Source organism: Xanthobacter albus, assembly GCF_043194895.2.
In the GTDB taxonomy this organism is placed as follows: Bacteria; Pseudomonadota; Alphaproteobacteria; order Rhizobiales; family Xanthobacteraceae; genus Xanthobacter.
Genome location: NZ_CM195532.1, coordinates 282,741 through 394,531, shown reverse-complemented (window position 1 = coordinate 394,531; position 111,791 = coordinate 282,741). Strand labels below are relative to the sequence as shown.

The following is a 111,791-nucleotide window of genomic DNA, read 5'->3' as shown; positions in this document are numbered from 1 at the left end:
CGCCTGGCCGGCGAGGCCGCCGCCGTAGAGCCAGCCCTTGTAGAAGCTGGCGATGGCGATGACATCCGGCAGGTAGACGTTCTGGGAGAACTCGAACGCCTCCTGCAGCTTCAACTGCACGAAGTTCAGCCGCTCCATGTTGAGCGGGGCGCCGGCGGCCATGTCGCCGTTCATGTTGATGGCGCAGGGCACGCCGCCCACGAGATAGTTCGGGTGCGGGTTCTTGCCGCCGAAGATGGTGTGGACCTTCACGATCTCGCGCTGGAAGTCCAAAGCCTCGAGATAGTGGGTGACGGCGAGAAGATCGGCTTCCGGCGGCAAGAGATAGGCCGGGTTGTCCCAGTATCCGTTCTTGAAGATGCCGAGCTGCCCGCTTTCCACGAACTTCTTCAGCCGGTTCTGCACGTCGCGGAAATAGCCGGGCGAGGACTTGGAATGGGCGGAGATGGACTGCTGCAGCACGCTGGTGGCCTTGGGGTCGGCCTTCAGCGCGTTCACCGGGTTCACCCAGTCGAGGGCGTGCAGGTGATAGAAGTGCACCACGTGGTCATGCCACTGGAGCACCTTGGCCATGATCTCACGGATGAGATAGGCGTTGTTGGGGATGGTGATGCCGAGCGCATCCTCCACCGCCCGCACGCTGGTGAGCGCGTGGCAGCCGGTGCACACGCCGCAGATGCGCTCCACGAAGGCCCAGGCGTCCCGCGGGTCGCGGCCCTTCAGGATCACCTCCAGCCCGCGCCACATGGTGCCGGTGGAAACCGCGTTGCGGATGACGTTGTCCGCATCCACGTTCACCTCGCAGCGCATGTGGCCTTCGATGCGGGTGACGGGATCGACGACGATGCGCTTGCCGGAATTGTCGATGGAAAAGCCGTTCGGCGTCTGGATGCTCACTTCTCGCCTCCCGTGGAAGCGCCCTTGTCGGCGCCGCTGGTGGTGTCGTTCCCGGCAGGATCATGCTTGGTCTGCGCGCGCTTCAGGGCGCTGATGGCCGCGTGCACGGCGACGCCGCCGCCCACCACCGCCGCCGCCGCAAGGCCCACCTTGTCGGCGTTGGATTCGATGCCGAAGCCGCTCTCCTTCAGGTCCGCGAGGCGGGCATACCAGGAGCCCTTGTCCCAGAAGCCGTCCTCCGAGCAGCCGATGCAGCCGTGGCCGGACTGGATGGGGAAGGAGACGCCGTCGTTCCAGCGCACGGTGGAGCAGGCGTTGTAGGTGGTCGGGCCCTTGCAGCCCACCTTGTAGAGGCAGTAGCCCTTGCGCGCGCCCTCGTCGTCGAAGCTCTCCACATACTGGCCGGCGTCGAAATGGGGCCGGCGGTAGCATTTGTCGTGGATGCGCTGGGAATAGAACATCAGCGGCCGGCCCTGGCGGTCGAGGGCGGGAAGCTGGTCGAAGGTGAGCATGTAGGTGATGACGCCGGTCATCACCTCGGCGATGGGCGGGCAGCCCGGCACCTTGATGATGGGCTTGTCGAAGATCACCTCATGCACGGGCGTGGCGCGAGTGGGGTTGGGGCGCGCCGCCTGTACGCAGCCGTAGGAGGCGCAGGAGCCCCAGGAGATGATGGCCTTGGCGTCCTTGGCCACCTTCTTCAGCTGGTCCACGAACGGCTTGCCGCCGATGATGCAATACATGCCGTCTTCATTGAGGGGCGGGTTGCCCTCCACGGCCAGGATGTAATTGCCCTTATACTTCTCCATCACCTCGTCGAGAATGGCTTCCGCCTGGTGGCCGGCGGAGGCCATGAGCGTGTCGTCATAATCCAGCGAGATCATGGAGAGCACCACATCCTTCACCAGGGGATGGGCGGAGCGGATGAAGCTCTCCGAGCAGCAGGTGCATTCCAGGCCATGCAGCCACAGCACCGGGGTGCGGGGCTTGGTTTCCATGGCATGGGCGATGGTGGGCGCGAATTCCGGCCCCAGCCCCAGCGCCGCCGCCGTGAGCGAGCAATACTTCAGGAACGAACGGCGGGTGATGCCCTGCCGCCGCATGACTTCATAAAACGTCTCGAGGGCCATCAGGCGTTCCCCCTTGCATGAACCGGCCCATCGGCGTCGAGGCCGGTGGAGCGTGGGTGGGATTTAGCAAGGGGTGTGCCAGGGGTGGGAAATGTTTTAGTTCAAGGGGTTGGGTCGGAGAAATGCGAGGAGCGCGTGGATGTGGGCATGACGCTTTGCGGGTGGTCTGGAAGGGGGATGACCGGAATCGCGAGACGGTCGGATTGGGCCAGGAGCCGACATTTGGCGTGCTGGGCCGCTTCCGACCTAAAGCGGCTATTCGAGAAACGCAAAGTTCACCTTCGAAGTGGTAACATGTATAGCGATAGAGTTGTGACGGGCCGAGGTCGAGCTGTTTAGGCTGAGGCCAGCGTCAGCGCCAGGTGTACTGTTTGAGCTGTTCGGAGGTGCCGCATGACCAATGCGAAAGATTTGCGCGAGGAGTACCTGACGCTGCTAGATGGCGGTCACAACGAGCAGGTCTATCAACGCTTCATCGAGACGCACACTCAACTGACGCCGCGCGACTTCGTGCAGAACCACGGCGTCCATTTAAGACTTGTATTGCGCAAGCTATCCTTCGGAGCTGACTTCAAGAGCGATTTCTTCTTCCTCTCGAAGAGCTCAGATGACTGGAATGCTGTTTTTATCGAAATCGAGAAGCCGACCTCACGCTTCTTCAAGGACGGTAGCCAGGAATTCCATCCCGACTTTGTTCATGCACTGCAACAGATCAACAGCTGGCGCGCATGGCTCTCCATCGACGGCAACATGCCCGGCTTCGTGAGCCAGCTCAGCTCGCTGCGGGTGCCGACCACGATGCAGCGCAACCCCACCTACCCGAAGTTCGTCCTCGTGTTTGGCCGTCGTGCCGAGTACCAGGACAGCGAGTTGCGGCGCAGCCGCATTCGCGCCGAGGAGCGCGAAGACTTCAAGATCATCACGTTCGACAGCCTTGCCGAAGGACTGTCGGGCAAGGAGCGTTTGTGGCTAGGTGTGCGCCGCGCAGAGTTCATAGACTTGCAGGATGACGAGATCGTTGACGATAACATCTTCATCTGGGCAGATCCTCACATGCTCACGGTGAGCGAGACGCTGCACACCCAGATCAAGAAGGTGGCTGCGAAGAACACGCAGGCACCGTTTCATATCTCGGGTCGCGGCCACCTCGCGAGCAACCTCCATCCCAACGCGCTGGAAGTGAAAGTGTGGCGTGGTGCGCCCGCGGCCGTACCGGTTACGTGAGGGGAAATGTCGAACGTTCAGCGGATTGACGAGAAGACGCCGTCTGTCCGCCGTCAACGACCGCTTTGGGTCAAAGCCGGCCGTCGTCCGCCGATGCCGGAGACCTTCGTTCGCCAAGTGCTCACACTGAGTTCGTTCACCTCACCCCTCCGCCCCGGGAAACACCAACCCCGCCTTCCTAAGCGCCTCCCCCGATCCCAATCCCATGCGCTTCACCACCAGCATGGCCTGGGCCATGGGGATGTTCAGGGGCACCACGCGGTCTTTCGGCACATAGAAGAGCTCGCCGGACATGGGGGTGGGCGCGCGGGGCACGAAGACGGCGACCCAGCCTTCGGGAATGTCCTCCAGCCGGTAGCCGAGCTGCCAGCCGCCATCGCGGCTGACCAGGACGGGGGAGACGCCGACGAGGCTTTCCACCTGGGTCAGCCCCTCGGCCATGCTTTTCACGAGCTGGTATTGCGGCACGCCGCCCAGCAGGGAGTTCTCCCAGAAGCGCGTCACGCGCCGGCCGTGGCGCGTGCTGGCGGCAAAGCCGGCGCCGAAGGCCAGAAGCAGGATGAGCAGCAGGCCGATGATGCTCTCCCCGCTCACGCCCACGTAATTTTCCACCGGCACCAGGTGGGAGACGGGCTTGGCCAGCGCCCCCACCAGCTTGACGGCATGGCCGAGCACGATGAGCACGAGCACCATGGGCAGAAGAAAGACCATGCCGAGCACGAGCCGCCGCGCCAGCACGCCGAGCACGGACATGAGCTTGCCTTGAGAGCCTCGGGCCATGGCGTTCACCCCTGAAGACGGCGCGACCCCTGCCCATCCCGCCTCGGCATGAGGCCGGAATGGCCGGGCCGGGGGATCCTTATGCCATGATGCCCGCCCCGCGCCATTCTTCCCTGGGGCGCTGAAGTCTCCGCGGGAAGCGCTGTCGCGGCATCCGGGGCCGGCAGCGGCGCGCGGTCTTTCAGGCCGCCGTCGCGGGCAGGGGCGGGAAGCCGCCCTGGGCGTGCCAGCGCCAGGCGTCGGCGATCATGAGGGGGAGGGTGGAGCGTTCCGGCGTCCAGCCCAATTCGCGGCTCGCGCGGGCGCTGCCGCTGACGAGGCGCGCGGCATCCCCCGGCCGGCGCGGGCCCTCGTTCACCGGCACGGTCAGTCCCGTCACCTGCTCCACCGCGCCGATCACCTCGCGCACCGAGAAGCCGTGGCCCGTGCCCAGGTTGAACACCCGGCTTCCGCCCCCCTCCAGCAGCCGGCGCAGGCCCAGCACATGGGCCTGCGCGAGGTCGCACACATGCACATAATCGCGGATGCAGGTGCCGTCGGGGGTGGGATAATCGGTGCCGAACAAGGTGACGGGCGGGCGCCGCCCGGCGGCGGCCTCGATCAGCAGCGGCACCAGATGGGTTTCCGGCTCGTGCTTCTCACCCACTTCGGCCTCGGGGTCCGCGCCCGCCACGTTGAAGTAGCGGAAGATCACCGCGCGCAGCGCATGACTGGCGCCGAAATGGGCCAGCATCTCCTCGATGGCGCGCTTGGAGGCGCCATAGGCGTTGATGGGTGCCTGCACGGCGTTTTCGTCCAGCGTCACGCCGTCCTGGTCGCCATAGGTGGCGCAGGTGGAGGAGAAGACGATGTCGCGGCAGCCGGCGGCCAGCGCCGCCTCGATCAGGTTGAGCGCGCCGTTCACGTTGGCGCGCCAGTAGGTGCCGGGATCGCGCATGGAGACGCCAACCAGGGAGAGCGCGGCGAAATGCATCACCGCCACCGGGCGCCAGGCGGCGAAGGCGGCCGCGATCTCCTGTGGGTTCATGAGATCGCCGCGCACCAGCGGGCCGAAGCGCACCGCCTGCGCCCAACCGGTGGAAAGGTTGTCGAAGGCGACGGGAATGAAGCCGGCGCGCCGCAGCGCCTTGCAGGCGTGGGCGCCGATATAGCCGGCCCCGCCCGTCACCAGAACATGCCGCATTTTCGCCCCCTTGAAGCCCGCCCCATCGGCTGCGACATGAGGCGGATTCCCCCGCCGATGCAAGCGCTCCCACATGCCGGCGCCGCGGCCTCTTGCGCTTCGCCCGTTCCCCTGCCATATGGTCGCTCGGGAGGTTGGCGGTGGACGAGCCACTCGCCAACCGGGTCAGGTCCGGAAGGAAGCAGCCCCAACGAGCCCGGTCTCGGGTCTTCGTCCAGCCTCCCACCCCATCAGCAGCCCCTGCCTCCTGCGCGTTCCGCGCGGCGCGGGGGCGTGCTGCGGGCGCAGCGCCTGTGGATGGCCGCGGCCCGTCGCAATCCTGCTCCGATCGCCCATTACGAACATGGCGCCCCAACACAGGAGCTGCCAGCATGTGGGTCGTCGTCATCGTCCTGCTCAATGCCCTTTCCGGTCCGGACGTGCATGTGGTGAAGGAGGCCGCCTACGCCTCCGAGGACGCCTGCAAGGCCTCCATCGCCCGCAATGTGCCCACCAAGCTCGACGCCAAGGCCAAGGGCGAGTTCGAGCAGGGCTTCCGCCGTTATGTCTGCGTGCGCGTGGGCGACGTGGACGTGCTCACCAAGGCGAAGTGATCCCCGCCCGCGTGGCGGCACCGGCGCGGATGCTCTATGTAGGATGGCATGAGCGACACCACCCGCGACGACCTTGACGCCCCCGCCCTGGAGACGCCGGAGCACGACGGCTCCGGCCTCGATCTCGGCGCGCCCCCGGCGCCTGCCCAGCCGGCGGCGGGGGCCTATAGGGTGCTGGCGCGCAAGTACCGGCCGCAGAACTTCAAGGACCTCATCGGCCAGGAGGCCATGGTCCGCACCCTGAGGAATGCGTTCGCTTCCGGCCGCATCGCCCAGGCCTACATCCTCACCGGCGTGCGCGGGGTGGGCAAGACCACCACCGCCCGCATCCTCGCCCGCGCGCTCAATTACGAGCCCGCCGATGGCGCGCCCGGCGGGCCCAGCCTCGACCTCTCCGTGCCCGGCAAGCACTGCCGCGACATCATCGAATCACGCCATGTGGACGTGATGGAGATGGACGCCGCGTCCAACACCTCCATCAACGACATCCGCGAGATCATCGAGAGCGCGCGCTACCGCCCGGTGATGGCGCGCTACAAGGTCTACATCATCGACGAAGTGCACATGCTCTCCACGGCGGCCTTCAACGGGCTGCTGAAGACGCTGGAGGAGCCGCCGGAGCATGTGAAGTTCATCTTCGCCACCACCGAGATCCGCAAGGTGCCCGTCACCGTGCTCTCGCGCTGCCAGCGCTTCGACCTGCGCCGCGTGGACGCGGGCGTGCTGGCCGAGCACCTCGCCGGCATCTGCGCCAAGGAGGGGGTGCGGATCGAGGCCGAGGCGCTCTCCATCGTGGCGCGGGCGGCCGAGGGCTCGGTGCGCGACAGCCTCTCCCTGCTCGACCAGGCCATCGCCCACGGCGGCGGGCAGGTTTCGGCGGAGGAGGTGCGCCGCCTGCTGGGCCTTGCCGACAAGGGGCGGGTGATCGACCTGTTCGAGGCGCTCATGCGCGGCGACATGCCGAAGGCGCTGGCCGAGTTTCGCGACCAATACGACGCCGGCGCCGATCCGGCGGTGATCCTCACCGACCTTGCCGAATTCACCCATCTCGTCACGCGCCTGAAGATCGTGCCCGGCGCGGCCGAGGATGCCGCCTTGGTGGAGGCCGAGCGCGTGCGCGGCGGGCAGATGGCGGGCGCCCTTTCCATGCGCGTGCTGGCGCGGGCGTGGCAGATGCTCCAGAAGGGCGTCGGCGAGGTGCAGCAGGCCGGCAAGCCGGTGCAGGCGGCGGAGATGGCTTTGGTGCGCCTCGCCTATGCCGCCGACCTGCCCACCCCGGACGAGGCCCTGCGCCGCCTGAAGGACCAGCCCCCTCCGGCGTCCACGCCCACATCCACGCCCGCCCCCTCCGGTGGCGGCGGCGGGGGAGGGGGCGCGCGATTGTCCCTGGCGGCCGCCACGGCGATGCCGCGGCCCATGCCCGCTCCCGCGCCGGCCATGCCCGCCCAGGCGGGGCCCCGCCTTTCCAGCCTCACGGACCTCGCCGCCCTCGCCAGCGAGAAGCGCGACCTGATGCTGAAGCTGGCGGTGGAGACCCAGGTGCGCCCGGTGCGGTTCGAGGATGGGCACATCGAGCTTGCCCTCGCGCCCGGCGCCAGCGCCACGGTGGTGGGAGACATCTCCCGCAAGCTCACGGAATGGACCGGCCGGCGCTGGCTCGTCTCCCTCTCGCAGGAGGAAGGCGGCGCCACCCTCGCCGAGGAGAAGCAGGCGCGCCGCGCCGAGCGGGAGGAGGGCATCAAGGCCCATCCGCTGGTGGCGGCGGTGCTCTCGCGCTTTCCCGGCGCCGAGGTGGTGGACGTGCGCACCCGGGACGATGTCGCGGCCGAGGCCCTTCCGCCGGCGGAGGAAGACGCCTATGCGGGGCCCGGACCCGATGACGAGATCGAGTACTAGGGCATTTTCACGCGAAGCCGATGCCGGTTCGTGTGAAAAGGACTGGATCGTTTCAGCGTTTCATGGAAACACCGAGACGATCTATCTTTTCAGCTTTACGCGTTTCCTTCACGCCAACCGGTACCCACTTCGCCCGGAAACGCGATAGGGTAAGCTGAGCGATGGCGCGCAGCGGCTTTGCTTCCGGAACCGCGATAAAGCATGGGGCCGGAGCATGTGCCACGCGTGCGGGCTCATGGAAGGAAACCGGGTTTCCGCATTTACGTGCTTTCGCGTGGGCCGCCGGCGGCTTCGCCTGAAAGCACTTTACTGAAGGAGAAAAGCGGCGATGCGCGACCTGTTGGGCATGATGAAGCAGGCCAAGGAGCTGCAGGAGCGCATGCAGCAGATGCAGGCCGAGCTCGACACCATCGAGGTGGAGGGCGCCTCCGGCGGCGGGCTGGTCACCGCCCGCGTCACCGCCAAGGGCGAGTGCAAGGCGGTGCACATCGACCCCTCGCTCGTGAAGCCGGACGAGGTGGAGATCATCGAGGATCTCATCGTCGCGGCCCTGGCCGAGGCCCGCGCCAAGGCCGAGCGCGTGATGCAGGAGAAGATGCAGTCGCTCACGGGCGGCCTCTCCCTGCCGGCGGGCATGAAACTGTTCTGATCGGCCCCGGGGCTCGGCCGGGGTGGCGTCACCGCCCCCGGCCGGCACGTGCGGCGCCGCGTCCGCGCGGCGTGCGGCTCACTGCGCCGGGGCGCGCTGCCCGGCTTTATAGGCGGCGATCCATTTGTGGATCTCGCGCACGTGCTCGCTCTCTTCCTCGAAGAATTCCTGCGCGAGCGCCTTGATCTCCGGGTCTTCAGTGGTGTCGAGGATGGACTTGTAGTAATCGCGGCTCGCCTCCTCGGCCTCCCGCGCGATCTCCAGCGCCTCGGCATGGCCGAGGAAGGGATCGGCGGCCCAGATGCGCGCGGTTTCGGGGCTCTCCAGGTCCGGCCACTGGAACTCGTTGGGCTTCAGGTCGGGAATGTCGCGATACATGGCGCGCGCGCGTGCATCGGAAAGATGCATGCGTGAATAGTCCGACAGCTGCCGGAAGAGCTGGCCCACCTCGGTGTTGCCGCAGCTCGTCATGGCGTCCGCCAGCTCGCCGAAGCGCAGCGCGGCCTCCTCTTCGAGCTTGGCGGCATAGGCCAGGAATTCTTCGACGCTCTTCAATGTGCCGTCCTCCGGAATGCGGTGCGATGGAAATGCGGGGCGCCGACGCGGCAGGCGAACGCGCGCCGTGGCGTGGCGAAAAATATCCGCTGATCTTTACGGCAGGGATGGCGCGGCCCGATTGATCCAGGTCATGGAGCGGCCAATTCTCCGCTCGGGCTTTGGCGCGTTTTCTTTTCGCGAACCGGTTTCCAGTCGCTCGAAAACGCTCTCGCTCCGGGCGCCCAAAGCAAAGGGGCGGCCTTTCGGCCGCCCCTCGCGTTTCTGAACGGTGCGGGTTCACGCCCGCGGCGGATCACTCCGCCGCGCCGTTCTCGCCATCGGCGGCGGCGCGGGCGGCTTCCTTCTCGGCCTTCTCCTTGGCCTCGAGGTCCTCGCCGGTCGCCTGGTCCACCACCTTCATGGAAAGGCGGGTCTTGCCGCGCTCGTCGAAGCCCATGAGCTTCACCCTCACCTTGTCGCCTTCCTTGACGACGTCGGAGGGCTTGGCGACGCGCTCGCGGGCCATCTGGGAGACGTGCACCAGGCCGTCCTTGGAACCGAAGAAGTTCACGAAGGCGCCGAAGTCCACCACCTTCACCACGGTGCCCTCGTAGATCTGGCCCACCTCCGGCTCGGAGGCGATGGACTTGATCCAGTTGATGGCCGCCTTGATGCTGTCACCCGACGAGGAGGCGATCTTGATGGTGCCGTCGTCCTCGATGTTGACCTTGGCGCCGGTCTTCTCGACGATCTCGCGGATCACCTTGCCGCCGGAGCCGATCACTTCGCGGATCTTGTCCACCGGGATCTTCATCACCTCGATGCGCGGGGCGTGCTCGCCCAGCTCCGCGCGGGCGGTGGTGAGGGCCTTCGCCATCTCGCCGAGGATGTGGGCGCGACCGTCCTTGGCCTGGGCCAGGGCGACCTTCATGATCTCCTCGGTGATGCCGGCGATCTTGATGTCCATCTGCAGCGAGGTGACGCCGTTCTCGGTGCCGGCCACCTTGAAGTCCATGTCGCCGAGGTGGTCCTCGTCGCCCAGGATGTCGGAGAGCACGGCGAACTTCTCACCCTCGAGGATGAGGCCCATGGCGATGCCCGCCACCGGGCGCCGCAGCGGCACGCCCGCGTCCATCAGCGCCAGCGAGGAGCCGCAGACGGTGGCCATGGAGGACGAGCCGTTGGACTCCAGGATCTCGGAGACAACGCGCAGGGTGTAGGGGAACTCGTGCTTGGCCGGCAGCATCGGGTGGATGGCGCGCCAGGCGAGCTTGCCGTGGCCGATTTCGCGGCGGCCGGGGGAGCCCATGCGGCCGGTCTCGCCCACGGAGAAGGGCGGGAAGTTGTAGTGCAGCAGGAAGTGCTCCTTGTAGGTGCCTTCCAGGCTGTCGATGAACTGCTCGTCCTCGCCGGTGCCGAGGGTGGCGACCACCAGGGCCTGCGTCTCGCCGCGGGTGAACAGGGCCGAGCCGTGGGCGCGCGGCAGGATGCCGACCTCGGACACGATCGGGCGCACGGTGCGCACGTCGCGACCGTCGATGCGGATGCCGTCGTCGAGGATGTTCCAGCGCACGATCTTGGCTTCGAGCGCCTTGAACACCTCGGACACGAGCTGGGCGTTGGGCACCGCCTCGCCGGAAAGGGCGAGCTCCTCGTAGTGCTTCTTCACCTTGGCCTTGGCGGCGCCGACCGCCTCGTAGCGGGACTGCTTCTGCTTGATCTTGTAGGCGGCGCGCAGGTCGGCCTCGGCGATCTCCTTCACCTTGGCCTCGATGGCGGAAACGTCCACCGGCTCGAAGGTGCGCGGCTCCTTGGCGGCCTTCTCGGCCAGCTTGATGATGGCCTCGATCACCGGCTGGAAGTGGCGGTGGCCGAACATCACCGCGCCGAGCATGATCTCCTCGGGCAGCTCCTTGGCTTCGGATTCCACCATCAGCACGGCGTCGGCGGTGCCGGCGACCACCAGCTCCAGGGCCGATTCCTTCACTTCGTCCACGGTGGGGTTGAGCACGTACTCGCCGTCGATGAAGCCGACGCGGGCGGCGCCCACCGGGCCCATGAAGGGAATGCCGGAGAGGGTGAGGGCGGCGGAGGCGGCCACCATGGAGACGATGTCGGGATCGTTCTCCAGGTCATGGGCGAGCACGGTGATGATCACCTGGGTGTCGCACTTGTAGCCGTCGGGGAACAGGGGGCGGATGGGGCGGTCGATGAGGCGGGAGACCAGGGTCTCCTTCTCGGAGGGACGGCCCTCGCGCTTGAAGTAGCCGCCGGGGATGCGGCCGGCCGCGTAGGTCTTTTCCTGGTAGTTGACGGTCAGGGGGAAGAAGTCCTGGCCGGGCTTCGGCTCCTTGGCCGAGACGACGGTGGCCAGCACCTTGGTGTCGCCGTAGGTGGCGAGCACGGAGCCGTCCGCCTGGCGGGCCATCTTGCCCGTCTCGAGGGTCAGGGGCGTGCCGCCCCAGTCCAGCGTCTCGCTGTGAATGTCGAACATGTTGTCTTGTCTTTCTCTATGGCAGACGGGGAGAGCCATGAGCAAGACGGCCGGACGCGCCGCGCGAGGCTGCCCTCCTCACGAAGGGGCCCCGACGGTAGCGTCCGGCGATCCTGCCATGACTCGTCCCTTGCGTTCATATCATGCGCGGCAGGCCTCATGCCTGCGGCGACGGCGCGCCTTTCGCGGCGCGCGGCCTCGGCGGAGAGCCGGGCCTTCTTATGCTTGCGGCGCCCGGCCTTGGCGCCGGGTTCCGTTTCGTGCGCGCCCGCAGGGGCGCAGGCGGATCCGGGGCGGGCCCGGATCCGGCACAAGCGTCAGCGGCGCAGGCCGAGGCGCCCGATGAGGCTCTTGTAGCGGCCCTCGTCCTTCTTCTTCAGATAGTCGAGGAGGCTACGGCGCTGCGAGACCAGCTTGAGCAGGCCGCGGCGGGAATGGTTGTCCTTGTGGTGGGACTTGAAGTGCTCGGTGAGGTTCACGATGCGCTCGGTGAGCACCGCCACCTGCACTTCCGGCGAACCGGTGTCGCCTTCCTTGGCCCCGTATTCCTTGATGAGCGCCTGCTTGCGCTCGGCAGTGATCGACATCGTATTTTCCTTTCAGACGATGTGGAGAAACGCGCCCGCTCCCCCTTCGCGGCATGGCCGGAAATGACGGGGCGGGCGTGGGGTCGGCCGGGCCGGGATGTCGTCCAGCACGGTCGAAACAGCAACGCGAAAAGCGGCACCCGAAGGCACCGTCCGCGCGGCGCGACTATAGTCGCTTTTGCCTGCGGAGCCAGCGGAATGTTGCGCCGCCGGCCGCCGCTTCAGTCCTGCGCCTGCGGCGGGCGCTGGGGCTTGGCGCGGGGCGGGCCCTTCCGGGCCCAGTTGAACACGCGGTGCGGATAGATCTCGCCCGCCTCCACGTCGCCGATGGCAATCAGCGCGTTCTGGCAGAAAACCGCGGCGTGGCCGTCCACGATGGGCGCGTCGCGCCCGCGCAGGATCACGCTCTGCCCGCAGCGCAGGCGGTGGGCGTCCGGCGGGGTCACGGCGATCTGCGGCAACTCCTCCAGGGCGAACTCCACCGGGTCGAGCGCCTCCATCAGCGCCTCCTCGCCGGCGTCCGCGCGGGCGCGCAGCTCGTCCAGGGGCACGAGGTCCTCTTCCAGGAACGGACCCACCGAGGTGCGGCGCAGGGCCGAGACATGGCCCTTCGCGCCCAGCATGCGGCCGAGGTCGCGGGCGATGGCGCGCACATAGGTGCCCTTGCCGCACTCGGCCTCCAGCACCGCGTGGTCGGCATCGAGCCGTTCCACCATGCGGATGCTGAAGATGGTGACTGGCCGGGCCTGGAGCTTCACCTCCTCGCCCTCGCGGGCGAGATCATAGGCGCGCTCGCCGCCGATCTTGAGGGCGGAGTAGGCGGGCGGCACCTGCATGATCTCGCCCTGGAAGGCGGCGAGGGCGGCGATGATCTCCTCGTCCGCCGGGCGCAGGTCGGAGGCCGCGACCTCCTTGCCCTCGGCGTCGTCGGTGTCGGTCTCGATGCCGAAGCGCACGGTGAAGCGGTAGGTCTTGCGGCCGTCCATCACGTAGGGGACGGTCTTGGTGGCCTCGCCGAAGGCGATGGGCAGGCAGCCCGAGGCCAGCGGATCGAGCGTGCCGGCGTGGCCGGCCTTCTTGGCGCCGAACAGGCGCTTCACCACGGTCACCGCCTGGGTGGAGGTGAGGCCCACGGGCTTGTCCAGCAGCACCCAGCCGTCGAGGTCGCGCTTGGGGGCGCGGGGGCGGTTGTCCTGCTCGCGGGGCGCGCGGGGCGCGCGCTCGCGCGGGGCGCCGGCTGCGCCCTCCTCGGCGGGCTCAGGGGCGGGGGCGGCGGCAGATGCGGAGGTCATTCGCGGTTGGTCTCTTCGTCGTCGCTGTCGGTGTCGAGGTCGCGCACGACCTCGGGAGAGCGCAGGAGCTGGTCCATGCGGGCGCCCTCGTCGAACGAGGTGTCCTCGCGGAAGCGCAGCTCGGGCACGGATTTCAGCTCCACCCGGCGGGCCACCTCGGCACGCAGGTGGCGGCGGTTGTCGTCGAGAGCCTTCAGCACCGCCTTCAGGTCCCTGCCGCCCAGCGGCATCACGAAGCAGGTGGCGATCTTTAGGTCCGGCGACATGCGCACTTCCGGCACCGTGATGATGTGGCCGGACAGCACCGGGTCGATATGGTCGCCGCGCGAGAGCACGTCGGCGAGGGCATGGCGCACCAGCTCGCCGACGCGCAGCATGCGCTGGGAGGGGCCGCCTCCCGTGCGGGTTTCTTGTCTCATGGATCTTAAAGCCTCAGCGGCGCCGCGGCAGGCCGGGCGCCTTTTCCTTCGGGGGAGCGGACGGGCTTGGACCGTGCCGCTCCGGTGATGGTTCCTCGCCGCGCGCCGCCGCGCCCCTCGGGACTCCGGCGCCCGGGCCCGCCCCGCGTCCGGCGGGGGCGAGCCTGGGGAAGGCGCGATGCGTCAGCCAGAGACAACGGGGCGAAGGGCCGGCGCCGATGCCGACGCGGCCCCCTCCCGTTTTTCCCCCGCGGACGGGGGCGCGTCCCGGCGCTTGCGGCCGGCCCGCCTCACAGCGAGCGCTGCACCGTCTCCACGCGGAAGCACTCGATGACGTCGCCCGCGCGCATGTCCTGGTAGTTCTCGAAGGACATGCCGCAATCCTGGCCGGCGTGCACGGTGTTCACCGCATCCTTGAAGCGGTTCAGGGTCGCGAGCTTGCCTTCGTGGATCACCACGTTGTCGCGGATGAGGCGGACATGCTGTCCGCGTTCCACGACGCCGTCGGTGACCTGGCAGCCCGCCACCTTGCCGACCTTGGAGACCGCGAAGATCTCCTTGATGAGCGCGTTGCCGAGCATGGTCTCGCGGATGACCGGAGCGAGCAGGCCGCTCATGGCCTTCTTCACGTCATCCACGAGGTCGTAGATGATGTTGTAGTAGCGGATCTCGATGCCCGCCCGCTCGGCCGCGTCGCGCGCTTCCTTGTTGGCGCGGACGTTGAAGGCGATGATGGCCGCGCCGGAAGTCTCGGCGAGGGTCACGTCGCTTTCGTTGATGCCGCCGGCACCCGAATGGATGATGCGGGCCTGCACCTCGTCGTTGCCGACCTTCTCGAGGGCGCCGATGATGGCCTCCACCGAGCCGGACACGTCGCCCTTGATGATGAGGGGGAATTCCTTGCGCCCGGTCGCCTTGACCTGGCTCATCATCTGCTCGAGCGAGCCGCGCATGGTGGCGGAACGCGCCGCCGCCTTCTCGCGCTTCTGGCGCTGGCGGTAGTCGGTGATCTCGCGGGCGCGGGCTTCGTTCTCCACCACGGCGAGGCGGTCGCCCGCCTCCGGGGTGCCGTTGAAGCCCAGCACCTCCACCGGGAACGAGGGACCCGCGGTCTCCACGTTGGCGCCGGTGTCGGAGATCAGGGCGCGCACGCGGCCCCATTCGGCGCCGGCCACGACGATGTCGCCGACCTTCAGGGTGCCGCGCTGCACCAGCACGGTCGCCACCGGGCCCCGGCCGCGATCGAGCTTGGCTTCCACCACGGTGCCTTCGGCGTCGCGGTCCGGATTGGCCTTGAGGTCGAGCAGCTCCGACTGCAGGGCGATCGCTTCCAGCAGCTTGTCGAGGTTGAGGCGCTCCTTGGCGGAGACCTCCACCTCGAGCGTCTCGCCGCCCATGCTCTCCACCTGCACCTCGTGCTGGAGCAGCTCGCTGCGCACGCGCTCGGGCTTGGCGCCGGGCTTGTCGATCTTGTTGATGGCCACGATGATCGGCACGCCCGCCGCGCGGGCGTGGTTGATGGCCTCCACCGTCTGCGGCATCACGCCGTCGTCAGCGGCCACCACCAGCACCACGATATCCGTCACCTTGGCGCCGCGGGCGCGCATGGCGGTGAAGGCGGCGTGGCCGGGGGTGTCGATGAAGGTGATCTTGCTGCCCGACGGCGCGGTCACCTGATAGGCGCCGATGTGCTGGGTGATGCCGCCGGCCTCGCCGGAGACCACGTTCGCCTTGCGGATGGCGTCCAGGAGCGAGGTCTTGCCGTGGTCGACGTGGCCCATGATGGTCACGACGGCCGGACGCGACTCCAGGGTCTCCGGGGCGTCGGGCGTGTCGAACAGGCCCTCTTCCACGTCGGACTCCGAGACGCGGCGCACGGTGTGGCCCATCTCCTCGGCGATCAGCTCGGCGGTGTCGGCATCGATCACGTCGGTGATCTTCAGCATCTGCCCCTGCTTCATCAGCAGGCGGATCACATCCACGCCGCGCTCCGACATGCGGTTGGCGAGTTCCTGGATGGTGATGGTCTCGGGCAGGATGACCTCGCGGGAGATCTTCTCCTTGCTCTCCTGGGCGCGGTTGCCGGTCATGCGCTGGGTGCGGCGGCGGAAGGACGCCACGGAGCGCTGGCGCTCCTCGTCGCTCGACAGGGCGGTGACCACGGTGAGGCGGCCGCGCTGCTTCTCCGGGCCGGCCGGGGCGCGGGGCACCTTCACCGGGGTGGCGATGCGCGCGCCCGGACCCTTGCGGGCGGTGCGGCGCTCCTCCTCGGACTCGGCGGCTGTGCCGGCCGGGCGCGGCGTCGCGGGCCGCGGGCTGGCGGCGCCGGCGGAGGCACCGGCGGGGCGGGCGGTCGCGCCCTGCTCCTCGCCGAAGCGCTTGCGCGCTTCCTGCTCGGCCTTGCGCTTCTTGTCCTCTTCGGCGGCGCGGCGCGCGTCTTCCTCGCGCTTGCGCGCCTCGGCGGCCTCACGCTCGGCGCGCTCGGCGCGCTCGCGCTCGGCGCGGCGACGGGCCTCCTCCTCCGCGATGCGGCGCTCCTCGGCCATGCGCGCCTCTTCGACGGCGCGGACGCGCGCGTCGGCAAGGGCGGTGGCGCGGGCGTTGCGCTCCTCATCGGTCAGGGTGCGCAGCACCACGCCGGAGCCGCCCTGGCGCTGGGAGCCGGGCCGGCCCTGCTGCGGGCCGCCGGAGCGGCGATCAGGGCCTCCCCCGCCGCTGCGCTGGCCCTGCGCGGCGCCATGGCCCTGGCCGGGACGATTGGACTGGGGCGCGCCGGAACGCTGCGGGCCGCCGGTGCCGGAGCGCTGCGGCGCGCCGCCGGTCGTGCGCGTGGCGCCGTGGCTCGATGCACCCTGGGCGGGCGCCGCGGGACGCGGGGCGGCCGGGGCTATGGGAGCCGCAGGGCGCGCGGGCTCGGCCGGCGCCGCGACGGGCGCGGGCTGGGCCGCCTGGGGCGCGGGCGCGGCGGCCACCGGCTCGCTCGGAGCGGGAGCTGCGGGCGCCGGTGCCTTGGGTGCCTCGGCGGCGGGAGCGGGGGCCGGAGCGGGCTCGGGCGCCTTGGCTTCCACCGGAGCCGGTGCCGCGACGGGCGCCGGCGGCTGGGGCGCGCTCGGCGCAACCGGAACAGGGGCCGGCGCGGCCTGGGGCGCGGCGGGCGCAGCCTTCGCGGCAGGCGCCACGGCTGCCGGCGCCGCGGGGCGCGCGGGAGCGGCCGGCGCGGCGGCGGGCGCCGCGGCCGGAGCATGACCAGCCTCACCGGGGATGACGCGGCGCTTCACCTTCTCCACCACGACCGCCTTGGAGCGGCCATGGCTGAAGCTCTGGCGCACCGTGCCCTGCTCCACCGGGCGCTTCAGGGTGAGCGTCTTGCTGCCGGGGGCGGGATGGAGCGTCTTGTCGCCGGGTGTCTTCGTGTCGTTCATTCCGTATCCGTTCCTTGCATCCGGCCGGGCGCTCGGCTGCTGTCCTCATCTTCGGCGCTCTGGTGCTCTGCTGACGGAGCCAGAGCCATAAGGTCCCTGCTCACGGGTGCCGCCTGCTCGTCGCTGGAGGGTATCCCCATCCGCCAGCGTTCGAGCCTGCGGCAGCGCGCGAGAAATCCCGCAGTCGTCGGATGCGCAAGCAGGGCCGCATGTACCACATTTGACCGCCCCAACGCCAAGTCCAAATCAACGCCGGGTAAGCAATCGACGATCTCGGGCGCCTTGCGCGCCGTACCCGCTTCCGCGCGGGCAACCTGGCGGGCGAGGGCGTCGAGCTTGCGCACCCCGTCGGGGCGCGCGTCGGCGGCGTGGAGCAGCACCTGGACCGTGCCCGAGGCGAGCGCCTGCTCCACCTTCATGGCGCCGGTCACCACCTGCCCCGCCTTGTTGGCGAGGGACAGAGCGGCGCGCACATCCTTGTCGAGAAGACCTTCCACCAGCGCTGCCAGGTCGGGCGCGGGCTGCCCCTTGCCCTTGAAGGCGCGGCCGAAGGCCTTGCGCTTCAGGGCCGTTTCCAGGTCGGCGCGTGTGGCTCGAACCCACGCGCCGCGCCCGGGCAGCCTACGGGCGAGGTCCGGGACGATGTGCCCGTCCGGCCCCACCACGAAGCGCAACATCTGGGTGACCGGCGTGACCTGCCGCGTGGCGAGGCACAGGCGCGCGAGCGGCGCCCGCGGCGAGCTCAGCCCGCGCGGTCCCTCGTCCGTCTCCACCTCGACCGTTTCTGCAAGCACTGCGGGTCATCTCCCTTGGCTCTCAGGCGTCGGCCTGGGAGGCGTCTTCCGCCTCGTCTTCCACCGCCTCGTCGTCTTCCGGCGCCTCGATCCAGCCGGCGGCGACACGGGCATGCATGATGAGCTGCTCGGCGTCCTCGCGGGAGAATTCGAAGCCGTCGAGAGCGCCGGCATGGCGCACGGTCTCGCCGTCCTTACGCTCCGACCAGCCGATGAGGTCGTCGGTGGCGCAGCCCGCGAGGTCCTCGACGCTCTTGATGTCGTTCTCGCCGAACGCCACCAGCATCTTCGTGGTGACGCCGGAGAGGGTCTTCAGGTCGTCCTCGACACCCAGCTCCTTGCGGCGGTCGTCGAGGGCTTCCTCCACCTCCGCCAGATGCTTCTGGGCGCGGGCCTGGAGCTCGGCGGCGGTGTCCTCGTCGAAGCCCTCGATGGAGGCGAGCTCCAACACCGGCACGTAGGCGATCTCCTCCACCGAGCTGAAGCCCTCGGAGGCGAGCAGCTGGCCCATCATCTCGTCGAGATCGAGGGCCTCGGAGAACATCTTGGTGCGCTCGGCGAATTCCTTCTGCCGCCGCTCGCTCTCCTCCTGCTCGGTCATGATGTCGATGTCCCAGCCGGTGAGCTGGGTGGCGAGGCGCACGTTCTGGCCGCGGCGGCCGATGGCCAGCGAGAGCTGGGCGTCGGGCACCACCACCTCGATGCGCTCGCGATCCTCGTCGAGCACCACCTTGACCACTTCCGCCGGCGCCAGCGCATTCACGATGAAGGTCGCGATGTCGTTGTTCCAGGGGATGATGTCGATCTTCTCGCCCTGCAGCTCGTTCACCACCGCCTGCACGCGCGAGCCGCGCATGCCGACGCAGGCGCCCACGGGATCCACCGAGGAATCGCGGGAGATGACGGCGATCTTGGCGCGGGAGCCGGGGTCGCGGGCGACCGCCTTGATCTCGACCACGCCGTCGTAGATTTCCGGCACTTCCTGGGCGAACAGCTTCGCCATGAACTGGGGATGGGTGCGGGAGAGGAAGATCTGGGGGCCGCGCGGCTCGCGGCGCACATCGTAGATATAGGCGCGGATGCGGTCGCCGGTCTTCACCGTCTCGCGCGGGAGCAGCTCGTCGCGGCGCAGGATGCCTTCGCCACGCCCGAGGTCCACCACCACGTTGCCGTACTCGACGCGCTTGACGAGGCCGTTCACCACCTCGCCGATGCGGTCCTTGTATTCGTCATACTGCCGGTCGCGCTCGGCCTCGCGCACCTTCTGCACGATGACCTGCTTGGCGCTCTGCGCCGCGATGCGGCCGAAGTCGAACGGGGGCAGGGTGTCGGCGATGGTGTCGCCCACCTGGGCGGCGGGGTTGTGGCGGCGGGCGCCGTCCAGAGTGATCTCGGTGGCGGTGTTCTCCACGTCATCCACCACCAGCAGGTGGCGGGCGAGGCGCAGCTCGCCGGTGCGCGGGTTGATGTCCGCGTGGATGTCCGTCTCCTGGCCGTAGCGCGAGCGCGCGGCCTTGGCGATGGCATCTTCCATGGCGGCGATGACGATGGAGCGATCGATGGACTTCTCCCGCGCGACCGCGTCGGCGATCTGCAGAAGCTCCAGCCGGTTTGCGCTGACGGCCACCATCAGTGCGTCTCCTTCACGGTGCTGGTGATCTCGAAACTGGATGTCTTGGCGTTGGACTTCTTGCCCGTCGCCTTCTTGCCCTTGGCCTTCTTGCCGGCCACCTTGCCGGTGGCGGCCTTGTTGGCCACAGGCTTGCGCGCGGGCTTGGCCGGGGCCTCGTCCTCGACCAGATTGTCGTTGGCGACCTCGTCGTCGAACGCCAGCGCGCCGTCCTCGCCCTCCAGGAAGGCTTCCTCGTCATCGTCCAGCGTGTGGCCGGCCGCCTTGGCGGCGCGCAGCGCGGCGGTGATGAGGGCATCCGTGAGCACGAGCCGCGCATCGTGGATGTCGGTGAGGGGCAGCTGGACGACGGCCTCTTCGTCCGCGCGGGCGTCGTCGCGACGCACCACGGCGGCCGCGCCCTCGACGCCTTCGAGATGGCCGCGGAAGCGCTTGCGGCCGGCGACCGGAACGCTCATCTCCACCTTCACCTCGTGCCCCGCCCAGCGCTCGAAATCGGAGCGGCGCACCAGCGGGCGGTCGATGCCGGGGGAGGACATTTCCAGCCGGTAGGCGCCGGCGATGGGATCGTCCACGTCGAGCACCGGAGAGAGGGCGCGGGAGGCGGCCTCGCAATCGTCGATGGTCATGGTGCCGTCGGGGCGCTCGGCCATGATCTGCACCGTGCCGCCGTCGCGATTGGTCACCTTCACGCGCACCAGGCGGAAGCCGAGCGCGCCGAGCACGCCATCGGCGATGGCGGCCACGCGGGCGGCCACTCCGGTTTCGGTGATGAGGCGCGGCTCGTTCTGATCGTCGCGCACGATGCCGGTGTCGGTCATGTCCCTCCGGGACGGCTGAGGCGGGCGGCGCTGGTCGAAAGCGCGGGCCGCCGGAATGAATTCTGCGCCGGAGCGTCCGTGGTCGAGATGAGATAAACAGAAACGGAGCGGACCCCCGAGGGGACCCACTCTCATCACCTTCGACTGCGATGGCGCTGAGGCATCCCCATCCGGGGACTAGGCAAATATAGCTGGAATCTCGCGATACGCAAGATGGGCCGTGCGGATCGCGGCGCCCCGCCCAGGTCGCGCGCGATCAGGCGCCCGCGCCGGGCGCGGCCTCCTCCAGCCTGCTCCTGAGCGCGCCGATCTCCCGCTGGAGCCGCGCGAGATCGGCGATATCGAGGCCGGTGGCCGCAAGGATGCAGCCGGGGATGCGCTTCGCCTCCTCTTTCAAAGCCCGCCCCTGGGGCGTGAGGCGCACCCGCACCACGCGCTCGTCCCTGGTGTCGCGGGCGCGGGAGACATGGCCCATGGCTTCCAGGCGCTTCAGCAGCGGCGTGAGAGTGCTCGATTCGAGGGAGAGCCGCCCGCCCAAGGCGCCCACCGTCTGGTCGTCCTGCTCCCACAGCGCCACCATCACGAGATATTGCGGATAAGTGAGGCCGATGGCGTCCAGCAGCGGCTTGTAGACGCGGTTGAAGGCGTGGCCCGCCGCATAGATGGCGAAGCACAGGAAATGGTCCAGCGGCGGCGGGTCGGCGGGGGTGTCGGTGGTCATCGTCGCTCCGGGCGCCGATTTGAAGGCGGGGATCATGGCGTGAAAATAAATAGCGCGCGATCAAATCGCAAGCGCTTGACAGCTCGGCGGGACTGGGAGATAGATCGTGCACGATTTAATCGTAAGCGTCTTCCTGAGTCGCTTGAACCTAAGCCCACGAAAGGAAAAGCCATGTCCGTCAACGTCCTCTATCGCACCTCCGCCCGCGCCACCGGTGGCCGCGATGGCCAGTCCGGCACGCTGGATGGCAATCTCAATGTGAAGCTGGTTGTTCCCAAGGAGCTGGGCGGCCCCGGCGGGGAGGGTGTGAACCCCGAGCAGCTGTTCGCCACCGGCTATGCGGCCTGCTTCCTCGGCGCCATGAAGTTCGTCGCGTCCCAGGGCGGCGGCGTGAAGGTGCCGGCGGATGCCAGCGTCACCGCCACGGTGGGCATCGGCCCGCGCGCGGATGGCGGCGGCTTCGGGCTCGACATCGCGCTGGCCATCGACCTGCCGGGGGTGGAGAAGGCGGCCGCGCAGGCGCTCATCGAGAAGGCGCACATCGTGTGCCCCTACTCCAACGCGACCCGCGGCAATGTGAACGTGGCGCTCAGCCTGGTGTGATCCGGCGGGCCTGAAGGGGTGCCCGGCCGTGCGCCGGGCGCCGGCTCAGCCCGCCTCGCTGCGCAGGGCCATCTTCTCGCGACGGCGCTGGACGGAGGAGGGGATGTTCATGCCCTCCCGATACTTCGCCACCGTGCGGCGGGCGATATCGATGCCCTCTTCCTTCAGCTTCTGCACCAGCGTGTCGTCGGAGAGGATGTCGGTCGGCGCCTCGGCCTCGATGAGGGTCTTGATGTGGTGGCGCACTGCCTCCGCCGAATGGGCCTCGCCCCCGCCGGAGGCGGAGATGGCGGAGGAAAAGAAGAACTTCATCTCCACCACGCCGCGCGGGGTGGAGATGTACTTGTTGGACGTGACGCGCGAGACGGTGGATTCGTGCATGCCGATGGCGTCGGCCACCGTGCGCAGGTTCAGCGGCCGCAGGTGGCGCACGCCGTGCAGCAGGAAGGCATCCTGCTGGCGCACGATCTCGCTCGCCACCTTCAGGATGGTGCGCGCCCGCTGGTCCAGCGAGCGGGTGAGCCAGCTCGCGCTCTGCAGGCATTCGGCCAGGAAGCTCTTGTCCTGCGCCGATTTGGCCACCTTCGCCACGGTCGCGTGGTAGGTCTGGTTCACCAGCACCCGCGGCAGGGTCTCGGAGTTGAGCTCCACCAGCCAGGCTCCGTCCGGGCCGGGCCGCACATAGACGTCCGGCACCAGCGGATGCACCACGCCCGAGCCGAAGGCGAGGCCGGGCTTGGGATCGAGCCGGCGGATCTCGCCGATCATGTCGGCGATGTCGGCGGCATCCACCCCGCACACGCGTTTCAGGGCATTGCGATCGTGCTTCGCCAGAAGCTCCAGGTTCTCCACCAGCGCCTGCATGGCGGGGTCGTAGCGGTCGCGCTCCTTAAGCTGGAGCGCGAGGCACTCGGCGAGGCTGCGCGCGCCCACTCCGGTGGGCTCGAAACTCTGGATGAGCTTGAGCATGTCCTCCACCTCGTCGCGGCTGGCGGCGAGCTGCTCGGCCACCTGGTCGAGATCGCCGGTGAAATAGCCGGTCTCGTCGATCAGCCCGATGAGATGCAGCCCGATCAGCCGGCGGGCCGGGTTCGCCTCCGCCACCGCGAGCTGGGCTTCCAGGTGGTCGGCGAGGGTGGTTTCCGCGGTGAGGAAGGCTTCGGGGTTGTAGTCCTCGCTCCGCTCGCCGCCGCCGCCGCTCCAGTCGGTGGAGGAGGAGGGGCCGGAGGGCGTCGTGGCCGCCGCGCGCTCGGCGGGGGCGTCATCGGGAAAGACATTGCCGAGGTCGGTGTCGAGGCGGGTTTCCATCTCCGCCCGGCTCGGCTCCATGTCCCGCTCCATCCAGTCGCCGGCCTCCCCGTCGCGGTCGCTGGCGGGGGGCTCGGGGGCTTCGATTTCGGGGCTCTCGGCCGGGCCGCCATCCTCGCTCGCCCGCTCCAGAAGCGGGTTGCGCTCCAGCTCGGCCTCCACATAGGCCACCAGCTCCATGTTGGAGAGCTGCAGCAGCTTGATGGCCTGCATCAGCTGCGGCGTCATCACCAGGGACTGGCTTTGCCGGAACTCGAGCTTGGGGGTCAGCGCCATCCGCGGCCCTCCCCGGCGCAAGGCGGGTGATGGATCACAGGCGGAACTCCTCGCCGAGGTAGAGCCGCCGCACGTCCGGATTGGAGACGATGGAGTCGGGGTCGCCCTCCATCAGCACCTCGCCGGAATGGATGATGTAGGCGCGGTCGATGAGGCCCAGCGTCTCGCGCACGTTGTGGTCGGTGATGAGCACGCCGATGCCGCGGGTGGTGAGGTGACGCACCAGGGCCTGGATGTCGCCCACCGCGATGGGGTCGATGCCGGCGAAGGGCTCGTCCAGCAGCATGAAGGAGGGGCGGCTCGCCAGCGCGCGGGCGATCTCCACGCGCCGCCGCTCGCCGCCGGAAAGGGCGATGGCGGGCGACTTGCGCACGTGGGTGATCTTGAACTCCTCCAGGAGCTGCTCCATCTCCTCCTGCCGCTTGCGACGGCTGGGCTCGGTCACCTCCAGCACGCCCATGATGTTGCCCTCGACCGTGAGGCCGCGGAAGATGGACGCTTCCTGGGGCAGGTAGCCGATGCCGAGCCGCGCCCGGCGATACATGGGCATGGGGGTCACGTCGTGGCCGTCGAGCTCGATGCGGCCGGCGTCGGCCTTCACCAGGCCGGTGACCATGTAGAAGCAGGTGGTCTTGCCGGCGCCGTTGGGGCCGAGCAGCCCCACCGCCTCGCCCCGGCGCACATACATGGAGACGTCACGCACCACCTTGCGGCCGCCATAGGTCTTGGCGAGGCCGTAGGCCGCGAGCGAGCCCACCCCGGCGTGGGCATAGGGGTCGTCCAGGTCGTCGTAGGGGGGCAGGGCTTCGTCCGCGAGGTCGTCGTCCCAGTCCTCCGCCGCGGGCGGGTCGGGCATCCGTGTGGCAAAGCCTTCACCGGAGCGCGCCGGGCCCGCCGCAGGCGCCGCGCGCCGCGCGGCGGTCTCCTGGGGGAAGAAGGGGGCGTCCAGCCCGTCCTGGTCGTCGTCCAGCGCGGCATCGTGGACGACGCGCGGCTGAATCTTGCTGGTTCGGCGCTTCTCAGCGCCCCCGCCGAATAGGGAAAGGACGTTCAAGTCTACCTCCGGCCCACGGCCCCTTGGGAGTTAGGTTTAGAACGTCCACGTCAGGGATGCAACGTTACATGCAAAAAATGGGCCGAGGCGGGAGCGCGGGCGCCGGCGGAAGGGGGAGGGCGCGAGGCCGGTGCGTCGCGAAAGTGTCGCATCCACGCGCAACAAACTGATCCGCCGGCCACGGCGGCCGGCGCGCGGCTGCGGCGGCCGGGCGCACCCGTATCCGGCTCCAGCGGGCCCTTTCGTTCCGCGTCAGCGTCTCTGCGCGGGGGGCGGTGCCGGCGGTGCCTGGTTCTTCAGGCTGCCGGGGACGATCAGGCTCTCCACGCGCCCGCCCTCGAAGCGCGACACGCCGGAGATGAGGTTCACCACCAGCCTCTGGCCGCGGATCACGTTCGGCCCCTGGGTGAGCACCACCGGCTTGCCGGTGAGGGTGACGGTGTTCGACTTCATCTCGAACACGCCGGTGTCGCCGGTGGCGGTCTGGTCCTTGGTGCGCACCACCACGCCGCCGGTGGCTTCCAGCTTGCGGATCTGCCCCTGCTTCATCTCGGAGCCCTGCTCGGGCGCCGCCACCGAGCCGTCGTAATAGACCTGGAGATCCTTGGAGTTCAGCGTGGTGTCGCCCTGCACCACCACCACGTTGCCGGAGAAGACCGCCACCTTGTCCTTGTCGCGCACCTCCAGCGAGTCGGCGTTCACGCGCACCGGCTCGTCGCGGTTGCGGGCGAAGCCCTGGAGGGCGTTGGGCACGTTCTGCCCCTGCGCCAGGGCGGCCGCGTCCATCAGGAGCGCGCCGGCGACCAGCGCCGTCGTGGCCAGCATCAGCGCGCCGAGCGTGCGGCGGGTGGTCGAGATCATGGGTGGGGCACCGGTCGTGGAGAGGTGATGAGGGGCACGTTGTCGGCTTCCCCGTCGGCGGCGCTCTTGCCGGAGGGGGCGGGGCGGCTGGCGGCCGGCGGTTCGGGGGCACGGGACCTGGCGCGGGCGGCGGCGGCTTTCGCCTCCTCCGTCGCCTTGGCCTCCTTGGCCTCTTCGGCGCGGGCCTTGGAAATCTCGGAGAGCCGGAAGTCGAGCTGCACATTGCCCACGAACAGGGCCTTCTGGCCGCGGTCGGTCACCTTCAGCGAATCCGCCACCAGCTTGCCGTCGAGATAGGTGAAGACCACCGGCTTCTGGCTGGTGATGGTGCCGGCCTTCACGTCCACGTCCGCATTCTGGAGGTGGCCGCCGTAGCCGCCCTTCATGGCGAGCTCCACCCCGTCGTCGAGCACGATGAACTGCTTCTTGGTGTCGAGGCTGCCCTTTTTGGCCTGCACGGTGGCCCAGCCGTTGTCGGCCATCTCCAGGCGGGCGTCGATGTCGGTGAGGTCGATGACGTCGGGCTGGGTGATGTCCTGCGTCGCCGTCTTGGCGGTGACGGAATAGCCGCGGTTGTCATCGGTGAAGCCGGAGAGCTTGGGCAGCTCCATGGTGAGCCGCGAGCCCGAAAGGCTGAGCCGGCCGATGTCGAACGGCAGCTCGATCTTCACCTGGAGGCTGTTGAGGAGCGCGCCGGCGCCGATCACCACCACCGCCGCGGCCACGGAAAGCGGCAGCAGCCGGCGGATCCAGCGCACGCGCGCGCTGTGGCGCCGCGCCCGGACGAAGTCGGGGGGCGGGGGCGGGGTGAAGGCGGCGGCTTCCGGCCTGTCGAGATCGCGTGGCGGCACGTGTCGGTTCATCTTCCCCTTCCGGCGGCAAGGTGAATTCCGGCCCGCGCCGCAGGCCTCCGGGACAGGACAAATTACGGGACTGGACGCCCCCAAGCACCGGCGGCCCGCGCAACGCGTCGCCCCGCGTGCCGGGCGGCCAAATTGTCCGAAATGCGCGCCGCGCGCAAGGGCGCCGGATAAGGCATTGCTGCAGCGCACATTTCCCCGTGGCTCCCGGTCAGGAGTGGGAGAAGATGTCCTCTTCCGCCCACCCGGCGATGTCGAGCGCGGCGCGCGCCGGCAGGAAGGCGAAGCAGGCGGCGGCGAGCGCGGTGCGCCCCTCGCGGGCCAGCATCTCCTCCAGCCGCGCCTTCAGCGCGTGCAGGTGGAGCACGTCGGAGGCGGCATAGGTGAGCTGGGCGTCGGTGAGGTCGCCGGCGCCCCAGTCCGAGCTCTGCTGCTGCTTGGAGATGTCCACCCCGAGCAGCTCGCGCACCAGCTCCTTCAGGCCGTGGCGGTCGGTATAGGTGCGCACGAGGCGCGAGGCGATCTTGGTGCACCACACCGGCTGCGGCATCACCCGGAAGGTGTGCTGCAGGATGGCGATGTCGAACCGGCCGAAGTGGAACAGCTTGGTCACCGACGGATCGGTGAGCAGCCGCACCAGATTGGGTGCGGTCTGGGCGTTGGCGTCCTGGGGGATCTGCACGAGATCGGCGCTGCCGTCGCCGTTGGAGAGCTGCACCAGGCAGAGCCGGTCGCGGAAGGGATTGAGCCCCATGGTCTCGGTGTCGATGGCGACCACGGGCGCGGCCACGAAGTCGGCGGGCAGGTCGCCCTGGTGCAGGCGGATGGTCATGGGCGGTGCGTTCTCGTTCCCGGAGGGGTCAAGGGAGGCGACGCCCCGATCCGGAGCGGCGTCGCCGACAGCTACGCGCGTGGCGGGTGGAAGCGCAAGCGAATGTCGCGGGCTTTCCGCTACCGTGCTAAGAGCGCGGCCGTGGTGCGCCGCGTCGGCGCGCCGCCGGCGCTTCCGCCCGGGCGGGGCCGCGCCGCGCCGGGCATTGCTGCGATTCGTCGCGGCGCCGCAGTGCCCGTCCTTTCCGTCGCCCGCATCCCGCGCCGGCCGGCTTCGCCGCCGGACGGGGGAGGGGCATCGTTGGTTTTCACGCGGCTCGGGCTGGGAGTTGACATGAAACGATTTGTGAATCCGTGCGGAGGCTGGGCGGGTCTCCTCACGCTGCTCGTGATCCTGTTCGCCGGCGCCGCCGAGCCGGCGCAGGCGCAGCCGGCGCCTCCCGGCAGCTATCTCTCCTCCTGCCGCGACGTGCGCGTGCGCCACGGCCGCGACCTGCAGGCCATGTGCCAGACCCGCCGGGGCTTCTTCAACCCCACCACGCTGCCCGACGTCTTCAGCTGCCGCGGCGATATCTCCAACCAGGATGGCAACCTGTGGTGCGAGCGCCGCCGCGGCCCGCCGCCCGGCGGCCCCGGTTTCGGCCCTGGTCCTGGTCCTGGTTATGGCCCTCGTCCCGGCCCCGGTCCCGGCCCGCAGTCGGGTCCGATCCCGCCCGGCTCCTACCTGCAGTCCTGCCGCAACGTGCGGGTGATCGGCCTGTGGCTCGGCGCCGACTGCCGCGACATGAACGGCCGCTGGCGCGATGCGCGCCTCAACCTCCAGACCTGCGGGCCGCGGTCCAACATCGCGAACTTCAACGGCGCGCTGGTCTGCCGCTGAACGGAACCGGACGTGGAAAGGGGGGCGCTCGCAGCGCCCCCCTTTTCTTTTGCTTCCCGTATCTGCAGCGGGTCCATCCCCGGCGCGGCGATTGCCGGCGCCGGGGATGGCGATCAGCGCCGGATGCCGCGCACGTCGCGCACCGCGCCGCGGGCGGCGGAGGTGGTGAGCGCCGCATAGGCCTGCAGCGCCTGAGAGACCACGCGCTTGCGGTTCCGCGGCTTCCATGCGGCCTCGCCGGTCGCTTCCATGGCGGCGCGCCGCTGCTCCAGCACCGTGTCCGGCACCGCCACGCGCATGACGCGGTTGGGGATGTCGATCTCGATGATGTCGCCTTCCTCCACCAGGCCGATGGCGCCGCCCTCCGCCGCCTCGGGGGAGACGTGGCCGATGGACAGGCCCGAGGAACCGCCGGAGAAGCGCCCGTCCGTCACCAGGGCGCAGGCTTTCCCGAGGCCCTTCGACTTCAGGTAGGAGGTGGGGTAGAGCATCTCCTGCATGCCGGGGCCGCCGCGCGGGCCCTCGTAGCGGATCAGCACCACGTCGCCGGCCTGGATGCGCCCGGTGGAGAGGATCGCCTCCACCGCCGCGTCCTGGCTCTCGAAGATGCGGGCCGGGCCCTTGAAGGTGAGGATGGAGGCATCCACCCCGGCCGTCTTCACGATGCAGCCATCCAGCGCGATGTTGCCGAACAGCACGGCGAGGCCGCCATCCCTGGAATAGGCATGCTCCAGGTCGCGGATGACGCCCTTTTCACGGTCGACGTCCAGCGTGTCCCAGCGGCTGGCCTGGCTGAAGGCCACCTGGGTGGGCACGCCGCCGGGCGCGGCGCGATAGAAGGTGGTGACGCTCTCGGCCGTGGTGCGCTTCACGTCCCAGCGGTCGAGCGCGTCCTTCAGCGTCGGGGCGTGGACGGTGGGCAGGCCGGTGTGGATGAGGCCCGCCCGGTCCAGTTCGCCGAGGATGCCCATGATGCCGCCGGCCCGGTGGACATCCTCCATGTGGATGTCGGCCACGGCGGGGGCCACCTTGCACAGCACCGGCACCTTGCGCGAGAGGCGGTCGATGTCCGCCATGGTGAACGGCACCTCGCCCTCGTTGGCGGCGGCGAGCAGGTGCAGCACCGTGTTGGTGGAGCCGCCCATGGAGATGTCCAGCGTCATGGCGTTCTCGAACGCCTCGAAGGTGGCGATGGCGCGCGGCAGCACGCGCGCGTCGTCCTGCTCGTAATAGCGGCGCGCGAGATCGACGATCAGGTGCCCCGCCTCCACGAACAGGCGCTTGCGGTCGGCGTGGGTGGCGAGGATGGAGCCGTTGCCGGGCAGTGACAGGCCCAGCGCCTCGGTGAGGCAGTTCATGGAGTTGGCCGTGAACATGCCCGAGCACGAGCCGCAGGTGGGGCAGGCGGAACGCTCCATCACCTGCACGTCGGCGTCGCTGACCTTGTCGTCCGCCGCGGCGATCATGGCGTCGATGAGGTCCACCTTCTTGGGGCCGGTGGAGAGCAGCACCTTGCCCGCCTCCATGGGCCCGCCCGAGACGAACACGGCGGGAATGTTGAGGCGCAGCGCCGCCATCAGCATGCCGGGGGTGATCTTGTCGCAGTTGGAGATGCACACCATGGCGTCGGCGCAGTGGGCGTTCACCATGTATTCCACGCTGTCGGCGATGATCTCGCGCGAGGGCAGGGAATAGAGCATGCCGTCGTGGCCCATGGCGATGCCGTCATCCACCGCGATGGTGTTGAACTCCTTGGCGACGCCGCCCGCCTTCTCGATCTCGTGCGCCACCAGCTGGCCGAGGTCCTTCAGGTGCACATGGCCAGGCACGAACTGGGTGAAGGAGTTCACCACCGCGATGATGGGCTTGCCGAAGTCCCCGTCCTTCATGCCGGTGGCGCGCCACAGGCCGCGGGCGCCGGCCATGTTGCGGCCGTGGGTGGAGGTGCGGGAGCGGTATTGGGGCATCTTCCTCTTCGCCTTCTCGTGCGGGACTTTTCCGTGCGGTCGCGTGGGGCGCCGTTGGTCCGCCGACACCTTCGTGCGCGGCCGGCGCTCCAGGCGCAAGATTGTGCCGGCTGTCTTAGAGCGAATTCGGGCGAAGTGAAATCATTTCAAAACGCGCGGCGCGCCGGAGCGCCGCCGAGGCCGGCTCACGGCGGCGGCTTGGTGTCGGGCGCGGTCCAGGCGCGCATGGGTGCGTGGTCCCGGCCCCGCGCGGCGGCGGAAAGGCCGTAGTGGGCGGCGAGCCGGTCGAGGGCGAGGCCCAGCACCACCTTGGCGGTGCGCGCGGGCCAGCGCCGCTCGCCCTCCACCTCCTCCAGCCCCTTCAGGAAGCAGCACACGTCGACCAGCACGCCGGACAGCTCGGGCCCCACGGCGCCGAGCGCGCGGTCGAACCGGGACTTGGCCGTGAGCACCATGTCGGTGAAGGCTTCCGGCCCGCCACCGCCGGGCGTCGGCTCCCAGCGGCTGGTGACGCGGGGCGTCAGGCTGGCGCGGGTGAAGTCGGCGCGCAGGCGCTCGCCGGCGGCGAGCTGCGCCGCGTCCACCAGCGGGCGTCCGTCCCGCCCGGCGCGGCGGGCGAGCCAGGTGAGCGGGCTTTCCGAGAGATTGCGCAGGGGTTTCGCGGCTGCGGTCGTTCGCGGCGCGCGGGCGGGGCGGGCGGAGGCGGGGCGGGCCATGGGCTAGCGCTCCGCCGCCCAGCGCAGGCCGGCTTCCAGCGCGGCGACGTGCCGGTCGAACCCGGCCTCGTCGCGCTGGTCCTCGATGCGGCGGCAGGCATGGGCGACCGTGGTCCGATCCCGCCCGAAGGCCCGCGCCACCTCGGCCTGGGAAAGGCCCAGCACCACATGGGCGAGATACATGGCGAGCTGGCGCGCCGCCGCCACTTGGGCCGGGGAGCGGTGGAGCGCCAGCAGGCCCTCCACATCCACGCCCTCGGCGGCGCAGACCAGCGCGATGGCGATCCGCGCCGGAGGGGCGGGTTCCCGGCGGGCGGGCGGAAGCGGTCGGGCGACAATGGGCGCGCTCCGCACGCGGGCGGAAAGGGGGGATGGCGCATCGGTCAGGGACATCGCAACCTCGTGGATATAGGTTTATAATCCTACACTCATCATGGCGCGTTGCAAGGTCGGGGGGATGGCGCCTTCCGCGTGAGGGTGTCGCGAGGGACGATTTAATACCTTAATAAATCGAATGATTTCCAGCATAGGGGATGTCGCGTAGGCGATGTTGTGGTAGGATTTTATCCCCATTACCCTCCTCTGCCCTCACTCTGGTGCCGTTCGGCTGCAGGGGAAGGATGCGATGGAGATCGAGCGGCGCGCGGGGCGCATCAGGGCATTTCGCTGCGAGGAGGCGGAGGCGCAGGTGGAGCGGCGCCTGGCGGCATTGGCGGTGCTGTTCGCCGATCCGCGTGACATTGAGCGCGCGTTGCGGGACGCGCGGCGGGCGGGCCGGACCGGCGCCCTCCACTACGATCCCGCCCGCCATGCGGCGCTCGCGCGTTTGTGGAGGGCGCGGAGCGCGGGGGCCACAGGGGCGGCGAAGGGTGATCGGGAAAACGGGCGTGGCCTAGAGCATTTCCGGCGAAAGCCGGTCCGCCGGAAATGCTCTAACTTATTGGCTTGACGCAATTCCGGACGCAAAGCGCGCTGCGCGTTCTTGCTGGAATTGCTCTAGGCGCGGCCCAGGGCAGGCGGGGCGCCGCGTGCGGGCCAAAGGTCGGCGAAGGCACGGCGATGCGGAAAGGCCGCCGCATCCCTGGGGCCGGAGGAAGAGGGGGGCGGAGGGCTCCGCCCCCGCGGGCCGCCGGGCGCCGGGCCCGGCCGCCGTCGCGGCACGCGGTCTCAGAGCCCTTCGAACAGGGCGGTGGAAAGGTAGCGTTCGGCGAAGGAGGGGACGATGGCGACGATGGTCTTGCCGGCGAGCTCTTCGCGCCCTGCGATCTCCAGCGCGGCCGCGATGGCGGCGCCGGAGGAGATGCCGCCGGGAATGCCCTCATAGCGGGCGAGCGCGCGGGCGGTGTCGAAGGCGGTCTGGTTGCCCACCGTCACCACCTCGTCGATGATGGAGCGGTCGAGCACGTCGGGGACGAAGCCGGCGCCGATGCCCTGGATCTTGTGCGGGCCGGGCGCGCCGCCGGACAGCACCGGCGAATCCTCCGGCTCCACCGCGACGATGCGGACGGAGGGCTTGTAGGCCTTCAGCACCTGGCCGATGCCGGTGATGGTGCCGCCGGTGCCGACGCCGGCCACCACCACATCCACCTTGCCTTCGGTGTCGTTCCAGATCTCCTCGGCGGTGGTGTGCCGGTGCACCTCGGGGTTGGCCTTGTTCTTGAACTGCTGGGGCATCACCGCCTTGGGCAGCTCCTGGATGAGCTGCTCGGCCTTGGCCACGGCGCCCTTCATGCCCAGGTTGGCGGGGGTGAGCACCAGCTCGGCACCGAGCAGCGCCACCATCTTGCGGCGCTCCATGGACATGCTCTCCGGCATCACCAGGATGAGGCGATAGCCGCGCGCGGCCGCCACGAAGGCGAGCGCGATGCCGGTGTTGCCGGAGGTGGGCTCCACCAGCACGGTGTCCGCGTCCAGCGCGCCTTCCTTCTCCATCGCCTCGATCATGGCGACGCCGATGCGGTCCTTCACGCTGTTGATGGGGTTGAAGAACTCCAGCTTGGCGAGGATGTCGGCGCGAGCGCCGCGCAGCTGCGGCAGGCGCTTCAGGCGCACCAGGGGCGTGTTGCCGATGGTCTCGGTGATGGAATCATAGACCACGCCGCGGCCGGGGCGCGGGAGCTTGGCGGGAATGACTTTGGCGGATTCGGCCATGGTCGGCTCCTGGATTGCTCAATATTGCGGCCTCGCGCGGAGTGCGGCGGGGCCTCGCGGAAAGTTCAGATGGTGAAATCGATGTCGGTGCGGTCGGGCCCGTGCCCGGTGCTGTCGGCGGCGCGGCAGAGATCCTCGAGGGTCACTGCGTCGAGGGCGGTGTCGAAGGTGGTCTCGGCGGCGGAGACGGCCGGCTGCACCACGTCGGTGACGAGGGGCGGCAGGATGATCTCGTTCTCTTCCTCGGCGCCCTCGACCACGCGCACGATCTCCGCCACCGACACGCGCCGGCGCTCGCGCGCCAGCTCGTAGCCGCCGCGCGGGCCGCGCACGCCCTTCAGCACGCCGGCATGCACCAGGGCCTGGAGCACCGGCTCCAGCCGCCGGGGCGGAAGGCCGTGACGGGCGGCGAGGGCCTTGGCGGCAACCGGAGTGCCGCGCGCATGAACGGCGACATCCACCACGGCGGCGATGGCCAGAAGGCTCTTGTCGGATAAACGCGGCATTTCCGTGTGACTATCTCTCAATCACGCGCCGGAAAGCCCTGTTGATCCAAAACCACCGACGCCGCGTGCACTTTCCACTAATTCTCCGGATTCTGCCAGCATTATTTGCGTGACCGGCGCCACCACCAGCTGGGCGATGCGCATGCCGCGGGTGAAGGCGAAGGGCTCGGGTCCCAGGTTGACGAGGATCACCTTCACCTCGCCCCGATAGTCCCAGTCGATGGTGCCGGGGCTGTTGAGCACGGTGATGCCGTGCTTCAGCGCGAGGCCGGAGCGGGGCCGCACCTGCCCCTCGTAGCCCTCGGGCAAGGCGAGGGCGAAGCCGGTGGGCACGGCGGCGATGGCGCCGGGCGCGAGGACGAGCGGCGCGTCCTCGGCCACCGCGCAGGGCAGGTCGAGGCCGGCGGCGCCGGCGGTGGCGTAGGCGGGCAGGGGCAGGCCGGCGCCGTGGGGCAGGCGCACGACGGAGACGACGGGCCGGCTCATGCCTCGTCCTCCGTGGCGGGGAGCGCCTTTGCGATGCGCGCGACGAGGCGGGCGGCCACCTCGGCCTTGGAGGCGGGCGGCCAGTGCTCCACCCCCTCCGCGCTCACGATGTGCACGGTGTTGCTGTCGCCGCCCATGATGCCGGTGGCGGGGGAGACGTCGTTGGCGACGATCCAGTCGCAGCCCTTGCGCGCGCGCTTGGCCTCGGCGTGGGCGATGACCGCCTGCGTTTCCGCAGCGAAGCCCACCACCAGGCGCGGCCTCAGGGTGGGGTGGCGTGAGATCGTTGCGAGGATGTCGGGGTTCTCCACCAGGGTCAGGACGGGTGGGCCGCCGCCGTCCTTCTTGATCTTCTGCTCCGCCGCCCCGGCCACCCGCCAGTCGGCGACGGCGGCGGCGAAGACGGCCGCATCCGCCGGCAGCTCGGCCTCCACCGCGTCCAGCATCTCGCGCGCGCTCTCCACATGGATCACCCGCACCCCGGCGGGGTCCGCCGCCTCGGCGGGGCCGCTGATGAGCACCACCTCGGCGCCCGCGCGCGCGGCGGCGGCGGCGATGGCGTGCCCCTGCTTGCCGGACGAGCGGTTGGCGATGTAGCGCACCGGGTCGATGGGCTCATGGGTGGGGCCGGAGGTGACGAGCAGGCGTCGTCCGGCGAGCGGCCGTCCGGCGCCGCCCGCCTCCGCGAGGCGCCGGGCGATGGCGTCGAGGATCTCCATGGGCTCGGCCATGCGGCCCTCGCCGAACTCGCCGCGCTCCGCCATGGCGCCGGCGTTCGGCCCGACCACGGCGATGCCGTCCGCCCGCAGGGTGGCGAGGTTGCGCCGGGTGGCCGGATGCGCCCACATGCGCGGGTTCATGGCGGGGGCGACCAGCACCGGCTTGTCGGTGGCCAGCAGGGCGGTGGAGGCGAGGTCGTCGGCGAGGCCGGCGGCCATCTTGGCCAGCAGGTCGGCGGTGGCCGGGGCCACTACCACCAGGTCCGCCTCGCGCGAGAGCCTGATATGGCCGATGTCGTGCTCGGCGGTGAGGTCGAACAGCTCGCAGAACACCCGCTCGCCGGTGAGCGCGCCCACCGAGAGGGGGGTGACGAACTGCTGCGCCGCCGGCGTGAGGATGGCGCGCACCCGCGCGCCGCGCTCCTTCAGGCGGCGGATGAGGTCGAGGCACTTGTAGGCGGCGATCCCGCCACCGATGATGAGGAGAATGCGCTGCTCGGCGAGCATCGGCGGGCTCCGGAATGGCCACGGGAACGCCGCCTCGCCTCGGTGGCCGGGCGGCCCGAAGGCATATAGCGCGGGCGCCTCTCCTGCGCGAGCGCGGGTGCCCCTCGAACACCGGCCGGGGCGGCCGGCGGCGGCTCCCGGTGGCCGGCCTGCCGCTTAGAGCGTTTCCGAGCGAAGTGGAGGCCGGTTCGCGTGAAGGAAGCGCGTCATTGCAGGAGGCTGGATCGTTTCCGCGTTTCCATGAAATGCTGAAACGATCTAGAGAGTTGACAGGGCTTGGTCTTTTGCGTCCGTTATCCGGGCGTATCGCGTCGTGAGGCGGGGGCGAGCATGGTGCAGGTGAACGCGTCCGATGAGCCACGCCTCACGGCTTTCGGCGGGGAATTCAAGGACCCGGCGGTGGAGGCCGCCTTTCGCGCCGACCGGCTCGACGTGGCCAAGGGCCACGCGCGGCTGCTGTTCGCCCTGTCGGCGGTGCTCAATGCCTTCTTCCTGCTGAGCGACTGGCGATTCGAGGGCACCGCGCACTTCGTGGTGGCGCTCTCGGCGCGCTTCAGCGTCATCTTCATCTCCCTGTTCTGCCTCGTGGCCGGGCACCTGACCCGCCGGGCGCGCGAGCTCGACGCGGTGGAGACCCTCTGGCAATGGGTCACGGGCGCGGCGGTGGCGGTGCTGGTGGGCACGCGCAGCGAGCTGGCCCTGTTCGTGGTCGTGCTTCTGCCCACAATATATTACCTCACCGTGCCGCTGCCCTTCTGGCTGTGCGTGTTCAACGGGGTCGGCCTCAGCGCGCTGCTGCTGCTGGGCTATCTGGACCCCGCCGAGCCCTGGCGCCTGGCGGCGGGCCTTGCCGTGGCGGTGGGGACGCTGAACGCGGCCATGATGATCGTGGTCTCGCGGGCCAACCGGCTGGATCGCCTGCAATGGGCGGCGGTGATCGCCGGGAAGCGGGCCAATGCGCGCCTGCGCGAGAGCGAGAACCTGCTGGAGAAGACCTTCCAGGCCGTGCCGGTGCCGCTGGTGGCGAGCACGCTCGCGGACGGTACCGTGCTGAAGTGCAACGAAGCGGCCTTGCGCTTCTACGGCATCTCGCAGGACGCGGCTCTTCGGGTGAAGACCCCTGACATTTACCTTTCCACACGTGAGCGCACCCTCCTCCTGCAGCGCCTGCAGGAGGAGGGTGCGGTAACAGATTTCTCCACCGCCATCCGCCTCGCGGACGGCACCCGGCGCGATGTGCTGCTGGCTGCCTCTCCGGTCGAGTTCGGCGGGGAGCCGGGCATGGTGGCGGCGGTGATCGACATCACCGAGCGGGCGGCGGTGGAGCAGCAGGTGCGCTACGCGGCGACGCACGATTCGCTCACCGGCCTGCCCAACCGCGCCGCCTTCCATGCGCGGCTGGAGGCGGCGTTCGGCACGCGGCGTCCGGCGGAGGGCGTCTGCCTGCTGCTCATCGACCTCGACGGGCTGAAGGACGTCAACGATTCGCTCGGCCATGACGCCGGCGACATGGTGCTCGCGGAGACCGCGCAGCGGCTCGCCGCGCTGACCGACGGGCTCGGCACGGTCGCGCGGCTCGGCGGCGACGAATTCGTGGTGCTGCTGGTGGCGCCGGAGGCCATGGAGGCCGGCCGGCGGCTGGCCCAGCGCGTCCTCACCGACCTCAGGCGGCCCGTGACCTGCCAGGGGCGCCAGCTCTCCACCCGTGCCAGCGTGGGCATCGCCGCCTGCCCGGAGCACGACTGCACCTATGGCGAGCTGATGAAGGACGCGGACCTCGCGCTCTATGCCGCCAAGCAGCAGGGCCGCAACCGGCTGATGATCTACGCGCCGGGCATGCGCCAGGCGGTGCAGGAACGCGTGACGCTGCTGCGCGACATCACCGCCGCCCTCGCCGACGACCAGATCGAGCCCTTCTACCAGCCGAAGGTGTGCCTCACCACCGGGCGGCTGGCGGGGTTCGAGGCGCTGGTGCGCTGGCGCCGCTCGGAGCATGTGGTGCTGGCCCCGGCCGCGTTCGAGCTCGCGCTCATGGACCGGGAGGTGGCGGTGATGATCGGCGAGCGGATGGTGCGCCGGGTCACCAGCGACGTGCGCGGCTGGATCGAGGCGGGGTACGACTGCGGCCGCGTCGCCATCAACCTCTCTGCGGCGGAGTTCACCCACCGCGACCTGGGCGAGACGCTGCTGCGCCAGTTCCATGCCGCCGGCGTGGAGCCCGACCGGTTCGATGTCGAGATCACCGAAACCGTCTTCCTCGGCCGCAACTCGGACCATGTGGCCCCGATCCTCGACGAGCTCTACCGGGCGGGGGTGCGGGTGGCGCTGGACGATTTCGGCACCGGCTACGCCGCGCTCATCCACCTGAAGCAGCTGCCCATCGACACCATCAAGATCGACCGCGGCTTCGTGAAGGACATCGAGCAGGACGCCTTCGACACCGCCATCGTCTGCGCGGTGATCGAGCTCGGGCGCAATCTTGGCATGCGGGTGGTGGCGGAGGGGGTGGAAACGGCGGGCCAGGCACGGTTCCTGCGTGAGCGGGGCTGCCAGTTCGCGCAAGGCTTCCTGTTCTTCCGGCCGCTGCCGAGCCAGGAGGTGCCGGCCCTGCTGCGGGCTGAGAACGCGCAGGCCGCGCGCGCGCGGCTCGATCTCTTCATGTGAGCGGCGGACCGCGGCAGGCTCCGGCTGCTCGGGGGCGTTGCCCGCATCCATCGATTGAATGCTTTGTGTTCCGGGCTGTCCCGGAGCGCTGGCCCGATGCGCGCGCCACGCGCAAAGATGAGTTGTGTACAGGGATATCCTGCCGGACTCCTCATCTCCTGTATTTCTTGTAAGGAAACAAATTGTACTTTTCAGGCCCTGCGCGATGTCGCGGATGTGACCAGAAGTACATTCCGTCGCAGGCGCTGCATTCCAGCTGATATCACAGCGGCTTATTGAGGCATGCCTATCAAATGGGCAACTTTGCCTGCAGGTTGTGCACGACATCAGAATAAATCTAACTCAAAATGTCGCTAAACAGACAAAGAAACGGGGGGCGGTCCGAGGTGACGGAGACAACACCATGGCCATTGAAGAAGCGGTTCACCCGGAAGCAGCCCATCTGGAGGCGGTGCATCCGCAGCATGATGCTGCGTCCGCGCACATGCCTCTCGTGTCGTTGAGTGACGTCGCGCTCACGGGGATCTACGAGATCTCGAAGATCCTGACGGGTCCCAACCGTCTGGAAACGACTTTGTCGAGCGTGGTGAACCTGCTTTCTTCCTTCCTGCAGATGCGCCACGGCGTGATTTCATTGCTCGAGGACGATGGCATCCCGGACATCACCGTGGGTGTCGGCTGGAACGAGGGGACGGATGCGCGCTATCGCGCCCGCCTGCCGGAGAAGGCCATCGGCCAGATCATCGCCACGGCGGTGCCGCTGATCGCCGAGAACGTGGCGAGCCATCCGGCCTTCAGCACCGCCGACGCCGAGGCGCTCGGCGCCAGCGCGGACAGCCGCGTGTCCTTCATCGGCGTGCCCATCCGCGTCGCCTCGAGGGTGATCGGCACCTTGACCATCGACCGGGTGTGGGACGGACGTTCCGTGTTCCGCCTCGATTCGGATGTGCGCTTCCTCACCATGGTGGCCAACCTCATCGGCCAGACCGTGCAGCTGCACCGCGTGGTCACGCGTGACCGCGAGCGGCTGATGGCGGAGAGCGGGCGCCTGCAGAAGGAGCTGCTGGAGCTGAAGCCCACCCGCGAGCGGCGCAAGGTGTACGTGGACGGCATCGTGGGCGAGAGCCCCGAGATCCGGGCGCTGCTGGAGAAGATCACCATCGTCGCCAAGTCCCATTCGCCGGTGCTGCTGCGCGGCGAATCCGGCACCGGCAAGGAGCTGATCGCCAAGGCGATCCACGAGCTTTCGAACCGCGCCAAGGGGCCCTTCATCAAGCTCAACTGCGCGGCGCTGCCGGAATCGGTTCTGGAATCCGAGCTGTTCGGCCATGAGAAGGGCGCCTTCACCGGCGCGGTGGGGGCCCGCAAGGGGCGCTTCGAGCTGGCCGACAAGGGCACGCTCTTCCTCGACGAGATCGGCGAGATCTCGCCCGCCTTCCAGGCCAAGCTGCTGCGCGTGCTGCAGGAGCAGGAGTTCGAGCGGGTCGGCGGCAGCCACACCCTCAAGGTGAACGTGCGGGTGGTCGCGGCCACCAACCGGAACCTGGAGGAGGCGGTGGCGCGCAACGAGTTCCGCGCCGATCTCTACTACCGCATCTCGGTGATCCCGGTGCTGGTGCCCTCGCTGCGCGACCGGCGCAGTGACATTCCGCTGCTCGCCAACGAGTTCCTGGATCGCTTCAACCGGGAGAACGGGCGCGAGCTGCTGTTCGGGCGCGATGCCCTCGAGGTGCTGACGCACTGTGGCTTCCCCGGCAACGTGCGCGAGCTGGAGAACTGCGTGCAGCGCACCGCCACCCTGGCCCAGGGCGAGGCGATCCACCGCGACGATTTCGCCTGCCGCCACAACGAGTGCCTCTCGGCCCTGCTGTGGCGCAATCCGGCGGAGGCGGGGCCCCACCACCGCGGCGTGGACATTCCGCTTCCGGTGGTCGCCGCCCCGCCCCCCGCGGCGGCCAGCGAGGCCGCCAATTCCAACACCGCGCCGCGCATTCCCCCGGCCATGCCCGTCGCCATGCCGCCGGCCTCCGCGGCGGCGGTGGCGCGGCCCCTGGGCGAGGAGGATGACCCCTCCGAGCGGGAGCGGCTGGTGGATGCCATGGAGCGCGCCGGCTGGGTGCAGGCCAAGGCCGCCCGCCTGCTGGGCCTCACCCCCCGGCAGATCGGCTACGCGCTGAAGAAGCACGGCGTCGAGATCAAGCGCTTCTGAGCGCCGCGCGCGTGGAGGCTGCCACGCGAAGGCATCGTGGAAGGCCGGCGGGGTTGCCCCGCCGGCCTTCTTTTTTCTTCCGTCCCCGCAATTGCATATGATTTGCAATCGTTTGGCTTCGGCCGGAAGGCGTGGCAGGTGTCGCACTCACGACACGGTGTCGGGTGCCCGACAGCCCCCGGCGCCCGCTTCCGGGAAAATACGGATTGCATATCAATGGATTGCGATCTGGCACGGGGCTTGAAAGGGGAGCTTGCCTGCCATCATCTGCACATGCGGAGCTAGCCCATGGCCTACAAGATCATTACCTCCCAATGCACCGTGTGCGGCGCTTGCGAGTTCGAGTGCCCCAATGCCGCCATCAGCCTGAAGCGCGACACCTACGTGATCGATCCCAAGAAGTGCACCGAGTGCGAGGGGAGCTACGACACCCCCCAGTGCGCCGTGGTGTGCCCGGTGGAGAACACCTGCGTTCCGGCCTGACGGCCGCTCCGGCCCTTGGGCCGATCAGCGTCGGGGTTCTCCGCGGCGCTTCTGTTCTGTCCGCCGGCGGCGCGCGCTTGCCCCTTCCGGGTGCGGTGCTGCGCGTCGCCAGGGCTTCCGGCGGTCCGGTGGCAAAGCCTGCCGGCTGCTGGCCGGGGGCGCCTCTCCGGCCGCGAGGCGGGGATCGAAAGCCGGCGGGCTTCGGTCCGGAAGTTCACAGCCGATGCCCGGAGCGGGCCGCGCCGACCCATCCGGTCCGCGTCCGTCCTCCGGGTCCGAACACGGTGCGCCAGGCTTGGGTGCGCGTAACGCCGGGAATTTGAACGGAGGACGACATGGCGGCCGTACAGGAAACAGTCGAACAGGTTCGCTCCATCGACGTCGACCAGTACAAATACGGCTTCGAGACCCAGATCGAATCCGAAAAGGCTCCGAAGGGCCTTTCCGAGGAGGTCATCCGCTTCATCTCCGCCAAGAAGGAGGAGCCGGAGTGGATGCTGGAGTGGCGGCTCGATGCTTATCGCCGCTGGCTCAACATGTCCGAGCCCACCTGGGCGCGCGTGGACTTCCCGCAGATCGACTTCCAGGATCTCTATTATTACGCCGCGCCCAAGCAGTTCAAGGCGCCCAAGTCCCTGGACGAGGTCGATCCGGAGATTCTCAAGACCTATGAGAAGCTCGGCATCCCGCTGCGCGAGCAGGAGATTCTCGCCGGCGTCGAGGTGCCGGAGGGCGAGCGGCCGAGGATCGCGGTGGACGCCGTGTTCGACAGCGTCTCCGTCGCCACCACCTTCAAGGAGGAGCTGAAGGCGGCGGGCGTTATCTTCATGCCCATCTCCGAGGCCCTGCGCGAGCATCCCGATTTCGTCCGGAAGTATCTGGGCTCCGTGGTGCCCACCACCGACAATTTCTACGCGACGCTCAATTCCGCGGTGTTCTCGGACGGGTCCTTCGTTTACATCCCGCCGGGCGTGCGCTGCCCCATGGAACTGTCCACCTACTTCCGCATCAACGAGAAGAACACGGGCCAGTTCGAGCGCACCCTCATCATCGCCGATGCCGGCTCCTACGTGTCCTACCTCGAAGGCTGCACGGCGCCCCAGCGCGACGAGAACCAGCTCCACGCCGCCGTGGTCGAGCTGGTGGTGCTCGACGACGCGGAGATCAAGTATTCGACGGTGCAGAACTGGTACCCCGGCGATGCCGAGGGGAAGGGCGGCATCTACAATTTCGTGACCAAGCGCGGCGATTGCCGTGGCAGGAATTCCAAGATCTCCTGGACCCAGGTCGAGACCGGCTCCGCCATCACCTGGAAGTATCCGAGCTGCGTGCTGCGGGGGGAGGGCTCCTCGGGCGAGTTCTACTCCATCGCCATCTCCAACGGCCGCCAGCAGGTGGACAGCGGCACCAAGATGATCCACCTGGGGAAGAACACCTCCAGCCGCATCATCTCCAAGGGCATCTCGGCCGGCCGCTCCAACAACACCTATCGCGGCCTCGTGTCCGCGCACCGCAAGGCGGAAGGCGCGCGCAACTTCACGAACTGCGATTCTCTGCTGATCGGCCACCAGTGCGGCGCGCACACCGTGCCCTACATCGAGGCCAAGAACCCCAAGGCCCAGTTCGAGCACGAGGCCACCACCTCCAAGATCTCCGAGGAAACGCTGTTCTACTGCATGCAGCGCGGCCTTTCCCAGGAGGACGCGGTGGCCCTGGTGGTGAACGGCTTCGTGCGCGACGTGCTCCAGCAGCTGCCCATGGAGTTCGCCGTTGAGGCGCAGAAGCTGATCTCCATCAGCCTCGAAGGCAGTGTCGGCTGAGGCCGCCCGCGACGACATCTTGAACCAGAGGATCCGTGCCATGACCCCCTTGCTGGAAATCCGCGATCTTCATGCCGAGATCACCGGCGGTCGAAAGATCATCAACGGCATGAACCTCACCATCAATCCCGGCGAGGTTCATGCCATCATGGGGCCGAACGGGGCTGGCAAGTCCACGCTGTCCTACGTGCTCTCCGGCAAGCCGGGCTATGAGGTTACGGACGGGGAGGTGATCTTCCGCGGCGTGAACCTGCTGGATCTGACCCCCGACCAGCGCGCGGCGCAGGGCCTGTTCCTGTGCTTCCAGTATCCGCTGGAGATCCCCGGCGTCTCGAACATGGCGTTCCTGCACACGGCGGCGAACAGCCAGCGCAAGCAGCGCGGCGAGCCGGAGCTGACCTCCCCCGAGCTGGTGCGCAAGGTGCGCGAGCTGGGCAAGAAGCTCGGCATCGACACCGACATGCTGAAGCGCCCGGTGAACGTCGGCTTCTCCGGCGGCGAGAAGAAGCGCAACGAAACGCTTCAGATGATGCTGCTGGAGCCCTATCTGAGCATCCTGGACGAGGCGGATTCCGGCCTCGACATCGACGCGCTGAAGGTGGTCTCCAACGGCGTGAACCTGATGCGCTCGCCCGAGCGCTCCATGCTGGTCATCACCCATTACCAGCGCCTGCTCGATTACATCGTGCCGGACGTGGTGCACGTGTTCGCGGCGGGCCGCATCGTCCATACCGGCGGCAAGGAGCTCGCGCTGGAGCTCGAGGCCACCGGCTACGCCCAGTACCAGAACGAAGCGGCGTGAACGCCATGGCCGCCGAAGTCCGCCTCATGAAGACCGCCGCGGAGCTGGCCCTGGCCGATGCCTTCGCCGCCGTGAAATCCACCCTTCCGGGCGACGCCGCTGTCGCCGCCCGGCGCGCCGCCGCCTTTGATGCCTTCGCGGGCACGGGCCTGCCGCACCGTCGCGTGGAGAGCTGGCGCTACACGGACCTGCGCGCCCTCCTGCGCGAGGCGCCGCCCCTGGCGCCGGCGCCGTCGGGCGAGGCGCTGGCCCGCGCGGTCGTCGCCTGTCCCATGCTGGCGGGCATCGACGCGCGCCGCCTCTACGTGGTGGACGGCGCCTTCGCGCCCGACATCTCCGATCTCGCGGGCCTGGAGCCCGGCCTGTCCGTCACCTCGCTTGCCGCGGCGCTCGCGGCGGGGGGCGAGCCGGTGTCGCAGATCGGCCTGACGGTGCCGAGCGAGGATGCCGCGCTCGCGCTCAACGCCGCCTTCATGGGCGACGGCGTGGTGATCGCGCTCGCCGACGGCGCCAGCCTGACGCGGCCGCTGCACCTCGTGTTCGTCACCACCGGGACGGTGCCCACCGCCACCTTCACCCGCTCCCTGATGGTGATGGGCAAGGGCGCCTCCGCCCTGGTGATCGAGAGCCACGAGGGGCTGGGGGGCGCGGCCTACCAGGTCAACACCGCGCTGGAGGCGGTGGTGGGCGAGGGGGCGAGCCTGGAGCGCCTGAAGATCACCGCCGAGGGCGCGGACGCGCTGCACATCTCGACGCTGCTGGCCCGCGTGGCCGGCGGGGCGAAGCTCGCCAACGCGAACTTCACCCTGGGCGGCGCCATCGTCCGCAACCAGATGCTGGTGCAGCTCGACGGCGAGCAGATCGACGCGAGCCTTTCGGGCGTGAGCCTGCTGGCCGGCCGGCAGCATGCGGACACTATGCTTTCGGTGGAGCACATCGCGCCCAATTGTCAGAGCCGGGAGCAGTTCCGCACGGTGGTGGACGACGCGGCGCGGGACATCTTCCAGGGCCGCATCGCGGTGCGCCCGGACGCGCAGAAGACCGACGCGCGCATGATGAGCCGCGCGCTGCTGCTCTCCGACACGGCGGAATCCGACAACAAGCCGGAGCTGGAGATCTTCGCGGACGACGTGCAGTGCGGCCACGGCTGCACCACCGGCTCCCTCGACCAGCAGCTCAAGTTCTACATGATGGCTCGCGGTATCCCGGAGAAGGAGGTCGAGGCGCTCCTGATCCAGGCTTTCGTGGGCGAGGTGATTGATGCTATCGGTCATGAAGGGGTGCGCGCGGCCCTGACCGACGCCACCCGGAACTGGCTCATCGAGCGGAAGTGAGATCCATGCATCCCGCTGTGACCAACGGCGGCTACGACGTCATGCGGGTGCGCGAGGATTTTCCCATCCTCGGCATCCAGGTGAACGGCAAGCCCCTCGTCTATCTCGACAACGGTGCGTCGGCCCAGAAGCCCCAGGCGGTGCTGGACCGGATGAACCAGGTGTACACGGCCGAATATGCCAACGTGCACCGGGGCCTGCACTATCTCGCCAATGCGGCGACCGAGGCCTATGAGGGCGGGCGCGAACGCGTCGCCCGCTTCCTCAATGCCCGCCGCAACGAGGAGATCGTCTTCACCCGCAACGCCACCGAGGCCATCAACCTCGTGGCGGCCACCTACGGGCGCACCCACATCAACGAGGGTGACGAGATCGTGATCTCCATCATGGAGCATCACGCCAACATCGTGCCCTGGCACTTCCTGCGCGAGAGCAGGGGCGCCGTCATCAAGTGGGCGCCGGTGGACGACGAGGGCAACTTCCTCATCGACGAGTTCGAGAAGCTGCTCACGGACCGCACCAAGATCGTGGCCATCACGCAGATGTCCAACGTGCTCGGCACGACGGTCCCGGTGAAGGAGGTGACCCGCATCGCCCACGCGCGCGGCATCCCCGTGCTGGTGGACGGCTCCCAGGGCGCGGTGCACCTCGACGTGGACGTGCAGGATATCGACTGCGACTTCTACGTCATCACCGGCCACAAGCTCTACGGCCCCACGGGCATCGGCGCGCTCTACGGCAAGTACGAGATGCTCGAGGGCATGCCGCCCTTCATGGGCGGCGGCGAGATGATCCGCGAGGTTCACCTCGACACGGTGACGTATGGCGACCCGCCCCATCGCTTCGAGGCGGGCACTCCCGCCATTGTGGAGGCGGCGGGCCTGGGCGCTGCGCTGGATTACATCCAGTCCATCGGCAAGGCGCGCATCCGCGCCCACGAGCAGGACCTGCTGGGCTACGCCATGGAGCGTCTGCGCGAGCTGAACTCCATCCGCATCATCGGCACCGCGAAGGAGAAGGGGGCCATCATCTCGTTCGAGATGAAGGGCGCCCACGCCCACGACTTCGCGACCCTGATCGACCACGACGGCATCGCCGTGCGGGCCGGCACCCACTGCGCCATGCCGCTCATGGACCGCTTCGGCGTCACCGCCACGTGCCGGGCATCCTTCGGGCTCTACAACACGCACGAGGAGGTGGACCGCTTCGTCCAGGCCTTGAAGAAGGCGGAAAGCCTCTTCGGCTGACACGACCACGCCGGCGCCCCAAGCGCCGGCGTTTTTGTTTCCGCGGCGCCTGCCGCGAGGCGCGCTCGCCCGCCGGGCGCGCCGACACTCTCTGCGCTGCGATGCGCGCGCCCTCTTCATCCCTCCTTTTCCGCACGCCTCCGCGTCCCCCGCGGGTGGAGCCGGCGCATGGCGGCGTGCGGATTGCCCCGGCCCTCCTTCGCGCGCCGGATCGCCGTCTTCCGGTATCGCCGTGGCGCCGCGTGCGTCCGGCCCGGAGGGCACGCAAGGGCATGTTTCATTTCGAACAGTGGCTCGGGGCTATGTTGGGGCCCATCGGCCTGTGTCGGGTTCTGAACACGCCCCCGTCTTCCCGACACGCCCCGCTATCTCTCTACATTTGAATAGTTTTTGACTGCGCGCAGCGCTGGCACGCTCGTTGCAATCCCCTTCTCGGGCAACAGGTTGCAGGCTTTGTGGGCTGCCAAGGAGCCTGGTCCGCATCTGCGCCGAGGCGCTGAGTGCAAGGGGTGCGCCCGGGCAACGGGGGCGCACCGGTCCAACGGCGGCAACCGCCCCCCGGGGGCGTGCGCCGACACCGGTGAAGTTCATTAGGAGAGCAAGATGTCGCTGCGACAGATCGCGTTTTACGGCAAGGGTGGTATCGGCAAGTCGACCACCTCCCAGAACACCCTGGCCGCGCTTGCGGAGATGGGCCAGAAGATCCTCATCGTGGGCTGCGACCCGAAGGCCGACTCCACCCGCCTGATCCTGCACGCCAAGGCCCAGGACACCATCCTCTCGCTGGCCGCCAACGCCGGCTCGGTGGAGGACCTGGAGCTCGAGGACGTGATGAAGGTGGGCTTCCGCGACATCCGTTGCGTGGAGTCGGGCGGCCCGGAGCCGGGCGTGGGCTGCGCCGGCCGCGGCGTCATCACCTCCATCAACTTCCTTGAGGAGAACGGCGCTTACGAAGGCGTGGACTACGTCTCCTACGACGTGCTCGGCGACGTGGTGTGCGGCGGCTTCGCCATGCCCATCCGCGAGAACAAGGCGCAGGAAATCTACATCGTCATGTCCGGCGAGATGATGGCCATGTATGCGGCCAACAACATCTCCAAGGGCATCCTGAAGTACGCCAATTCCGGCGGCGTGCGCCTGGGCGGCCTGGTCTGCAACGAGCGCCAGACCGACAAGGAGCTGGAGCTGGCGGAGTCCCTGGCGAAGAAGCTTGGTACGAAGCTGATCTATTTCGTGCCGCGCGACAACATCGTGCAGCACGCCGAGCTGCGCCGCATGACCGTGATCGAGTATGCGCCCGAAAGCGCCCAGGCCCAGCACTACCGGAATCTGGCGACCAAGGTGCACGCCAATGCCGGCAACGGCATCATCCCGACCCCCATCACCATGGACGAGCTCGAGGACCTGCTCATGGAGCACGGCATCATGCAGGCCATCGACGAGAGCCAGGTCGGCAAGACCGCCGCTGAGCTCGCCGCTGGCTGAGCGTGAAGATTCCGGCCGGCCCGATCCGCGGGCCGGCCGGCTCGAAGGCAACCCCAACGAGAGCGAGATTTCAAGATGAGCTTGGCCGAAAAGCAGAGCGTTGCTGAAATCAAGGCGCGCAATAAGGAACTCATCGCGGAAGTCCTCAAGGTTTATCCCGAGAAGACCGCGAAGCGTCGCGCGAAGCACCTCAACGTGCACGAAGCCGGCAAGTCCGACTGCGGCGTGAAGTCCAACATCAAGTCCATCCCGGGCGTGATGACCATCCGTGGCTGCGCCTACGCCGGTTCGAAGGGCGTGGTGTGGGGTCCTATCAAGGACATGATACACATCTCCCACGGCCCGGTCGGCTGCGGCCAGTATTCCTGGGCGGCGCGCCGTAACTACTACATCGGCACGACCGGCATCGACACCTTCGTGACGATGCAGTTCACCTCCGATTTCCAGGAAAAGGACATCGTCTTCGGCGGCGACAAGAAGCTCGCCAAGATCATGGACGAGATCCAGGACCTGTTCCCGCTCAACAACGGCATCACCGTCCAGTCCGAGTGCCCGATCGGCCTCATCGGCGACGACATCGAGGCCGTGTCGAAGGTGAAGTCGAAGGAATTCGACGGCAAGACCATCGTTCCCGTGCGTTGCGAGGGCTTCCGCGGCGTGTCCCAGTCCCTGGGCCACCATATCGCCAACGACGCCATCCGCGACTGGATCTTCGACAAGCAGGATCCGAACAAGCCCGCCATGTTCGAGGCCACCCCGTATGACGTCGCCATCATCGGCGACTACAACATCGGTGGCGACGCGTGGTCCTCGCGCATCCTGCTCGAGGAGATGGGCCTGCGCGTGATCGCCCAGTGGTCGGGCGACGGCTCGCTCGCCGAGCTGGAGAACACCCCGAAGGCCAAGCTGAACGTCCTCCACTGCTACCGTTCGATGAACTACATCTCGCGGCACATGGAAGAGAAGTTTGGTATTCCGTGGTGCGAGTACAACTTCTTCGGCCCCTCGAAGATCGCCGAGTCGCTGCGCAAGATCGCCAGCTATTTCGACGACAAGATCAAGGAAGGCGCCGAGCGCGTCATCGCCAAGTACCAGCCGCTGATGGACGCGGTGATCGCCAAGTACCGTCCGCGCCTCGAAGGCAAGACCGTGATGCTGTACGTGGGCGGCCTGCGTCCCCGTCACGTCATCGGCGCCTACGAGGACCTGGGCATGGAAGTGGTGGGCACCGGCTACGAGTTCGCCCACAACGACGACTATCAGCGCACCGCCCAGCACTACGTCAAGGATGGCACGATCATCTATGACGACGTGACCGGCTACGAGTTCGAGAAGTTCGTCGAGAAGATCCAGCCCGACCTCGTCGGCTCCGGCATCAAGGAAAAGTACGTCTTCCAGAAGATGGGCGTGCCCTTCCGCCAGATGCACTCCTGGGACTACTCCGGCCCGTACCACGGCTACGACGGCTTCGCGATCTTCGCCCGCGACATGGATATGGCCATCAACTCCCCCGTCTGGAAGATGACCAACACCCCGTGGAAGAAGTCGCCCGCCAAGCCGACCCTGCTGGCGGCCGAGTGATCGCGCGCCGGTAAGCGCCTGTTCCGGCCCCTCCCGCACGCGGGAGGGGTTCCGGGCGGCTCCCGAAGTTCAAGACCCACCACAAGGGGTTCGCTATGCCACAAAATGCAGAAAACGTGCTGGACCACTTCGAGCTGTTCCGTGGTCCCGAATACCAGCAGATGCTGGCCAACAAGAAGAAGATGTTCGAGAACCCCCGCGATCCGGCCGAAGTGGAGCGGATCCGCGAGTGGACCAAGACGCCCGAGTACCAGGAAAAGAACTTCGCCCGCGAAGCCCTGACCGTGAACCCGGCCAAGGCGTGCCAGCCGCTCGGCGCGGTGTTCGTGGCGGTCGGCTTCGAGAGCACGGTTCCCTTCGTGCACGGCTCGCAGGGCTGCGTGGCGTACTATCGCTCGCACTTCTCGCGCCACTTCAAGGAGCCCACCTCCTGCGTGTCTTCTTCCATGACGGAAGACGCGGCGGTGTTCGGCGGCCTCAACAACATGATTGATGGCCTCGCCAACACCTACAACATGTACAAGCCGAAGATGATCGCCGTCTCCACCACCTGCATGGCGGAAGTCATCGGCGACGACCTCAACGCCTTCATCAAGACCGCGAAGGAAAAGGGCTCGGTCCCGGCCGAGTACGACGTGCCCTTCGCCCACACCCCGGCCTTCGTCGGCAGCCACATCACCGGCTACGACAACGCCATGAAGGGTGTCCTCGAGCATTTCTGGGATGGCAAGGCCGGCACCGCGGAAAAGCTTGAGCGCGTGCCCAACGAGAAGATCAACTTCCTCGGCGGTTTCGACGGCTACACTGTCGGCAACCTGCGCGAGATCAAGCGCATCTTCAACCTGATGGGTGTTGAATACACCATCCTCGGCGACAATTCCGACGTGTGGGACACCCCCACCGACGGCGAGTTCCGCATGTATGACGGCGGCACCACGCTGGAGGACGCGGCCGCGGCCGTCCACGCCAAGGCCACCATCTCCATGCAGGAATACTGCACCGAGAAGACCCTGCCCTTCATCGCGGGCCATGGCCACGAAGTGCTGGCGTTCAACCACCCGGTGGGCGTTTCCGGCACCGACAAGTTCCTGATGGAAGTCTCCCGCATCACCGGCAAGGAGATCCCGGAGGAGCTCGCCCGCGAGCGCGGCCGCCTCGTGGACGCCATCGCCGACTCCTCGGCCCACATCCACGGCAAGAAGTTCGCGATCTACGGCGATCCGGACCTGTGCTACGGCCTCGCCGCTTTCCTGCTGGAGCTCGGAGCCGAGCCCACCACCGTTCTCGCCACCAACGGCAACAAGCGTTGGGAAGAGAAGATGCAGGCGCTCTTCGCCTCCTCGCCGTTCGGCCAGAACTGCAAGGTCTACGCCGGCAAGGACCTGTGGCACATGCGCTCGCTCCTCTTCACGGAGCCGGTGGATTTCCTGATCGGCAACACCTACGGCAAGTATCTGGAGCGCGACACGGGCACCCCGCTGATCCGCATCGGCTTCCCGATCTTCGACCGTCACCACCACCACCGCCGTCCGGTGTGGGGCTACCAGGGTGGCATGAACGTGCTCATCACCATCCTGGATAAGATCTTCGACACCATCGACAACAACACCAACGTGCCGGCCAAGACCGACTACTCCTTCGACATCATCCGTTGATGCCTTCGACCCGGGCGGGGTGACCCGCCCGGGATCTTGCGTGACCGCGAGCCGATCCGGGGCCCCGCCCGGGCCGACCCGACAGGGAGAATTCCAGAAAATTTCCCGCGATCCGACACAGCCCCCTTGTTGAAGGAGAGATCCATGAGCTCGCTGTCCAACACGATTCAGGCCGTCTTCAACGAACCGGGGTGCGCGAAGAACCAGAACAAATCCGAAGCCGAGAAGAAGAAGGGCTGCACCAAGCAGCTGCAGCCCGGCGGCGCCGCCGGCGGCTGCGCGTTCGACGGCGCGAAGATCGCGCTCCAGCCCTTCACCGATGTCGCCCACCTCGTGCACGGCCCCATCGCCTGCGAGGGCAATTCCTGGGACAATCGCGGCGCCAAGTCCTCGGGCTCGAACATCTGGCGCACCGGCTTCACCACCGACATCAATGAAACGGACGTGGTGTTCGGCGGCGAGAAGCGCCTGTTCAAGTCCATCAAGGAAATCATCGAGAAATACGATCCCCCGGCGATCTTCGTCTACCAGACCTGCGTGCCCGCCATGATCGGCGACGACATCGACGCGGTCTGCAAGGCGGCGAAGGAGAAGTTCGGCACGCCGGTGATCCCGATCAATTCACCCGGCTTCGTGGGGCCGAAGAACCTCGGCAACAAGCTGGCGGGCGAGGCCATCCTCGAGCATGTCATCGGCACCGAGGAGCCCGAATACACCACGCCCTACGACATCAACATCATCGGCGAATACAATCTTTCCGGCGAGCTGTGGCAGATCAAGCCGCTTCTCGACGAACTGGGCATCCGCGTCCTCGCCTGCATTTCCGGCGACGGGAAGTACAAGGATGTCGCCTCCTCGCACCGCGCCAAGGCGGCGATGATGGTGTGCTCCAAGGCCATGATCAACGTGGCCCGCAAGATGGAGGAGCGCTACGACATCCCCTTCTTCGAGGGCTCCTTCTACGGAATCCAGGATTCCTCCGATTCCCTGCGCGAAATCGCGCGCATGCTCATCGAGAAGGGCGCCGACGCGGAGCTGATGGACCGCACCGAGGCGCTCATCGCCCGCGAGGAGAAGAAGGCCTGGGAGGCCATCGCGCGGTTCAAGCCCCGCTTCAAGGACAAGAAGGTGCTGCTCATCACCGGCGGCGTGAAGTCGTGGTCGGTGGTGGCGGCGCTGCAGGAGGCGGGCCTGGAGCTGGTGGGCACCTCGGTGAAGAAGTCCACCAAGGAAGACAAGGAGCGCATCAAGGAGCTGATGGGCCAGGACGCCCACATGATCGAGGATATGAAGCCTCGTGAAATGTACAAGATGCTGAAGGACGCGAAGGCCGACATCATGCTCTCGGGCGGCCGCTCGCAGTTCGTGGCGCTCAAGGCCAAGATGCCCTGGCTCGACATCAACCAGGAACGCCACCACGCCTACATGGGCTATGTGGGCATGGTGAAGCTGGTCGAGGAGATCGACAAGGCGCTCTACAATCCGGTGTGGGAACAGGTGCGCAAGCCCGCCCCCTGGGACAATCCCGAGGAGAGCTGGGAAACCCGCGCCCTCGCCCAGATGGAGGCGGAGGCCGCCGCTCTCGCGGCCGACCCCGCCGCCGCCGAGGCCGCGCGCCGCGCCAGGAAGATCTGCAACTGCAAGAGCGTCGATCTCGGCACCATCGAGGATGCCATCGCCGCCCACGGCCTCACCACGGTGGAGGGGGTGCGCACACACACCCAGGCTTCTGGCGGCTGCGGCGCCTGCGCGGTGCGCATCGACGAGATCTTCGAGGCCCTGGGCGTCGGCGCGGTGCCGCCCGCGGTCGCGGCCGAGTGAGGAGGCGGGCATGGCGAAGCTGATCCCCTCCCGCAAGGCCTGCACGGTCAATCCGCTGAAGATGAGCCAGCCCATCGGCGGCGCGCTCGCCTTCATGGGCCTGCGCGGCTGCATGCCGCTGCTGCACGGCTCCCAGGGCTGCACCTCGTTCGGGCTGGTGCTGTTCGTGCGCCACTTCAAGGAGGCCATTCCGCTCCAGACCACGGCTATGAGCGAGGTCGCGACCGTGCTCGGCGGGCTGGAGAATGTGGAGCAGGCGATCCTCAACATCTACAACCGCACCAATCCCGAGATCATCGGCATCTGCTCCACCGGTGTCACCGAGACCAAGGGCGACGATGTGGACGGCTACATCAAGCTGATCCGCGCCAAGTATCCCGAGCTCGCCGATTTCCCGCTCGTCTATGTCTCGACCCCCGATTTCAAGGACGCGTTCCAGGACGGCTGGGCGAAGACCGTGACCCGCATGGTGGAGTGCCTGGTGAAGGCGCCCGCGCCGGATGTGGCGAAGGACAAGGGGCGCATCAACGTGCTGCCCGGCTGCCACATGACGCCCGGCGACCTCGACGAGCTGCGCGGCATCATCGAGGACTTCGGCCTTCAGCCTTCCTTCCTGCCGGACCTCGCCGGCTCCCTCGACGGCCACATTCCGGACGATTTCACCCCCACCACCATCGGCGGCATCGGCGTGGACGAGGTGGCGCGCATGGGCGAGGCGCCCTGGACCATCGCCATCGGCGCGCAGATGCGCCCGGCGGCGGAGGCCATGGAGCGCAGGACCGGTTCGAAGGCCCGCGTGTTCGAGCGGCTGTGCGGGCTCGCTCCGAACGACGAATTCTTCATGTTCCTCAGCGAGGTTTCGGGCCGCCCCGTGCCGCGCAAGTATCGGCGCCAGCGCGGCCAGCTGGTGGATGCGATGCTCGACGCCCATTTTCACCTTGGCGGGCGGCGGCTTGCCATCGGCGCCGAGCCCGACCTGCTGTTCGATGTCGGCTCCATGCTGCACGAGATGGGAGCGCACATCCTCGCCGCCGTCACCACCACCCAGTCGCCGGTGTTCGAGCGCCTGCCGGCGGAAGAGGTGCTGATCGGCGATTTGGAGGATCTGGAGACCCTGGCGAAGGCGCGCGGCTGCGACCTTCTGCTGACCCATTCCCACGGGCGGCAGGCGGCGGAACGGCTTGCCATTCCCTTCCATCGCATCGGGCTGCCCATCTTCGACCGGCTGGGCGCCGGCCACCAGCTCTCGGTGGGCTATCGCGGCACGCGCGACCTCATCTTCACCCTCGCGAACCTGGTCATGAAGGACCACGACGAAAACCACGAGCCGACGCCCGAGACCTGGCGCGACCCGTGGAACGCCGACGGCCATGGCCACGGAACTGGCACGACTTCTGCAGCGCTCCACCACTAAGAAGAACGTCGAGGCGAAAGCACCATGAAAGTCGCATTTGCTACGCAGGACATGAAGCGCGTCGACGCGCATTTCGGGTGGGCCAAGCACATCGCCATCTACGAGGTGAACCCCGAAGAGAACCACTTCATCGAGGCCATCGAGTTCGACGGCGACCTCAAGGAAGACGGCAACGAGGACAAGCTGGCCCCGAAGATCGAGGCCATCAAGGATTGTGCGATTCTTTACGTGGCCGCCATCGGCGGCTCGGGCGCGGCCCGCGTGGTCGCCAACAACATCCACCCCATGAAGGTGAGCCAGCCGGAGGAGATCTCCGACCTGATCGCCAAGCTCTCGGATGTGCTGAAGGGAGCCCCGCCGCCCTGGCTGCGCAAGGCGCTGAACAAGGGCAAGGACCGCAACTTTGATTTCGAAGACTGAAGGACGCCCCCATGGTCGAAGCCGCTGAAGCCGCCGTCGCGACGGTGCCCCCCGAAGAGTCGCCCTTCGTCAAGGAGCTCATCAAGATCTGGCGCGCCCAGGACACCCATGGTGCCTGGGAGGGCAAGAAGGACTTTGAACTGGTCGAGCCCTACATCATCGACAAGGAGGCGCGCCGCGCCCTGCCGATCATCGGCGATCCCGACCCGGAGACCATCTGGCGCCTGGAACTGTTCTTCAACGCGGTGTGCCTGCTCATCGAGCGTGAGACCCGCGTGATGATCTCGCCCATGCTCAAGATGAGCCACGAGGGCTTCGGCCGCATGGTGCTCATCGGCGGGCGGCTGATCGTCGTGAACAAGCAGCTGCGCGATGTCCATCGCTTCGGCTTCGACAATCTCGGCAAGCTGGCGGAGGAGGGCATGAAGCATGTCAACTCTGGCGTCGAGATGATCAAGAAGTTCCCCGACGTGGCCAATTACTGAGGCGACCATGAGCGACATCGAAGGCCTGAAGGCTGAACTCAAGAAGCTGTCCGCGAAGGCCACCCAGGCCAAGATGGACCTTCATGACCTCTCCGAGGAGCTGCCGATCAACTGGGAGCAGATCCCGGTGGTGGCGAAGAAGGCTCACGACGCCTTCTCCGAGCTGGAGAAGAAGCGCGCCGAGCTGAAGGCCCTCGAGGCGGCGTGACGCCGGCTGCATGATCCCGGCGGCCCGCGCGGGGCCGCCCGAACCCCCGAAAGGTCGTTCCCCCATGTCTAACGAAACCCGAGATGGTCGAGCTTGGCAGCCAGACTACCTGCTCGACATCGATGCCGGGAAGTGCATCGGCTGCGGGCGCTGCTTCAAGGTCTGCGGCCGGGATGTGATGACGCTGAAGGGCATCAACGAGGACGGAGAGATCGTCGCCCTCGAAGATGACGACGATGACGAGATCGAGAAGAAGGTCATGGCGATGAACGACGCCGGCGCCTGCATCGGCTGCGGTGCCTGCGCCCGTGTCTGCCCGGCCAATTGCCAGATCCACGGCATGGACAAGGCGGCCTGATCTGTCCTGATCTTGAGCATTGCTTCTTGGGAGTTGCGGCGATGACGGCGGAAGAGGTCTACGACCAGCTCATCACGACCCCCGGCCCGGTCGAATGCGATGCGTTCGACCGGCACGTCGTCGCCGCCATTCTCTCCCTCGCCGTCGCGGAGGGCGCCGCCTCCGGGCAGGGGCCGCTCGAAGGCCTCGGGCTCTCGGCCGCGGAGCTGGAGAGCCTGCTCTTCTTCTGGTTCCCCGCCGCTACCCGCACCGCGGAATGGTGCGATGCCTCCGCGCCGATGATCGACAAGGAGGAGCAGTCGATCCGCGAGATCATGGGCATGTATTGCTCGCAGGGCGATGCGCTGGAACAGGTGCTCGGCGCCATGATCGCGCGGCGCTGCAGGTTTCCACACCATCTGTGGCAGGATCTCGGCCTGCGCAATCGCGGCGAGCTTTCGCGGCTCATGAAGCGCCACTTCGCGCCGCTGGCGCAGAAGAACCGCAACGACATGAAATGGAAGAAGTTCCTCTACCGCATGGTGTGCGGCGCCGAGGGCTTCACCCTGTGCACCGCGCCGGTGTGCGCCGAGTGCGACGACTTCCACATGTGCTTCGGTGCCGAGGACGGGGAATCCCGCCTCGCCTGGGCCCGCAACGGCCGGCGCCCGGATGCCGGCGAGCCCCTGCCGCCCCTCGATCTGCCCCAGGCCGCCGAATAGGGTGCCGCGCGGGCCCGGCTGCGCACAGTTGGCGTGCGTGGCGCCGGCGTGGGCGCGATTGCATTTCTCCATCTTTCGAGACGGGCCGCCTCCCGGTGGCCGAGCATCGCCGCCCTTCCGCCGGCCTGCGGGGCGCGGCGGACGTTTGCGCGCGCCGGTGCAGGGAGGCGCTTCGCGTGGGCGGCGGGGGCTAAAATCCAGCGCCTATCTGTTTATTTCATAATTTTCATAATTTTTATCGGCTTTATGTTGACGCCCATCGAATGGGCGTGCAATCGTCAGGTCATGGGTTCTGCGGAGCCGCTCGAATTCCGATTTCTGGAGGTATGATGACCCGTCGTCTCCTGTCCTTCCGCGCGCGGCTGGCCGCGGTGGCGCTGTCGATGGCGGCGGCGAGCCCGGCCTTCGCCGCCGAGACCGCCCTGCTGAACGTCTCCTACGATCCGACCCGCGAGCTTTATGTGGACGTGAACAAGGCGTTCACCACCGAGTGGCAGAAGAGCCACGCCGGAGACACGCTCACCATCCGCCAGTCCCACGGCGGCTCCGGCAAGCAGGCGCGCTCGGTCATCGACGGGCTCGAGGCGGACGTGGTGACGCTGGCGCTCGCCTACGACATCGACGCCATCGCCGAGAAGGGGCTGCTGGCGCAGGACTGGCAGAAGCGCCTGCCGGACAATTCCTCCCCCTACACCTCCACCATCGTGTTCCTGGTGCGCAAGGGCAATCCCAAGGGCATCAAGGACTGGGACGACCTCGTGAAGCCCGGCATCAAGGTGGTGACCCCCAATCCGAAGACCTCGGGCGGTGCCCGCTGGAACTATCTCGGCGCCTGGGGCTACGCGCTCAAGAAGTTCGGCGGCGACGAGGCCAAGGCCCGCGATTTCGTGCAGGCGCTCTATAAGAACGCCCCCGTGCTCGACACCGGCGCCCGAGGCTCCACCGTCACTTTCGTGGAGCGCGGCATCGGCGACGTGCTCATCGCCTGGGAGAACGAGGCCTACCTCTCGGTGAACGAGCTCGGTCCGGACAAGTTCGACATCGTCACCCCCTCCGTCTCCATCCTCGCGGAGCCGCCGGTGGCGGTGGTGGACAAGGTGGTGGACAAGAAGGGCACCCGGCAGGTGGCGGAGGACTATCTGAAGTTCCTCTACACGCCGGAAGGCCAGGATATCGCGGCCCGCAACTACTACCGCCCGCGTAACGCCGAGGTGGCCGCCAAGTACAAGGACAAGTTCGCGCCGGTCGAGCTGTTCACCGTGGATGGAGTATTCGGCGGCTGGCAGAAGGCGCAGAAGACCCACTTCTCCGACGGCGGGGTGTTCGACCAGATCTCCGGGCGCTGACGCCCGCCGCCTCCCGCGCGGCGGGAGGCACGACACCGGTTGGGTCCGGGGGCCGCGGGGTGCTATTGATGCCCTCGCGGCCCGCCCGTTTCGGCCCGCCCCAAGCGCAACAGCCAAGGCCAGCAGCGAAACGCCAAGATGCCGAATTCCGCGCTTCCTCTCGCCCGCCGGCGCCCGAAAAGCGTCATCCCGGGGTTCGGGATCACCCTCGGCATCACGCTGACGTGGCTGAGCCTGATCGTGCTGCTGCCCATGGTGGGCCTGTTCATCAAGACCTCCGAGCTCACCTTCGAGCGCTTCATCACCGTCGTCACGGCGGCGCGCACGCTGCATGCCCTGCAGGTGTCGTTCGGCCTTTCGCTGGCGGCGGCGGCGGTGAACGCGGTGCTGGGCCTGGTGGTGGTGTGGGTGCTGGTGCGCTACGATTTTCCCTTCCGCCGGGTGGTGGACGCCATCGTGGACATCCCCTTCGCCCTGCCCACGGCGGTGGCGGGCATCGCCCTCACGGCCATCTATGCGGAGAACGGCTGGGTGGGCGCGCTGCTGGCGCCGCTGGGCATCCAGGTGGCGTTCACGCCGCTGGGCATCCTGGTGGCGCTCATCTTCATCGGGCTACCGTTCGTGGTGCGCACGGTGCAGCCGGTGCTGACCGACCTCAACCAGGAGCTGGAGGAGGCCTCCGCGAGCCTCGGCGCCTCGCGGGCGCAGACCCTTCGCCGGGTGGTGCTGCCGGCCATCGGCCCCTCGGTGATGACCGGCTTCGCGCTCGCCTTCGCGCGCGGGGTGGGCGAGTACGGCTCGGTCATCTTCATCGCCGGCAACCTGCCCGGCGTGTCGGAGATCGCGCCCCTGCTCATCGTCATCCGCCTGGAGGAGTTCCGCTATGCGGATGCCACCGCCATCGCGGTGGTGATGCTGCTGGCCTCGTTCGCGCTGCTCGCGCTCATCAACGGCCTGCAGCGCTGGAGCGAGCGGCGCGGGAGCGCCGCATGAAGGCATCCGCCATCGCCCCCTCACGGCGGGCTTTCCTGTACACTATCGCGCGGGCCGCCGACGCGGGCCATTTTCCGGGACCTTGGACATGAGCATCGACATCGTCGGCGTCAGCAAGCGCTTCAAGACCTTCACCGCCCTCGACAACGTCTCCCTCGAGATCCAGAGCGGGGAGCTGGTGGCGCTGCTGGGGCCTTCCGGCTCGGGCAAGACCACGCTCCTGCGCATCATCGCGGGGCTCGACTGGCCGGACGCGGGCGAGGTGCGGTTCGACGGCGAGGACGCGCTGTCGCGCTCGGTGCGCGAGCGCAACGTGGGCTTCGTGTTCCAGCACTATGCGCTGTTCCGGCATCTCAGCGTGTTCGAGAACGTGGCGTTCGGCCTGCGCGTGCGGCGCGGCCCGGCCAAGATGGCCGAGGCGGCCATTCGCGCCCGCGTCAACGAGCTGCTCTCCCTGGTGCAGATCGACTGGCTGGCGGACCGCTACCCGGCCCAGCTCTCCGGCGGCCAGCGCCAGCGGGTGGCGCTGGCGCGCGCCCTCGCCATCTCCCCCAAGGTGCTGCTGCTCGACGAGCCGTTCGGCGCGCTCGACGCCAAGGTGCGCAAGGAGCTGCGCCGCTGGCTGCGCCATCTGCACGAGGAGATGCCCGTGACCTCCGTGCTCGTCACCCACGACCAGGAGGAGGCGCTGGAGGTCTCCGACCGGATCGTGGTGATGGGCCGCGGCAAGATCGAGCAGGTAGGCTCCCCGGTGGATGTCTACCGGAACCCGGCCACCGCCTTCGTGCACGACTTCATCGGCGAGACCGTGCGCCTGCCCGGCGAGGCGCGCGGCGGCGCCCTGTTCCTCAAGGGTCGGGCGCTCGGGCTCGATGCCCAGGGCGTCGGCGACGGCCCGGCGCAGATCCTCGCGCGGCCGCACGAGGTGGAGCTGGCGCCGCCGGAGAATGCCCCCTTCGCCGGCAAGGTGCTGGCGCTGCGCATCTTCGGCCCCAACCGGCGGGCCGACGTGGAGATCGCCTCCGACAAGGGGACGACGGTGGTGGAAGCCTCCGTGCCGCTCGACCGCGAGATCGCGGTGGGCGCCCAGGTGGGCCTGCTGCCGCACCGCTACCGGGTGTTCGCCGCCACCGCCTGACGCCCTCTGGTCCGTGAGCTTTCCCTCCGGGCCGCGACCGAGCCTGCGTGGTACCGGTCAAGGACCGGGGCCGGTTGGTGCCGGCGCGGTCGGACGGTGAAGGGCGCCCACCGAGGGCGCCCCTCGCCTGCGCGCTTCAGGGCGCCGGGTTGCCGTGAAGCTGGAACACCGCGTTCACCTGCTCCTCCATCTGCGGCGTGAAGGCGATGGAGAGGGTCGCCAGCGTCTCCTCGAGCTGGGAGATGGAGGTGGCGCCGATGATGTTCGAGGTCACGAACGGCCGGCTCGTCACCCACGCCTGCGCCAGCCCCACGGGCGAGAGGCCGAGTTCCGCCGCCAGCGCCATATAGGCCCTGATCGCCTCTTCCGTGCCGGGCTTCTCGTAGCGCTGGCCGCGGCTGAAGAGGGTGGAGCGGGCCCCGGCCGGGCGGGCGCCGCCGAGATACTTGCCGGTGAGGTAGCCCTGCGCCAGCGGCGAATAGGCCAGAAGGCCGACGCCCTCGCGGGCGTGGAACTCCGAGAGCCCCGCCTCATAGGTGCGGTTGAGGAGGTTGTAGGCGTTCTGCACCGAGACCACCTTCGGCCCGATGCCCTTTTCCGCCGCCGCCAGGAAGCGGCAAAGGCCCCATGCCGTCTCGTTGGAGAGGCCGATGTGGCGCACCTTGCCGGCCTTCACCAGCTCGGCGAGGGCGCCGAGGGTCTCCTCGATGGGCACCTCCGGGCTTTCGTCGCTGCCGCGCGCGGGCGCCGAGGCCGGATTTCCGAACAGCGGCACCGCCCGGTCCGGCCAGTGGAGCTGGTAGAGATCCAGATAGTCGGTCTGGAGCCGCCGCAGGGAGCCCTCGATCGCCTCGTTGATGTTCCGCGCGTCGAGGCGCGGGTTGGAGCCGTCGGCGCGCAGCCAGTTCTGGGTGGAACGGCCGGCGACCTTGCTGGCGAGGATCACCTTGTCGCGGTTGCCGCGGGCCTTCAGCCAGCTGCCGATGATGCGCTCGGTGGAGCCCTGGGTCTCGGGCCGGGGCGGGATGGAATAGACCTCCGCCGTATCGATGAAGTTGATGCCGTGGGAGAGGGCGAGGTCGAGCTGGGCGTGGCCTTCGGCCTCGGTGTTCTGCTGGCCGAAGGTCATGGTGCCGAGGCAGATGGAGGACACGGAGAGGCCGCTGTCTCCGAGGGGGCGATACTCGAGCATGGAGGCTCCGGTGGGCGAGGGGCGGAACGGGGCCGCCGGGGTGGGTGGCGGCGCGCGATAAGATGGCGCATCGCCGTCACCGCCAGCTTAGGGCGTCCGGGGGTGCGCTGGATACTACCGTCGCACGCCGGGAAATGCCCGCGCGGCAAGGGGTGGCGCCGGGGCGCACGGCTGTCCCAGCGTCAGAGGCGCATCTTCAGACGGAGGGAGCCGATCTGGTTCAGGTAGCCGGAGGGGCTCGCCTGGAGGTCGTATTGCAGGCCGAGGTCCAGGGTCTCGGTCGCGGCCGATGTCAGGCCCGCGCCGGCCGTGAACAGCCAGGGCGACACGTCGAGCCTCGGCGTGAGGAAGGGCAGCCCGCCGCCGGCAAAGGTGGCGGCGAGGGGGCCGGGGGTGCCGAGGGTGTCGTAGCCGGCCGAGCCGCGCGCCGTGAGGGTCAGCGTGCCGCCCAGCCGGTAGAAGGCGGCGAGCTCCGCCCCCACGTCGAGCTCGCGCCAGGTCTGGCCTTCCACCGAAAGGTCGAGCGGGCCGGCGCCGGTCTCGCGGTAGCCCGGCGCGCTCACCTCCAGATAGTCGAGCCGCAGGGCGGGCCGCAGGGTGAGGGCCTCGGTCACGGCGAAGCTCCTGCGCAGCGCGGCGCCGGCCTGGAGGGCGCGGCTCCGGTAGTCGGCCTCGGCCGTGGTGCCCATGAAGGCGATGGCGCGGGAGGTGCCGGTGTCCACCAGGGCGGCGTTGACCTGCACGGCGAGATCGAGGCCGGGCAAGAGGGCCTGCGTGCCGTAGGCGCCCATAACGTAGGATTGCAGGTCCGCCGTGCCGGCGGCGACGCTCGCCCGCGCGGCGTCGGCCGATGCCGTGAGCGAGGTGGAGGAGAAGGCGAGCATGGCCCCCGCCATGGTGCCGGGCGCGATGTCGCCGTCGGCGCCGACGGCGATGCCGCCGCCGCTCATGTCATAGCCGGGAACCCCGTCGATGGCGGACTGACGGCCGCCGCCGCCCAGCGGGCGCATCCAGGCCCGGCGCTCGGGCGCTTCCGGCTGCGCGGGGGCGTCCAGGCGGTCGGCCGCCACCTGCCCCAGCATGCGCAGGGTGCCGGCCGTGGCCTCGGCGGCGGCGCCCGAAAGCACCGGCACGGTCTGGCTGAGGGCGGCGGAGAGGGCCGGGCCCGACAGGTCGTTGAGAATACGCGTGACCGGCGCCATGGCGCCGAGGAGCCCCGCCTCGGTGCCGGCGACGGCGTAGAGCGTGCGCGCCGCGCCGAGGGCGGAGACGGTGCCGGTGGCGGCGGCGGTCTCCCCATAGGGCCGCACCACGTAGGCGGCGGTGAGGTCGCCGGTGAAGATGGCCGAGGCATCATAGGTGCCGAGCGCCATCCCGGCGTCGGAGGCGTTCCCGGCGATGCCGCCGTAGAGGCTGGCGAGGGTGCCGTCCGTGAGGGTATTGAACAGCACGCGCCCCTGCGGAGTGATGGAGCCGAGCAGGCTGAAGGCGGTGCCGTCCGGCCGCAGGCCCTGGCCCCAGAAATAGCCGCTCTTGTAGCCGGTGATGATGAAGGTGCCCGGCTGTGTGGTGCCGAAGGCCTCGGGGCTCACGATCCGCCAGGGCGTGCCCTTGGTCCAGGCCCATTGCGGCGAGAGATTGCTGGGCACGGCCTGGGCGGCGGGCGGGGTGAAGACCGCGGGGTCGTAGGGCGTCATGTAGGCCCAGTGGCTCACCAGCAGGCTGGTGCCGGTGATCATCTGCATCTCCATGGTGGTGATGCCGCCCACCTGCTGCATCTGGCCGAGGCCGATGGTGGTGGAGCCGCCGGTGGTGGGGGTGAACACCATGGTGATCTGCCCGGCGGGGGTCACGCTGCCCTGGATGTCGGAATCGGAGGTGGTGGCGATGGGCCCGATCTGCAGCGTGGCGGCGCTGGTGCCCGTGAAAACCCCGTTCACCGAGGTGCCGAGGGCCCACAGGGTCTGGTCGCCGATGGGCATGGGATTGGCGAAGCTGGTGGCGGGCGCGGCATAGGCCAGCATCTGGGGCACGGTGACGTACCAGTGGCTGTTGCTGATGGTGGCGTCCCACGGCGATTCCGCCCGCGCCCCGCCGGCCAGAAGCACCCCTGCGGCGAGCAGGCAGCCCGCGCTTGCGCGCCGCCGGCCATGCGCGCGCCGCGTGCCGGCAGATCGTCCGTGCCTCGCCATGTCCAGCCACCGCCCCAAGAGCCGGAAGAAACCGCCGCGAGACCCGCAAGCGTGTGTCTTCAAGCGGTTGCTCATGCCGCAGCCGACCCCACGGGCTGCGAATCCCGGCCCCGATGGGGTCTTTTTGCCCGCGCTCCGGCGCTGATGCAAATTTGCGCAGCGGGCGGAAGGGGGCTTCGCGCCGCCTCTGCCATGCGGCATGCGCAGGGCGGCCGTGCGAGGCGCCGCAACGGCTGGTCAAAGCCGGCGCAATAATCTATCAGGCCGCAAGGCTATCCATCGTGCAGGGCGGCTTCATCCTGACTCGCACGAACGAAAATTGCCCATCCCTCGCCCCTACGCACGACGCACGGCAGCGCCCAGCCCCTCGAACGCGGCGGGCCGTGCACTGGAAGACGACGACATGTCACTCAACGCAACCACCGCCCCCGTCGCCGACGGCGCGCCCGAGCTGGTCAATCCGCGCCATCGCGTGATCCTGGCGAGCCTCGTGGGCACCACCATCGAGTTCTACGATTTCTACGTCTACGCCACGGCGGCGGTGCTGGTGTTCCCGCACCTGTTCTTCCCCACCGGCAATGACACGGTGGCGCTGCTCGCCTCCTTCGCCGTGTTCGGCGCGGCCATGGTGGCCCGGCCGCTGGGCGCGGTCTTCTTCGGCCACCTCGGCGACAAGCGCGGGCGCAAGATCACGCTGGTGGGCGCGCTGCTCACCATGGGCATCGCCACCTTCCTCATCGGTTTCCTGCCCACCTTCCCGATGGTGGGCTGGCTGGCGCCCGCGCTGCTGGTGGTGCTGCGCCTCGCCCAGGGCTTCGCGCTCGGCGGCGAGTGGAGCGGCGCGGCGCTGGTCGCCACCGAGAACGCCCCCGCCGGCAAGCGCGCGCTTTACGGCACCTTCCCGCAGCTCGGCGCGCCCATCGGCTTCATCATCGCCAACGGCCTGTTCCTGGTCATCGCGGCGCTGATGCCCTCGTCCGACCCCTCCCGCCCCTCCGATGCCTTCCTGAGCTGGGGCTGGCGGGTGCCGTTCCTGTTCTCGGTGGTGATGGTGGTGGTGGGCCTGTGGGTGCGCCTGAGCCTGGTGGAAAGCCCCGCCTTCTCCAAGACCGTGGAGGACGGGCGCATCCAGAAGGTGCCGCTGGTGGCGGCCGTGAAGACCTATTGGCGCGAGCTGATCCTCGGCACTTTCTACATGCTCGCGACCTACGTGCTCTTCTACCTGATGACCACCTTCTCGCTGAGCTACGGCCGCGCCGCCGCGGGCGCCGCGCTGCCCGGCCTCGGCTACGATTACCGCACCTTCGTGCTGATGATGATCGTGGGCGTGGTGTTCTTCGGCATCTTCACCATGGTCTCCGGCCCCTGGGCGGACCGCTGGGGCCGCCGGCGCACGCTGATCTGGATCACGCTCGCCATCGCCCTGTTCGGGCTCGTGTGGGTGCCCATGCTGGCGGGCGGCTTCATGGGCGTGATGGCGTGGCTCATCCTCGGCTTCTCGCTCATGGGCCTCACCTTCGGCCCCATGGGCGCGCTGCTGCCGGAGCTGTTCCCCGCCAACGTGCGCTACACCGGCTCGGGCATCGCCTACAACGTGTCGTCCATCCTGGGCGCGGCGGTGGCGCCGTTCATCGCGGTGGCGCTGTGGGCCTATGGCGGCGGCAGCCCGTTCTGGGTGGGCATCTACCTCTCGGTGATGGCCGTGTTCACCCTCATCGCCCTGCTGCTCGGCAAGGAGACGCGCGACATCGACATCCACGCCTGAGGGCGCAGGCTTGCGGTCAGGGCGGCCTGTCGCCCGCCGGCATGGATGGACGGGCGGCCGGAAGGCCGCCCGTTTTCGTTCGCGCGGGGCGCGGCTCAGAACTTCAGCGTCACCCGCGTGTTGATGGAGCGGCCCATGCCGGCCACCGGATAGCCCCAGGCGGCGCTGGAGCCCATCATGGACGGCACCTGATAGTTCACGAGGTTGGCGCCGCCGAGGGGCAGGTCGTATTCGGTGTCGAGGATGTTCTCGATGCCGAAGTCCACCTTCAGCATCTGCCATTCATAGGAGGTGCGGAAGTTGAGCAGGGCGTAGGCGTCGGTTTCCAGCTCGTTGCGCACCTGGCTCACCAGCACCTTGGCCGCCACCATCTGCAGCTCCAGGCTGGTGGTCCAGTTGCCGAGCCGGTTGTCGATCGCCACCGTGCCGTTGAGGGGCATCATGTGGTAGAGGTTCACGCCGTCCGTGCGCTGGCCCTGCACGAAATTGAGGTTGCCGCGGAAGGCGCCCTGGCCGAACGTGTCGCTGTCCCACAGGGCGAGCCGGCCGTCGATATTGACGCCGTAGAGCCAGGCGTCGTGGTTGGCGAACTGCAGGTAGACGAAGTTGTTGCGTGTGTAGAGGTTGCTCGGCAGGCTCCGGAGGCAGGACGTCTGATCGCAGCGGTCGGCGTCGATATAGTCCACCACATAGCTATAATAGGGCGAAACCTTGAGCTGCCACACCTTCTGCGCGTCGTCGTGCCAGTCGGCGGTGAAGGAGAGGGTGTGGGCGGCCTCCGGCTCCAGGTCGATGTTGCCCACGTAGCCGTTGCCGTCGCCGAACCAGCCGATCATCTTCATGGCCATGGCGTTGGTGGACCACGCATAGCGCTCGTAGAGGTTGGGCGAGCGCGTCTTGCGGGCGAGGCCCAGCTCGTAAAGGCTGAAGGCGCTCGCCTCGTAGCGCAGCACGGCGGAGGCATCGAAATTGATGTCGGTGCGGGCGTGGCTCTGGTCGTTGAAGGCGGCGGCCTGGGCGCCGTACATCATCGCGTTGTAGCCCTGCACGTCACCGGTGTTCATCCACACGATGTCGTTGCGCAGGCCGAGCACGGTGGTCCAGCCCTCGGCCAGCTCCTTCTCCCACTCGGCATAGGTGCCGACCCGCAGGCGCTGGCCGTCGTTGATGTTCCAGAAGGTGTCCGGCCCCATCATCATGGAGCCCGCGACCGGCGGCCACCAGTCGTCGAGGTTGTTGTAGAACAGCTCGTTGCCGATGCGCATGAGCGTGTCCTGGCTGAGGCCCACCGTCGCCTTCACCGTGTAGCCGAGGTCGGTGGAGCGGGTGTCCATGGGCATGTCGCTGTCCTTGTCGGGCTGGATGAAGCCCATGGTGTGGCGAATGCGGTTGAAGAAGGAGGTGGCCTCCAGCTTGCCCCAGTCGAACAGGCCCTCGTAGCGGCCGTTCACGAACAGGCTCTTGTTCTCCACCAAGTCCATGTACTGGTTCACGAAGCCCTCGGACGGGATGAACTGCCCGCCCACCTGCACGGTGAAGAGGTTGTCCTGGAGCTTCTTCGAGATCGAGAGCGCGTGGTTCTGCGTCTCGTACATGGTGGACTTGATGGTGGTGCCGTTGCCAGAGGTGTAGTCGCTCGCCTTGGCCCAGCCGCCGGTATAGGTCACGCTCGTGTCGGCGTTCGAGACGGTGGCGTTGGCGTCCACGCCATAGCCGTTGCCGTTGGAGCGGTAGAAGCCGGAGACCGAGCCGGAGACCTGGAGCTTGTCGGTGGGGGTGAAGCGCGGCGGGGCCACGGTCACGTCCACCTTGGCGCCGGTATAGTCGCCGCCCACGCTCACCGGCGCGGTGCCGTAATACACCTTGGTGGTGGAGATCATCGCCGGGTTCATGAACGACATGGGCGGGTTCATCTCGTTCGGGCAGGCCGGGCTGAAGATCATTCCGTTGATGGCCACCTGCACCCGGTCGGCGCCCATGCCGTTCACCGCCGGCAGGCTGGAGACCCCGCCCGCGCCCCAGGCGGCGCCGCCGGGAATGCCGGCGATGAGAGAGCCCGAATCGCTGGTGAAGAGGGTGGCCGCCGCGGCCTGGGCGCCCGAGATGACGGCGGTGTCGGCGGGCAGGAAGCCGCCGTCGCCGGAGGCGGCGGTGCCGCGTTCGGGCGGGCGCACCACCACGGCGGGCAGAAGGGAGGCATCGTCCTGCTGCGCGCTTTGGGCGGCGGCGGGCAGGGCGGCGAGCGGAGGGAGGATGGCGAGGGCCGGGCTCAGCAGCGCGCTCGAAAGGCGCAGCGCGCGGGCCAGGTGAGACGTTCGCATCGACATGGGTGTTTCCAGGGTGCATGCCTTCGCGTCCTCGGCGGCGGGCCGCGGCGGCGCGCCCGCACGGCCCGCCTGGAGCGGGGCTCCGAAGGCGGGCGTGCAGGTTTCGCGCGGCGGCCGCAGGCGCGTCCGTCAGGCTCCGAAGGCTGTGACTGATGTGACGAAAGAAAGCCGCATCGGGTGCGGCGTGGCGCGGGTCAGGCGAAGGCCGGTGGCGCGCGGGGCTGGTGGGGGCGGTGCCGCGCGGCGGTGCGCAGGCTGTCGCGGACCTCGGCCCGGTAGTGAAGCTCGATGGCGACGCGGTCGAGCTCCGGTGTCGCCACCGGCGGCGGCAGCAGCGCGGCATCGACGCGCGAAAGGCACAGCGGGCAATGGGTGGCGGCCTTGGCCGGCGCGTCGTCGTCGCCGGCGGGCATGCTGTTGACGCACAGCGGGGCGGCAAGGAGGGCAGCCGCGCCCGAGGCGCTCTCCAGCGCGCGGCCGGCAAGGCCCGCGCCCAGCGCGCTCATCAGCATGACCTGCAGCACGAGCGCATAGGCGGCGGCCCAGGCCACCCCCTGCCGCAACGCGCTGAATCGTGAATGCCGCCCGATCATCTTCCCATCCCTGCCGTGTTGGCTAACACGGCAGGTGACGAAAGGAAACGGCGGCGCGCCCCGGCTGCGCCCCACTGGTCCCCCGGAACCGGCGGGGAACGGCTCGGCAGCGCGCCGCTCCAGCCGTTTTCCCCCGGCCCCTGGGGCAAGATGGCTTGACGCCGGCCGCCGGCTTCGGTGTGATTCCGCGCGAAGGACCGGCGATCGTCCGGTCACGGTAGGGCAGGGAGCGAAACGGGTGGCCAGCGGTCCGGCATCGGGTCCGGCGTTCAAGCGCGGCGCACCTGTCCGGCCTGCCGCATGGCGGGGCTGGACCGCGCTCGCGCTCGCCTATGCGCTGGTGGTCCAGCTCGTGTTGGCCGGTGCCGCCGCGGCGCTGGCCGCCGGGCCCGCCGCTGCCGGGGAGCCGGGCGTTCCCTTCTGCCGCCCCGGTGCGCGGGGGGCTGACGCCCCATCGTCGGGCGGTGCGCTGCCGGCCTGCTGCCTTCTCGGCTGCGGCCTGCTCGCGGCCATGGGGCCGATCCCGCCGGCGGATCCGCTGGCGGCGCCGCACCGCCCCTTCGCGCGGATCTCGCGCCTCGATGCGGGCGAGGACGGACATCTGCCCAGATGGCGCCGCAGCGCCCATCTGGCGCGGGCCCCGCCGCGCGCGCCGGCCTGGTCCAAGCCGGCCTGGTCCAAGTCCATCCGCTTTTTTGTCATCCGTGCCGGCGCGCCCGTGCGCGCACGGCCCAGCCGCCGCCACCCCGCCACAGGGGGCGTGCGAGGAGTTCAGCCATGTCCAGCCTGTTCCACACCTTTCGCAAGGCTTCCGCCGCCGCCGTGCTCTCGCTCGGCCTCGCGGGGCTCACCGCCTCGGCGCTGTCGGCGCACGAGTACAAGGCCGGCGCCATCGAGATCGACCATCCCTGGGCGCGCGCGACGCCCGGTGGGGCCACCGTGGGCGGCGGCTATGTGGTGCTGAAGAACACGGGCACGACGCCCGATCGCCTGGTTTCCGCGACCTCGCCGGTGGCGGGCCGGGTGGAGATCCACGAGATGGCCATGACCAACGGCGTGATGACCATGCGCCCGCTGCCGGAGGGCCTTCCCATTCCAGCCGGCGCCACGGTGGCGCTGAAGCCCGGCTCCTACCACATCATGCTGATGCAGCTGAAGCAGCCCCTGAAGGAGGGCGAGATGGTGGACGGCACCCTCACCTTCGAGAAGGCCGGCACGGTGCCGGTGAAGTTCTCGGTGGAGGGCGTGGGCGCGGGCACCTCGGGCCACGACCACTCCAACTACTGAGGCCGCCACCCGCGGGGCCGCGCAGGCGGCCTCGCGGGCCTTCGTGAAAGGCACGTCGTTCGCGGCGCGCGGCGGCCTCAGCCGCCGAGCTTCTCGTAGGCCATGTGGGTGGTGGGCGCGCCGCCGGGATTGGGCGCGTAGATGCCGAGCATGCGGGCGTGCTCCGGGGCCCAGTAGCGGGCGATGGAACCGGCCGGCACCTTCACCATGTCGCCGGCGGTGGCCTCCACGGTCTCGCCGTCGCAGGTGACGAGCAGCCGGCCCTCCAGCACGTAGGCGAACTCGTCATGGACGTGGGAATCGGTCCAGGCCTCGCCCGTGAGCGCCCATTCCATCATGACGGGCCCGCTCCAGCCTTCCGGGGCGGGCGCGGTGAACCAGCGGGTCTTCGGCCCGTCGTCCCCGACGAGCGGGGCGCGCGCCAGCCTGATCGGTGCCATGGTCGTCGTCTCGCGTGCCGGCTGAAAGCCTCCAAAGGCAAGCATGCGCCACGTCCGAAGTCAAACAATGCGCGGGCATAGCCACGAAGAACATTATTATTCGTGTTATTATGTGGAAAGTCGCGGCTCTGGCCCGCGAGGCATCCTGCCAGGGCCCCGCGTCACATCGGCTTGGCGCGTGAAGGAATGCGAGCCGCAGGCCAAGCCACAAGCCTATGCCCATGTTTCGTGCCGATAAGCCTGACATGAGCGCCGTTTTGTGGCATTCATCGCAACATCCGGCCGCGCGCGGCCCGCGTCGCGGCTCCGGAAAGCGCGGTCGATCCATGTCTCTCAAGCGTCAGAACGACATCCTCCAGGTGGTGCGGGCCAAGGGCAGCTATTCCATCGCCGAGCTCGCCTCGCGCCTGTCCGTCTCCACGGAGACCATCCGCCGCAACATCCAGCCCCTGATCGAGGACGGCACGCTGCTGCGGTTCCACGGCGGCATCATGATCCCCGAGGTGGCGGAGGAGCCGCCCTTCCAGCGCCGCATGCATGTGAACAACGAGGCCAAGTGGGCGGTGGCCGCCATCGTGCGCGACCATGTGCAGGACGGCGACAGCCTGATCCTCGACAACGGCACCACCTCCGCTTATGTGGCCGATGCCCTCTCGGGCCATTCCCGCCTCACCGTGGTGACGCACTCGGTGCAGATCGCCCACCGCCTCGCCTCCAAGAACGGCAACCGGGTGTTCATGTCGGGCGGCGAGCTGGGCGGGGAGGACGGCTCCGCCATGAGCCCCTCCACCATCGATTTCATCCGCCAGTTCCAGGTGCGCTACGCCTTCATCTCGGTGGGCGGCATCACCCTCGCGGGCGAATTGGGCGACTTTCATCTGTTCGAGGCCGAGTTCGCGCGCGCCGCCATGCAGCAGGCCCAAGAGGCCTGGGTGATCGCCGACCGCACCAAGTTCGGCCGCGAGGCGCCGGTGAAGGTGTGCCAGCTCTCCGCCATCGACGCCATCGTGTCGGACGGGCCGCCGCCGCCGGAATTCGCGTCCCGCTGCCGCGCCTCGGGCGTGCGCATCCTCACGCCGCCGGCATCGGTGAAGGCGCCGGCGGGCGGCGCCGGGGCCTGAGGCCCGGCACCCTCGCGCGCCGGGCGCGATCTTCTGCAAGCGGCCGCCCGCAGCGGGCGAACGGGAGTGCACGGATGACGGAAACCGTTCTCATCGTCGGCGCCGGCCCGGTGGGCCTCGCCGCGGCGCTGGAGCTGGCGCGCTACAAGGTGCCGGTGCGGCTCGTCGAGCGCAGCCCCGAGCCCGCGCTCGCCTCCCGCGCCGTGGTGGTGTGGGCGCGCACGCTGGAGCTGCTCGATCGGGCGGGGGCGAGCGCCGACCTCGTCGCGCGCGGCAACAAGGTCACCGCCGCCCACATCATCGCGGGCGGCGAGGCGCTGGCGCGCATCGCCCTCGACGGCATGGACACGCCCTATCCCTTTGCCCTCATGCTGCCCCAGCGCGAGACGGAGACGGTGCTGGAGCGCCATCTCGCCGCCTTCGGCATCGTCCCCGAGCGCGGCGTGGAGCTGACTGCCTTCCGCCAGGACGGCACGGGCGTGACCGCCAGCCTGCGCCACGGGGACGGCCGCGCGGAAAGCGCGCGCTTCTCCTGGCTCGTCGCCTGCGACGGCGCCCACAGCCCGGTGCGCCACGCGCTCGGCCTCGCCTTCGCCGGCGACACCCTGGACAGCGACTGGGCGCTGGGGGATTTCCGGCCGACCGGCCTTCCCTGCCCCGAGAACGAGATCGCCACCTACTGGCACGCGGAAGGACCCATCGTGTTCCTGCCGCTGGGCGCCGGGCGCTGCCGTTTCATCGCCGGCCTCGGCTCCTCGCGAGAGGCAACGCCCGCGTCGCCCACGGCGGCGGGCTTCCAGGCGCTCCTGGACCGGCGCGGGCCGGGGGGCATCACCCTCGGTGCGCCGGAGTGGACCTCCGCCTTCCGTATCAACGAGCGGCAGGTGGCACGTTACCGCGTGGGGCGGGTGTTCCTGGCGGGGGACGCGGCCCACGTGCATAGCCCGGCCGGCGGCCAGGGCATGAACACGGGCATGCAGGACGCCATCAACCTCGCCTGGAAGCTGGCGCTGGTGTGCCGTGGCATGGGAGCCGCCTCCGCGCTGCTCGACAGCTACGACATCGAGCGCCGGGCGGTGGGCGCGGAGGTGATCGCCGCCTCGGGCCGGCTTACCCAGGTGGCGACGATCTCCAATCCGGTGGGCCGGCAGCTGCGCAACGCCGTGGCCCACTTCATGCTGGGCCTGCCGGCCATCCGCCACGCGGTGGAAAGCCAGATGATGGAAATCTCCACCGGCTATGCCGTGAGTCCGCTGAACGGGCCCGCCGGGGGCGCGGGCCCGCGGCCGGGCACCCGCATGCCGCCGGTGGCGGGGGAGGAGGCCTATGGCGTGGGCGACACGCCCCGCTTCACCCTGCGGGCGCCGGGGGTGGCCGTGATCCCGGAGGAGATCCGCCACCGCGACCTGCTGGACCCTCGCATCCGGCCCCACGCCGCCGGCCAGGGCATCGCGCTGGTGCGGCCCGACGGCTACCTCGCCATGACCGCGGCCGATGGCGACTGGGCTCTGGTGGACGCCCATCTGGACCGGCTGGCGGCGGGCACGCCGTGATGCCATGGGCGGAAGTTTTCGGCCGGTGCCGGTTGAATGTCGCTCAAATGCCGCGTGGGCATGGCCGAGGACCCATGCGCCCAGCGCATGGGCCCTCGGCATGAGGCTTTCGGCCGCGTCAGGCGGCCGGGATGAGGGTGGAGCGCGCGGCGCCCCACCCTTGCTCTGGCGGGCTCAGCGCCCGGCGTTGATGGCGATGCCTTCGAGGTAGCTGATCTGCGCGAGATCGCCGGGCTGGACCTGCTGCAGGTCCGCCAGCACCTTGGGGTCGACCGCGCGCAGGGTGCGCACGCCGCCGTCCGGCCCTTCGAAGGTGACGGTGCCGGCCTGCTGGTTCACGTCCACGAAGATGGTGGTGAGCGTGACGGCGCGGATGCCGAAGCCTTCCGGCCAGCCGGGCAGGCCATCGTTGATGGCGACCTCGCTCAGCACCTCGCCGGGCGTGCCCTGGCGCGCCTTGCCGAGCCCGGTGACCACGCCCGGCACCACGCGGATGAGCAGCCGCTCGCTGTTGCGATAGGCGTCGAGATCGCCCAGGATCGCCGGCGCGACGATGGCCCAGCGCTTGCCGTTGGGCAGCTCCAGCACCATCCGGCGGGTGGCCGGATCGGCGGAGACGAAGCGCGCCTGGTAGATGAGCACCGGCACGGTGCCCACGCCTGCGATGGTCGCGGTTTCGGTCGCCGTCGGCTGCGGCTGGGCGCTGGCGCCGCCGGCACCCAGCAGGACAAGGGCGGACACGGCCGCCGCCATGACACGAACTTTCATGATGACCCCCCAATTGCGGCGCCCCGGCCCCGCCGGTTCGCGCGCCGCCGCGCGATAAAGCCAGATTCCCCGCCTGTGTCACAACCGTCCCCTCGCGGCAACCGTGCGGCAGGCTTAAGGCCGTGACAACACGCGGAAACCATTGTCACATGCGCGTCTGAAATCTATGGTGAATGTTACGTTCACATTCGGACGCGTGTGCGTAGCATGCGCCGAGGAACGTGTCGGCCGCGCGGGGGCATCCTCTGCGGTCCGCGACGGCACCAAAAGGGTGGGCGGCCCTCGGGATGGCGGTTTCATCGCCAGCGGCGGCCTGGGGAGGGTCGACGCATGAAGCGCATCGGTGAAACGGAAGCCGGCTTCAGCCTGCCGGCCATGGTGGGGCGGGGCCTCGACGCCGCGCGCGAGGCGGCCAAGGAGAGCTTTGCCCGCTGGCCCGGCTTCAAGGCTGTCGACGCCGCCGACAGGCGCGCGCCCCTGTTCGGCCGCGACGCGCCCTTTCCCTTCTTCTTCGAGAAGCCCAAGGCCGACCTGTCCGGCCGCCCGCCGCTGCCGGCGCCGCAGAAGCTGGTGGCCGATCTGCGCGCCTATTCGGGTATCCGCCACCGCGAGGCGGTGCCGGGAGACGAGGCCCTGGTGCTCGGTCGCCTCGGCCCGCTGGAGGTGCGCCTCGCCCGCACCGCGCGCGACGTGCGCCGGGCCCAGCGCCTGCGCTACAAGGTGTTTTACGAGGAGATGTCCGCGGTGCCGGACGCCGCGACCCGCCTCGCGCGGCGCGACATGGACAGCTTCGACGCCATCTGCGACCACCTCCTGGTGCTGGACTACGAGGCCGGGAAGATGGTGCTCGGCCGCCGCAAGCCGAAGGTGGTGGGCACCTATCGCGTGCTGCGGCAGAACGTGGCCATGCGCCACGGCGGCTTCTATACCCAGGGCGAGTTCGACGTGGCGCCCATCATCGCCGCGCACCCGCACCTCAATTTCCTGGAGCTCGGCCGCTCCTGCGTGCTGAAGTCCTACCGCAACAAGCGCACGGTGGAGCTGCTGTGGCACGGGGTGTGGTCCTACGTGCTGCGCAACAAGATCGACGTGATGTTCGGCTGCGCCAGCCTGGAGGGCACCGATCCCGCCGCGATGGCGCTGCCGCTCTCCTTCCTGCACCACAACGCGCTCGCGCCTGAGGAATGGCGCGCCAGCGCGCTGCCTGGCCGCCGGGTGGAGATGAACCGCATCGCCAAGGCGGACATCTCGCCCAAGGCCGCGCTGCAGAGCCTGCCGCCCCTGGTGAAGGGTTACCTGCGGCTCGGCGGCTTCGTGGGTGACGGCGCGGTGGTGGACCATCAGTTCGGCACCACCGACGTGATGATCATCCTGCCCGTCTCCATCATCAGCCCGCGTTATGTGGAGCACTTCGGCCCCACCGCCAATCGCCACGCCATCTGATCCGGCGGGGCGCGCGAGGAACGGATCGGCGTGCCCTCGCCCTGACGCATGCGTTGGGCGCCGCTGACGTCGGCGTGTGGCGTCCCGTTCGGGTGCCGGGGTGGTGTGTTCGGTCCATGAGCTCAGCCTGAGGCCGGCATAGCGCCGGCAGCGGCGAGGAAAGCGCCGCGCGCAGGTGCCCGCGGTCGCACCTGTTTCCCGCGCTGCTGCGGTCTCCGCTCGTCGCGCGAGAATCGCCGTCCTTTCTGAACGGGTGAGGTGCGACCGCGCATCCGCACACAGTGTCACCCGTCCCACAGGGCCGGCGGCACCGCATGCTTCCGCAAGGCTCGGGGCCGCACGGTGTCCCGCGAGAAGGGCGTGTCCCGCCGCATGTGGCCGGGGGAGGCGCGCCGCCATCCTCCCGGCCATGCGCCTTTCCCGCGCGGGCCGGTATCCGCCGTCCGTCAAATCGCTGTAGGGTGCGGCCTCCAGCCGCCCGGATGCGCCATGATCGAGATCACGCCCCGCCTCGCCATCTCCGAGGATGACATCGAGTTCGCCTTCGTGCGCGCCTCCGGTCCGGGCGGGCAGAATGTGAACAAGGTGTCGAGCGCGGTGCAGCTGCGCTTCCACATGGCCCGCTCGCCGGATCTGCCCTATGGCGTGAAGGAGAGGCTGGCGCGCATCGCCGGCCGGCGGCTCACGCAGGAGGGCGTCATCGTCATTCAGGCGCAGCGCTTCCGCACCCAGGAGCGCAACCGCCAGGATGCCGTGGAGCGGCTGGTGGAGATGATCCGCGCGGCCACCGTGGTGGCGCCGCCCCGCCGGCCCACGCGCCCGACCCTCGGCTCCAAGGAACGGCGCCTCGCCGCCAAGGAGCGCCGCGGTCAGATCAAGAGCCTGCGCCGGGACAAGCCCCACGCCGATTGATCCGGCGGCCTCCGGCAATCGGGGCGCGTGATTCGGCAGCCCCAGCAATCGTTCAGGGCTCGGCGACGACGGCGGGCCTCATGCCGCCACAGCGGCCGAACCGGCGGAGGGGCGGGCGCCCTTCCGCAGTCGACTTACTCACAGATCCAGCAGGCTGGGGGAGGAGCGCTCAGCGCGCCGCCTTCAGCAGGCGGTCGGCGGCGGCGCGTGCCTCGGTGGTGACGGTGGCGCCCGCCAGCATGCGGGCGATCTCCTCCCGCCGCAGCGCGGGCGTGAGGGCGGCGACCTTGGTGGTCACCGGCGCCTCGGGCGGGGGCTCGGCCGCGCCTGCGGGCGCGGCGTTCTTCGCGATCAGCAGGTGATGGTGCGCCCGCGCCGCCACCTGCGGCGCGTGGGTCACGCACAGCACCTGCACCTTCTGCGAGAGGCGCGCCAGCCGCTGCCCGATGGCGTCGGCCACCGCGCCGCCCACGCCGGTGTCGATCTCGTCGAAGATGAGGGTGGGCGCGGAGCCCCGGTCGGTCAGCACCACCTTGAGCGCCAGCAGGAAGCGCGCGAGCTCGCCGCCCGAGGCCACCTTCATCATGGGTCCCGGCCGGCTGCCGGGATTGGTGCGCACCCAGAATTCCACCGCGTCATGCCCCTCGGCGCCGGGGGCCTGGGGATCGTGCGTGACGCGGGTGAGGAACTCGGCGCGCTCCAGCTTCAGCGGCGGCAGCTCGGCGCCCACCGCAGCGTCCAGCGCCAGCGCCGCCCCGGCGCGGGCACGCGAAAGGGCTTCCGCCGCCGCGCGATAGGCGCCTTCCGCTTCCGCCTCCGCCGCGTCGAGCCGCGCGAGGCGGGCCTCGGACTGATCGAGCTGCTCCAGTTGGGCGGAGAAGCGCGCGGCGATCTCCGGCAAGGCATCGGGCGCGACGGCATATTTGCGGGCGGCCGCGCGCAGCGCGAACAGCCGCTCCTCGATGCGCTCCAGCTCGCGCGGCTCGAAATTCGCATCGGCGAGCGCATTCTCCAGGTGCCCGCGCGCCAGCTCTAGCGCGTCGAGCGCCTGGTCGATGGCCTCGACCGCCGGGCGGATCAGCTCTTGCGAATCGCCGGCGCGGCGCTCCAGCCGCCGCACGGCCGCCGAGAGGGAGGGGATGGGCGAGCCGCCGCCGCCGACCGCGTCGAGCGCCTCGGAGAGGTCGGTGGCGATCTTCTCCGCGCGCATCATGGCGCTGCGCCGCTCGGAAAGGGCGGCTTCCTCCCCCGTCTCCGCGCCAAGTTCGGAAAGCTCCTCCACCGCATGGCGGATGAAGTCGGCTTCCTTCTCGGCGGCGGCGAGGCGGGTGCGTTCCTCGCGGGCGGCGTCACGCGCCTCGCGCCAGCGGCGCCACAGGCCGCCGAGGGCGGCCACATCGGCGGTAAGCCCGCCATAGGCGTCGAGCAAGGCGCGGTGGGTGGCGGGGTCCACCAGGGCGCGGTCGGCGTGCTGGCCGTGCAGCTCCACCAGGCTGGCGCCGATGAGGCGCAGGGTCTGCACGCTCACGGCGGCATCGTTCACGGAGGCGCGGGTGCGCCCGTCCGCCATCTGGGTGCGGCGGATGATGAGCTGGTCTTCGTCCGGCAGGTCGGCGGCGGAGAGGACGGCGCGGGCGGGGTGATCGGGCTCGAGGTCGAAGGCGAGCGTCACCTGCCCCTTGGCCTGGCCATGCCGCACCAGCGACCCGTCGCCCCGCCCGCCCAGGGCGAGGGACACAGAATCGAGCAGAATGGACTTCCCCGCCCCGGTCTCACCGGTGAGGACGGTGAGGCCGTCCGACAGGGTGAGATCGAGCTTCTCGATGAGGACGATGTCCCGGATCGAGAGCGATGCCAGCATGGAGGATCAGCCGAGTCCCATCTTCTTGAACGCCTGGCTGATCCAGGACGCCTTGTTTTCCTGCGGCTCGGTGCCGGTGGACTTCACGAGCTTGTAGGCGTCCTTGTACCACTGGCTGTCGGGGAAATTGTAGCCCAGCACCGCGGCGGCGGTCTGCGCCTCGTTCACGATGCCGAGGGCCATATAGGCCTCGGTGAGGCGGAACAGGGCTTCTTCCACCTGCCGGGTGGTCTGGTATTGTGTCACCACCACCTTGAAGCGGTTGATCGCGCCGGTATAATTGCGCTGCTCCAGATAGTAGCGGCCGACCAGCATTTCCTTGCCGGCCAGCTGGTCGCGCGCCACCTCGATCTTCTTCTTGGCGGTCGCCGCGTATTCGGTGTTCGGATACTTGCGAATGACCTCTTCCAGGGCATCGAGGGCCTGGCGGGTCTTGCGCTGGTCGCGGGTGATGTCCGGGATGTTTTCGTAGAGCGAGGAGGCCACCAGATACTGCGCATAGGCGGCATCCGGCGAGCCGGGATACAGCGAGACGTAGCGCTTTCCGGAGGCGATGGCCTCGTCGTACTTGCCGGCCTCGAAATAGCCGTAGGTGGTCATGAGGAGGGACTTGCGCGCCCATTCCGAATAGGGGTGGGTGCGGTCCACGTCCTCGAAGCGCTTGGCGGCCCTCTCGGGCTCCTGCTTGCGCAGCAGGGTGAGCCCCTCGTTGTAGATCTTCTCGGCCGGCTCGTCGGGCGGGATCACGTCGTCCTTGTCGCTGGCGCAGGCGGAGAGCAGGGAGCCGCCCACCAGCACCAGGGCGAGGCCGAAGGCCCGGCCCTTGCCCTTGACGATCGCGCGCACGCGCTGTGCCGTGTCGATGAAAGTCATCACGATCAGGTTCCGTCCCGCGCCGGATGGCGCCGCTTTTCTAGAACATTCCCGCCGGCCGATGAACCGGCAAAATGAACCAGGCCCAATTGCTCAAGCGCTTGCGTCGCCGCATCGCCCTCGCGCGAACGGGTGCCATGCCTCCCGAACGCGCCTTTTAGCAGGATCCCGGCCTGGGGAAAGGGAGGGCGCCCGGCCGTCCACTTCCGCCCCGCCGGCGCCCGCCTCGGTCCCGCGACGGGCGCAAGGGGCGCCGCGCCGTGTTCACGTTTGCGGTATCGGTCCTTTCGGTCCGCATTGTGGCGAAGCGCGGTGCGTGCCGCCTTGGGCGCGCGCTGTGGCGGGGCGGCAACGGGCGCCCTCAATAGCTGACCGCCGCGAGATAGAGGCCGCAGGCCGGCGCCATGGGGCCGCAGCGGGTGCGGTCGGCAGCCTTCAGCGCCGCCTCCAGGTCGTCCGCGCTCCAGCGGCCCTCGCCTACCCGCATCAGCGAGCCCACCATGGAGCGCACCTGATGGTGCAGGAACGAGCGCGCGGAGGTGACCACGCGGATCTCGTCGCCCGCCCGCGCCACGTCGAGCTGGTCCAGGGTCTTCAGCGGGGAGGCCGCCTGGCATTCCGCGGCGCGGAAGGTGGAGAAATCGTGCTTGCCGAGCAGCCGCTGCGCCGCCGCGTGCATGGCCTCGGCATCGAGCTTCTGGGGAATGCGCCACGCCCGGTCGCGCTCGAGCGCGAGGTCCGGGCGCCGGTTCACGATGCGATAGAGATAGTGCCGCTTGGTGGCCGAGAAGCGGGCGTCGAACGTCTCCGGCACCTGCTCGGCGTGAAGCACGGCCACCGGGTGCGGCCGCAGCTGCGCGGTCATGGCATCGCGCACGGTGTCGGTGCGCCATTCGCGCGTGAGGTCCACGTGGGCCACCTGGCCGGTGGCATGCACGCCGGCATCGGTGCGCCCGGCGCCGGAAACCTGCACCTTCTCGCCGGTGAAGCGCTCGAACGCCTGCGCAAGCACGCCCTGCACGGTCGGCAGGTCCGCCTGGATCTGCCAGCCGGCGAACGGGGTGCCGTCATATTCGATGGTGAGCTTGTAGCGGGGCATGAAGCGCTGACGGGCCGGCGCTCAGGTGAGGCGTGCGCCGGGGGGCACCGCGTTCCCGCGCAGGAAGGCGTCTGCCGCCACGGGCTGCTTGCCCGCCTTTTGCAGCTCGACGAGCCGCACCGCGCCCTCCCCGCAGGCGATGGCGAGGTGTTCGTCCACCACCTCTCCCGGCGCTCCGGCGCCTTCGGCCAGGGTGGAGCGCAGCACCTTCACCCGCGCCTCCGGCTCGCCCAGCGGGAACCAGGAGCCGGGAAACGGCGACAGGCCGCGGATGCGATCATGCACCTCCTGCGCCGGCCGCGACCAGTCGATGCGGGTCTCGCCCTTCTCGATCTTGGCGGCGTAGGTGACGCCCTCCGCGGGCTGGGGCGTGAACACGAGGCCGCCCCGCTCCAGGGCGGAAAGCGCCCGGCCCATGAGGTCCGCGCCCACCAGCATCATGCGGTCGTGCAGCTCGCCGGCGGTCATGTCGGGGTCGATGGGAATGCGCTCCACCACGCCCACCGGCCCGGTGTCGAGCCCCGCCTCCATCTTCATGACGGCGACGCCGGTCTCCTTGTCCCCGGCCATGATGGCGCGCTGGATGGGCGCCGCGCCGCGCCAGCGCGGCAGCAGCGAGCCGTGGAGATTGAGGCAGCCGAGGCGCGGCGCCTCCAAAATGGCGGGCGGCAGGATCATGCCGTAGGCCACCACCACCGCAACGTCCGCGCCGTGGGCGCGGAAGACTTCCGCTGCCTCCTCGGTGCGCAGGGTCTTGGGAGTGAGCACGGGGAGGCCGAAGCGCTCGGCCACCTTGTGCACGGGGGAGGGGGTGAGGTCGAGGCCGCGCCGGCCGGCGGGCGCGGGCGCGCGGGTGTAGACCGCGACCACCTCGTGGCCGCGCCCGACGATCTCGGTGAGCGTTGGCACGGCGAAATCCGGCGTGCCCATGAAGACGATGCGCATGGGAGTATCCGAGCGGCCTTTTCAGCCCTCGGCCTCGCGCCGCGCCGCCTTGGTGAATTTCTTCATCACCCGGTCGCGCTTCAGCTTGGAGATGTGATCGATGAAGAGCACGCCGTTCAAGTGGTCGATCTCATGCTGCACGCAGGTGGCGAACAGGCCGTCCGCCTCCACCTCGCGCACCGCGCCCTCCAGGTCCTGGAAGCGCACCGCCACCCGCGCTGGCCGCTCCACCTCCTCGTAATATTCGGGGATGGAGAGGCAGCCTTCGCTATATACGGAAAGCTCGTCCGAAGAAGCGATGATCTCGGGATTGATGAGCGCCACCGGATTCTTCGGCTCGCCGTCGCGGGCGATATCGATGGTGATGACCCGCCTCTGCACCCCAACCTGGATGGCCGCGAGGCCGATGCCCGGCGCGTCATACATGGTCTCGAACATGTCCTCGACCAGCTTCCTGATCTCGGAATCGATCTTGCCCACGGGCTCCGAGGTGGTCCGCAGCTTGCTGTCGGGAATGATGAGGATGGGTCGCGTGGTCATTCTAGGGAAATAGGCGATGCCGCGGCCGCGGTCAATATGTTCATACTTTGTTCCGGTCTCGAATCGAGCTATGGAGCCCTATGTCCGACGTGCTGTTCACCCTTGCCGGTCATCCGGTTCCCGCGGGAGAGGCGCTCTCCGTCGCGCTCGCGGTGCTGCTGGCGCTGTTCGCCGTGGCGGTGGTCGGGCTGTGGCGGGCGGGGGAGCGGCGCGCCACGCGCGCGGCGGAGGAAGCGCTGCGGGCCCAGGAGTTCGACCGCCGCATGCGGGATCTCGCCCGCATCCAGCACGAGACGGCGGGCCGGGTGCAGAGCCTCGCGGAGGTGCTCTCCCAGCGCCAGAGCGAGCTTGCGCGCGCGGTGGCCGAGCGGCTCGACGCCAGCAGCCACCGCATCGGCGAGAGCATGAGCGCGTCCGCCCGCGCCACCCACGAGAGCCTGACGCGCATCGCCGAGCGGCTCGTGATGGTGGAGAAGGCCGAGCGCAGCCTCTCCGATCTCTCGGCCCAGGTGGTGTCCCTGCGCGACACCCTCGCCAACAAGCAGGCCCGTGGCGCCTTCGGCCAGGCCCGGATGGAGGCGCTCGTCTCCGATGGATTGCCGCGGGATTCCTTTGCCTTCCAGTATACGCTTTCCAACGGCCGCCGGCCGGATTGCGTCATCTTCCTGCCGGGCGACGCGCGCCCGCTGGTGATCGACGCGAAATTCCCCCTGGAATCGGTGACCGCATTCCGCGAGGCGCCCACCGCCGAGGCGCGCAAGGCGGTTGCGGCGCGTCTCAAGTCCGACCTCATGAAGCACGTGAACGATGTGGCCGAGCGCTACCTGCTGCCGGGCGAGACCCAGGACATCGCCCTCATCTTCGTGCCCTCCGAATCCGTCTACGGCGAGATCCAGGAGCATTTCGACGCCGTGGTGCAGGCGGCGTTCCGAGCCCGCGTGGTGCTGGTTTCGCCGACGCTGCTGATGCTTGCGGTTCAACTGGTCCAAGCGATTTCGAAGGATGCGCGGATGCGCGCGGAGGCGGATCGGATCCGCGCAGAGGTCGGGGCGCTGGTGGAGGACGTGGGGCGGCTGCGGGAGCGGGTGGGAGAGCTGTCGCGGCATTTCGGCCAGGTGAACGACGACGTGGCGAAGGTGCTGGTGTCGTCGGAGAAGATCGCGCGGCGCGGGCAGCGGCTGGAGCAATTGGAGTTTGGCGGCGCGGCGCCGTCGGAAAAGGCGGAAGGGGCCTGATTGGACCTTGCGCGGTGGGTCGGGGTGGCGGATTCTGAAGGGCTAGTGAATGAATCGCGCGCCTTCGGGCGGCACCGGCGAGCCGAGACCAGATGCCTGAACTGCCCGAGGTGGAAACCGTCCGCCGCGGCCTCTTGCCCGTCCTGCAGGGCGCCGTGATCGAAAGCGCGGAGGCGCGCCGTCCGGATCTGCGCTGGCCGCTGCCGGAGAATTTCGCCGCGCGCCTCGTCGGGCGGAAGGTGGAGGCGCTCGGCCGGCGGGCGAAATACCTGCTGGCGGACCTCTCCGGCGGCGAGGTGATGATCATGCATCTCGGCATGTCCGGCTCCATCCGGGTGGACGGCGCCGGGGCCCAGGGGGGCACCAAGGGGGAGGTCAAGGAGAAGCCCGGCGTGTTCCACCATCCGCGCGGGGCGGCCGGGCGGCACGACCATGTGGTGCTGCACCTGGCCGGCGGGGTCACCGTCACCTTCAACGACCCGCGCCGGTTCGGCGCCATCCTGATCGTGCCCTACGACCGGCTGGAGAGCCACCCGCTGCTGCAGGGGCTGGGGCCGGAACCGCTGGGCAACAGCTTCAACGCCGCCTATCTGGCGCAGGCCTGCGCGCGGCGGCACACCTGCCTGAAGTCGGCGCTGCTGGACCAGAAGCTGGTGGCGGGGCTGGGCAATATCTATGTGTGCGAGGCGCTGCACCGGGCCGGGCTTTCGCCGCGGCGGGCGGCGCACACCCTGGCCACGCGGGAGGGCGGGCCGACGCTGCGGGCCGAGCGGCTGGTGGGCGCCATCCGCGACGTGCTGCGCGAGGCGATCCAGGCGGGCGGCTCCTCGCTGAAGGACCACCGGCAGGTGGACGGGGCGCTCGGCTACTTCCAGCACAATTTCCGGGTCTATGACCGGGAGGGCGAGCGCTGCCCCACCCTGCGCTGCAAGGGCACCATCCAGCGCATCGTGCAGGGCGGGCGCTCCACCTTTTTCTGCCCGGTGTGCCAGCGCTGAGGGCGTCGGCCGGCCGCGCCGCCTTTCGGAAGGCTCCGGAGCACGGGCCGCGCGCAGGGGCCCCGCCGGCCCGCCACGGCGCCCGCCAGCCCCATGACGCAGAAGGCATCGCCGGCTAGGGCGGCGTTGCCCCCGGCTCGGCGTGCACGCGCGGTTTCGAGCGCGGCGCAATCCGGCGCGCGTGAAGAACGCGCGCCAATCCGGAAAGCCATCGCCTCTGGCCGATTCCATCAGACGGGGAAACGCTCCAGGGCATGTCCCGCGCGCACCGGCCTGCGGCGACCGCCCCGGATTCCGGAGATCACGCGTTTTCTTCGCGCAAACCGGAATCCACTTCGCCTGAAAATGCTCTAGACCTGTCCCGCACGCCTTGAGGCTGAACGAATCCGCCTGCACCGGGCGGCGACGGGGAGAGATGGGAATGTCATTCGAGACACTGCTTGTGGAGCGGCACGATCGCGTGGGGCTGATCCGGCTCAACCGGCCGCAGGCGCTGAACGCGCTCAATTCCGATCTCATCGGCGAGCTCAACGTGGTGCTCGACGCGTTCGAGGCGGACGCGGACATCGGCTGCATCGTCATCACCGGCTCGGAGAAGGCGTTCGCCGCCGGCGCCGACATCAAGGAGATGCACGCGCTCACCTACCCCGCGAGCTATGACGACGACTTCATCACCTCGTGGGAGCGCCTGTCGCGGGTGCGCAAGCCGGTGATCGCGGCGGTGGCGGGGTTCGCGCTGGGCGGGGGCTGCGAGCTGGCCATGATGTGCGACTTCATCCTGGCGGCGGACACCGCCAAGTTCGGCCAGCCGGAAATCAAGCTCGGGGTGATGCCGGGGGCGGGCGGCACCCAGCGGCTGACGCGGTTCGTGGGCAAGTCGAAGGCCATGGAGATGTGCCTCACCGGCCGCCTGATGGGGGCGGCCGAGGCGGAGCGGGCGGGCCTGGTCTCGCGCGTGGTGCCGGCGGCGGACCTGGTGGGCGAGGCGCTCGCCGTGGCCAAGACCATCGCCGACATGTCGACGACGGTGGCGATGCAGACCAAGGAGAGCGTGAACCGGGCCTATGAGACGACGCTGGCGGAGGGCATCCGCTTCGAGCGCCGGGTGTTCCAGGCCATGTTCGCGCTGGAGCACCAGAAGGAGGGCATGAGCGCCTTCATCGAGAAGCGCCCGCCGAACTTCCGCCGCTGAGGCCGGGGCGGGCCCGCGCCCGCCGGGCTCATCCTTCTCCGCGCGGCGCGCACCCTCGCGCGCCGCGCGGGCCTTGCCCGGCACCGGGCGGGGCCGGGCCTGTGGACAAGGGGATTTCTTCGCGGCCACGCCCATGGCCGTGTTGACAAGCCCAGCCACCCCCCGTATCTGTCGCGCTCCCTGCACAGGGAGCCCAGGTGGCGGAATTGGTAGACGCGCTGGTTTCAGGTACCAGTGGTGAAAGCCGTGGAGGTTCGAGTCCTCTCCTGGGCACCATTTGCTCTCCCACAACGGTCTGAGAGCATCTGAAAGCTCAAGCACATCAAGCGATCGACGCGTCGGCGTCAGCTGCCGGGCTCGTGAGGTCCCGTCGCATCCGGTGTGTGTGCAAGCATCGCGCCTATGCCGGCGGGGGGTGCCTGCGGATGCCGCTCACGGACACGGCCTTGCGCAACGCAACGCCGACGGAGAAGCCCTGCAAGCGCTTCGATGGCGATGGCCGGCCGCGCTGAGGCCGCTCTCCGCTAAGCTTGTGTTTCCTCTGCGCCATCCTCCAAAGGCGAAAAGCCTACGTCGCAGAGAGCCGCTTTTCAGGGGCCAAAGCGGCGGGCCGATTTCAGTGCCGGCGCCTCCGTGTCGTCATGCGCGGAAATCAATCGATTTCAATAATTGAATGTAGAAATATAACGAGTTGGATTGATTGAAATCCTTCCGCGATGGTGCCCCCGCATTTCGAGGGCATCATCATGGTCGAGCATCCCACCACCGCCGACACTCCCATGGACACTCCGGCGGGCGCCGGCGCTCCAGTCCTGCGGCAGCTGCGGGAGGGCATCGTTCCCGGCCTGGCGGTCACCTGCGTCATCGCCGGTGCCGCCTATGCGGTGCGGCTGCTGCCGGGCCTGGGGCTGGTGAGCCCGCTCGTCATCGCCATCCTGATCGGCATGGCCTACCACAACATCGTCGGTACCCCCCGCGCGGCCACGGCGGGCGTGAAGTTCGCGCTGCGGCGGGTGCTGCGCTTCGCGGTGGTGCTGCTGGGGCTCCAGCTCACCTTCGCGCAGGTGCGCACGGTGGGCGTGGTGGGCTTCGGCATCGTGGCGGTGACGCTGGCGGCCACCTTCTTCACCACCCGCTGGCTCGGCCGGCTGATGGGCGTGGAGGCCAGGCTCGCGGAGCTGATCGCGGCCGGCACCTCGGTGTGTGGCGCCTCGGCGGTGATCGCCACCAACACGGTCACCCGCGGCTCGGATGAGGACGTGGCCTATGCGGTGGCGTGCGTCACGGTGTTCGGCTCGCTCTCGATGCTGCTGATGCCGGTGCTCCTGCCCTATACCGGCTTTGATGCGCACGCCTACGGCCTGTGGACCGGCGCCTCGATCCACGAGGTGGCGCAGGTGGTGGCCGCCGCCTTCCAGGGTGGGCAGCAGGCGGGAGAGTTCGGCACCGTGGCCAAGCTCTCGCGGGTGATGCTGCTGGCGCCGCTGGTGCTGGGCCTGGGCGCGGCCGCCCTGTGGAAGGCGCGCGGCGACCAGGACGCCCACCACGCCAAGCCGCCGGTGCCGTGGTTCGTGTTCGGCTTCATCGCCATGGTGATGGTGAACAGCGCCGGGCTGGTGCCGGCGGAGGTGAAGGCCCCGCTCGTCACCCTCACCACCTTCCTGCTGGCGGTGGCGCTCGGCGCCATGGGCCTGGAGACCGACATCCGCAAGCTGCGCATGAAGGGCCTGCGCCCGCTCATGCTCGGCGCCGCTGCCTGGCTTTTCATCTCGGCGCTGAGCTTTATCCTGATCGCCGTCTTCATGAACTGACGCGATGGGCCGATGACGCTGGAACAGCTGCGGGTGTTCACCATGGTGGCCGAGCACCTGCACATGACGCGCGCCGCCGAGCGCCTCCACATGACGCAATCGGCGGTGAGCGCCTCGGTGGCGGCGCTGGAGGCCTCCTGCGGGGTGGCGCTGTTCCACCGGGTGGGGCGGCGCATCGAGCTGACGGACGCGGGCACGCTGTTCCTGCCGGAGGCCCGCGCCATTCTCGCGCGGGTGGAGGTGGCCGAAACCGTGCTTGCGGACCTCTCCGGCCTAAGGCGCGGCCGCCTCGCCCTCAAGGCCAGCCAGACCATCGCGAACTACTGGCTTGGGCCCCGGCTCTATCGCTTCCATGCGCGCCATCCGGAGATCGAGATCTCCCTCTCCGTGGGCAACACGGCGCAGGTCGCCGCGGCGGTGCTGGAGGGGGAGGTGGACCTCGGCTTCGTGGAGGGCGAGGTGAACGATGTGCTGCTCGCGCGCAGCACCCTTCCCGGCGACCGGCTGGTGCTGGTGGTGCCCGCCGGCCACCCCTGGGTGGGGCGGGCCCGCATCACGCCCGAGGAGCTGCCGCAGCTGCCGTTCGTGCTGCGCGAGGCGGGCTCGGGCACCCGCCAGATGTTCGAGAGCGCGCTGGCGCGGGCGGGCATCGGGCCGGAGCGGCTGCGGGTGGTGCTGGAGCTGCCCTCCAACGAGGCGGTGCTCAGCGCGGTGATCGCGGGGGCCGGCGCCACCGTGATCTCCGATCTCGCCGCGCGGGCGGAGCTGACGGCGGGCACGCTGGCGCGCCTGCCGCTGACCCTGCCGCCGCGCAGCTTCCACGCCCTGCGCCACGCGGACCGCTACCACTCGCGGGCCGCCGCGGCCCTGCTGGAGCTGGCGCGCGGCCCGGCGGACTGACCCGTTGAGGCCTCTTCACGGACCTCCTGGAGCGCTTTCCACTCGTGTAACGCGCGGCAGACTCTCCAGATTTTGGAGATCACGTTTCAAGCGAACCGGAATCCACTTCGCTTGAAAATGCTCCGGTCGGGCCTGCCCGGCATTTGGAGAAACCCGCCCGGCGCCGGCCAGGGACCGGGCCGATGGGATGAGGGACGGCCCCGGCGCGCGCGTCCCGCGGCCTCAGCCGCCCGCCTCTTCCAGCTCGGCGCTCACGGCCAGCCATTCCTCCTCGGCCTTGGCGAGGGCCTCGGAGGCGGTGTTGCGCGCCTTCGCGAAGCCGGCGGCATCCAGAGGCGCCTTGGCGTGAAGCTCGGGATCCGCGAGCCGGGCGTCGAGCCGGGCGATCTCCTTTTCCAGCTTCTCCACCTGGGCCTCCAGCTCGCGGATGCGCTTCTTGAGCGGTCCGGTGGCGATGCGGCGCTTCGGCTCGGGCGTGGCTTCCGCCCCTGCCTTCTCTTGGGCCTTCTCTTGGGCCTTCTCCCGAGCCTTGTCCTTGCGGCCGTCGGCGGTCATGCGGTCGCCGTCGGCCTTGGAGAGCACCTCGCGGCGATACTGGTCGAGGTCGCCGTCATAGGGCTTCACGGTGCCCCCGGAGACCCGCCACAGCCGTTCCGCGCAGGCTTCCAGCAGGTAGCGGTCGTGGGAGATGAGGATGACCGCGCCGGGAAAGTCGTTCAGCGCCTCGATGAGCGCGGCGCGCGCCTCGATGTCGAGATGGTTGGTGGGCTCGTCGAGGATCAGCAGGTGCGGGCCGTTGAAGGTGGCGAGGCCCAGCAGCAGGCGCGCCTTCTCGCCGCCGGAGAGGGCGGAGACCTTGGTGTCGCCCGCGCCGCCGGAGAAGCCCATCTCCGCCGCCCGCGCCCGCACCCTCGCTTCCGGCGCGTCGGGCATCAGCCGGCGCACGTGCTCGACGGGGCTGTCGCCCGGGCGCAGCTCGTCGAGCTGGTGCTGGGCCAGATAGGCCACCTCCAGCTTGTCGGCGCGCACCATGCGGCCGCTGTCGGTGGCGAGGCGATCGGCCAGCAGCTTGGCGAAGGTGGACTTGCCGTTGCCGTTGGGGCCGAGCAAGGCGATGCGGTCGTCCTCATCGATGCGCAGGTCGAGATTGCGCAGGATGGGCTTGCCGGGCACATAGCCCACCGCCGCCTTTTCCAGCACGAGGATGGGTGGGGAGAGCAGGCGCTCGGGATGGCGGATGGAGATGGCCGCCGCATCCTCGCTCACCTGGGCCGCCAGCGGTTCCAGCCGGGCGAGGGCCTTGAGGCGCGATTGCGCCTGCTTGGCCTTGGTGGCCGAGGCGCGGAAGCGGGTCACGAACGCCTCCATGTGCGCCCGCTGGGCCTCCTGCTTCTTGCGCGCCTTCTGGTCCTGCAGCAGCCGCTCGCGCCGCTGGCGGTCGAAGGAGGTGAAGCCGCCCTTGTAGAGCGTGAGCTTCTGGCCGGTGAGGTGGAGGATGTGGTCCACCGACGAATCCAGCAGGTCGCGATCGTGGCTGATGAGGATGACCGTGCGCGGATAATGCGCGAGATAGTCCTGGAGCCAGAGCGTGCCTTCGAGGTCGAGATAGTTGGTGGGCTCGTCCAGCAGCAGCAGGTCCGGCTCGGTGAACAGCAGGGCGGCGAGGGCCACGCGCATGCGCCAGCCGCCGGAGAATTCCGAGCAGGGCCGGCTCTGCGCGCTCTCGTCGAAGCCCAGGCCGGCGAGGATGGTGGCCGCCCGCGCCGGGGCCGAGTGGGCGTCGATGTCGATGAGGCGGTGCTCGATCTCGCCCATGCGCATGGGATCGGTGGTGGTCTCGCGCTCCTGCAGCAGCGCGGCGCGCTCGGTGTCTGCGGCGAGCACGCGCGCGATGAGGCTGTCGGGGCCGGCGGGGGCCTCCTGGGCCACGCGGCCGATGCGGGTGCGGTTGGGCAGGCGGACGGCGCCGCTCTCCAGCTCCAGTTCGCCCACCAGGGCCTTGAACAGGGTGGTCTTGCCCGAGCCGTTGCGCCCCACCACGCCCACCCGCGCATTCTCGGGGATGGCGACGGAGGCGTGGTCGATGAGCAGGCGGCCGGCGAGGCGCAGGGAAATATCGTCGAGAACGATCATGGCTGCGCCTTTTCGCAGGCCCGGCGATGGCGGGCAAGGGGCGCGAGGACGGGGCGCGGGGACGGGGCGCGGGCGGCGCGCCGCGCATGGCAGGCCGCGCGCGGGCGCCCCACCGGCGGATATGCGCGCGCGGCCATCTGCAGCCGGGCGCGCGGGACATTGCTATACCCGGCGCCGGAACCAGGCGACGGAGGCGGCCTTGAGCGCGCGGGAACCCCTTTCCTTTGACGATTTCCTGAAGGTGGACATCCGGGTCGGCACCATCGTGGCGGCCGAGCCCTTTCCGCAGGCGCGCAAGCCCGCCTTCAGGCTCAGCATCGATTTCGGGCCGGAGATCGGCGTGAAGCGCTCCTCGGCGCAGATCACGGTGCATTACGCCGCCGAGGAACTGGTGGGCCGGCAGGTGGCGGCGGTGGTGAACTTCCCGCCGCGCCAGATCGGGCCCTTCATGTCGGAGGTGCTGACCCTCGGCTTCCCGGATGCCGAGGGCGCGGTGGTGCTGGTCTCCCCGACCCGGCCGGTGCCCAATGGCGGGCGGCTGTTCTAGCGTATTTTCAAGCGGGGCGGACACCGCTCTGCATGAAAAACGCGTAAACTCAATAGCTTATGGCGTTGTCCGTGAGCCGGGGTGAACGGAAAACGCTCTGGCCGCCCGGCATGGGGCGGCTGTGGACGAGCCCCTTTCCTCTGCCGCCCGCAGGGGAGGGGCCGGGCGCGCCCAGACGCAATGAGAATTTTTGAGTGCCGATCCGGCTCAGGACCGGTCGGCGTCCCGTTGCCGGTCCCGCCGGAGAGCGGACAACAGGGGCGTCGCCCCGTGGACGAGGCGCCACCGTGGATCTCCGGGCCGGCCCCCGCGGTTCCCGCCCATCGGAGCGGCCGCCCCTTTCCCCGTGTGGCGGGGAAGGGGCGGCGCGCTGGCGCTTCGTCGCGGACCGCGATCAGCGGGCGTGGCGCCCGCCGCCGGGCCGCGGCCGGGCGTGCTGCTGCGGGCGAGCCTGCTGCCGCTGCCGCACCTGATGCTGCGCGCCCGCGCGCTGCTGCGCCCGCTGCTGGACCTGGGCCCGGTTCACCGGCCGGTGCTGCCCGGCATTGGGGCGGTTCGCCGGCCGGTTGACATTGGGCCTGTTGGCGGCGGGTCGGTTGACGTTGGGCCTGTTCTCCGGACGATTGACGCCGGGGCGGTTGGCGCCGGGCGGGTTCACCGGCCGGTTGACGTTGGGCCTGTTCTCCGGGCGGTTGATGTTCGGCCGGTTGGCGCCCGGCCGGTTCTCCGGCCGGTTGAAGTTCGGCCGGTTGATGTCCGGGCGATTGCCGGGCCGGTTGATGATCGTCCCGCTGTTGCCCGGCTGGTTGATGTTGATCTCCGGCCTGTTGATGATCGGCCGGCCGCCGCCCGGCGGCGTGCCGGGGCGGTTTCCGGTCCAGGTGCCGCCGCCCGGCCGGGTCGGCGGGCGCATGGCGGGCGGATTGGGGCGGCCGGGCCGGTTCACGTTCGGCGGGCGCGGCTGCCAGGGGCCGGGGCCCCAGGCGGGCGGACGCGGGCGCGGTCCGGGTCCCGGCCCCCAGCCCCAGTGGGGTGGGCGGTGCCAGGCCGGCGGCGGCACCCAGATGGTGTTCCAGCCCCGGTTGTTCCAGCCCCAGCGGTTGTTCCAGGCCGAGCCCACCAGAACGCCCGCGCCGAAGCCCAGGGCGCCGACCGCGAAGGTGTCGAACGCGGTGCTCGGGTTATAGACGGGAACGTAGATGCGCTCCGGGTTGGCGGGCTGGATGTAGATGGTGCGCTGCCCGGCGTCCTCGCGGGTCGTCACCACCTGCTGCGGCGTGGAGGCGAGGTTGCCCACCTTCTCCGCCTGGGCGCGCAGCATCTGCACCACGGTGGAGACATCCTGCGGCTGGTGGATGAAGGCGTAGCCGAGGGATTCGGTCCACTCCATGTGCTGGTGGAGCTGGCGGAGCACGTCCGGGAAGCGCGTGAGCGCCTTCACCGAGGCGTCCCAGGCCTTGTCGTCGAGGGCGGAGAGGGAGCCTGTGCGGGCGGTGTTGGGGTTGCGCTCCACCCAGCGGTACGCTTCCACGATCTGGTCGGGAAAGGCCGCGGCGGGCAGCAGGATGGCCAGCAGGGGGTCCGGGTAGAGCGCCACCGGCGCCAGCAGGTATTCCAGCTCGGCGAGGGTGTAGAGATCGGCAGCCGGGGTTGTCGCCGCGGCGGCCGGCACCTGGGCGGGAACGGGTGGCATCGCCGTCGCGGCGGGCACGGCCGGTGCCGCCTCGGGCGCGGGCGCCGGAGGGGCCTGGGTGGCGGGTGGCGCGCCCGGCTGGGTCGGCGCGCCGGCCGCCGTCTGCGCCAGGGCCGGGCCGAGCGCGGCGGACCAGCCGAACACCGCCGCGACCGCCATGCGCGACCAGTTGCCCGCCCACGCCGGCGGGCCCTTCCTGCGAACGGGGCTCGTCATTCCTGTCTCCCGCATCTTCCTGGCCGGCCATCCAACGCTGCCCCGCGCCCGCGCGCAAGGTGATGGATCAATGTTGGGATGGCCGGCACAGGCCCGGGACGCCGGGTCCAGCCGGCATGGAGCGCGTCCCGCGTGTCTCCGCCTCGGTTATCGCCATATGCCATCGGCCCCGGTCTCAGGCCGGTGCCAGGCGGGTACGCTCAAGCGCCGCGCGGGCTGAACCAAAGGCCCATCAGGCCACTCATGGGCCTTTGGTATCGGGCTCCTGGACCCGCGCATGGCCTTGGCGCGCACCTGCGCCATTTCGCCTGAACGTGATTCCGGGCACGTCCCGCCGCCGCCGCTTCGCCGAAGCCCGCGCCAGGTCGCCGTCTTCTGGCAATTCCAGACGCCGGGCCCGCGTGCCGGATCCGCCTCAGCGGGCGGCGCGGCGGGCGCGCACGGCGTCGCCGAAGGCGGCGAGCAGGCGCGCGCTCGGGGCGTTCTGGCTGGGCTTGTATTCGGGATGCCACTGCACGCCCACGGCGAAGGGGTGATCGCGCAGCGACACCGCCTCGATGGTGCCGTCCGGCGCGCGCGCCTCCACCGAGAGGCCCGCCCCCACCGTGTCCAGCCCCTGGTAGTGCAGGGAGTTCACGGCGAAGCGCGGAGCGCCGAAGGTGGCGGCGAGCGGCGAGCCGGAGGTCACCTCCACCTGGTGCACGGGACCGTATTGCAGGTCCATGGGCCCCTCCGTGGGGGCGTGGTGGTCCATGCGGCCGGGCACCTCGGCGAGGCGCGCGTGCAGCGTGCCGCCGAGGGCGACGTTGAGTTCCTGGAAGCCGCGGCAGATGAACAGCGCCGGCACGCCCCGCGCCACCGCCGCCCGGATGAGCGCCAGCGCGAACCGGTCGCGGGAGGGATCGAACGGGCCCGGCGCGTCCTCCGGCCCGTTCCAGTGGCTGGGATGCACGTTGGAGGGGCTGCCGGTGAAGAGGAAGCCGTCCGCATGGCCGACCAGGGCCGCGATGTCGGCGTCGAACGCCTCGGGCGCCATCACCGGCAGCGCCATCACCGGCAGGCAGCCGGCGAAGTCATAGACGGCGCGCACGTATTTCTCGCCCACCATGAAATAGGGCAGGTCGGTCTCGTCCTTCAGGTCGCCGACCACGGCCACCAGGGGCTTGCTTTCAGCCATCCCTCGCACTCCGGAAACGCGCTCATTCCCCCAGGCTGTAGCGCACGCCGATGCGCACCTGGTGGGCGCCGAGGGCATCGATGCCCACGCCGGGCACGCCGGGAAGATCCGGCGCGCCGAGGCTCACATAGCGGTATCCGAGGTCGATGGTCCAGGCGCTGGAGAGCGCATAGGAGAGGCCCGCCCCCAGGGTCCAGGCGAAGCGCCAGTCGGCGCCGGGGGAGGGGAAGGCGGCGGGCGGCGAGATGCTGTCGATGGCGAAGCCCGCGCCGCCGCCCACATAGGGCGTGACGCCGGCGAAGGTCACGATGTCCCAGTAGACGCTGGCGAGGGCGACGGTGGAATCCGCCTCGAACCGGCCCAGCACCGTGTTCACCCCGCCGAGGTCGAGATGGTCGATGCCCACCTCCGCCCGCAGCCAGGGCGTGAAGCGGTAGCCGAGCCCGCCGCCGACGGACCAGCCGGACGAAGCGCCCGAGGAGCCGGGCAGGGACGAGACGAACAGGTCGTTGAACCCGCCGCTCACGTGGGCCCCCACGTAGCCGGCATCGGCGCGGACGTACCAGCCGGCCGCGTCCTCCTCCCCCACCTCCGGCGGGGCGAGGGAGAAGTCTCCCGCCCGGCCGAGCAGCGGCAGGTCGTCACCGGCATGCGCGGCGGCGGCCGGAACAAGGAGGAGAGCCGCCGCCAGAGCGGGAACCGAACGCCACATCACGCACCCATCGCATCGCTGCCTCGATGGAGGGAGCCTCGCATGGCATGCCTTAAGGGCGGATTAACCCTGACGAGAGGTTAAGAGCCCCCGCCGGAACCCCGAAGGTCGAGGCGTGCCGCGGGCTTGAGGCGGGGGCTGCGGGCTCCTGATGTCAGGCGGCGACGCGCTTCAGCGCGCCGATGACCTCGTCCACCACTTCCTCCACCAGGTCGCGGTCGTCGCCCTCGCCCATCACGCGGATCACCGGCTCGGTGCCCGAGCGGCGGATCAGCAGGCGGCCGCGGTTGGCGAGCCGCCGCTCGGCGTCGGCGATGGTGCTCTGCACGCCCGCGTCCTCCAGGGGCATGCCCGCGCCGTAGCGCACGTTCTTCAGCACCTGGGGCAGGGGATCGAAGCGGTGGCAGACCTCCGACACCGGCCGGCCCTGGCGGGCCACCACGGCGAGCACCTGCAGCGCCGCCACCAGGCCGTCGCCGGTGGTGGAGAAATCGGTGAGGATCAGGTGGCCGGACTGCTCGCCGCCTACGTTGTAGCCCTCCGCCCGCATGCGCTCCAGCACGTAGCGGTCGCCCACGGCGGTGCGGGCGAGGCCGATGCCCTGGGCGGCGAGGTGGCGCTCCAGCCCCAGGTTCGACATGACGGTGGCGACGACGCCGTTGCCGGCGAGGCGCCCGTCCGCCTTGAAGCTCTCGGCCACCACCGCCATGAGCTGGTCGCCGTCCACGATGTGGCCCTTCTCGTCCACCAGGATCACCCGGTCGGCGTCGCCGTCGAGGGCGATGCCGATGTCGGCGCGCACCTCGCGCACCTTGGCGCTCAGCGCCTCCGGCGAGGTCGAGCCCACGTCACGGTTGATGTTGAGGCCGTCCGGCTCGACGCCGATGGCCACCACCTCCGCGCCCAGCTCCCACAGGGCTTCGGGCGCGACGCGATAGGCGGCGCCGTTGGCGCAGTCCACCACCACGCGCAGGCCCTCGAACTTCTGGTCGCGGGGCAGGGTGCCCTTGGCATATTCGATGTAGCGGGCGTGCACGCCCTCCAGGCGCCGGGCGCGGCCGATCTCGGCGGGCTTGGCGAGGCGGCGGGAGAGATCCTGGTCGATCAGGCTCTCGATCTCCCGCTCCACCTCGTCGGAGAGCTTGTATCCGTCGGGCCCGAACAGCTTGATGCCGTTGTCGTCGAACGGGTTGTGGGAGGCGGAGATCATCACCCCGAGATCGGCGCGCATGGAGCGGGTGAGCAGGCCCACCGCCGGGGTCGGCATGGGGCCGAGCAGCAGCACCTCCATGCCCACGGAGGTGAAGCCGGCCACCAGCGCGTTCTCGATCATGTAGCCGGAGAGGCGCGTGTCCTTGCCGATCACCACCCGGTGGCGGTGCTCCCCGCGCTGGAAGGCGAGGCCGGCGGCCATGCCGACCCGGAGCGCGATATCGGCGGTGAGCGTCGCATTGGCGCGCCCGCGCACCCCGTCGGTCCCGAAATACTTGCGCGACATGTGTCCTCACGCATGAGTGGAGCCGGGCCTGCGGGCCCGGCCCGTAATCTTGATGCCTTACCATCCCCGCGCCCGTTGCGCGATCACATCTCGTGACCGCGCCTGACGCGCGCGAGGGCGTGCCTCACCGGCCGAGCGGTATGGCGGTCGCCTTCTGGTCGATGGGGAAGACAGCGGGGGCGGTGCCGTCGAGCTTCACCTTCGCGATGTCGAGCTCGCGCAGCTGCTGGTTGTCGTAGGTGGCGAAGAAGTAGCGCAGGTTCTTCATGTCGGCGACCACCGTCCATTCGGTGGTCTCATAGCCCGCGACGCCGCCGCCCGTGGACGAGCCGGCGCTCGTCACCACCGCGCCGGGCGGGATGTCGAACGAGCTCATGATGTGGCGCACGGTGGTCACGCCCTCGGCAGCGGTGGCCGGCTGCGGCGCGTTGCGGGCGAAGAAGAAGGCGCGCACGAAGCGCGAGGGGGAGAGCATGTCGCCGGGCAGGCCGTGCAGGCCGGCGCCGGTGGAGGGGGCGGCAAGGGTGAGCGACCCCGCCTTCATGGGGGCGGGCTCCACCGCCGAGAGGTTCACGTACTGGCCGAGGTTGGCGAGGTGCCAGTCGAAGGCGGGCGCGTTGGTGAGCACGGTGGTGGGGTTGTCGTGCATGCGCAGCGCGCCGCCGATATACTCCACCACCAGGCTGGCGCCGGTGGCGTCGTGCAGGGTGAGGTGCAGCGGCACGGGCGCCTTGAAGGTCGCCTGCGGCGCGGTGTTCACCTTGATCTTCGGCAGTCCCTCCTTCACCTCCGCGATCGTGGCGAAGGAGGTGAGCACGTAGGTCAGCAGCTCATAGGAGGCGATGGAGTTTTTCGCCTCGGCCGGCGCGACCTCCTGGAACTGCGCGAGATCGGGCAGGTAGAGCCCGCCGCCGGCAAGGCCCTTCTCGTTCATGCCGTCGATGTAGACGTTCAGGCTCAGGGCGTTGAGGCCGACCACGCCGTGCTTCGTGGTCCATTTGAGGCCGCTGTTCGCCTCGCCCGAGGGGCCGGTGCCGGTGATCGCGATGTTGCGCGGCATCACCATGGCCTGGGACTTGAGGGGCAGGCCGAACTCCATGGTGCGGCCATAGACGTGGCCGCCGTCGGCGGCGGTCAGCAGCAGGGAGGTGCAGGCGGATGCGGCGAGGCCCTGGCTCAGGAGGGCGGTGCCGGCCAGCAGGGCCGCGGCCGCATTCATGATTTTGCGCATGGGATGTCCCTTTTCGTTCAGACGGCGCTTCCCGTTTCGGAGGATGGCGGATGCAGGTCCCTGGCCTCTGTTCGCTCGGGTTGCGCGCCGGCGATGCCGCCCGCGGTCTTTATAGCGGCAGGCGTGGCCCGGGGCAGCCGCGCCGCTTCCGCCCGGCCCGCGCGGTCGGGGCAGGGTTAACGCGCCGTTGCGCATCACCCTCCGGCGGTGCTACCGCTCCGCGTCGCTTCCTCGGAGATCGCCGCCCGTGTCCGCTTCCACCCTCGACGTCCTCACCATCGGCAACGCCATCGTCGACGTGCTCGCGCGTGCCGAGGACGATTTCCTCGCCGCCCACGAGATGAACAAGGGCGGCATGGCCCTCATCGACGAGCCCCGCGCCGAGGCGCTTTACGGCGCCATGGGGCCGGGCACGGAAATCTCCGGCGGCTCGGCGGCCAACACGGCTGTGGGTGTCGCGGCCCTCGGCGCGCGCGCCGGCTTCATCGGCAAGGTGCGGGACGATGCGCTCGGAACCGTGTTCGGCCACGACATCCGCGCGGCCGGCGTCGCCTATGCCACCGCCTCCGCCCGGAACGGCGCCGCCACCGCCCGCTGCCTCATCATGGTGACGCCCGACGGCGAGCGCACCATGAACACCTTCCTCGGCGCCGCCCAGGACCTCACCGCCGCCGACATCGACAAGAATGTGGTGGAAGGCGCCGCCGTCACCTATCTCGAAGGCTACCTGTGGGACCCGCCGGCCGCCAAGGAGGCGTTCCTGACCGCCGCCGGCATCGCCCACGGCGCCGGCCGCAAGGTGGCGCTCACGCTCTCGGATTCCTTCTGCGTGGACCGCTACCGCGCCGAGTTCCTGGAGCTGGTCCGCTCCGGCACGGTCGATCTCGTCTTCTGCAACGAGGCGGAGCTGAAGTCCCTCTACGAGACCGCCGATTTCGATACCGCTCTGGTGGCCCTGCGCAAGGATGCCGCCGAGGCGGTGGTGACGCGCTCGGAGAAGGGCGCTTCCTTCGTCACCGCCGGTGCGGTGGTGAGCGTGCCGGCCACGCCGGTGGAGCGGGTGGTGGACACCACCGGCGCCGGCGATCTCTTCGCCGCCGGCTTCCTCTCCGGCTACACCCGCGGCCTCGATCCGGCCACCAGCCTGCGCATCGGCGCCCTGGCGGCGGGGGAGATCATCACCCAGCTCGGCGCCCGGCCGCAGCGCAACCTCCTCGACCTCGCCCGCGAGGCCGGCCTGCTCTCGTGAGCGGCCCCGAGGCGGGTGGGCCGCCGGTTCCCGGCGCGCCGGGCGGTTCCGCCGGTGGCCCGGTCGCTAGCCCCATGGCCGACCCCGGCGGGCAGGCGGGCCGCGCGCTCGCCGCGCTCACCGCGCGGACGCCCACCCTGATGGTGCTGGGCGGCGCGGGCACGGGCAAGACCACCTTCCTCCACGAGCTGCGGCGCAATCCTTCCGGTCGCCAGGTGTTCCTGGCGCCCACCGGGGTGGCGGCGCTGCAGGTGGGCGGGCAGACCATCCACTCCTTCTTCGGCATCCCGCCCCGCCTGCTCAATCCGGACGAGGTGAAGCCGCGCGTGCAGGTGCGGCGCCTGCTGAAGAAGCTGGACCGGGTGGTGATCGACGAGATCTCCATGGTGCGCGCCGACCTCCTGGACGCCGTGGACATCTCGCTGCGCATCGCCCGCGATACGTCCGAGCCGTTCGGCGGCGTGCAGATGGTGCTGGTGGGCGACTTCCTGCAGCTTCCCCCCGTGGTGCCCATGGCCGAGCAGGAGATGCTGGAGCGCATGGGCTATGAGGGGCCCTTCGCCTTCCACGCCAAGGCGCTGGCGGAGCGGCAGGCCGCCGGCGTGCCCTTCACTCACGTGCACCGGCAGACCGACCGCGCCTTCGTCGCCATGCTCGACGCCCTGCGGCGCGGGCGCGGCGCGCGGGATGCGGCGGAAGCGCTGAACGCGGCCTGCGTGCGGCCCCATCGCGAGGGGACCATGCCGGTGCTGCTCACGCCCACCAACGCCCGCGCCGATGCCTACAACGCCCGCGGCCTCGCGGCGCTGCCGGACGAGGGGCGCGCGTTCTCCGGTGTGCTCAAGGGCGAGTTCGGCCTGGAGGGGGACCGCCTGCCGGTGGCTGAGAAGCTGGTGCTGAAGCGCGGCGCCCGCGTGATGGCGCTGCGCAACGATCCCGCCCGGCGCTGGGTGAACGGCTCGGTGGGCACGGTGGTGGGCCTCGGCCCCTTCAGCGCCCTGGTGAAGCTCGACGCCGGACCCACGGTGGAGATCGAGGCCTTCACCTGGGAGCGTGTCCGCTACGGCTGGGACGAGCCGGCCGGGCGCATCGAGGCGCAGGTGGTGGGCACCTACACCCAGCTCCCCCTCGCCCCCGCCTGGGCGCTCACCATGCACAAGGCCCAGGGCCTGACCCTGGACGACGTGCGCATCGATTTCGGCGAAGGCGCGTTCGCGCCGGGGCAGGCCTATGTGGCGCTCTCCCGCGCCCGCTCCCTGGAGGGGCTCTCCCTGGTGCGGGCCATCCGCGGCTCGGACGTGCGGGTGGACCGGCGGGTCGCCGCCTATATGGAGGCGTTCGAGGCGGGGGAGGACTGAGCCAAGCCCTTCGTGTTTCGGTTACGCCGCACCGCTCGAAGGCGAGGCCCTCAGCCCCGCCCGCGGGCGGCGCGGGTGGGCAGCACCAGCCGTTCCACCCAGTTGCGGATCTCGATGGTGCGCACCGCCTTCGAGATCACCGCCCCGTCGATGCCGCAGCGCCACGCCAGCGACCGGTTGCCCGGCTCGCGCTCGAAATGTTCGAGGTCGGCGATGAAGGCGGCCTCCTCCTCCTCGTCCAGGAAGAAGCCCTCCGCCACCAGCGAGGGGCGCAGCCGGCGGAAGATGGCGGCCATCTCCCGGAAGGGATATTCGGGGTGGTATTGCACCGCCCAGCACATGGAGCGCCCGGCGGGGATCTCGGCTGCCTGCACCTGGGAATGGTCGTTGGTGGCGAGCAGGCGCGCGCCCTCCGGCAGGGCCTCCACCTCGTCGAGATGCACGGTCATGGCCTCGAACACGGGCGGCTTGTCCGCGAACAGGTCGTGGCCTGCGCCTTCGGCGGTCTGGCGGATGCGGCGGCCGAAGCCCACCTCCCGTCCGCGCGGGTTGAGCCGCACGCTGCCGCCGGCGGCCACCGTGAGCAATTGCAGCCCCCAGCAGCTGCCGAACAGGGGCACCCCGGTGGTGAAGGCCGCGCGGATGAGGCCGATCTGCTGCTCCACCGCCGGCCCGCCGTTGTAGATGTTGAGCGAGGAACCGGTGACGGCGATGCCGTCATAGCCCTCTAGCCCGCCGCCGTCCGGCAGGTTGGCGCCGGGATCGGCGGGGTAGCAGATGTCCACCACGGCACCCGGCGCCAGCTCGCGCAGGAGCTGGGCGTAGCCCTCGCTTGCGGCCTGTCCACCGAAATGGATCTGTCGGGCACGGGCTTCGGCGGTGTTTCCTTCGACGACGAGCAGGCGGGGGGCGGCCATGATTCCCTACGGCTTCCGGGAGAGGTCGCCGCAGGATACGGCGCATTTTGACGAAAGCGAGGATGCCGCCGGAAGACGCGGGCGCGCCCGCGTCCGGCCCGGCTGCGCCTGATCGGGGATCAGATATCCTCGTCGTCGTCCGCAGCGTCCGCCTCGTCGTCGGCGCCGCCGTCGGTGCCGAGCCGCGCGGCGAGGTTCTTCTCCACCTTGCGCAGCAATTTGCGCAGGCGTTTGCGCTCCTTGCCGTCCAGCCCGGCGACGATCTCGTTCTCCAGGGCCTCCCACACGCCGTCGATGGCGGTGCCGCGCTCGCGCCCGGTATCGGTGAGGAACACCCGTACCAGACGGCCGTCGCCGTCGGTGGTACGGCGTTCCACCAGGCCCTGGCTGGTGAGGCGCGCGATGGTCTTGGAGGCGGTGGGCGGGCGCACCCGCAGGGCGGCGGCGAGGTCGCCCATGGTGCGGCCGTCCTGCTCGGACAGCAGCTTCAGCACCGCTTCCTGGCCGGGAAACAGGCCGAGATCACTGAGCAGCCGCGCCGAGAGGGCCCGCTGCAGGCGGGCCGTGTGGTTCAGCCGGTAGCCGATGGTCTTCGCGAACGGGTCCTTCATGCTCTCCCCCAACCGCACGCCACCCGGCCCATCATGCGCCGAGCCGAGCCTCGCGCGCTACCTGAGGGGGGGAATCGTGCCGGCGACCGCGCCGCGAGCACGGCCGACGACGCTCTTATCTCCGCGCCGGCTTACATTTTTACGAAGGTGGCGGCGCTTTCCCCGTTTGCGTGCCGCCGCGGTGCTTGACAGCGGGGCGCGGGCATCGCTTGGTTCCGGTCATGACATCGTTCGTCCCACCGGATGCCTCCGCCCCGAAGGCCTGCTCCGAGGCTGGAGACGCCGTCGAGGCCCGCGCCCGGCAGGAGGCGGACGAGCCGCACTCGCCGGTGGCGCGCTTCGGCCCGGCGCAGCCCTTGCGGCTCGACGCGGGCGTGCTGCTGCCCGGCCTCCAGATCGCCTACCAGACCTACGGCGAGCCCAACGCGGCGCGCACCAACGCGGTGCTGGTGTGCCACGCCCTTACCGGCGACCAGCACGCCGCGAGCCTCAATCCCGTGACCGGCAAGCCGGGCTGGTGGGAGACCATGGTGGGGCCGGGCCGCCCCATCGACACCGACCGCTTCTACGTCATCTGCGCCAACGTGCTCGGCGGCTGCATGGGCACCACCGGGCCGTCCTCCACCAATCCCGCCACCGGCGCGCCCTACGGGCTCGACATGCCGCTCGTCACCATCCGCGACATGGTGAACGCCCAGGCCATGCTGCTCGACCATCTCGGCATCGAGAAGCTGCTGTGCGTGGCCGGGGGCTCCATGGGCGGCATGCAGGTGCTGCAGTGGGCCGCGAGCTATCCCGAGCGGGTGTTCTCGGCGCTGCCCATCGCCACCGCCGCCCGCCATTCGGCGCAGAACGTCGCCTTCCACGAGGTGGGCCGGCAGGCGGTGATGGCCGATCCAGACTGGCGCGGCGGGCGCTATCTGGCGGAAGGCGTGACGCCCCAGCGCGGGCTCGCGGTGGCGCGCATGGCGGCGCACATCACCTACATGTCGGACCAGGCGCTGCACCGCAAGTTCGGCCGCCGGCTGCAGGACCGCGCCATGCCCACCTTCGGCTTCGACGCCGACTTCCAGGTGGAAAGCTACCTGCGGCACCAGGGTGAGGCCTTCGTGCAGCGCTTCGACGCCAATTCCTATCTCTATGTCACGCGGGCCATGGACTATTTCGACCTCGCCGCCGATTACGACGGCGTGCTCGCACACGCCTTCAAGGGCTCGAAGACGCGCTTCTGCCTCGTCTCCTTCACCTCCGACTGGCTGTTCCCGACGGAAGACTCCCGCACCATCGTCCATGCGCTGAACGCCTCCGGCGCCAGCGTCTCGTTCGCGGAGATCGAGAGCGACAAGGGCCACGACGCCTTCCTGCTCGACGAGCCGGAGCTCAGCGCCATCGCCCACGGCTTCCTCGACAGCGCGGCGCGGGCCTTCGGCCTGCCGGCCGCGCGCGGGAGGTGAGCATGGCGCAGCGCGAGCCGGTGCTCGACGAAGGCGCGGTGCGCCTTGAGGGTGGGCGCGTCGACCTGCTGGTGGTGGCGCAGATGGTGAAGCCCGGCTCCCGCGTGCTGGACGTGGGCGCGGGCGACGGCGCCCTGCTGGAGCTGCTCGCCACCACGCGCGGGTGCGACGCCCGCGGCATCGAGCTGTCCCGCGAGGGGGTGAACGGCGCGGTGGCGCGCGGCCTCGCCGTGATCCAGGGCGACGCCGACGTGGACCTCGCCCATTATCCAGACGACGCCTTCGACTATGTCATCCTCTCCCAGACGCTCCAGGCCACCCGCCGCCCGCGCTGGGTGCTGGAGCAGATGCTGCGCATCGGCCGGCGCGCCATCGTCTCCTTCCCCAATTTCGGCCACTGGCGCTCGCGGCTCGACCTGCTGGTGAACGGCCGCATGCCGGTGACGGACAACATGCCCTTCGCTTGGTACGAGACGCCCAACATCCACTTCTGCACCATCCGCGACTTCGTGACCCTGGCCGGGGCGCTGGATGCGCGGATGGAGAAGGCGGTGGCGCTCGATTCCGCCGGCCACCGGGTGCGCTTCAACATGCCGTGGTGGGTGTGGAACCTGATGGGCGAGCAGGCGGTGTTCCTGCTCTCGCGGGGGGAACAGGCTCGCTGAGTCCCTGGGAGCGCAGGCCGAGCGCCGGTTCCATCGCCGGCTCCAGCACCGGCGCGAGACGCGGGCGGCGCACCATGACCGGGCGGTGGAGCTGCTTCGTCGCCTCCACCACCAACACCCCCGAGAAGGGCAGCGACAGCCGCGCGCCGATGCGCTCGAACGCCACGGCGGTGCGCAGGAACCAGTGGCTCGGCGGCGCGTAGAGCGCCTCGCCCCAGCCCACGGGGGTGAACAGCGCCTCCCGGAGCAGCCCCACCACCTGCCCGCGCGAGAATGGGCGGCCGTTGCCGAAGGGGGTGGTATCGAGCCGCGCCCACACGCCGCGCCGGTTGGGCACCACCGCCAGCAGCCGCCCGCCGGGCGCGAGCACGCGCCACACCTCACGCAGCATCTCGGCCGGGTTGGCTGTCATTTCCAAGGCGTGCACGGCCACCACGCGGTCCATGCTCGCGGTGGGCAGGGGCAGCATGGCCTCGTCGGCGAGCGCGGCGAGCGCCGGGCCGCTGGAGGGCCAGCGCACCACCCCCTGGGCCGCCGGCATCAGGGCGATGCAGCGCTCCGCCTCCTCGCGGAACACGCCGAGATAGGGGATGGCATAGCCGAGCCCCATCACCGAGAGGCCGGTCACGTCATCGAAGCGGGCGCGGATGGCGCGCACCAGCAGCCGCCGCGTCATGACGCCGAGCGGCTGTGCGTAAAAATTGCGCAGGTCGACGACATCGACATTCATGCCGCCGCCCGCGATCCCCTGGCTGCCGAGATCCCACATCCTGCCGAATCCGGAACGGGCGCCGGCCACCCTCGGCCCGCGCCCCGGACGGCATCAATAAACCATCGGTGCCCGCAGGTCGCCTGGGATCTGCCAGCGCGGCGGGAAAGCCGGGGGAGGCGGGACGGCAAAGCCTCTGCTATCATGGCGCGCCTATTGCCCCGGAGGAGCCTTTCGTGCCGGCCGAGATCCGTCTCGTTCCCTGCCTCGCCGACAACTACGCCGTGCTGCTGCACGATCCGGCCACGGAGGCGACCGCCGTGGTGGACGCGCCCGACGGCGCCGCCATCATCGCCGCGGCCGATGCCGCGGGATGGCCGATCAACCAGGTGCTGGTGACCCACCACCACGCCGACCACGTGCAGGGCATCCCCGCCCTCAAGGACCGCTACGGCGCCACCGTGGTGGGCCCGCGCAAGGAGGCCGCCCTCATCCCCGGCATCGACGCGGTGGTGGAGGATGGGGACCCGGTCGCCGTGGGCGGCCTCGTGGGGCGGGTGCTGGAGGTGCCCGGCCACACGGCGGGCCACGTGGCCTATCTGTTCGAGGGCGAGCGGCTCCTGTTCTCGGGTGACACGCTGTTCTCCCTGGGCTGCGGCCGCGCCTTCGAGTGCGAGCCGGCGGTGCTGTGGCGCTCGCTGCTGCGGCTGCGCGCCCTGCCGGAGGCCCTCTCGGTCTATTGCGGGCACGAATACACGCTTTCCAACGCCCGCTTCGCCCTTTCGGTGGACCCGGACAATGCGGACCTCAAGGCGTTCGCGGCGCGGGCGGAGGCCGAGCGCGCGGCCGGGCGGCCCACCGTGCCCTCGCGCCTCGCCGAGGAGATCGCGGCCAATCCCTTCCTGCGGGCGGACGACGCGGCGCTCGCCGCGCGGCTCGGCCTCGCCGGGGCGGAGCCCGCCGCCGTCTTCACCGAGCTGCGCGCCCGCAAGAACGATTTCAGGGGCTGAACCGTGGACCTCTCCGAATCCCTCGATCCGCGCCTCGCGGCGGCAGACGTGATCGCCCTGCTCGGCCTTCAGCCCCACCCGGAGGGCGGCCACTTCCGCGAGACCTTCCGCGACGTGGCGCCGGATGGCGGGCGCGGCGCCTCCACGGCCATCTATTTCCTGCTCGCCGCCGGGGAGCGCTCCCACTGGCACCGGGTGGACGCGGTGGAGATCTGGCATTGGCACGCCGGCGCGCCGCTCACCCTCTCGCTTGCCCATGGCGGGGCCCGCGAGGAGCTGGTGCTGGGGCCGGGGCTCGGCCGGGGCGAGCGGCCCCAGGGGGTGGTGCCCGCCTTCGCCTGGCAGGCGGCGGAAAGCCGGGGCGCCTGGACGCTCGTGGGCTGCACGGTCGCCCCCGCCTTCGAGTTCGCGGGCTTCGAGCTGGCGCCGCCCGGCTGGTCTCCCGGCTGAGCAGGCGCGCGCCGCCGGTCATCGGCGGCCATCGCTTTCGGGGGGCGTTTCCGCCGACGGAACGGGTTCAGCCGCCGCTGGAGCGCGCGCCATGGGCCGCGGAGAGCGCCACCGCGTCTCCTTCCACCACGTCGGCCGTGGCATCGGCGCCCATCAGCACCAGCAGCTTGGCGCGGGCGCGGTTCACCCGGCTCTTGATGGTGCCCAGGGCGCAGCCGCACACCTCCGCCGCCTCTTCGTAGGAGAGGCCCGCGGCGCCCACCAGCACCAGCGCCTCGCGCTGGTCGTCGGGCAGGTGGCCCAGCGCCTCCTGGAGCGACTGGAGGGTCATGGACCACTCCTGGCTCGGGCCCACGTTGCCGTCCTGCTGCGCCAGGGTGGCGAGGCCCTCGTTCTCGCGCCGGCGCTTGCGCATGTCGGTGTAGTAGGTGTTGCGCAGGATGGTGAACAGCCACGCCCGCAGGTTCGTGCCGGGGTCGAAGCGGTCGATGTTGGCGAGCGCCTTCAGCAGGGTCTCCTGCACCAGGTCGTCGGCCTCGGTGCGGTTGCGGGTGAGCGAGCGCGCGAAGGCGCGCAGCGCCGGCAGGAACTCCAGCACCTGCATGCGCAGGGGCGGGTCGCTGTCGGGGCCGGTCGCGTGCGGGCGTGGCGTCACGTCCATGGCGAACCCTCGCGTGCGAAAACACCGGGTGCGCCTGCGGCCCGCTCGCTGCGGCGCCGTGGCGCGATCCGCCTGCGCCGTGCCTCGTCACGGAGGGGAGGGAAGCGTCGCCGCTCCCCGTCCTCGCGCCGGTTTTCCCGGTCTGCGCTGCGCATCTGACGCATCTTAGGCCAGCACGCCGCGCGGCGGAAGGGATGCCCCCGGTTCCGTCGGGAGATCACCTTTCGGTGATGCACGCCTACGCCTCCCGGCCGCAAGCTCAAGCGCCGCGACCGCCGGAGCCCTGCCCGCCGTGCTTCTGCCCGCCCTTCTGCCCGGCCTGGGAGGCGAGGGCGCGGTCCCGCGAGAAGCTGCGCTGATCGTCGGAGACGCTCTGCCCGCCCTTGCGGCCGGCGGCGGCGGCCAGCGCCCGGTTCTGGAAGAAGCTGCGCTTTTCCGCCGGCACGCTCTCGCCGCCCTTGCGGGCGATGGCACGCTGCTTTTCCGCGTCCATGGCCGCGAAGCCGCGGTGGGAAGGGGCCTTTGTATGAACCTTTTCCATGACTGCTGCTCCTGGTCCCTTGCTGACGTTCTGCACCCCCGCCGGCCGGCGGCCACGGAGCGGGCATCCGGCTCCCGAACCATGAACGTTGCAGAAGGCCACAGGTTCCCGTGTTCCGCGCAGGAACGCTCAGGGCGTGGCGACGGGGCAGGGGAAGTCGCCCGAAACCAGGGTGCGGCCCGCGCCGGCGCCATGGGCGAGGTTGCCGCCGAGCTGGGCGGCGAAGCCGTGGGCGAGGTCGCCCGCTGCGCGGGGAGCCGCTTCCGGCAGCATCGCCGCGACCTGGATGGACAGGCGCCCGCCCGAGACGCGCGCGCGCAGGGTGAGGGCGGCGGGCTTTTCGGCGGGCTCCTCTCCGGCGGCGGTGAGGCCAAGCACGATCTCCGCCACCATCAGCGCCAGCGGCACCGCCATGTCGGTGGGCAGGGGCGCATCCTGGGCCTCGACGGTGATCCGGGCCGGGCGCTCGCAGGCGCCCTCCAGAAGCCCGCCGAGCTCGCGCAGCAGCTCGCGCAGGCGCACCTTGGAGCCATCGGCGGCCTCGTGAAGGAGGCGGTGCACCAGGGCGAGGGTGTTGACGCGGGTGCGCAGCTGGTCGAACCGCCGCCGGTCCTCGCCGCGCAGCCCCGAGCCGTAGAGGCTGATGAGGCTCACCACGATCTGGAGGCTGTTCTTGACCCGGTGGTGGATCTCGCGCACCAGGCCGGTCTTCTCGGCGAGGGCGAGCCGCAGCCGCGCGTCGCGCTCGCGCACCGCCAGGGCCATCTCCTCCACCGCGTGGCCGAGGGCGCGGAACTCGCTCGGGGCGGCGTCGAAGCGGGTGGGCCGGAAAGTGTAATGGCCGCGCGCGTACACCGCCGTGACCCGGCGCAGGTAGAGCAGCCACTGCAGCACGGTGCGGTCCACCGCCAGCCACAGCCCCACCAGGCTCACCACCACGATCAGCGAGGGCAGGGCGAAGCTCGCCGCGACCGTCAGCACGGTCCAGGGGAACAGGCGCTCGGTGGGCATGGCATAGGCGGCCACCAGCCCCTCGCGGCCCAGCGGCGCGGTGGCGAAGGTGAAGCTTCGCCCGTCGGGGTCGCGCACCTCGCGCAGCTCGCGGGTGGGCCCGCTGACGGGATGTTCCGCGAACAATGCGCTGGAGACGACGCGCGCGTTGGAGAGCAGCTCCACGCCCTGGGCCGAGAACAGGGCCACCACGCCCTGGCCGGCGGGGGTCTCGCGCCGCAGCAGCCCCTCGAGCCAGGAGACGTCCATGGAGAGGGTGACGGCGCCGACGAAGGTGCCGTCGCGCTCGCGCAGCGGCAGCACGCCCACCAGCACCTCGGTGGCGGCCGCGCGGCTGAACACCGGGCCCGACAGCAGGAAGCGCGAATCCCGCGTTGCCTGCCGCCACCAGGCCTCGCCCGAGACGTTGCGCGCCTCCAGCGGCAGGGCGGAGCACAGCACGCGTCCCTCGCGGTTCATTACCCCGATGTTGCTGGCGAAGGGCAGGCTCAGCACCGCGCCGTGCAGGATCGCCGGGCACGCGGGCGCCGCCTCCCGCACGTCGGCGACGTTCTGCAGCGCCCGCAGCACGTTTTCCGCCGAGGCGAACACCTTCTCGATGGTCGAGGCGTCGGCCTGCACGTGCTGCAGCAGGCGCCCCCGGGCCTCCTGCTGGGCGGCCCGCAGCTGCAGGGCGCCCTGCACGAAATTGAGCCCGGCGATGGGCGCGAGGGCGAACAGCACCATCACGATCAGCCGGCGCCGCACGCTGTCCAGCAGGCCGCGCGGCTCGCCGGCGGCGGCCGCGAAGATGGCGTTGCGCTCCTTGTGGTGCGCGCGCTCGGCCTGCGCCTTCACCCACTCCATCTGAAGCTCCGATGTGACCGGCCGTCGTCCGCGCGACGACGCAGCTGAAGCGAACCCCCATCCGCTTTACAATGCAATGCGTTGCCTGCCGGTTCCGGGCGGACGGGAACTTTCCGGCGAGGGGCGCGTTGGACGTCCGTCCCTTTTGTTGCCGGTTTCCCGGCGCAACACTGCGTTGGAGAGCTGCGCCGCGGGCGCGGGCCATCCATCACGGAGCCGCGCATGTCGCCTTCCTCGATCGTGAAGCAGATCCCGTCACTCAGGCGCTATGCGCGGGCGCTCCTGGGCTCGCAGGCGGCCGGGGACGCCGCGGTGCAGGACACGCTGTCCGCGCTCATCGACGGCAAGGTGCCGCTCGACAGCGGGGTCTCGCCCCGCGTGGCACTGCATCGCGCCTTCCACCGGGTGTGGAACCGCAAGGCGGCGCCCGGCCTTCCGGATTTGCGCGCCGACCAGCGCCTGCAGGCCATGGACGTCTCCTCCCGCGTCGCCTTCCTGCTCACCGCCATGGAGGGCTTCTCCTACACCGAGGCGGCGAGCATCCTCGGCGTGCCCATCGAGGAGGTGGAGGCGCAGGTGATCGCCGCCCAGCGCGACATCGACCGGCAGACCGCCACCCGCGTGCTCATCATCGAGGACGAATGGGTGATCGCCCTCGACCTGCGCAGCCTCGTGAGCGACCTGGGGCACGAGGTGGTCGGCGTCGCGCCCACCCGCTCCAAGGCGGTGGAGCTGGCCGAGGCGGGGGACTTCGGCCTCGTGCTCGCGGACATCCAGCTTGCCGACGGCTCCTCGGGGGTCGATGCGGTGAGCGACATCCTGGGCGGCTGCGACGTGCCGGTGATCTTCATCACCGCCTTTCCGGACCGCCTGCTCACGGGCGAGCGGCCGGAGCCGACCTATCTCATCACCAAGCCGTTCCTCTCCGAGACGGTGAAGGCCACCATCGCCCAGGCCCTTTTCTTCCACGGCGCGCGCGGCGCGCCGGGCCCGCTGGCCCGCACCGCCTGACGCGACACGCGGCGACCTTGCGGGGGCGGGGCGTTCCGGCGCATCCTCCTTCCGCGTCGCACGCCACAGGAGCCTTTTCCATGGTCGAGAAGTCCGCAGCCCCGAAGGCCGAGGCCGCCCACGTCGAAACCGCCGTCGAGCCCACGCTCGATGACGTGCGCCAGGATCTGGAGCGCCTCAAGGCCGAGATTTCCCGTTTGCTCGATGTGGCCGGGCAGAGTGCCAGGCAGGCGGCGGACGAGGCCGTCAGCGCCGCCGAGGCGGGGGCCGAGAGCGCCGGCCTGTGGGCGGAAGGCCGCTGCGGCGCCCTGCGCTCCACCATCCGCGAGCAGCCGCTGACCGCTTGCGCCATCGCGGCCGGCGTCGGGCTCATCCTGGGCCAGGTGCTGCTGCGGCGCTGACGCCGGCCGGGACGCCGCCGGGCTCCGTGGCCCGGCCTCAGTCTTCCGGCACCTCGATGCCGAACTGGCGCAGGGCGGCGCGCAGGGTGGCGACGTCATAGGGCTTGCGGATGACCGTCACGCGCTCGGTGCCGGCGAGCCGCGCCTCCACCTCCTCGGCGGCGTAGCCGGTGGCGATCACCACGGGCAGGTCCGGCCGGAACCGGCGCAGGGCGCGCACCACCTCGTCGCCGCCCATGTCCGGCAGGCCCATGTCCACGAGGGCGAGCACCAGGGCCTCCGCCGGCGCCCCGTCCCCGGCGATCTGCGCCAGCGCGGCGCGCCCGTGGGTGGCGACCGTCACCGCGAAGCCGTGGTCCTCCAGGACCTGCTGGGCGACGAGCGCCACGAACGGCTCGTCCTCCACCAGCAGGATGGTGCCGCGGCCGGCCGGCTGATCGCGCAATATGCTCCCTCCTGCTCCGCCGCCGGGCCTGTGGCGCGGCGCGGTCCGGGTCGATTCCCGGGCCATCATGGCACATCGCGGAAGCCGCCGCAGGCCACGGCGCCGGCGGTCGCGGCGGCACGGTTGCCGAGCTTGCGCGGGCCGGGGCATCATGGCAACAGGCGGAAGCCGGTCCCCGGCCCGCCGCGGCCGTTGCGTTCCGCCGCGCCGTGACCATGTTCCCTCCGGGGCGGTGCCGCCCGGCCCCGCGTGTCCCTTTCGAGCCGCAGGATGCCCGACGCATGTTCCGCAGCCTCTCCGACTTCATCACGGATATCACCGGCGGTCGCCGCGAGGTGGCCCAGTTCGGTGTCGACGACTACCGCCTCGCCGCCGCCGCACTGCTGGTGCACGTCATCACCGTGGACGGGGTGGTGGCCGATTCCGAGCGGGCGGTGCTGAAGCGCGTGCTGGAGCAGCGCTTCTCCCTTTCCGAGGCGGAAAGCGGTGCCCTGGTGGAATTGGCCATTGCCAAGGATGCCGAAGCCGTTGATCTTTATGCTTTCACCAGCGTGCTCAACCGGGCGCTGGACGAGGAAGGCCGGCGGCGCATCGTGGAGATGATGTTCCAGGTGGCCTTCGCGGACGGCACCTTGACGGAGTTCGAGGACAACGTCGTGTGGCGCGCGGCGGAACTGCTCAATGTGGATACGCGCGACCGGGTGGAGATCCGTCGCGAGATCCGTGAGGAGGCGGAAACTGGCGGTGAACGACAGGACTAGCGCGCCGGCCGGCGGGATCGAGGTGGCGCGGGCCCGGCACGACGATGCCGCGGGAAGCGGCAGCGGCTCCGCGCGCGACGCCCGCCCGGAAGCCGGGCTTCCAGGCCCGGCGCTTCGGGAAGAGGCGCCGCCCCTGGCGCCTGGAAATACCCCATGCGCCGCGTCCGCCGCACCGGAGCGGGACAGCGCGGACGCCACCGACATTCTCATCGTCGTGCACCAGGCCCATTCCACGCCCGGCCGCATCGGAGAGCGTCTGCAGCGGCGCGGCTACCGGCTCGACGTGCGCCGCCCGGCCCTGGGCGATCCGCTGCCGCAGACCCTTGCCTCCTATGCGGGCGCGGTGGTGTTCGGCGGGCCCATGAGCGCCAATGACGACCTGCCCTTCATCCGCGCCGAGATCGACTTCATCGAGAAGGCGCTCGCGGCCGAGGCGCCGCTGCTGGGCATCTGCCTTGGCGCGCAGATGATGGCGAAGGCGCTCGGGGCCTCGGTTTCGCCCCACCGCGAGGGGGCGTGCGAGATCGGCTACTACCCGCTCGAGGCCACCGACGCGGGGGCGGCGATTCTGAACTGGCCGAGCCACGTCTACCACTGGCATTCCGAGGGCTTCGACCTGCCGCGCGGCGCCGACCTGCTCGCCACCGGGGAGGTGTTCCCCAACCAGGCGTTCCGCTATGGCGGATCGGCCTACGGCCTGCAGTTCCACCCCGAGGTGACGCGCGAGATGATGTGCCTGTGGACCGTCCGCGGCGCGCACAACCTCACCAAGCGCGGGGCGCAGCCGGGGGAGGCCCACCTGCAGGGGTGGGGCCGCTACGATGCCGCCGTCTGCCGCTGGCTCGACGGCTTCCTCGACATGTGGCTCGCGACCGAGGGCGGCCCGCGCGTGCGCGTGGGCTGATGCCATCAGTCTGAGCCAGCGCGGGGTGCGCCTCCTCGGCTTCGCCCGGGCGCCGCGCGGGGCTTGGAGCAATTCCAGCAAAAACGCGCAGCGGTTTTGCGTCCGTGATTGCTTCAAACCAATAAGTCAGAGCATTTCCGGCGGATCGGCTTTCGCCGTAAATGTTCTCGTCATGCGCCCTTGAGCCCGGCGCGCGGGCTCGGCATGAGGTCGCCCTTCAGCCTGTCGTTCCCCTAAGGTCGACGCTGCCCGCCGGGCGCGCCGACCCGCTGCGCCATGCCTGTCCGGGCGGGCCGCTCCCAGGGCGGAGGGGTCATTGCAAAGTGCAAGACATTGCGGCGGATATCGCAATTTGCGATTTCAGAATGCAATCTGCATTCGCGAGAGGCTCGCAATATCCATATCTTGTGTCATGAGTGTCGATGCGTCATTGATGTGGGTGGTTTCCTATTGGCCTCGGTCTTGCTAGTAAGGGGTAGGATCGATCGTCAGGTGTCAGCGTCATCGATCCGGACAAAGGGCGTTCGTCGACCCCCGGCGAACGCCCTTATTCCATTCTGGGGAATAATCCGCTCCGGCACCGGCGGGCGCCGTTCGATCGCGGCTCTCCCGGCGCCCATCATGCTGCCGTCTTCCTCCTGTTCGGTGCGCGCGACCGCGAGCCTGGGCGCAGCCGCCCGCACGGCGCGCGCGTGAAGGACACGAAGCATGGACGCACAGGCGCCGCGACCCGCCATCGAGGGCATCGGCTATTCCATCCGCGCCACCTCGCCGGATTTCGAGGATCTCGGCCCCAAGCTGGACGAAGCCGAGCGGCTCGGCGTCGATTTCGTCGAGCTGCCCATCTTCGCCTGGACCCTCATCATCGACGGCCGGGTGCTGACCGAGCGCCTGGAGCGCCTCGTCGCCGCCACCGCGAACCGGCCCTTCGGCTACACCGTGCACGGCCCGCTCGCCGTGAACCTGATGGATCATCCGAGCCGGCAGCCGCGCCACCTCGCGTGCCTGGAGGCGGCCATCGATGTCGCCGGCGCCCTCGGCGCGCGCACGCTGGTGGCGCACACCGGCTGCGTGCGTGAGGAGAGCGACGTGGACGCGGCCTATGTGCGTCAGCGCGCCGCCCTCGCCCGCGCCGGGGACCGCGCCGCCCGCCACGGCCTCACCCTGTGCGTCGAGAACATCTTCCGCTTCGAGCCCATGCGCGAGACCGCTCTGCCCTCGCGCCTCGCCGCCGAGATCGCGGCCGTCGACCACCCCCACGTGCGGGCGACGCTGGATTTCAGCCACGCTTTCCTGCGTACCACCGATGCGGGCGCCGACTATCTCTCGGAGATCGCGGCCCTCGCCCCCTATGCCCGCCACCTGCATGTCCATGACAGCTTCGGCCGCCCCGCCACCAGCTGGGCCATCGACGAGGGCGAGCGGGCGGCGCTGGGGGAGGGGGACCTGCACCTGCCGCTGGGCTGGGGCGCCATCGACTGGGAAAAGGTGGCGCAGCGCTGCCGCTTCGATGCCGGAACGGTGGTGAACTTGGAGCTCAACCGCCGCTACTGGAGCGAGCTGCCGGGCCAGATC

General features: G+C 69.8%; 100 protein-coding genes, 1 tRNA gene and 1 other RNA gene (2 of these 102 cut by a window edge). 52 read left to right on the top strand and 50 right to left on the bottom strand.

What is annotated here, in order from left to right:
* A protein-coding gene (locus tag V5F75_RS01780; protein WP_394036402.1) for a nickel-dependent hydrogenase large subunit crosses the window boundary here: on the bottom strand, positions 1–897 show its start. 918 nt of this gene lie to the left of the window's left edge; 897 of the gene's 1,815 nt are visible here — the first part of the coding sequence; it begins with the start codon at positions 895–897; the stop codon falls past the left edge of the window.
* Positions 894–2,027 carry a hydrogenase small subunit gene (locus tag V5F75_RS01775; RefSeq protein ID WP_394036404.1) on the bottom strand — a complete coding sequence of 378 codons (1,134 nt, stop codon included), beginning with the start codon at positions 2,025–2,027 and terminating at the stop codon, positions 894–896. The genes V5F75_RS01780 and V5F75_RS01775 overlap by 4 nt, the downstream gene beginning before the upstream one ends.
* Positions 2,028–2,420: 393 nt before the next feature.
* Between V5F75_RS01775 and V5F75_RS01770 the strand changes: the two genes are divergently transcribed.
* Positions 2,421–3,251 carry a Shedu anti-phage system protein SduA domain-containing protein gene (locus V5F75_RS01770; RefSeq protein WP_394036406.1) on the top strand — a complete coding sequence of 277 codons (831 nt, stop codon included), beginning with the start codon at positions 2,421–2,423 and terminating at the stop codon, positions 3,249–3,251.
* Between the two features lie 141 nt (positions 3,252–3,392).
* Here V5F75_RS01770 and V5F75_RS01765 read toward each other — a convergent pair whose 3' ends face one another.
* Together V5F75_RS01765 and galE are read right to left on the bottom strand one after the other, a co-directional pair.
* Positions 3,393–4,004 (bottom strand): DUF502 domain-containing protein, encoded by a 612-nt coding sequence (locus tag V5F75_RS01765; RefSeq protein ID WP_394036408.1) that lies wholly within the window; start codon positions 4,002–4,004, stop codon positions 3,393–3,395.
* A 208-nt stretch (positions 4,005–4,212) separates the two neighbouring features.
* Positions 4,213–5,214 (bottom strand): UDP-glucose 4-epimerase GalE, encoded by a 1,002-nt coding sequence (gene galE / locus V5F75_RS01760; protein ID WP_394036410.1) that lies wholly within the window; start codon positions 5,212–5,214, stop codon positions 4,213–4,215.
* A gap of 128 nt (positions 5,215–5,342) precedes the next feature.
* Here galE and ffs point away from each other — a divergent pair.
* From ffs to V5F75_RS01740, 4 genes are all read left to right on the top strand, one after another.
* Positions 5,343–5,441: signal recognition particle sRNA small type (ffs, locus tag V5F75_RS01755), an RNA gene on the top strand.
* A gap of 144 nt (positions 5,442–5,585) precedes the next feature.
* Positions 5,586–5,807: a hypothetical protein gene (locus V5F75_RS01750; protein ID WP_394036412.1), complete on the top strand. Its 222-nt coding sequence runs from the start codon at positions 5,586–5,588 to the stop codon at positions 5,805–5,807.
* Positions 5,808–5,855: 48 nt separating this feature from the next.
* Positions 5,856–7,703: a DNA polymerase III subunit gamma/tau gene (locus V5F75_RS01745; RefSeq protein WP_394036414.1), complete on the top strand. Its 1,848-nt coding sequence runs from the start codon at positions 5,856–5,858 to the stop codon at positions 7,701–7,703.
* A gap of 328 nt (positions 7,704–8,031) precedes the next feature.
* Entirely contained in the window at positions 8,032–8,352 is a 321-nt protein-coding gene (locus V5F75_RS01740; RefSeq protein WP_394036416.1) for a YbaB/EbfC family nucleoid-associated protein, read from the top strand.
* Between the two features lie 78 nt (positions 8,353–8,430).
* Here the strand turns inward: V5F75_RS01740 and V5F75_RS01735 are convergent, their stop codons facing one another.
* From V5F75_RS01735 to V5F75_RS01690, 10 genes are all read right to left on the bottom strand, one after another.
* On the bottom strand, positions 8,431–8,907 hold the full coding sequence (locus tag V5F75_RS01735; protein WP_394036418.1) for a ferritin-like domain-containing protein: 477 nt from the start codon (positions 8,905–8,907) through the stop codon (positions 8,431–8,433).
* 295 nt (positions 8,908–9,202) lie between these two features.
* Positions 9,203–11,383 carry a polyribonucleotide nucleotidyltransferase gene (gene pnp / locus V5F75_RS01730; RefSeq protein WP_394036420.1) on the bottom strand — a complete coding sequence of 727 codons (2,181 nt, stop codon included), beginning with the start codon at positions 11,381–11,383 and terminating at the stop codon, positions 9,203–9,205.
* A 317-nt stretch (positions 11,384–11,700) separates the two neighbouring features.
* A complete protein-coding gene (gene rpsO / locus V5F75_RS01725) occupies positions 11,701–11,970 on the bottom strand; it encodes a 30S ribosomal protein S15 (protein WP_393989489.1) in 270 nt (89 codons plus the stop codon).
* A 221-nt stretch (positions 11,971–12,191) separates the two neighbouring features.
* The gene (gene truB, locus V5F75_RS01720) at positions 12,192–13,262 is read right to left on the bottom strand and encodes a tRNA pseudouridine(55) synthase TruB (protein ID WP_394036422.1); all 1,071 of its coding nucleotides are present in this window, start codon (positions 13,260–13,262) and stop codon (positions 12,192–12,194) included.
* Entirely contained in the window at positions 13,259–13,681 is a 423-nt protein-coding gene (gene rbfA, locus V5F75_RS01715; RefSeq protein WP_394036424.1) for a 30S ribosome-binding factor RbfA, read from the bottom strand. Before rbfA ends, truB begins: the two co-directional genes overlap by 4 nt.
* Before the next feature lie 290 nt (positions 13,682–13,971).
* The gene (gene infB, locus V5F75_RS01710) at positions 13,972–17,103 is read right to left on the bottom strand and encodes a translation initiation factor IF-2 (RefSeq protein WP_509212135.1); all 3,132 of its coding nucleotides are present in this window, start codon (positions 17,101–17,103) and stop codon (positions 13,972–13,974) included.
* The gene (locus V5F75_RS01705) at positions 17,100–17,897 is read right to left on the bottom strand and encodes an RNA-binding protein (protein WP_394036932.1); all 798 of its coding nucleotides are present in this window, start codon (positions 17,895–17,897) and stop codon (positions 17,100–17,102) included. Before V5F75_RS01705 ends, infB begins: the two co-directional genes overlap by 4 nt.
* 22 nt (positions 17,898–17,919) lie before the next feature.
* Positions 17,920–19,527, bottom strand: coding sequence for a transcription termination factor NusA (gene nusA / locus V5F75_RS01700; RefSeq protein WP_394036934.1), 1,608 nt, complete (start codon positions 19,525–19,527; stop codon positions 17,920–17,922).
* Positions 19,527–20,348, bottom strand: a complete 822-nt coding sequence (gene rimP / locus V5F75_RS01695; protein ID WP_394036936.1) for a ribosome maturation factor RimP — start codon at positions 20,346–20,348, stop codon at positions 19,527–19,529. Before rimP ends, nusA begins: the two co-directional genes overlap by 1 nt.
* Before the next feature lie 256 nt (positions 20,349–20,604).
* The gene (locus tag V5F75_RS01690) at positions 20,605–21,069 is read right to left on the bottom strand and encodes a MarR family winged helix-turn-helix transcriptional regulator (RefSeq protein WP_394036938.1); all 465 of its coding nucleotides are present in this window, start codon (positions 21,067–21,069) and stop codon (positions 20,605–20,607) included.
* Positions 21,070–21,240: 171 nt separating this feature from the next.
* Here V5F75_RS01690 and V5F75_RS01685 point away from each other — a divergent pair, with 171 nt between their 5' ends.
* Entirely contained in the window at positions 21,241–21,672 is a 432-nt protein-coding gene (locus tag V5F75_RS01685) for an organic hydroperoxide resistance protein (RefSeq protein ID WP_394036940.1), read from the top strand.
* A 45-nt stretch (positions 21,673–21,717) separates the two neighbouring features.
* Here the strand turns inward: V5F75_RS01685 and rpoN are convergent, their stop codons facing one another.
* The 5 genes from rpoN to V5F75_RS01660 form a co-directional block, all read right to left on the bottom strand.
* Entirely contained in the window at positions 21,718–23,256 is a 1,539-nt protein-coding gene (rpoN, locus tag V5F75_RS01680) for an RNA polymerase factor sigma-54 (protein ID WP_394036942.1), read from the bottom strand.
* Between the two features lie 34 nt (positions 23,257–23,290).
* On the bottom strand, positions 23,291–24,310 hold the full coding sequence (gene lptB / locus V5F75_RS01675; RefSeq protein WP_394036944.1) for an LPS export ABC transporter ATP-binding protein: 1,020 nt from the start codon (positions 24,308–24,310) through the stop codon (positions 23,291–23,293).
* A 252-nt stretch (positions 24,311–24,562) separates the two neighbouring features.
* The gene (locus tag V5F75_RS01670; protein WP_394036946.1) at positions 24,563–25,171 is read right to left on the bottom strand and encodes an LptA/OstA family protein; all 609 of its coding nucleotides are present in this window, start codon (positions 25,169–25,171) and stop codon (positions 24,563–24,565) included.
* Complete coding sequence (lptC, locus tag V5F75_RS01665; RefSeq protein ID WP_394036948.1) at positions 25,168–26,034, bottom strand: LPS export ABC transporter periplasmic protein LptC; 867 nt, start codon at positions 26,032–26,034, stop codon at positions 25,168–25,170. The genes V5F75_RS01670 and lptC overlap by 4 nt, the downstream gene beginning before the upstream one ends.
* A gap of 208 nt (positions 26,035–26,242) precedes the next feature.
* Positions 26,243–26,863, bottom strand: a complete 621-nt coding sequence (locus V5F75_RS01660; RefSeq protein WP_394036950.1) for a ribonuclease D — start codon at positions 26,861–26,863, stop codon at positions 26,243–26,245.
* Positions 26,864–27,196: 333 nt separating this feature from the next.
* Here V5F75_RS01660 and V5F75_RS01655 point away from each other — a divergent pair, with 333 nt between their 5' ends.
* Positions 27,197–27,742, top strand: a complete 546-nt coding sequence (locus tag V5F75_RS01655; RefSeq protein ID WP_394036952.1) for a CVNH domain-containing protein — start codon at positions 27,197–27,199, stop codon at positions 27,740–27,742.
* A gap of 113 nt (positions 27,743–27,855) precedes the next feature.
* On the opposite strand, the gene ilvD is transcribed toward V5F75_RS01655, so the two are convergent.
* From ilvD to V5F75_RS01640, 3 genes are all read right to left on the bottom strand, one after another.
* The gene (gene ilvD, locus V5F75_RS01650) at positions 27,856–29,709 is read right to left on the bottom strand and encodes a dihydroxy-acid dehydratase (RefSeq protein WP_394036954.1); all 1,854 of its coding nucleotides are present in this window, start codon (positions 29,707–29,709) and stop codon (positions 27,856–27,858) included.
* 185 nt (positions 29,710–29,894) lie between these two features.
* A complete protein-coding gene (locus tag V5F75_RS01645; protein ID WP_394036956.1) occupies positions 29,895–30,425 on the bottom strand; it encodes a DUF6456 domain-containing protein in 531 nt (176 codons plus the stop codon).
* A 3-nt stretch (positions 30,426–30,428) separates the two neighbouring features.
* Complete coding sequence (locus V5F75_RS01640) at positions 30,429–30,818, bottom strand: helix-turn-helix domain-containing protein (protein ID WP_394036958.1); 390 nt, start codon at positions 30,816–30,818, stop codon at positions 30,429–30,431.
* Positions 30,819–31,050: 232 nt separating this feature from the next.
* On the opposite strand from V5F75_RS01640, the gene V5F75_RS01635 reads away from it, so the two are divergent.
* Positions 31,051–31,374, top strand: coding sequence for a hypothetical protein (locus V5F75_RS01635; protein ID WP_394036960.1), 324 nt, complete (start codon positions 31,051–31,053; stop codon positions 31,372–31,374).
* 218 nt (positions 31,375–31,592) lie between these two features.
* On the opposite strand, the gene cysK is transcribed toward V5F75_RS01635, so the two are convergent.
* The 4 genes from cysK to coaBC all read right to left on the bottom strand — a co-directional run bounded on the left by cysK (position 31,593) and on the right by coaBC (position 34,794).
* Positions 31,593–32,576: a cysteine synthase A gene (cysK, locus tag V5F75_RS01630; protein WP_394036962.1), complete on the bottom strand. Its 984-nt coding sequence runs from the start codon at positions 32,574–32,576 to the stop codon at positions 31,593–31,595.
* Positions 32,577–32,641: 65 nt separating this feature from the next.
* Positions 32,642–33,082 (bottom strand): RrF2 family transcriptional regulator, encoded by a 441-nt coding sequence (locus V5F75_RS01625; RefSeq protein WP_394036964.1) that lies wholly within the window; start codon positions 33,080–33,082, stop codon positions 32,642–32,644.
* 21 nt (positions 33,083–33,103) lie between these two features.
* Entirely contained in the window at positions 33,104–33,568 is a 465-nt protein-coding gene (gene dut / locus V5F75_RS01620) for a dUTP diphosphatase (RefSeq protein WP_394036966.1), read from the bottom strand.
* Positions 33,565–34,794, bottom strand: a complete 1,230-nt coding sequence (gene coaBC, locus V5F75_RS01615) for a bifunctional phosphopantothenoylcysteine decarboxylase/phosphopantothenate--cysteine ligase CoaBC (protein WP_394036968.1) — start codon at positions 34,792–34,794, stop codon at positions 33,565–33,567. The genes dut and coaBC overlap by 4 nt, the downstream gene beginning before the upstream one ends.
* A 330-nt stretch (positions 34,795–35,124) precedes the next feature.
* On the opposite strand from coaBC, the gene V5F75_RS01610 reads away from it, so the two are divergent.
* The 20 genes from V5F75_RS01610 (at position 35,125) to V5F75_RS01515 (ending at position 58,958) form a co-directional block, all read left to right on the top strand.
* Positions 35,125–37,458 carry a putative bifunctional diguanylate cyclase/phosphodiesterase gene (locus tag V5F75_RS01610; protein WP_394036970.1) on the top strand — a complete coding sequence of 778 codons (2,334 nt, stop codon included), beginning with the start codon at positions 35,125–35,127 and terminating at the stop codon, positions 37,456–37,458.
* A 403-nt stretch (positions 37,459–37,861) separates the two neighbouring features.
* Positions 37,862–39,667 carry a nif-specific transcriptional activator NifA gene (nifA, locus tag V5F75_RS01605; protein ID WP_394036972.1) on the top strand — a complete coding sequence of 602 codons (1,806 nt, stop codon included), beginning with the start codon at positions 37,862–37,864 and terminating at the stop codon, positions 39,665–39,667.
* A 288-nt stretch (positions 39,668–39,955) separates the two neighbouring features.
* Positions 39,956–40,150, top strand: a complete 195-nt coding sequence (locus V5F75_RS01600; protein ID WP_393989512.1) for a 4Fe-4S binding protein — start codon at positions 39,956–39,958, stop codon at positions 40,148–40,150.
* 335 nt (positions 40,151–40,485) lie between these two features.
* Positions 40,486–41,970, top strand: a complete 1,485-nt coding sequence (gene sufB / locus V5F75_RS01595; protein WP_394036974.1) for a Fe-S cluster assembly protein SufB — start codon at positions 40,486–40,488, stop codon at positions 41,968–41,970.
* A 40-nt stretch (positions 41,971–42,010) separates the two neighbouring features.
* A complete protein-coding gene (sufC, locus tag V5F75_RS01590) occupies positions 42,011–42,772 on the top strand; it encodes a Fe-S cluster assembly ATPase SufC (RefSeq protein WP_394036976.1) in 762 nt (253 codons plus the stop codon).
* A gap of 5 nt (positions 42,773–42,777) precedes the next feature.
* Positions 42,778–44,106, top strand: coding sequence for a Fe-S cluster assembly protein SufD (gene sufD / locus V5F75_RS01585; protein WP_394036978.1), 1,329 nt, complete (start codon positions 42,778–42,780; stop codon positions 44,104–44,106).
* A 5-nt stretch (positions 44,107–44,111) separates the two neighbouring features.
* Positions 44,112–45,353 carry a cysteine desulfurase gene (locus V5F75_RS01580; protein WP_394036980.1) on the top strand — a complete coding sequence of 414 codons (1,242 nt, stop codon included), beginning with the start codon at positions 44,112–44,114 and terminating at the stop codon, positions 45,351–45,353.
* Between the two features lie 603 nt (positions 45,354–45,956).
* Positions 45,957–46,838, top strand: coding sequence for a nitrogenase iron protein (nifH, locus tag V5F75_RS01575; RefSeq protein ID WP_394036982.1), 882 nt, complete (start codon positions 45,957–45,959; stop codon positions 46,836–46,838).
* Between the two features lie 75 nt (positions 46,839–46,913).
* On the top strand, positions 46,914–48,419 hold the full coding sequence (gene nifD, locus V5F75_RS01570) for a nitrogenase molybdenum-iron protein alpha chain (protein WP_394036984.1): 1,506 nt from the start codon (positions 46,914–46,916) through the stop codon (positions 48,417–48,419).
* Positions 48,420–48,514: 95 nt separating this feature from the next.
* Positions 48,515–50,074: a nitrogenase molybdenum-iron protein subunit beta gene (gene nifK / locus V5F75_RS01565; protein WP_394036986.1), complete on the top strand. Its 1,560-nt coding sequence runs from the start codon at positions 48,515–48,517 to the stop codon at positions 50,072–50,074.
* Between the two features lie 144 nt (positions 50,075–50,218).
* Positions 50,219–51,895, top strand: a complete 1,677-nt coding sequence (gene nifE, locus V5F75_RS01560; protein WP_394036988.1) for a nitrogenase iron-molybdenum cofactor biosynthesis protein NifE — start codon at positions 50,219–50,221, stop codon at positions 51,893–51,895.
* Positions 51,896–51,905: 10 nt separating this feature from the next.
* Positions 51,906–53,309, top strand: coding sequence for a nitrogenase iron-molybdenum cofactor biosynthesis protein NifN (nifN, locus tag V5F75_RS01555; RefSeq protein WP_394036990.1), 1,404 nt, complete (start codon positions 51,906–51,908; stop codon positions 53,307–53,309).
* Positions 53,310–53,333: 24 nt separating this feature from the next.
* On the top strand, positions 53,334–53,729 hold the full coding sequence (gene nifX / locus V5F75_RS01550; protein WP_394036992.1) for a nitrogen fixation protein NifX: 396 nt from the start codon (positions 53,334–53,336) through the stop codon (positions 53,727–53,729).
* An 11-nt stretch (positions 53,730–53,740) separates the two neighbouring features.
* Positions 53,741–54,214, top strand: a complete 474-nt coding sequence (locus V5F75_RS01545) for a NifX-associated nitrogen fixation protein (RefSeq protein ID WP_394036994.1) — start codon at positions 53,741–53,743, stop codon at positions 54,212–54,214.
* Between the two features lie 7 nt (positions 54,215–54,221).
* On the top strand, positions 54,222–54,422 hold the full coding sequence (locus V5F75_RS01540; protein ID WP_394036996.1) for a CCE_0567 family metalloprotein: 201 nt from the start codon (positions 54,222–54,224) through the stop codon (positions 54,420–54,422).
* Positions 54,423–54,486: 64 nt separating this feature from the next.
* Positions 54,487–54,780 (top strand): ferredoxin III, nif-specific, encoded by a 294-nt coding sequence (gene fdxB / locus V5F75_RS01535; protein WP_394036998.1) that lies wholly within the window; start codon positions 54,487–54,489, stop codon positions 54,778–54,780.
* 41 nt (positions 54,781–54,821) lie between these two features.
* A complete protein-coding gene (locus V5F75_RS01530; RefSeq protein WP_394037000.1) occupies positions 54,822–55,481 on the top strand; it encodes a nitrogen fixation protein NifQ in 660 nt (219 codons plus the stop codon).
* Positions 55,482–55,810: 329 nt separating this feature from the next.
* Positions 55,811–56,827 (top strand): sulfate ABC transporter substrate-binding protein, encoded by a 1,017-nt coding sequence (locus tag V5F75_RS01525; protein WP_393990407.1) that lies wholly within the window; start codon positions 55,811–55,813, stop codon positions 56,825–56,827.
* Between the two features lie 138 nt (positions 56,828–56,965).
* Positions 56,966–57,820: a sulfate ABC transporter permease subunit CysT gene (gene cysT, locus V5F75_RS01520; RefSeq protein WP_394037002.1), complete on the top strand. Its 855-nt coding sequence runs from the start codon at positions 56,966–56,968 to the stop codon at positions 57,818–57,820.
* A gap of 88 nt (positions 57,821–57,908) precedes the next feature.
* Positions 57,909–58,958 (top strand): sulfate/molybdate ABC transporter ATP-binding protein, encoded by a 1,050-nt coding sequence (locus V5F75_RS01515; RefSeq protein WP_394037004.1) that lies wholly within the window; start codon positions 57,909–57,911, stop codon positions 58,956–58,958.
* 136 nt (positions 58,959–59,094) lie between these two features.
* On the opposite strand, the gene V5F75_RS01510 is transcribed toward V5F75_RS01515, so the two are convergent.
* Entirely contained in the window at positions 59,095–60,150 is a 1,056-nt protein-coding gene (locus V5F75_RS01510) for an aldo/keto reductase (RefSeq protein ID WP_394037006.1), read from the bottom strand.
* Between the two features lie 182 nt (positions 60,151–60,332).
* Positions 60,333–62,258 carry an autotransporter family protein gene (locus V5F75_RS01505; protein ID WP_394041023.1) on the bottom strand — a complete coding sequence of 642 codons (1,926 nt, stop codon included), beginning with the start codon at positions 62,256–62,258 and terminating at the stop codon, positions 60,333–60,335.
* 487 nt (positions 62,259–62,745) lie between these two features.
* Here V5F75_RS01505 and V5F75_RS01500 point away from each other — a divergent pair, with 487 nt between their 5' ends.
* Positions 62,746–64,107, top strand: a complete 1,362-nt coding sequence (locus tag V5F75_RS01500) for an MFS transporter (RefSeq protein ID WP_394037010.1) — start codon at positions 62,746–62,748, stop codon at positions 64,105–64,107.
* Positions 64,108–64,202: 95 nt separating this feature from the next.
* On the opposite strand, the gene V5F75_RS01495 is transcribed toward V5F75_RS01500, so the two are convergent.
* A complete protein-coding gene (locus V5F75_RS01495; RefSeq protein WP_394037012.1) occupies positions 64,203–66,434 on the bottom strand; it encodes a TonB-dependent receptor in 2,232 nt (743 codons plus the stop codon).
* A 194-nt stretch (positions 66,435–66,628) separates the two neighbouring features.
* Positions 66,629–67,027 carry a DUF2946 family protein gene (locus V5F75_RS01490; protein WP_394037014.1) on the bottom strand — a complete coding sequence of 133 codons (399 nt, stop codon included), beginning with the start codon at positions 67,025–67,027 and terminating at the stop codon, positions 66,629–66,631.
* A gap of 777 nt (positions 67,028–67,804) precedes the next feature.
* Between V5F75_RS01490 and V5F75_RS01485 the strand changes: the two genes are divergently transcribed.
* A complete protein-coding gene (locus tag V5F75_RS01485; protein ID WP_394037016.1) occupies positions 67,805–68,314 on the top strand; it encodes a copper chaperone PCu(A)C in 510 nt (169 codons plus the stop codon).
* A gap of 77 nt (positions 68,315–68,391) precedes the next feature.
* On the opposite strand, the gene V5F75_RS01480 is transcribed toward V5F75_RS01485, so the two are convergent.
* Positions 68,392–68,754, bottom strand: a complete 363-nt coding sequence (locus V5F75_RS01480; protein ID WP_394037018.1) for a cupin domain-containing protein — start codon at positions 68,752–68,754, stop codon at positions 68,392–68,394.
* A gap of 326 nt (positions 68,755–69,080) precedes the next feature.
* Between V5F75_RS01480 and V5F75_RS01475 the strand changes: the two genes are divergently transcribed.
* On the top strand, positions 69,081–69,875 hold the full coding sequence (locus V5F75_RS01475) for a DeoR/GlpR family DNA-binding transcription regulator (protein ID WP_394037020.1): 795 nt from the start codon (positions 69,081–69,083) through the stop codon (positions 69,873–69,875).
* 74 nt (positions 69,876–69,949) lie between these two features.
* Positions 69,950–71,428 (top strand): FAD-dependent monooxygenase, encoded by a 1,479-nt coding sequence (locus V5F75_RS01470; protein ID WP_394037022.1) that lies wholly within the window; start codon positions 69,950–69,952, stop codon positions 71,426–71,428.
* A gap of 174 nt (positions 71,429–71,602) precedes the next feature.
* On the opposite strand, the gene V5F75_RS01465 is transcribed toward V5F75_RS01470, so the two are convergent.
* The gene (locus V5F75_RS01465; RefSeq protein ID WP_509212134.1) at positions 71,603–72,196 is read right to left on the bottom strand and encodes a hypothetical protein; all 594 of its coding nucleotides are present in this window, start codon (positions 72,194–72,196) and stop codon (positions 71,603–71,605) included.
* 330 nt (positions 72,197–72,526) lie between these two features.
* Here V5F75_RS01465 and olsB point away from each other — a divergent pair, with 330 nt between their 5' ends.
* Positions 72,527–73,639, top strand: a complete 1,113-nt coding sequence (gene olsB, locus V5F75_RS01460; RefSeq protein WP_394037026.1) for a l-ornithine N(alpha)-acyltransferase — start codon at positions 72,527–72,529, stop codon at positions 73,637–73,639.
* Positions 73,640–74,128: 489 nt separating this feature from the next.
* Positions 74,129–74,551 (top strand): alternative ribosome rescue aminoacyl-tRNA hydrolase ArfB, encoded by a 423-nt coding sequence (arfB, locus tag V5F75_RS01455; protein ID WP_394037028.1) that lies wholly within the window; start codon positions 74,129–74,131, stop codon positions 74,549–74,551.
* A gap of 169 nt (positions 74,552–74,720) precedes the next feature.
* Here arfB and recN read toward each other — a convergent pair whose 3' ends face one another.
* The 5 genes from recN to def form a co-directional block, all read right to left on the bottom strand.
* The gene (recN, locus tag V5F75_RS01450) at positions 74,721–76,412 is read right to left on the bottom strand and encodes a DNA repair protein RecN (protein ID WP_394037030.1); all 1,692 of its coding nucleotides are present in this window, start codon (positions 76,410–76,412) and stop codon (positions 74,721–74,723) included.
* A gap of 6 nt (positions 76,413–76,418) precedes the next feature.
* Positions 76,419–77,285 (bottom strand): outer membrane protein assembly factor BamD, encoded by an 867-nt coding sequence (locus V5F75_RS01445; protein WP_394037040.1) that lies wholly within the window; start codon positions 77,283–77,285, stop codon positions 76,419–76,421.
* Between the two features lie 361 nt (positions 77,286–77,646).
* On the bottom strand, positions 77,647–78,384 hold the full coding sequence (truA, locus tag V5F75_RS01440; RefSeq protein WP_394037032.1) for a tRNA pseudouridine(38-40) synthase TruA: 738 nt from the start codon (positions 78,382–78,384) through the stop codon (positions 77,647–77,649).
* A 21-nt stretch (positions 78,385–78,405) separates the two neighbouring features.
* A complete protein-coding gene (gene fmt, locus V5F75_RS01435; protein ID WP_394037034.1) occupies positions 78,406–79,329 on the bottom strand; it encodes a methionyl-tRNA formyltransferase in 924 nt (307 codons plus the stop codon).
* 21 nt (positions 79,330–79,350) lie between these two features.
* Positions 79,351–79,869, bottom strand: a complete 519-nt coding sequence (def, locus tag V5F75_RS01430; protein WP_394037036.1) for a peptide deformylase — start codon at positions 79,867–79,869, stop codon at positions 79,351–79,353.
* Between the two features lie 80 nt (positions 79,870–79,949).
* On the opposite strand from def, the gene V5F75_RS01425 reads away from it, so the two are divergent.
* The 6 genes from V5F75_RS01425 to V5F75_RS01400 all read left to right on the top strand — a co-directional run bounded on the left by V5F75_RS01425 (position 79,950) and on the right by V5F75_RS01400 (position 86,005).
* Positions 79,950–81,104 (top strand): DNA recombination protein RmuC, encoded by a 1,155-nt coding sequence (locus V5F75_RS01425; RefSeq protein ID WP_509212133.1) that lies wholly within the window; start codon positions 79,950–79,952, stop codon positions 81,102–81,104.
* A 92-nt stretch (positions 81,105–81,196) separates the two neighbouring features.
* The gene (gene mutM / locus V5F75_RS01420) at positions 81,197–82,102 is read left to right on the top strand and encodes a bifunctional DNA-formamidopyrimidine glycosylase/DNA-(apurinic or apyrimidinic site) lyase (protein WP_509212132.1); all 906 of its coding nucleotides are present in this window, start codon (positions 81,197–81,199) and stop codon (positions 82,100–82,102) included.
* A 421-nt stretch (positions 82,103–82,523) separates the two neighbouring features.
* A complete protein-coding gene (locus V5F75_RS01415; RefSeq protein WP_394041042.1) occupies positions 82,524–83,294 on the top strand; it encodes an enoyl-CoA hydratase in 771 nt (256 codons plus the stop codon).
* Positions 83,295–83,485: 191 nt separating this feature from the next.
* Positions 83,486–83,570, top strand: a tRNA-Leu gene (locus tag V5F75_RS01410).
* Between the two features lie 503 nt (positions 83,571–84,073).
* Positions 84,074–85,105, top strand: coding sequence for a YeiH family protein (locus V5F75_RS01405; RefSeq protein WP_394034419.1), 1,032 nt, complete (start codon positions 84,074–84,076; stop codon positions 85,103–85,105).
* A 12-nt stretch (positions 85,106–85,117) separates the two neighbouring features.
* Positions 85,118–86,005: a LysR family transcriptional regulator gene (locus V5F75_RS01400; protein ID WP_394034398.1), complete on the top strand. Its 888-nt coding sequence runs from the start codon at positions 85,118–85,120 to the stop codon at positions 86,003–86,005.
* A 222-nt stretch (positions 86,006–86,227) separates the two neighbouring features.
* Here the strand turns inward: V5F75_RS01400 and V5F75_RS01395 are convergent, their stop codons facing one another.
* The gene (locus V5F75_RS01395; RefSeq protein WP_394034397.1) at positions 86,228–88,138 is read right to left on the bottom strand and encodes an ATP-binding cassette domain-containing protein; all 1,911 of its coding nucleotides are present in this window, start codon (positions 88,136–88,138) and stop codon (positions 86,228–86,230) included.
* Positions 88,139–88,337: 199 nt separating this feature from the next.
* Between V5F75_RS01395 and V5F75_RS01390 the strand changes: the two genes are divergently transcribed.
* Entirely contained in the window at positions 88,338–88,685 is a 348-nt protein-coding gene (locus tag V5F75_RS01390; protein WP_394034396.1) for a tRNA-binding protein, read from the top strand.
* A 394-nt stretch (positions 88,686–89,079) separates the two neighbouring features.
* On the opposite strand, the gene V5F75_RS01385 is transcribed toward V5F75_RS01390, so the two are convergent.
* From V5F75_RS01385 to V5F75_RS01365, 5 genes are all read right to left on the bottom strand, one after another.
* Positions 89,080–90,594: a DUF3300 domain-containing protein gene (locus V5F75_RS01385; protein ID WP_394034395.1), complete on the bottom strand. Its 1,515-nt coding sequence runs from the start codon at positions 90,592–90,594 to the stop codon at positions 89,080–89,082.
* Positions 90,595–91,009: 415 nt separating this feature from the next.
* Positions 91,010–91,771 (bottom strand): gamma-glutamyl-gamma-aminobutyrate hydrolase family protein, encoded by a 762-nt coding sequence (locus tag V5F75_RS01380; protein WP_394034394.1) that lies wholly within the window; start codon positions 91,769–91,771, stop codon positions 91,010–91,012.
* A 22-nt stretch (positions 91,772–91,793) separates the two neighbouring features.
* A complete protein-coding gene (locus V5F75_RS01375) occupies positions 91,794–92,483 on the bottom strand; it encodes an outer membrane protein (RefSeq protein WP_394034393.1) in 690 nt (229 codons plus the stop codon).
* A gap of 154 nt (positions 92,484–92,637) precedes the next feature.
* The gene (gene glmM, locus V5F75_RS01370; protein WP_394034392.1) at positions 92,638–93,981 is read right to left on the bottom strand and encodes a phosphoglucosamine mutase; all 1,344 of its coding nucleotides are present in this window, start codon (positions 93,979–93,981) and stop codon (positions 92,638–92,640) included.
* Between the two features lie 124 nt (positions 93,982–94,105).
* Positions 94,106–95,212 (bottom strand): linear amide C-N hydrolase, encoded by a 1,107-nt coding sequence (locus V5F75_RS01365; protein ID WP_394034391.1) that lies wholly within the window; start codon positions 95,210–95,212, stop codon positions 94,106–94,108.
* Positions 95,213–95,459: 247 nt separating this feature from the next.
* Between V5F75_RS01365 and V5F75_RS01360 the strand changes: the two genes are divergently transcribed.
* Together V5F75_RS01360 and V5F75_RS01355 are read left to right on the top strand one after the other, a co-directional pair.
* Positions 95,460–96,461, top strand: a complete 1,002-nt coding sequence (locus tag V5F75_RS01360) for an adenosine kinase (RefSeq protein ID WP_394034390.1) — start codon at positions 95,460–95,462, stop codon at positions 96,459–96,461.
* A 74-nt stretch (positions 96,462–96,535) separates the two neighbouring features.
* The gene (locus V5F75_RS01355; RefSeq protein WP_394034389.1) at positions 96,536–97,819 is read left to right on the top strand and encodes an ATP-dependent DNA helicase; all 1,284 of its coding nucleotides are present in this window, start codon (positions 96,536–96,538) and stop codon (positions 97,817–97,819) included.
* A gap of 50 nt (positions 97,820–97,869) precedes the next feature.
* On the opposite strand, the gene V5F75_RS01350 is transcribed toward V5F75_RS01355, so the two are convergent.
* The gene (locus V5F75_RS01350) at positions 97,870–98,736 is read right to left on the bottom strand and encodes a type 1 glutamine amidotransferase (protein ID WP_394034388.1); all 867 of its coding nucleotides are present in this window, start codon (positions 98,734–98,736) and stop codon (positions 97,870–97,872) included.
* A 119-nt stretch (positions 98,737–98,855) separates the two neighbouring features.
* Positions 98,856–99,347, bottom strand: a complete 492-nt coding sequence (locus V5F75_RS01345; RefSeq protein WP_394034387.1) for a MarR family winged helix-turn-helix transcriptional regulator — start codon at positions 99,345–99,347, stop codon at positions 98,856–98,858.
* 221 nt (positions 99,348–99,568) lie between these two features.
* Between V5F75_RS01345 and metX the strand changes: the two genes are divergently transcribed.
* Positions 99,569–100,801, top strand: coding sequence for a homoserine O-acetyltransferase MetX (metX, locus tag V5F75_RS01340; RefSeq protein ID WP_394034386.1), 1,233 nt, complete (start codon positions 99,569–99,571; stop codon positions 100,799–100,801).
* Between the two features lie 2 nt (positions 100,802–100,803).
* Entirely contained in the window at positions 100,804–101,466 is a 663-nt protein-coding gene (metW, locus tag V5F75_RS01335) for a methionine biosynthesis protein MetW (protein ID WP_394034385.1), read from the top strand.
* On the opposite strand, the gene V5F75_RS01330 is transcribed toward metW, so the two are convergent.
* Positions 101,387–102,196: a class I SAM-dependent methyltransferase gene (locus tag V5F75_RS01330; protein ID WP_394034418.1), complete on the bottom strand. Its 810-nt coding sequence runs from the start codon at positions 102,194–102,196 to the stop codon at positions 101,387–101,389. The genes metW and V5F75_RS01330 overlap by 80 nt on opposite strands.
* A gap of 215 nt (positions 102,197–102,411) precedes the next feature.
* Here V5F75_RS01330 and gloB point away from each other — a divergent pair, with 215 nt between their 5' ends.
* Together gloB and V5F75_RS01320 are read left to right on the top strand one after the other, a co-directional pair.
* Entirely contained in the window at positions 102,412–103,185 is a 774-nt protein-coding gene (gene gloB / locus V5F75_RS01325; protein WP_394034384.1) for a hydroxyacylglutathione hydrolase, read from the top strand.
* A gap of 3 nt (positions 103,186–103,188) precedes the next feature.
* Complete coding sequence (locus V5F75_RS01320; RefSeq protein WP_394034383.1) at positions 103,189–103,635, top strand: cupin domain-containing protein; 447 nt, start codon at positions 103,189–103,191, stop codon at positions 103,633–103,635.
* A 67-nt stretch (positions 103,636–103,702) separates the two neighbouring features.
* Here the strand turns inward: V5F75_RS01320 and V5F75_RS01315 are convergent, their stop codons facing one another.
* From V5F75_RS01315 to V5F75_RS01305, 3 genes are all read right to left on the bottom strand, one after another.
* Complete coding sequence (locus V5F75_RS01315) at positions 103,703–104,296, bottom strand: sigma-70 family RNA polymerase sigma factor (RefSeq protein ID WP_394034382.1); 594 nt, start codon at positions 104,294–104,296, stop codon at positions 103,703–103,705.
* A 259-nt stretch (positions 104,297–104,555) separates the two neighbouring features.
* The gene (locus tag V5F75_RS01310; RefSeq protein ID WP_394034381.1) at positions 104,556–104,837 is read right to left on the bottom strand and encodes a con-10 family general stress protein; all 282 of its coding nucleotides are present in this window, start codon (positions 104,835–104,837) and stop codon (positions 104,556–104,558) included.
* A gap of 129 nt (positions 104,838–104,966) precedes the next feature.
* Positions 104,967–106,694, bottom strand: coding sequence for a sensor histidine kinase (locus tag V5F75_RS01305; RefSeq protein ID WP_394034380.1), 1,728 nt, complete (start codon positions 106,692–106,694; stop codon positions 104,967–104,969).
* A gap of 222 nt (positions 106,695–106,916) precedes the next feature.
* On the opposite strand from V5F75_RS01305, the gene V5F75_RS01300 reads away from it, so the two are divergent.
* Both V5F75_RS01300 and V5F75_RS01295 read left to right on the top strand, forming a co-directional pair.
* Positions 106,917–107,705, top strand: coding sequence for a response regulator (locus tag V5F75_RS01300; protein ID WP_394034379.1), 789 nt, complete (start codon positions 106,917–106,919; stop codon positions 107,703–107,705).
* An 80-nt stretch (positions 107,706–107,785) separates the two neighbouring features.
* Positions 107,786–108,106: a glycine zipper domain-containing protein gene (locus tag V5F75_RS01295; RefSeq protein WP_394034378.1), complete on the top strand. Its 321-nt coding sequence runs from the start codon at positions 107,786–107,788 to the stop codon at positions 108,104–108,106.
* A 37-nt stretch (positions 108,107–108,143) separates the two neighbouring features.
* On the opposite strand, the gene V5F75_RS01290 is transcribed toward V5F75_RS01295, so the two are convergent.
* Entirely contained in the window at positions 108,144–108,551 is a 408-nt protein-coding gene (locus V5F75_RS01290) for a response regulator (protein ID WP_394034377.1), read from the bottom strand.
* A 281-nt stretch (positions 108,552–108,832) separates the two neighbouring features.
* On the opposite strand from V5F75_RS01290, the gene V5F75_RS01285 reads away from it, so the two are divergent.
* The 3 genes from V5F75_RS01285 to V5F75_RS01275 form a co-directional block, all read left to right on the top strand.
* Positions 108,833–109,312, top strand: coding sequence for a tellurite resistance TerB family protein (locus V5F75_RS01285; RefSeq protein WP_394034376.1), 480 nt, complete (start codon positions 108,833–108,835; stop codon positions 109,310–109,312).
* A 202-nt stretch (positions 109,313–109,514) separates the two neighbouring features.
* Positions 109,515–110,216, top strand: coding sequence for a glutamine amidotransferase (locus V5F75_RS01280; RefSeq protein ID WP_509212169.1), 702 nt, complete (start codon positions 109,515–109,517; stop codon positions 110,214–110,216).
* 708 nt (positions 110,217–110,924) lie between these two features.
* Positions 110,925–111,791 carry the 5' portion of a sugar phosphate isomerase/epimerase family protein gene (locus V5F75_RS01275; protein ID WP_394034375.1) on the top strand. The gene runs 54 nt beyond the window's last position, so the window shows 867 of its 921 coding nt (coding positions 1–867); its start codon is at positions 110,925–110,927; the stop codon falls past the right edge of the window.

Bases quoted from the DNA above. Each gene is read 5' to 3' on its own strand.
- def (WP_394037036.1), bottom strand. From the start codon at position 79,869: ATGACCACGCGACCCATCCTCATCATTCCCGACAGCAAGCTGCGGACC.
- V5F75_RS01690 (WP_394036938.1), bottom strand. From the start codon at position 21,069: ATGACCACCGACACCCCCGCCGACCCGCCGCCGCTGGACCATTTCCTG.
- V5F75_RS01610 (WP_394036970.1), top strand. From the start codon at position 35,125: ATGGTGCAGGTGAACGCGTCCGATGAGCCACGCCTCACGGCTTTCGGC.
- V5F75_RS01740 (WP_394036416.1), top strand. From the start codon at position 8,032: ATGCGCGACCTGTTGGGCATGATGAAGCAGGCCAAGGAGCTGCAGGAG.
- V5F75_RS01510 (WP_394037006.1), bottom strand. From the start codon at position 60,150: ATGCTCGAGTATCGCCCCCTCGGAGACAGCGGCCTCTCCGTGTCCTCC.
- V5F75_RS01655 (WP_394036952.1), top strand. From the start codon at position 27,197: ATGAAACGATTTGTGAATCCGTGCGGAGGCTGGGCGGGTCTCCTCACG.
- nifE (WP_394036988.1), top strand. From the start codon at position 50,219: ATGAGCTCGCTGTCCAACACGATTCAGGCCGTCTTCAACGAACCGGGG.
- V5F75_RS01660 (WP_394036950.1), bottom strand. From the start codon at position 26,863: ATGACCATCCGCCTGCACCAGGGCGACCTGCCCGCCGACTTCGTGGCC.
- V5F75_RS01315 (WP_394034382.1), bottom strand. From the start codon at position 104,296: ATGGACGTGACGCCACGCCCGCACGCGACCGGCCCCGACAGCGACCCG.
- nifA (WP_394036972.1), top strand. From the start codon at position 37,862: ATGGCCATTGAAGAAGCGGTTCACCCGGAAGCAGCCCATCTGGAGGCG.
- coaBC (WP_394036968.1), bottom strand. From the start codon at position 34,794: ATGCTCGCCGAGCAGCGCATTCTCCTCATCATCGGTGGCGGGATCGCC.
- V5F75_RS01745 (WP_394036414.1), top strand. From the start codon at position 5,856: ATGAGCGACACCACCCGCGACGACCTTGACGCCCCCGCCCTGGAGACG.
- nifK (WP_394036986.1), top strand. From the start codon at position 48,515: ATGCCACAAAATGCAGAAAACGTGCTGGACCACTTCGAGCTGTTCCGT.
- recN (WP_394037030.1), bottom strand. From the start codon at position 76,412: ATGCTGGCATCGCTCTCGATCCGGGACATCGTCCTCATCGAGAAGCTC.
- olsB (WP_394037026.1), top strand. From the start codon at position 72,527: ATGAAGCGCATCGGTGAAACGGAAGCCGGCTTCAGCCTGCCGGCCATG.
- fmt (WP_394037034.1), bottom strand. From the start codon at position 79,329: ATGCGCATCGTCTTCATGGGCACGCCGGATTTCGCCGTGCCAACGCTC.
- nifN (WP_394036990.1), top strand. From the start codon at position 51,906: ATGGCGAAGCTGATCCCCTCCCGCAAGGCCTGCACGGTCAATCCGCTG.
- V5F75_RS01425 (WP_509212133.1), top strand. From the start codon at position 79,950: ATGTCCGACGTGCTGTTCACCCTTGCCGGTCATCCGGTTCCCGCGGGA.
- V5F75_RS01305 (WP_394034380.1), bottom strand. From the start codon at position 106,694: ATGGAGTGGGTGAAGGCGCAGGCCGAGCGCGCGCACCACAAGGAGCGC.
- ilvD (WP_394036954.1), bottom strand. From the start codon at position 29,709: ATGCCCCAATACCGCTCCCGCACCTCCACCCACGGCCGCAACATGGCC.
- glmM (WP_394034392.1), bottom strand. From the start codon at position 93,981: ATGTCGCGCAAGTATTTCGGGACCGACGGGGTGCGCGGGCGCGCCAAT.
- nusA (WP_394036934.1), bottom strand. From the start codon at position 19,527: ATGGTGGCCGTCAGCGCAAACCGGCTGGAGCTTCTGCAGATCGCCGAC.
- fdxB (WP_394036998.1), top strand. From the start codon at position 54,487: ATGTCTAACGAAACCCGAGATGGTCGAGCTTGGCAGCCAGACTACCTG.
- V5F75_RS01385 (WP_394034395.1), bottom strand. From the start codon at position 90,594: ATGACGAGCCCCGTTCGCAGGAAGGGCCCGCCGGCGTGGGCGGGCAAC.
- V5F75_RS01365 (WP_394034391.1), bottom strand. From the start codon at position 95,212: ATGCGCAAAATCATGAATGCGGCCGCGGCCCTGCTGGCCGGCACCGCC.
- sufC (WP_394036976.1), top strand. From the start codon at position 42,011: ATGACCCCCTTGCTGGAAATCCGCGATCTTCATGCCGAGATCACCGGC.
- V5F75_RS01670 (WP_394036946.1), bottom strand. From the start codon at position 25,171: ATGATCTCGACCACCCGCCGCACGCTCGGCGCGCTGATGCTGGCCACG.
- V5F75_RS01285 (WP_394034376.1), top strand. From the start codon at position 108,833: ATGTTCCGCAGCCTCTCCGACTTCATCACGGATATCACCGGCGGTCGC.
- V5F75_RS01685 (WP_394036940.1), top strand. From the start codon at position 21,241: ATGTCCGTCAACGTCCTCTATCGCACCTCCGCCCGCGCCACCGGTGGC.
- V5F75_RS01470 (WP_394037022.1), top strand. From the start codon at position 69,950: ATGACGGAAACCGTTCTCATCGTCGGCGCCGGCCCGGTGGGCCTCGCC.
- V5F75_RS01465 (WP_509212134.1), bottom strand. From the start codon at position 72,196: ATGAAAGTTCGTGTCATGGCGGCGGCCGTGTCCGCCCTTGTCCTGCTG.
- V5F75_RS01775 (WP_394036404.1), bottom strand. From the start codon at position 2,027: ATGGCCCTCGAGACGTTTTATGAAGTCATGCGGCGGCAGGGCATCACC.
- V5F75_RS01500 (WP_394037010.1), top strand. From the start codon at position 62,746: ATGTCACTCAACGCAACCACCGCCCCCGTCGCCGACGGCGCGCCCGAG.
- V5F75_RS01625 (WP_394036964.1), bottom strand. From the start codon at position 33,082: ATGCCGCGTTTATCCGACAAGAGCCTTCTGGCCATCGCCGCCGTGGTG.
- sufB (WP_394036974.1), top strand. From the start codon at position 40,486: ATGGCGGCCGTACAGGAAACAGTCGAACAGGTTCGCTCCATCGACGTC.
- V5F75_RS01400 (WP_394034398.1), top strand. From the start codon at position 85,118: ATGACGCTGGAACAGCTGCGGGTGTTCACCATGGTGGCCGAGCACCTG.
- V5F75_RS01485 (WP_394037016.1), top strand. From the start codon at position 67,805: ATGTCCAGCCTGTTCCACACCTTTCGCAAGGCTTCCGCCGCCGCCGTG.
- V5F75_RS01645 (WP_394036956.1), bottom strand. From the start codon at position 30,425: ATGGCCCGCCCCGCCTCCGCCCGCCCCGCCCGCGCGCCGCGAACGACC.
- V5F75_RS01600 (WP_393989512.1), top strand. From the start codon at position 39,956: ATGGCCTACAAGATCATTACCTCCCAATGCACCGTGTGCGGCGCTTGC.
- V5F75_RS01750 (WP_394036412.1), top strand. From the start codon at position 5,586: ATGTGGGTCGTCGTCATCGTCCTGCTCAATGCCCTTTCCGGTCCGGAC.
- V5F75_RS01640 (WP_394036958.1), bottom strand. From the start codon at position 30,818: ATGTCCCTGACCGATGCGCCATCCCCCCTTTCCGCCCGCGTGCGGAGC.
- truA (WP_394037032.1), bottom strand. From the start codon at position 78,384: ATGCCCCGCTACAAGCTCACCATCGAATATGACGGCACCCCGTTCGCC.
- sufD (WP_394036978.1), top strand. From the start codon at position 42,778: ATGGCCGCCGAAGTCCGCCTCATGAAGACCGCCGCGGAGCTGGCCCTG.
- V5F75_RS01495 (WP_394037012.1), bottom strand. From the start codon at position 66,434: ATGTCGATGCGAACGTCTCACCTGGCCCGCGCGCTGCGCCTTTCGAGC.
- V5F75_RS01490 (WP_394037014.1), bottom strand. From the start codon at position 67,027: ATGATCGGGCGGCATTCACGATTCAGCGCGTTGCGGCAGGGGGTGGCC.
- V5F75_RS01525 (WP_393990407.1), top strand. From the start codon at position 55,811: ATGACCCGTCGTCTCCTGTCCTTCCGCGCGCGGCTGGCCGCGGTGGCG.
- V5F75_RS01765 (WP_394036408.1), bottom strand. From the start codon at position 4,004: ATGTCCGTGCTCGGCGTGCTGGCGCGGCGGCTCGTGCTCGGCATGGTC.
- V5F75_RS01540 (WP_394036996.1), top strand. From the start codon at position 54,222: ATGAGCGACATCGAAGGCCTGAAGGCTGAACTCAAGAAGCTGTCCGCG.
- cysK (WP_394036962.1), bottom strand. From the start codon at position 32,576: ATGGCCGAATCCGCCAAAGTCATTCCCGCCAAGCTCCCGCGCCCCGGC.
- V5F75_RS01545 (WP_394036994.1), top strand. From the start codon at position 53,741: ATGGTCGAAGCCGCTGAAGCCGCCGTCGCGACGGTGCCCCCCGAAGAG.
- V5F75_RS01405 (WP_394034419.1), top strand. From the start codon at position 84,074: ATGGACACTCCGGCGGGCGCCGGCGCTCCAGTCCTGCGGCAGCTGCGG.
- V5F75_RS01375 (WP_394034393.1), bottom strand. From the start codon at position 92,483: ATGTGGCGTTCGGTTCCCGCTCTGGCGGCGGCTCTCCTCCTTGTTCCG.
- V5F75_RS01445 (WP_394037040.1), bottom strand. From the start codon at position 77,285: ATGACTTTCATCGACACGGCACAGCGCGTGCGCGCGATCGTCAAGGGC.
- nifX (WP_394036992.1), top strand. From the start codon at position 53,334: ATGAAAGTCGCATTTGCTACGCAGGACATGAAGCGCGTCGACGCGCAT.
- V5F75_RS01380 (WP_394034394.1), bottom strand. From the start codon at position 91,771: ATGGCTGAAAGCAAGCCCCTGGTGGCCGTGGTCGGCGACCTGAAGGAC.
- truB (WP_394036422.1), bottom strand. From the start codon at position 13,262: ATGACCTCCGCATCTGCCGCCGCCCCCGCCCCTGAGCCCGCCGAGGAG.
- V5F75_RS01515 (WP_394037004.1), top strand. From the start codon at position 57,909: ATGAGCATCGACATCGTCGGCGTCAGCAAGCGCTTCAAGACCTTCACC.
- metW (WP_394034385.1), top strand. From the start codon at position 100,804: ATGGCGCAGCGCGAGCCGGTGCTCGACGAAGGCGCGGTGCGCCTTGAG.
- rimP (WP_394036936.1), bottom strand. From the start codon at position 20,348: ATGACCGACACCGGCATCGTGCGCGACGATCAGAACGAGCCGCGCCTC.
- nifH (WP_394036982.1), top strand. From the start codon at position 45,957: ATGTCGCTGCGACAGATCGCGTTTTACGGCAAGGGTGGTATCGGCAAG.
- V5F75_RS01330 (WP_394034418.1), bottom strand. From the start codon at position 102,196: ATGAATGTCGATGTCGTCGACCTGCGCAATTTTTACGCACAGCCGCTC.
- V5F75_RS01530 (WP_394037000.1), top strand. From the start codon at position 54,822: ATGACGGCGGAAGAGGTCTACGACCAGCTCATCACGACCCCCGGCCCG.
- mutM (WP_509212132.1), top strand. From the start codon at position 81,197: ATGCCTGAACTGCCCGAGGTGGAAACCGTCCGCCGCGGCCTCTTGCCC.
- arfB (WP_394037028.1), top strand. From the start codon at position 74,129: ATGATCGAGATCACGCCCCGCCTCGCCATCTCCGAGGATGACATCGAG.
- pnp (WP_394036420.1), bottom strand. From the start codon at position 11,383: ATGTTCGACATTCACAGCGAGACGCTGGACTGGGGCGGCACGCCCCTG.
- galE (WP_394036410.1), bottom strand. From the start codon at position 5,214: ATGCGGCATGTTCTGGTGACGGGCGGGGCCGGCTATATCGGCGCCCAC.
- V5F75_RS01480 (WP_394037018.1), bottom strand. From the start codon at position 68,754: ATGGCACCGATCAGGCTGGCGCGCGCCCCGCTCGTCGGGGACGACGGG.
- V5F75_RS01415 (WP_394041042.1), top strand. From the start codon at position 82,524: ATGTCATTCGAGACACTGCTTGTGGAGCGGCACGATCGCGTGGGGCTG.
- V5F75_RS01580 (WP_394036980.1), top strand. From the start codon at position 44,112: ATGCATCCCGCTGTGACCAACGGCGGCTACGACGTCATGCGGGTGCGC.
- V5F75_RS01345 (WP_394034387.1), bottom strand. From the start codon at position 99,347: ATGAAGGACCCGTTCGCGAAGACCATCGGCTACCGGCTGAACCACACG.
- V5F75_RS01350 (WP_394034388.1), bottom strand. From the start codon at position 98,736: ATGGCCGCCCCCCGCCTGCTCGTCGTCGAAGGAAACACCGCCGAAGCC.
- nifD (WP_394036984.1), top strand. From the start codon at position 46,914: ATGAGCTTGGCCGAAAAGCAGAGCGTTGCTGAAATCAAGGCGCGCAAT.
- dut (WP_394036966.1), bottom strand. From the start codon at position 33,568: ATGAGCCGGCCCGTCGTCTCCGTCGTGCGCCTGCCCCACGGCGCCGGC.
- metX (WP_394034386.1), top strand. From the start codon at position 99,569: ATGACATCGTTCGTCCCACCGGATGCCTCCGCCCCGAAGGCCTGCTCC.
- V5F75_RS01300 (WP_394034379.1), top strand. From the start codon at position 106,917: ATGTCGCCTTCCTCGATCGTGAAGCAGATCCCGTCACTCAGGCGCTAT.
- infB (WP_509212135.1), bottom strand. From the start codon at position 17,103: ATGAACGACACGAAGACACCCGGCGACAAGACGCTCCATCCCGCCCCC.
- V5F75_RS01770 (WP_394036406.1), top strand. From the start codon at position 2,421: ATGACCAATGCGAAAGATTTGCGCGAGGAGTACCTGACGCTGCTAGAT.
- lptC (WP_394036948.1), bottom strand. From the start codon at position 26,034: ATGAACCGACACGTGCCGCCACGCGATCTCGACAGGCCGGAAGCCGCC.
- V5F75_RS01475 (WP_394037020.1), top strand. From the start codon at position 69,081: ATGTCTCTCAAGCGTCAGAACGACATCCTCCAGGTGGTGCGGGCCAAG.
- V5F75_RS01355 (WP_394034389.1), top strand. From the start codon at position 96,536: ATGGCCGACCCCGGCGGGCAGGCGGGCCGCGCGCTCGCCGCGCTCACC.
- V5F75_RS01295 (WP_394034378.1), top strand. From the start codon at position 107,786: ATGGTCGAGAAGTCCGCAGCCCCGAAGGCCGAGGCCGCCCACGTCGAA.
- rbfA (WP_394036424.1), bottom strand. From the start codon at position 13,681: ATGAGACAAGAAACCCGCACGGGAGGCGGCCCCTCCCAGCGCATGCTG.
- V5F75_RS01635 (WP_394036960.1), top strand. From the start codon at position 31,051: ATGGAGATCGAGCGGCGCGCGGGGCGCATCAGGGCATTTCGCTGCGAG.
- V5F75_RS01395 (WP_394034397.1), bottom strand. From the start codon at position 88,138: ATGATCGTTCTCGACGATATTTCCCTGCGCCTCGCCGGCCGCCTGCTC.
- V5F75_RS01310 (WP_394034381.1), bottom strand. From the start codon at position 104,837: ATGGAAAAGGTTCATACAAAGGCCCCTTCCCACCGCGGCTTCGCGGCC.
- rpsO (WP_393989489.1), bottom strand. From the start codon at position 11,970: ATGTCGATCACTGCCGAGCGCAAGCAGGCGCTCATCAAGGAATACGGG.
- cysT (WP_394037002.1), top strand. From the start codon at position 56,966: ATGCCGAATTCCGCGCTTCCTCTCGCCCGCCGGCGCCCGAAAAGCGTC.
- rpoN (WP_394036942.1), bottom strand. From the start codon at position 23,256: ATGGCGCTGACCCCCAAGCTCGAGTTCCGGCAAAGCCAGTCCCTGGTG.